This window comes from Agromyces kandeliae (assembly GCF_009674665.1).
Lineage (GTDB): Bacteria > Actinomycetota > Actinomycetes > Actinomycetales > Microbacteriaceae > Agromyces > Agromyces kandeliae.
Map to the genome: position 1 here is coordinate 1 of NZ_WKJD01000007.1, position 110359 is coordinate 110359.

Consider the following 110359-nt stretch of genomic DNA (forward strand, 5'->3'; position numbering starts at 1 on the left):
GTCGCGGTCGTACCGACGGGCCCCACGGTCATCCCGGTCGAACGAGCGCGCGGGACGCTCGTCACGGTCGAAACGACGCGGCGCACGGTCGTCGCGGCGGGGCGCACGGTCGTCGCGGTCGTAGCGGCGGGGCGCACGGTCGTCGCGGTCGTAGCGACCCGGCGCACGGTCGTCGCGTCCGGCGCGCTCGTCACGACCGGCACGCTCCGCACGGTGCGGCGCCCGGCCGCTTGCGACACGCTCATCGCGCGTCCAGCGCGCCTTGGGCGCCTCTGCCTCCTCGGGTCGGTACCCGCGGTGGCCCGGGCTGCGGGAGCCGGGCTTCTGCGATCCGCCCGCTCGCGGCGCGCTGCGGCGCGAGCTCTTGGCGTACGACGGGTCGAAGTTCTTGGCGGGGCGACCGCCGGCAGGCTTCTTGTTCTTGGGCATCGGGGCTTCCTGGGTTGCATTGCATGTACATGGCAACCGGCCGCGCGAGCGCGCGACACGACTGAGAACCCGGGAGCTTCGTCGACCGGGGCCGTTCACATACGGTGACTATCCGCGCGCGGACTGCGCGTGGAACCGGCCCTCAGGACTCACAAACCCATCCGTGCGACGTGCACGGTGTCCAGAACCGACCAGCCAACGATACCGGACATGCTCCTGTGAATCCGCCTCACGTCGCATTCCGCCGCGGGAACGTAACGGAGCGGTAACGCAACTGCCGTACGCTCTCGTCGTGACCACACCGCCGTCGATCTCCGTCGAGCCGCCGAACGCGGCCGGAGTCCCGCGCCTGCTCGAGGCCGGCTCATCGTATTCTCGCGCGCTCTACCCTGCGGGCGGCGGATGCGTGCAACTCGCGGCGGCGGAGCTGGCCCGGCCCGGGGTCACCGTCTACGTGGCCCGCGACGACGACGACACGGCGGTCGGCATGATCGCCCTCATCGACGACGGCGCGCACGGCGCGGGGCGCGCGGAGATCGCCCGGATGTACGTCGACGAGCCGGCGCGCGGCACCGGCATCGCGAGCCGCCTGCTCGATCGGGTCGAGACGGATGCGGGCGCACGGGGCATCCGGGAACTCGTCCTGCAGACGGGCACGCAGCACCTCCCGGCGCAGGCGCTCTACGCGAAGCACGGCTACCGCCGTGTGGCACCGTTCGGCCGCTACGTCGGGGCACCCGCGAGCATCTGCATGGCCAAGTCCCTCGTCGGATTCGGCGCCGACCTGCTCGACGAGCGCCCCCTCGCCGTCGGCGAGTAGCGCCGAGCCCGCGCGAGCCTGCGGCCTCAGGCCGCCGGGCGGCACCCGTCGAGCACGCGCTCGATCGCATCGTGCTCGGGCGGGGTCACCCAGAGGTCGTGCGCGGCCTTCACGGCGACCTGGCGTGCGACGTACTCGCATCGGAAGGAGCGGTTCGACGGCAGCCACGTCGCCGCGTCGCCCGCGCCCTTATGCTGGTTCGCCGGGCCGTCGACGGCGAGCAGGTTGAGCGGGTCGTTGGCGAACGCGACGCGCTCCTCCTCGGTGAGCTGCTGCGCGCCGGTCACCCACGCGTTCGCCAGGGGGACGACGTGGTCGATCTGCACGAGCTGCGACGTGCCCTCGCCGCGCACGAACTCGATGAGCGCGCCGGTGTACGGATCGTCGAGGATTCCGGAGAGGACCCGGCACCCCTCGGGTCGATCGGGATCGTCGAGGTCGCGCGCGAGCACGTCGTTCCGCGTGTCGCATCCGTTGCGATCGACGTCGATCCACCCGTGGCCGAACGCGTCGCGCTCGTAGCCGGTCATGGCCGCGCGCCCCTTGACGGGCAACGACGCGAGGTCCGACAGCGCCGCCTCCCACTCGGTCGCCGTGAGTCCCTCCTCGACGGAGGTCGCGTCGGATCCGTCCGGGTCCTCCGGCGCATCGGCCGAACGGCCCGCGGGCCCGCCGTCGAGTTCGACGACGATCGCGTCGAGTACGTCGACGAGCTCGTCCGCCGAGCAGGCGCCGAGCGTCAGCGCGAGCCCGATGCCGAGGAACACCCACAGGGTCCGGCGTGCGGGGCGGGCGGGGGTCGTGGGGCGTCGGCGGCGTCGGGTCACGGGTCCGTTCGGATTCGGGTCGGGTTCGGTGCCGGCCGAGGGGCGGCCGAGGGGTGCGGGGCGAGGGTGCGGGCCCGCTGCGGTGCAGGACCCGTCGAGCGTATCGGCGCGCGCCGACCTCGGCCGACGCCGCGTCCCGGAGCGCCTGACACCGTTCGGGCCGGTGTCATCGGGGAGGCGGTCCTGGGGTAGCATCGCCTCACCCAGAACCCGGAGCCCCCACCCATGACCCGACTCTCCGGCTTCCGCGGCAGCCGGCGTCGCCGGCCGGTGCGGATCGCCCTCGCCGTGAGCGCCGCGCTCGCGGTCGCCGCCGTGGCGTCCGCGTTCCACCAGCCGCTCCGCGAGCTGGACCCGAGCGCACGCCAGGCCTCGAGCGAGGTCGCGGGCAGCGAGATCATCGGGATCCGCACGTTCGAGGCCCCGCCCGACCTCCGCGTCGACGCAGACCTCGAGTACGCGGTCGCGGCGGACGGCACGATCCTGACGCTCGACGTGTGCCGCCCCGCGGCATCCGCCATCGCGGGCACGAACGCCGCCGTCGTCTCGGTGCACGGCGGCAGCTGGGCGCGCGGCGACAAGGCGAACTCCGACTGGCGGAAGGTGTGCCTCTGGCTCGCGAGCGAGGGGTTCGTCGCGGCATCCGTCAACTACCGGCTCGTGCCCGATGCCGTGTACCCCGCGCAGATCGACGACGTCGCCGCCGCGGTCGCATGGCTGCGCGAGCCCGAGCAGCTCGAACGGTTCGACCTCGACCCCGCGCGCATCGGCGTGTTCGGCGGCTCGGCCGGCGGCCACCTCGCGGCCCTGCTCGGCACGCTGGGCGAGGGCCCGCTCGACGTGGGTTCGCGGGTCGCCGCGGTGGCCGAACTCTCCGGCCCGGTGGGCCTGGGGCTGCCCGAACTCGATGCGGATGCCGCGTCGGACTGGCTCCGCGGCATCGTCGGCGAGTTCCTCGGGTGCGAGCCCGGCACGCCCGACGAGGCGTGCCCGCAGGCGATCGAGGCGTCGGCGACGGCGCACGTCGACCCGACGGACCCGCCGTTCCTCATCGGGCACGCCGAATCCGAGATCATCCCGCTCGCGCAGTCGCAGCGCCTGGCGGACACGCTGGGCGCATCGGCCGTCGAGGTCGAACTCGCGGTCGTGCCCGGCGACGCGCACTCGATCGGCATCCTCGACGAGGGCCTGCGCGAGCGCGTCGCCGCCTTCCTGCACGCGCACCTCGACTGAGCGCTCCTCCGGACGCGGAGCACGTCGCCGGAGCGAGCACGCGCAATGCGCACGACACGCGCATGCGCTGAGATGGACGCATGGCCACCGAACCGATCACCGTGTCGATCCGCCGCGAGGTCGATCCCGACCGCATCGCGGAGGCGACGGTCTGGGTCCAGACCGGCGTGAACCTCGCCAACCGCTATCCGGGGTTCCTCGGGTCGGGCTGGGTGCGCGCGGGCGAGGACTCGGACGTGTGGCACATGCTGTACCGCTTCGCGAACGAGGAGACCCTCGAGGCCTGGGAGCGCTCGCCCGAGCGGTCGTGGTGGCTCGAGATGGGTCGCGGGTTCGTGCGCGCCGAGAAGGCGAAGCGCCGGACCGGCATCGAGGGCTGGTTCGACGACCCCGCGACGGGCTCGGTGCCGGCGGTGACGGATGACGCGGGGCCGGCGGATGCGGCCCTCCCACCGGCCCCGCCGCGCTGGAAGCAGGCCGTCAGCATCTGGCTCGGCTTCTTCCCGGTGAACCTGGCGTTCTCGCTGCTCATCGCGCTCGCGCCGTGGTGGGAGGACGTGCCCCTCGTGCTCCGGGTGCTCGTCACGACCCTCGTCCTGACGCCGATCATGACGTACTGGGTGCTGCCGTGGGTGACGCGGATGCTCCGGGGCTGGCTCGTCCCGTCGCGAGCGGGCTGAGCGCCCGGGCGCGCGGGCTCAGCGCGCTCCGATCCGGCGAGAGAGCGTCGCCGCGGCGTCGATCACGGCCGCGCCCGCGGTGTCGACGAGCTCGTCGGGCGCGCCCTCGGCGAAGGTCACGGCGATCGCCGCGGCCGGCCAGCCGAGGTGGTCGAGCACCGGCGCGCCGACGGATGCCAGCCCTCGCGTGACCTCGCCGTGCTCGCCCGCGACTCCTGCCGCCCGAGCCTCGGCGAGCACGGACTTCAATCTCGAGTACGTCCAGGGCGCGGCATCCGTCGTCGACGGCAGTTCGGCGAAGGCCGCGCGGTCGGGGTAGAGCGCGCGGAGTTGCGCAGGTGGCAGTGCCTGGAGCATCGCGCGACCCGACGCGGTCAGGTGCGCGGGCAGTCGCACGCCCACGTCGGAGACGAGCGACGGCCGCCGCGGGGCGCGCTCCTCCACGAGGTAGAGCACATCGCGTCCGTGCAGCACGGCGAGGTGGCCGGACTCGCCGAGCCGGTCGACGAGCGCCGCGACGAGCGGGCGGCCGAGCCTCGTGAGCGGCTGCTGGCGGCTGAACCCGCTCGAGAGCTCGAATGCGGCGACGCCGAGGCCGTACCGACGCTCCTCGGGCAGGTGGACGACGAATCCGCGCTCCTGCAGCACCGCGAGCAGGTGGTACGTCGTCGATCGCGGAAGTCCGAGCGCGGTCGCGATCGACGCGGCGGGCACCGGTCCGCGCTGGGCGGCCAGGTGGGTGAGGATCCGCAGCACCTGGTCGGCGGCGGGCACCTTCGATGCATCCGACATGCTCCACGTCCCTCCGTCCGGTATCCCGGACGGCAGCGTACTCCCCCGCGTTCCGGCGCGCGCGTCGACGGTGTGGAATCGGACGTATGAGCACGATCGCGCCCGCACCCGCCCGCACCGCGGCATCCGTCACCGTCGGCACCGGACCGCTCTCGATCGACGACGTCGTCGCCGTCGCCCGCCACGACGCCCGCGTCGACCTGGATCCCGCCGCGCTCGACGCCGTGGGAGCGAGCCGCGCGATCATCGACGACCTGGCCGCCGACCCGCAGCCGCACTACGGCATCTCGACGGGCTTCGGCGCACTCGCGACGACCTTCATCGCCGAGGACCGCCGCGCGCAGCTGCAGGCGAGCCTCGTCCGGTCGCACGCCGCCGGCTCGGGCCCCGAGGTGGAGCGCGAGGTGGTGCGCGCCCTCATGCTGCTGCGCCTCTCCACGCTGATGACGGGCCGCACCGGCGTGCGCCGGGAGACCGCGGCGACCTACGCCGCGATCCTGAACGCGGGCATCACTCCCGTCGTCCGCGAGTACGGCTCGCTCGGCTGCTCGGGCGACCTCGCGCCGCTCGCCCACTGCGCCCTCGTCGCGATGGGCGAGGGCGAGGTGCGCGTGCGCGGCACCGGGTCCGACGGCCCGCACACCGCGCCGACGGATGCCGCCTCGGCACTCGCCGCGGCGGGCATCGCGCCGCTGCACCTCGGCGAGAAGGAGGGCCTCGCCCTCATCAACGGCACCGACGGCATGCTCGGCATGCTCGCGCTCGCGATCCACGACCTGCGGATGCTGCTCGCGACGGCCGACGTCGCCGCGGCGATGAGCGTCGAGGGACTCATGGGCACCGACGCGGTCTTCGCCGCCGACCTCCACGCACTCCGGCCGCAGCGCGGCCAGGCGGTCTCCGCCGCGAACATCCGGAACCTGCTCGCGGGATCGCCGATCGTCGCGAGCCACAAGGGCCCCGAGTGCACGCGCGTGCAGGACGCGTACTCGCTGCGCTGCGCGCCGCAGGTGCACGGAGCCGCCCGCGACACGGTCGCGCACGCGGCATCCGTCGCCGACGCCGAGCTCGCGAGCGCCGTCGACAACCCCGTGCTGACCCCCGACGGCCGGGTCGAGTCGAACGGCAACTTCCACGGTGCTCCCGTCGCGTACGTGCTCGACTTCCTCGCGATCGCGGTCGCGGACGTCGCCTCGATGAGCGAACGACGCACCGACCGATTCCTCGACAAGGCCCGCAACCACGGGCTGCCGCCGTTCCTCGCGCACGAGGTGGGCGTGGACTCGGGCCTCATGATCGCGCAGTACACCGCCGCCGGGATCGTCTCGGAGCTCAAGCGCCTCGCCGCCCCCGCGTCGGTCGACTCGATCCCCTCGTCGGCGATGCAGGAGGACCACGTGTCGATGGGCTGGGCGGCCGCACGCAAGCTCCGTCGAGCGCTCGACGGGCTCACGCGGGTCGTCGCGATCGAGGCCATGACGGCCGCTCGCGGCCTCGCCCTCCGGGCGCCGCTCGAGCCGGGCGCGGCCACCGGCGCGGTCGTGGACCTCGTCGCCTCGACCGGTGCGGTTCCCGGTGAGGATCGATTCCTGTCGCCCGAGATCGAGCGCGTCGTCGAGGCCGTCTCCTCGGGCGCGGTCCTCGATCGCGCGGGAGCCGTCACCGCAGTGGCCTGACGCTCGCGCAGCCTGCGCCCCGAACGGGGGACCGCCGTGGGGATTCCGGTCCTTGTGCGCGTTCCGGGAATCAGGGCAGACTTGGGGGGTGCCGGCATGGTTGCCGGACCCAGGAAGCCCTATGTTCCATACCCGAGACGTCGACGAGCGAGACCCGTTCCGAGCGAGGCCCGCCCGGAGGTGCACCGCTGCGGTCGCCGTGATCGCCGGTGGCCTGCTCTTCGGCATGTCCGCCGTCGCACCGGCCAGCGCTGAGGAACTCGACACGACGACGGTCTCGAGCGACGCGGAGGGCACGACCGCGACCTCGGAGTCGACGGCCGAGTCGACCGCCGATCCGACGCCGGAGCCGACCCCGACGGACGATCCCGCGCCGACGGATCCCGCGCCGACCGAGGATCCGGCACCAGCACCCGACCCGACCCCTGATCCCGAACCGACGCCCACGCCGGACCCCGAGCCGACCCCGACTCCGACTCCGACTCCGACTCCGACTCCGGAACCCACTCCGGATCCCACGCCCACGCCGGATCCGACGCCCACGCCGACCCCGACCCCCACGCCGACCCCGACGCCCACGCCGACACCCACTCCGAGCCCGACCCCAACCGCGAGCCCGAGCCCGTCGCCGTCGCCGTACAGCTCCGGCGTCACGGCGCCCTTCGTGCTCGTCGGGGACGGCCCGGTCGCGCAGATGCTCCAGGTCACGACGGTCGGCACGAACTCGTCGCAGACGGCGGCGGTCGCCGGTCTCCGCACCAAGCTCGACCGCGCCATGACGGAACTCCGGAGCGCCGAGTCCGCGCTCGCCTCGGCCCGCAGCACTCGCTCCGTCGCGCGTGCGGTGGCCGAGCGCCTCGACGAGCAGGCGGCCGAGGCACGCCACGTCGCCGAGACCGCGGCGAGCGTCTACCTCGACGCCGTCGAGGGCGACGGCGCTGCGCTGCGATCGATGGCCGCCGCGATGGGCTCGGGCAAGGACCTCCTCGCCGGCCTCGCCGGCATGGAGCGCGTGCAGAAGCTCGCCGGCGACTCCGATCGGCTCCGCGCGATCGCGGAACGCCGTGACGCCGATGCGACCGCGGCCGAGGAGCGCGCCGCAGCGGCCTGGGAGGCGGTCGACGCCATCCCCATCGATACGTTCGAGAACGACGTGGTGGTCGCCGAGGGTGTCGTGGCCGCGGCCCGCGCCGCACTGAACGGCGCGCAGACGCGACTCGCGGCCTCCGACGTGGTCGCGACCTTCGAGAGCATCCCGATCGACGCCGGTCAGCTCAGCGAGCAGGGATGGGCGTCGCCCGTGTTCGGCTCGATCACCGACGGCTTCGGGCCCCGCCCCGACAAGCCGCTGCCCGGGGTGAACGAATTCCACCGCGGCACCGACCTGGCCGCACAGTGCGGTACCGGCGTCTTCGCCGCGACCGGTGGCGTCGTGGTCCGGGCCGGGGTGAACGGGTCCTACGGCAACTGGATCCTCATCGACCACGGCGACGGCGTCACGACGGGATACGCGCACCTGCGCGACGGCGGGATCCTCGTAGAGGAGGGCCAGGTCGTCGAAGCCGGCGAACTCATCGGCGCGGTCGGCAGCACCGGCGCCTCGACGGGCTGCCACCTCCACTACGAGGTCCGGATCGACGGCACCGCGACCGACGCGATCCCGTTCATGGCGGCCCGCGGCGTCAGCCTGGGCTGAGTCCGGCCGACGCCGGACGCCCGAGACGCCGCCCCGGCACGCCGGAGCCGGTGCGTCCGGGATCCCGGACACGCGCGACGTGGCATCCGTTGTCGGCCGCCCCGGGAGGGTGTGGGATCGGAACATGACCACTGCCGCACCCACCGAGGCCGACGCCGTCGCCGGCCCCCGCACCGTCCGCGCCGCCCACGGCTCCGAGCTGTCGGCCAAGAGCTGGCAGACCGAGGCGCCGCTGCGCATGCTCATGAACAACCTCGACCCCGAAGTCGCCGAGCGCCCCGAGGACCTCATCGTCTACGGCGGCACCGGCAAGGCCGCCCGCAACTGGGAGGCGTTCGACGCGATCACGCGCACGCTCCGCGAGCTCGAGCCCGACGAGACGCTCCTCGTCCAGTCGGGCAAGCCGGTCGGCGTCTTCCGCACGCACGAGTGGGCGCCCCGCGTGCTCATCGCGAACTCGAACCTCGTCGGCGACTGGGCCACCTGGCCCGAGTTCCGCCGCCTCGAGCAGCTCGGCCTCACCATGTACGGCCAGATGACCGCCGGGTCGTGGATCTACATCGGCACGCAGGGCATCCTGCAGGGCACCTACGAGACGTTCGGCGCGGTCGCACGGTCGCTCGCCGCGAAGCGCGGCGCGAGCGCCGACGACGTCGCGACCGCCTCGCTCGCCGGCACGCTCACGCTCACCGCCGGCTGCGGCGGCATGGGCGGCGCGCAGCCGCTCGCCGTCACGATGAACGGCGGAGCCGTGCTCATCGTCGACGTCGACGAGACCCGGCTCACGCGTCGCGTCGAGCACGGCTACCTCGACGAGGTCGCGCCGTCGCTCGATGCCGCGGTCGAGCGCGCGCTCGCCGCGAAGGCCGAGGGGCGCGCGCTCAGCGTCGGCGTCGTCGGCAACGCGGCGTCGGTGTTCCCCGAGCTGCTCGAGCGCGGCGTCGCGATCGACATCGTGACCGACCAGACCAGCGCGCACGACCCGCTGTCCTACCTCCCCGTGGGGGTCTCGGTCGCGGAGTGGCACGCCCTCGCGGCATCCGACCCGCACGAGTTCACCGAGCTCTCGCGGAAGTCCATGGCCGCGCACGTCGAGGCCATGGTCGGCTTCCAGGCGCGCGGGGCCGAGGTCTTCGACTACGGGAACTCGATCCGCCGCGAGGCCGAGCTCGGCGGCTACGAGCACGCCTTCGACTTCCCCGGCTTCGTGCCCGCGTACATCCGGCCGCTGTTCGCCGAGGGCAAGGGCCCGTTCCGATGGGCGGCCCTCTCAGGCGACCCGGCGGACATCGCGGCGACCGACCGCGCGATCCTCGAGCTGTTCCCCGAGGACGCGCACCTGCGTCGCTGGATCGAGCAGGCCGGCGAGAAGGTCCACTTCGAGGGCCTGCCCGCCCGCATCTGCTGGCTCGGCTACAAGGAGCGGCACCTCGCCGGCCTGAAGTTCAATGAGATGGTCGCGTCGGGCGAGCTCTCGGCGCCGATCGTGATCGGTCGCGACCACCTCGACTCCGGCTCCGTCGCCTCGCCGTACCGTGAGACCGAGGCCATGGCCGACGGCTCCGACGCGATCGCAGACTGGCCGCTGCTCAATGCGCTGCTCAACACCGCGTCGGGCGCGACGTGGGTGTCGATCCACCACGGCGGCGGCGTCGGCATCGGCCGCTCGATCCACGCGGGCCAGGTCGTCGTCGCCGACGGCACCGACCTCGCAGCCGAGAAGATCGCACGCGTGCTCGTGAACGACCCCGGCACGGGCGTCATGCGGCACGTCGACGCGGGTTACGACCGCGCGGTCGAGGTGGCGCGCGAGCGCGGCCTGAACGTGCCCATGATGGACGCATGACCGACGGCGGGGAGGGGCGGCGGGTGCTGCTGACGAACGTCGGCGAGCTCGTCACGAACGATCCCGGCGCCGACCGCGACGGCGGACCGCTCGGCATCGTGCGCGATGCGGCGGTCGCGATCGAGGACGGTCGCGTCGCTTGGGTCGGCCCCGCACCGGACGCGCCCGTCGACGACGACGTGGAGGTCGTCGACCTCGGTGGGCGAGCCGTGATCCCGGGCTTCGTCGACAGCCACACCCACCTGGTGTTCGGCGGCGACCGAGCCGAGGAGTTCTCGGCTCGCATGTCCGGTCGCGCATATGAAGCCGGTGGCATCCGCTCGACCGTCGGGGCGACGCGCGCTGCCACCGACGACGAGCTGCGCGCCCGCTTGGCCGCCTTCGTCGCCGAGCTGCACCGCCAGGGCACCACGACGTTCGAGGTCAAGACGGGGTACGGCCTCAGCGTTCACGACGAGGCGAGGCTCGCGCGACTGGCAGCCGAAGTCACCGACGAGGTCACATTCCTCGGAGCGCATGTCGTGCCGTTCGAGTACCGCGAGCCGGATGGGCCGGGCGCCGACGCGTACGTCGACCTCGTCGTCGGCGAGATGCTCGAGGCCTGCGCCCCGCACTCCCGTTGGGTCGATGCGTTCTGCGAGCGCGGCGCGTTCACGGAAGCGCAGTCGCGACGCGTGCTCGAAGCGGGCCGCGCTGCGGGTCTCGGAGTGCGCGTGCATGGCAACCAGCTCGGCGAAGGTCCCGGGGTCCGGCTCGCGGTCGAGCTCGGCGCGGCATCCGTCGACCACTGCACGTACCTCTCCGACGAGGACGTCGCGGCCCTCGCCGGGTCGGAGACCGTGGCGACGCTCCTGCCGGGCGTCGAGTTCTCGACGCGGCAGCCCTACCCCGACACGCGGCGGCTCATCGACGCGGGAGTCACCGTCGCCCTCGCGAGCGACTGCAACCCGGGCTCGAGCTTCACGAGCTCGATGCCGTTCTGCATCGCGGTCGCGGTCCGCGACATGGGCATGACGCCGGCCGAGGCCGTGTGGGCGTCGACCGCGGGAGGTGCGCTCGCGCTCCGGCGCTCCGACGTCGGCGCGCTCCGGCCGGGCATGCGCGCCGACCTCGCCGTGCTCGATGCGCCGAGCAGCATCCATCTCGCCTACCGACCGGGCGTGCCGATCGTCGCGCAGACGTGGAAGGACGGGCGCCGGGTCGCCTGATCGCCGGCGCGGTGAGCCCGGTGAGCGCGGTGAGCGCCGAGGGCGTCAGTCGTCGTCGGATCGGCGGAGCCGGCGGCGTGCCGAGAGCAGCGTCACTTCGGGGTGGGCGGCGACGAGCCGTTCGGCACGGTCGAGCACGTCGGTGATGCGGTCCGACGCCGATCCCGCCACCGCGACGCCGAGCTCGACCCGCCGGTGCAGGTCGTGCGCCCCGACTTCCGCGACCGACGCCTCGGTCGCGCGCCGGAGCTCCGCGAGGATGGGCCGCACTATCGAGCGCTTCTGCTTGAGCGAGTGGACGTCGCCCAGCAGCACGTCGAACTCGATCCAGCCGATCCACACGGGGCAAGCCTCCCACGTCGACGACGAGGCGACGAGCGCGCCCGCCGCGGGCAGGCCGGCCGGGCAGGACCGGCGTCACGGCCTGGGCCGTCCGTCCCGTGGCATCCGGCTCCATGGGAGCACGATGGATTCGGTGACTCCTCGAGGAGGTGGGGATCATGGATCTCGCCGTGGACCGCGCTGCCGGAACCGAGCAGGTCCGCATCTGGGCCGGGCTGCAGGGGTTCGTGAGCATCGCGGCGCTCGTCGCGCTCGTCCTGTTCTTCGTGCTCGCGACGCCGTTCTCCACCCCGCAGTCGAGGTGGTCGTGGCTCGGCCCGGTCAACGACTGGCTCGCGGTCATCGGCGCCCTGCCGTGGATCGTCGCGATGGTGCTGCTGGCCCGGTACGTCGTCGCCGGACCCTGGCTGTGGGCGCTCACCGTGCTCGCCTGCGTCGGCGCCGCCGCCATCGCGACCGTGACGGTGCTCATGCTCGCCGGCGTCGCCGACCTGCTGGCGCAGTCGATCGTGGCGGCCGCGGCGACGGTCGTCGCGTTCACCTGGTCGGCCGTCGTGTCGGCGGTAGCGCGCGATGCCGGCGTGCTGCCCGCCTGGCTGATGGCCTTCGCCATCGCCATGATCGCGGCGTTCGCGGTGGGCGCGATCGTGGGCGGCATCGCGTTCGTCGCAGCGGAGGGGTCGGTGCTCCGCGCGACGCTGCTCGGGGTCGCGGTCGCGATCTGCGGCCTCGCGTGGGTCGCGTTCCCGGTCTGGTGGCTCGCGGTCGCCTCGACCGTGACGTGATCCGGGGACCCGCGAGGGGACCCCGACCCTCTGGTCGCGGGCGCTCGAGTCTGCGAGACTCGCCCCAGGGGAAGACGCAGCGACGAGGCTGCGCGGCGACAAGGGGGTCCGCCATGTTCCGGAAGGTGTTCGCATCGATCGCCGCGGTAGGTGCGGCGACCCTGGTGGTGGCGGGCGCAGCGTCCGCCGACGTGCCGGCTTTCGAGTCGACCGCGACCTCACGCGAGATGGTCGTCACCGCGAATCCGCTCGCGACGGAGGCCGGCGAACGGGTCCTTCGATCCGGCGGCAGCGCGGTCGACGCGATGATCGCGGCGCAGACCGTGCTCGGCCTCGTCGAACCCCAGTCCAGCGGCATCGGGGGCGGCGCGTTCGTGGTCTACCACGATGCGGCGACCGAGACGACGACCACCTTCGACGCCCGAGAGAAGGCGCCGTCGGCCGCGACCGAGGACCGCTTCCTCGGCCTGGGATTCTTCGCAGCCTGGCAGAGCGGGCTCTCGGTGGGCGTGCCCGGCGTGCCGCGGCTCCTCGAGGACCTGCACGAACGGTACGGCGAGCGGCCGTGGCAGACACTGTTCAACCCGGCCAAGGCCCTCGCCCAGGACGGCTTCGCGCTCACCCAGCGGACCTCATCGCAGGCGGCGAGCCTGCTCGCGCTCAACGCGTCGTGCACCGACCGGCTGTTCTTCCGTGACCCCGCCGCCCTCGCCTACTTCGCCGACGCGGCGACGTGCGAGGCGAAGCCGGCCGGGACGATCGTCACCAACCCCGAGTACGCCGACGTGATGAAGGCCCTCGCCAAGGACGGCGCCGACGCCTTCTACGAGGGGCCGATCGCCGCGGCGATCGCCGACGCGGTCCAGTCCGACCCGGCCATCCCCGGAGACATGACGACCGCGGATCTCGCGGCCTACGACGTGATCGAGCGCGACCCCGTGTGCCTGGACTACCGCGGCCGCGAGGTGTGCGGTATGGGCCCGCCCTCGTCGGGCGGCCTCGCCGTCGGCCAGATCCTCGGCATCCTCGAGAACTTCGATCTGGCGGGCGCGGGCGCCGGCGACCCGCTCGACGACGAGGTCGTCCACCTGTTCACGCAGGCCGGCCGCCTCGCCTTCGCCGACCGCAACCTGTACGTCGGCGACCCCGACTTCGTGACCGTGCCCGCTGCCGGCATGCTCGACGAGGCCTACCTCGCCTCGCGAGCCGCGCTCATCTCCCCCCTGGACATGGGTATCGCCGCCCCCGGCACCCCGCCGGGCGAGTTCGACCCGACCGCGCCCGACACCACCACCGCGACGAGCGGCACGAGCCACATCTCGATCATCGACCGCTGGGGCAACGCGCTCTCGATGACGACGAGCGTCGAGAGCTCCTTCGGCAACGGCGTCATGGTGCACGGGTTCCTGCTCAACAACCAGCTCACCGACTTCTCGTTCACCCCGGTCGCGGGCGACGGGACGCCGATCGCCAACCGCGTCCAGCCCGAGAAGCGTCCGCGCAGCTCGATGTCGCCCACGATCGTGTTCGACGCCACGGGCGCGGTCGAGCTGGTGACCGGATCGCCCGGCGGTTCGCGGATCATCGGCTACACCGCCCAGTCGATCGTCAACCACGTCGACTTCGGCCTCGACCCGCAGTACTCGATCGCCGTCCCGCACTACCAGAACCGCAACGGGTCGACCGAGATCGAGACGCCGGTGCCCGGCGTGACCCTCGACTACGACGCCGCCGCGCTCGCCGCGCAACTCGAGGCCCGTGGCCACAACGTCTCGATCGCGACCTTGGAGAGCGGTCTGTCGATCATCGAAGTGACCCCAGACGGCCTCCTCGGGGGCGCCGACCTCCGCCGTGACGGGACGGTCGGCGGCCGCTGACCCCACCCCTACGCCCGGATGACCGCCACCACCGCGGGACCTCGGCCGTGCTCGCTCCACCGAGCTCGCGCGTCGCGGACGTGTCGCAATCGGGGCCCCATGACCGGGCACTTCAGCGGGCACCCCATGTGCGAATCCGCCTCCACCGGGCCCGGGGCAGGTACGACTTGTCATCGACCTGACCCACGCGCACGCTGCGAAGATGAACGAGTTGCTCATCGGATTCGCCCGCGTATCGACGCAGGACCAGGACCTCACGGTGCAGCGTGAGGCACTTCAACGTCTCGGGGTGACGGCCGAGCGCATCTATACGGATCAGGGCTTGACGGGGACCAACCGCGAACGCCCGGGCCTGCGACAGGCCATGGCCGCCTGTCGCGACGGGGACACGTTCGTCGTCACCAAGCTCGACCGGCTGGCACGATCTCTTCGCGACGCCCGGGACATCGTCGACGAGCTGACGGCGAAGAACGTCCGACTCAACCTCGGCGGGTCCATCCATGATCCGAACGACCCGGTCGGCCGGTTGCTGTTCAACGTGCTGGCAATGGTCGCCGATTTCGAATCCGACCTCATCCGGGCCCGCACCCGGGAGGGCATGCAGGTCGCACGCGCCAAGGGCCGGCTACGCGGGCGGGCACCGAAACTGTCGGCGGCGCAGCAGGAACTGCTGATGCAGGTCTTCCGAGCCGGCACCCATACGAGCGCTGAACTCAGCGACATCTTCAAGGTGTCGCGAGCGACCGTCTACCGCACGATCCAGCGCAACACTCACTGACCCGGGCGAGCCGGAACGGAGGAGTCTCTGAGGGACCGGCTTGCGCACTCCTGGCAGATCGACAGCAACAAGGTCACGGAGCGACACCGTACCGACCAACGACGTTTGGCGCCTATCCGAGTGCACCGACCGCCCGCGCCCGACCGCATGCACTCAACTTGCCGCGGTCCGGACGAGTGCTCGACGATGGGCACGTGTGCCGGACGCCGCCGTCGTGGGGCCGAGTGACTAGCCGCCGATCCGGACCTCACCTCGCAGCGGGCGCGCTGCTGCGACTCGGGGGATCGGAACGCCCCACGCACGGCACGCTGTCGTCCTTCCACAGTTCGCCGCACGGTTGGCGATCGAGGCTGCTCAGCGTAGTTCGATGACGATGTGTCCCTCATCGAGTCCTGTGTCTTCCGCTACTTCCCGGACGGGTGGGTCTTGTCCTGCATCTTCTTCAGTGGCGAGCTGGGGCTGTCGGAGCCGCTGGGGAGCGTGAGGTCGCCGACGTAGATGGTGCGATCCTTTTTCTGGCCGCCCATGAGACCACTCTTCCCGTGGGCCACCCCGTTGTTCAGGTTGGCGGCCTGACGCGGTTCGGCGGGCGGAACCAGCGCATCGAGCCAGGCGTAGAAGTTGTCGCCGCACATGGTGTACGCACCGAACGGATTGGTCGAATTGAGCTCGTCGGCGCATTGCAGCGCCGTCACGTCCAAGACGGGCAGGCGGAATTGGGGGTGCGACTTAGCGGCGGTGGTGGTCCATCCGGGTGGGCCACTGGTCCAGTCGCCGGTGGTGTCGATGCCGCACCACGTCGACGTGCCCTGATAGAAGCCGTCGTTCGCGCTGGCCGGCGGGAGAGCCGGGTTGGGAACGGTGTTCGTGCAGGAGTCGTTGGACCCGGCGGGCACCTGCAGGCCCGCGAAGGAGTTGAAGTAGTCGCCAGCCGTCTGCGGGTCGTAGATCGGGTAGAAGACCCCGGGGCTGAAGCCCGTGTCCATGAAGGCATACACCTGCGTCGTCAGGTGCACATTGCTGAACGGCTGGATGGTGAACGCATAGTTGGTCACGAAGATCGTGTTCACCGGGATGCCGGAGAACCCGCGCGCGCTCATCAGATAGTCGGCACCGTTCGTGTACGTGCCCCAACTCGGGCCGGTGTTGTAGATGTCCTGGATCTGCCCCAACGGGGCGGCTCCCCACGTCCCGCCGTAGCTTGTGCCGTAGCCGCCGTAGGAGCCGCCGATCGCGGTGTCGCTGAAGGTCCCGGCAAGGATCCCGCAGGGAGCGTTCGAGTTCAGTCCCGGGCAGCTCGAGTCGCTGTTGATCGAGTTGAAGACGCTCGGGTCGGACGCCCACAGGGTGGTGGATCCGACGTAGAGGTGGACGGGCTGGGAGTTCACCGTCGGATCTGTGGTGTACGGCGCGCCGCCGAACGTGAGCTGATCTGCGATCCGACCGCGTTCCCCGGACTGTCCGTCCTCGCCGAGGACCGCCCAATCGGCGTTCTCGCACCAGGACAGCACGTCGCCGGTAGCGGAGGACCCGCAGATCGTCTCGGGCAGGTTCGTGATGGTGTCGACCGTCGACGTCGGCGAGTCTGCTGCCTGCCAGGCCTCGAAGTTCATCGCCTCGACCACCATGGTGATGCCCTCGATCTGGATGGTCTCGTAGTAGCCGATCAGCGGCGCGATGACCGTGTTGTAGTAGACGTCGTCCGTCTGTCCCGCGTAGTTGGTCGGCAGGTTCGCGGGCTGCGACAGGCAGCTCTGCAGGAGCCCGGTGTTGGCGGCCGGTGCGATGAGGGTGGTAGCGAGGTCCTCGAGGTAGTCCTGGACACTCTTGCCGCCGATACCCTCGTTGTTGTTGTTCAGGACCTGGTCGGCCCAGACCTGCATGTCGGCGACGGTGACCGTGTTGTTCTGCGCCTCGGCGACGATGCCCTGATAGGACTGCTGGGGCACCGACCCGCCGAGAGGTCCCGAGGACGCGGCGTTGGGGTCCCAGAGGTTGCTGATGGCGTCGACCATCGGCTCGGCGCTCTGGATCCAGGTATCGCAGTCGAGCTTGTCGACCGCGTTGGTGAGCGCGGCGATCTCCGACTCGATATCGGTGAGAGTCTGCTCGATCGCGTCGAGCTCGGTGCTGATCTGGTCCAGCACCGCGACGTCCTGGTTCGCCGAGCCCGCGCTGGGCAGCACCCAGCCCGCGAGCGTGCTGCCGACCTGGCCACCGGCACCCTTGACGATGGAGCTGAGCAGGTCGGTGACGGCGGAGGTCGGGGGATCACTCAGCGTGGGAGGCGGCGGTGCCGTCTTGGCGATCGCGGGCGCCGAGTCCACGCTGGTGCCGAGACCGACGGCGACTATCGCGAGCATGCCGATAGCGACCTGCGCCGCGCCACGAACAGGCGGGAGTTTCATCTGCCTCACCTTCCCGACGATCCGTCAGCGGCCTCGCTGGCGGGTGGGACGTACTTGTCCTTGGCGGTGTCACTGTTCCGCGCCAGCGCAGCGCCGCGAGGGCACGACCTTCCCAGATGCTGCCGACGCTAGTCCCGCCTCTTCACGCGCACAAGAGGACGCCTGCGTGCCTCAGCGACCTCACCTCCCGAAGAGCCAACCCCGCCGCGGCGCGACGCTGCGATCCTCGCGAGGTGCGCGAGCGAACCACAACGCACGAATCCACGCGCGTACGCGACCCGCCGCTCTCGCGCGGTGCCCGGTTGGGGATCCCTCAGCGCGACACGCGGGGGGTCAGCGATCGTAGACGTGCGCCCATCGGACCGTCGAGCGCCGCAGAACTCTAGGTCGGGATGACGCGTAGCGGGCACCAGAGCTCTGGCCATCGATCAGGCTGGGACGTACTCCTGTCGGACTCTGCCGTCGGTAGCGAGTTCGATGTAGCCGAAGTCTTGGTCGGAGTTCAGGATCACGGCGTCATTGACGACGGCATAGGCGGCGATGAGGCAGTCGAATGCTGCCGCGGCGCGGACGAGTCCCTTGTCCCAGAGCGCCTGCTGGATGTCGAGGGCGTCCTGCTCGTCCGGGTGCTCCCACGCCGGGAGCAGCTCTTCCATGTCCTCTCGGAGCTCGGCGTACTCGCGGGGATCCCTCGCCGAGTGGCAGTACTCGAGCACCTGGGGAGGGCAGGTGATGATGAGGTGGTTCGGCGACAGTGCTCTGAGCCTGTCGGCGATCGCCGCGCTCGTCGCGGCTAGCTGCCAGATGCTGTTGTCGACGAGGTACGTCGTCACGCCGGCGTCACCGTCGGCGCGATGGTCGGCGCGTCGATCTGGTCGGGCGCGAACCTGCGCCCAATGATGCGCTCGACGGCGGCCGGCTGACGGCGAACGGCGATCAGCGTGCGCAACGCGAGGTCAACGGTCTCGCGATTGGAGGAAGTGCCGGCCAACTCCTTGGCCTGCTTCAGCTGGTCGGGATCGATATCGATGGATGTGACGGCCATGGCGCCTCCTCACGGTTCTATACAGACCACTATATAAGGGCGGTGTCGGCTCCGCTACGGCCCTTCGCACAGCTACACTCGACCGCCCATCAGCGTGCGCCGCTCGTTTGCCGGTTCGCCCACGATCCCTCAATGCAAGACCGGGCAGACAGAAGCCGGAACCCTATCCGGACCACGGCTGGCACCGATCAGCGCCAAAGCTGAGCCCGCCGAGGCCGAGCACGTCTTGGTCGAGTACCTCGCGGCGAACGAGCGCGGCGGCCGTTTCTAGGCTCGCCACGGCTTCCTCTTCAAGTGCCGGAGGCAGAGTGGCGTGGGTGATCCGCGCGTCAACATCATCTGACGAACGCAGGCTCTCCGAGTGTCGAAGTGGCCGTCGATCGCGTTACGGTCACGTCCCACGCGCACCGCACGATCCTTTAGCCAGCTTGGGTCACAAGCCGAGCAGCCGCGGAACCGACAGGTAGAACCGCTTCGCCCCCGAGTCGGTCTGCGCTTCGGCGACTCGTACGACTGCCGCGATGAACTCACGGCGGCCGTCCTCGTCGAGCTGATCCAGCGAATCTGCAACAGACTCGATTCCGTTGACGGCGACATCGGGATCAATCTCCGAGTCAGGCGAGTTCTCGAGCAGCGCGATGGCCGCGAGGATGCTCTCCACGAGGGGGTCGATATTCATGAACGCGACTTGCCTCTCACCTCGTTGGGACCGCCCCATATGACCTGCACGTCAGTCAGACGCACTTCTTCGGCGAGGTCAACCCCAAACTTGACGAAGAGGTCGTTGGGTGATTCGTCGATCCCTCAGCGCGACAGAGGTCGGAACCCAGGAAGTCCAGTATCGTGGGCGATATGGACGTTTTGAACGTTTTGGGCGATAATCGAGACATGAGTACTCCAGTTCCCAGCCCGTCCCGTGAGCCACGCGTGGTCGCTCCGCCGGAGGACCTGCAGGAGATGCTCAACCTTGCGCGGCTGCTCGAAAGCCACTCCGCCCCCGCGATGCTGCTCGGGCCTGACGGCGAGCAGATCCCCTTGCCTCTCGAGGTCTACGAGGTACTGCGGCAGGTCGTGAATGCAATGGGTAACGGTGCGTCCGTCAGTGTCGAGCCGATCGACCGTCAACTGACGACCCAGCAGGCGGCGAACTTGCTGGGCGTGAGCCGGAACACCTTGGTCCGGCTGCTCGACGAGCATGAGCTGCCCTTCGAACGCCTCGGGGCCTCCCGGCATCGGCGTCTTCGTCTGCAGGACGTGCTTGCGTACCGTGAGCGGAAGCGGATCGATCGTCGCAGTCGTCTTGATGAGCTGACCCGCCAGGCGAGCGAGGACGGCCTGTACGACGTCGACGCCGGGGCGTACCGGAACGCCCTCGCCGAGGCGAGGAAGTCTTAGGCGGTGGCGCTGTTCACGGCGTTTCTCGATGCTTGCGTGCTGGTTCCGATCGCGCCGTGCGACACGATGCTGCGGATGGCCGACTCCGGCGCGTTCCGGCCGTTGTGGTCACGACGGGTCGTTGATGAGGCGCTGCGTGCACTTGAGCGCATCCATCCCGACATTGACCCAAGCAGGTTCCAGAGCCGCTTTCGCTCGATGGATGAGGCCTTCGACGATGCTCTCGTCGAAGGGTGGGAAGCACTCGAGGGAGGGATCGAGCTTCCGGACCCTGACGATCGCCATGTTGTTGCCGCAGCGATTCGGGGTCGTGCTGATGTGATCGTCACCGAGAACGTCAGCGACTTCCCCGAGGCTGCGCTGCGGCCCTTCGGCCTGGCCGCCATCCGGCTGGATGACTTCCTGCTGGATCAGTTCGACCTCGGACCGTCCGCCACGTGCCAGGTCATCACTGAGCAAGCAGCGGCGATGACACATCCCCCCGTCGCTGCGGAGGTGCTGTTGGCGAGACTGGCCCGCAGCGGGGCTCCGAAGTTCGCGGAAGCCGTCAGCGAGATGCTGGCTGACAACGACCTGGGGTAGACGACTTACGCCCGCACACCGACTCACGCCGGCCCGGTCTCCGTGGTCGCACGCGGCGCACTCCGCCAACTAGCCGATCGTCCGTGCGTCGCCGGCGGACCGGGCATGGTGCGCGGGTCAACGTCCGCGGTACTGTCGGGGCCGTGATCATCGCGATCTTTCGTCGCCGCCTGCGCGACGGCGCGACCTTCGACGACTTCATCAGCGCGTGGGAGGCCGACAAGGGCTTCGGCGTCCCGGCTCGGGTGTTCAACGCCGTCTCCGTCGACGACTCCCGCGAGATCCTCTCGGTCGGTTTCGTCGACATCGCCGCCAACGACCTCGAGGCAGACATCGCGCATGTCAGCCTCCAAGAGGCGGTGCGGCACTCTCGGATCGACGAGGTGATCGAGAGCACATTGCTGCACGCCTATTACGACCTCCACACCGAACACGACTTCACTGCGGATCCGCGTACCGTCGAGATCGGTTCGCTGACGAGCATGCTGTCCGCACTCGCGCCGAAATCATCGGCCAGCGACTGACCGGCGGACGCTTCACGCCGCCCACCTGACGAACGTCGCCTCGCTGAGGGATCGCCTGCTTGGCAGCCACGGCGGTATACTCCGAGTATGACCACGACGATCAAGGTGAGCGATGAGCTCCGCGACCGCCTCAAGGAGCAGGCGGCACGCGACGGAGTCACGCTCGGCGCGCACCTTGCGCACCTCGCGGACGAGGAGGACCGCAGGTGGCGGCTGAGCAGCCTGAAGGCGGCAGTCTCCGCGTCGACGGCCGCGCAGGCCGACTCGCACGCTCGGGAGTCGGCGGACTGGGAGCGCACCGAGTTGGCCGACGCCCGGTCGTGACCGAGGCGGAACTCGCTCCCGGTGTCATCGCCTGGGCATCGCTCGAGCCTGTTCGTGGTCGGGAGCAGGGTGGCCACCGTCCGGTGCTGGTGATCGCCTCCGCTGGATACTTGGACGCGGTCACGACCCTCGCGATCGTGCTGCCGATCACGACCACCGACCGCGGATGGCCCAACCACGTCCGGGTCGACGGGCACAGCGGTTTCGATCGGCCGTCATGGATCATGACCGAGCAACCGCGAACCCTCTCGCGCGACCGGCTCACGAGGATCTCGGGTCAGGTATCGACCGAATGCCTCGGAGCCGTGCGGATGTGGCTGGGTGACTTCCTCGACCTCTGACCACGACCGGCACCCGACATCATCGGCGGCCTCCACGTCGGGTTGAGGGATCGGTGGGGCACGTTCGCCGCAGGGTCAATCTGGCTGCTCGTGGGGTGTTTCTGTGAACAGAAGGTCGCCGCGGCTCGAACAATCCGAGCAGCACCAAGCCGAGCCAGTATTGCAGCGGGCCTGGCACCTTCCTCATGCTGGCGAATGGAGCGCGCCGGCACGCGCGTCGATGTTCCGACGCTACGAGCGCACCGCCGACCCGGCATCCGTTCTCGCACGGCGGTCGCCGACGATCACCGCGATGAGCACGGCGGCCGCTAGCCCGGCCTCGCCGACTCCGCTGGTCCAGAGTTGGGGCTCGGAGATGACGAGGGTGATGCCGAGCAGCACGTGCAGCGCGCTCGTGTAAAGCACGATGGTGCGGCCCGCGGCGACTCGACCGGTGTTCACGAGGACGAGGGCGACGATGAGCCCGGTGCCCATGAAGATGTTGTAGAAGCCCACGTTCACCGTCCACAGCCGCACGGCGTCGTACTCGCCGGGCTCGATCAGGAAGATGGCGTGCAGCTCGGGGCTTCGGAAGAAGAAGGCCTCCATCACGCCGACGGCGATGAGTGTGAGCGCCTCCAGGGCGGCGAGCACCTGCGCGACCTTGTTCATGCCGCACAGTATGGCGCGGCGCCACCCTCACCGCATCAGCTCAACTGTCTCGCAGCTCAACGGCATATGAGGTCGGGTTCAACGCGACGGGCCAGCACTCTTCAACGCTGTCGGACCATTGCCGACAGAAATGATGCCAGGTGACGTAGTGGCGGCAGATGGGTCACCAAATGCACCGAAGGTGCTGGTCTTCTGGCGCCACCTTTGAGACGGAACGGCGAGAGGGGCGCGTAACGCTCACCGTTTGACGATCGCGCGCCGGGCGGGCCATTCGGCTAGCGCCGCACCTCGATCGCGGTCACCCCGCCGAAGTCGATCCACGCTCGCTCGCCGGTGTCGACGAGCACCGCGAGCACGTTGTCGCACGTCGCGCACCGCACCACCGTGCCCGCGCCGCTGACGTAGACCATGGCCCGGGCGAGCTCCGCGACGGTGCCGCACGCCCTGCAGCGGCCGGTCGCCATCGTGACGTCGAAGGAGAAGAAGTCGGCGAGCGGTCCGGCGATCGCGTTGCCGTCGACATGGCCGGTCATCAGGTGCCTCCGAAGCGCTCGGTGCGGATGTCGCGGGGGTCGTGCCCGAGGTCGATGAGCCACGACGCGACGAGCTCGACGAAGCCGGTCGAGCCGCAGACGTACACGATCGGACGATCGCCGGCGGGGATCGTCGCGTCGGCCAGCCGCTCTCGGGTGATCCGACCGGGCGGCGTCGCCGTCCCCGGCGGCGTGCGCCGCGAGTAGACGAAGTCGAGCCGGAGTGGCGCAGGCGCCGCGGCGATCGCGGCGAGCTCGTCGGCGAAGTAGACGTCGTCGGGCGTGCGCACCGCGTAGAGGAGCCGGAACGGCGTCGGATCGTCGGCATCGGCGTGCGCCTGGGCCATCGCGTACAGCGGGACGACGCCGGACCCGCCGGCGATGAGCTGCACGGGACGGGCCGCGTCGCGCTCCGTCCGAGGGCGCCACACGAAGAACGCCCCGAGCGGGCCGTGCACCTCGAGGCGGTCGCCGGACTGCACCACGTCGACCAGGAACGGCGAGACCTCGCCGTCGGGAAGCCTGTCGATCGCGAGCACGACGCGCGTGCCGTCTCCGGAGGACGCGATCGAGTACGAGCGGCTCGCGGTGTAGCCGTCCTCGGCGGTGAGGCGGATGTCGAGGTGCTGACCGGCCGCGTTCCCGGGCCATCCGTCGACGTCGAGCTCGATCCGCGCGGCGCTCGGCGTCTCGCGGCGGGTCGAGGACACGGTGGCGACGTGCCATCCGGCCCTCGGCACGGTCGACGACGGACCGATCACCGCGGCCGACGACCCGGCCGCACCGGTCGAATCGGTCACCAGTACCGCTCCTCCTTCCACGGGTCGCCCCGCAGGTGGTACCCGTTCTGCTCCCAGAACCCGGGCTCGTCGTCCTCCATCATCTCGAGCCCCCGCACCCACTTGGCGCTCTTCCAGAAGTAGAGGTGCGGCACGAGCAGCCGCGCAGGACCGCCGTGCTCGGGGTCGAGCGGCTCGCCGTCGAACTCGATCGCGATCCAGGCCTTGCCGTCGAGCAGGTCCTCGAGCGGCACGTTCGTCGTGTAGCCGCCGTAGCTGTGCGCCATCGTGTACGCGTAGTCGGTGTCGACGTCCTCGAACAGCGTGTCGAGGGCGACCCCGCGCCATCCGGTGCCGAGCTTCGACCAGTGCGTGACGCAGTGGATGTCGGTCGTGACGTCCTCGATCGGCAACGCCGTCAACTGGTCCCAGCTCCACGAGTGCTGGGCTCCCGATTCGGTGCGGATCGTGAACTCCCACTCCGCGGTGTCGACCTCCGGCGTCGGACCGGCCGACAGCACCGGGAAGTCGCCCACGAGCGTCTGCCCCGGGGGAAGCCGATCGTCGCGCTCGCGTGAACGTCCTGAGAAGCCCCTGGTGATGAACGACATGGCGTCCCCTCCCCGTCGGTCTCACGATAGTGAGGGCGGGCACGGATGTCACCGGTCGATCCGCTTCGTCATCTTCACGAAACGTGAGACGGGCGCGCGCCGGCGAACCGCTGCGTAGGGTGGGGACATGGCTGCCATCGCGCTCGGCATCCCGGCCGTCCGCCGGGGTGGCTCCGACGTGCCGTCGATGGCGGGCCGACCGGATGTCCCGGGGCTCGTCGACCGCTTCGGGCGCGTCGCGCACGACCTCCGGATCTCGATCACCTCGGCGTGCTCGCTGCGCTGCACGTACTGCATGCCCGCCGAGGGCCTGCCCGTGATCCCCCGCGATGAGCTCCTGTCCGCCGGCGAGATCGGTCGCCTGGTCGGCATCGCGGTGCACGAGCTCGGCGTGCGCGAGGTGCGCTTCACCGGCGGCGAGCCGCTCACGCGCGGCGACCTCGTCGAGATCGTGCGACGCAGTGCCGAGGCGGCACCGGGCACGCCGCTCGCGCTCACCACCAACGGCATCGGCCTCGACAAGCGCGCCGAGGCGCTGCGCGACGCGGGGCTGTCGCGCGTGAACGTCTCGCTCGACACCCTCGACCGCGAGCACTTCGCCCGACTGACGCGGCGCGACCGGCTGCCGGCCGTGCTCGCGGGGATCGCCGGCGCCCACCGGGCGGGACTCGGGCCGCTGAAGGTCAACGCCGTGCTCATGCGCCAGACCCTCCACGACGCCCCCGCGCTGCTCGAGTGGGCGATCGAGCACGGGTGTCGCCTCCGCTTCATCGAGCAGATGCCGCTCGATGCCGACGAGGCCTGGCGACGCGAGCACATGGTCGACGCCGAGGAGCTGCTGGCGGTGCTGGGGGCGCGCTTCGCGCTGACGCCGGTCGGGCGCGAGGACCCGGCGGCGCCGGCCGAGGAGTGGCTGGTCGACGGCGGCCCGGCGACGGTCGGGATCATCGCGTCGGTGACCCGCCCGTTCTGCGGGGCGTGCGACCGCACGCGTCTGACCGCGGAGGGCTCGGTGCGGTCGTGCCTGTTCGGCGACGACGAGACCGACCTGCGCGGGCTGCTGCGCGCGGGTGCGGGAGACGACGAGATCGCCGAGGTCTGGCGTGCGGCGATGTGGGCGAAGAAGGCCGGGCACGGCATCGACGACGTCGACTTCGTGCGTCCGGTGCGGACGATGGGGGGCATCGGTGGCTGACACCGCGACGACCGGAACCACGACCGTGCTCGTGCGCTACTTCGCCGCGGCGGCCGAGGCGGCCGGGGCCGAGGAGGAGCGGATCGACGTGCCGGGCGACGGCGGCGCCGCCACGGTGGGCGCTCTCGCCGACCTGCTCGTCGCGCGTTACGGTCCGGCGATGGCGCGCGTCGTCGCCAACGGCTCGTTCCTCGTCGACGGCGTGGTGCGACGCGACCGCGCGGCCTCGATCGGCGCGCAGGTCGACGTGCTGCCGCCGTTCGCGGGCGGCTGACCGCCGAGCCGGGCGACGCCGGCCGTCAGAGGTTCACCCACTCGCTCGTGCCGCCGTCGAGGTGCTGCCGCTTCCAGATCGGCGTGCGCTCCTTGATCCGGTCGACGAGCAGGGCGCACGCGGCGAACGCCTCGGCGCGGTGCGGTGCGGCGACGGATGCCACGAGGGCGACGTCCCCGATCCCGAGCGCGCCGACGCGATGCGCGGCCGCGACGGCGAGGCCCGTCTCGCGCGCGACCTCGATGCACGTCTCCCGCAGGAACCGCTCCGCGTCGGGGTGCGCCGAGTAGTCGAGCGCCGACACGGTCTCGCCGTGGTCGTGGTCGCGGATCACGCCCTCGAACGTGACGAGCGCGCCGTCGCGCCGCGAGAGCACGAAAGCCTCGACGGCCGCGCGGTCGAGCGGAGCGTCGGTGACGACGGCGTAGACGTCGGGCACGGCGGCGTCGGGCGACGGGGCGTCCGCCGGCGGACGCTGCTCAGGCATGCGGCGCTCCCCCGTGCTCCATCCGCTCCGCCTCGCCGACGGGCTCGTCACCCCCGGCGCCCGTGATCGGGCGCCCGGTGTGGTCGCCGCCGGCGACCTGGTCGACGAGGTGCGGGAGGAGTTCGTCGAGCACCGCGAGACCGTCGGCGACGCCGCCGCGTGAGCCGGGGAGGTTCACGACGATGGTGCGTCCGGCCACGCCGGCGAGGGCACGGCTGAGCGCCGCCGTCGGCGTGGCGGCGCGACCCGCGGTGCGGATCGCCTCGGCGACGCCCGGCAACTCCCGGTCGATGACGGCGTGCGTCGCCTCGGGCGTGCGATCCGTCGGGCTCACGCCCGTGCCGCCGGTGGTGAGCACGACCGCCGGCTGCTCGTCGACGGCGGCGCGCAACGCCTCCGCGATGTCGGCGTCGGCGACCACGAGCGGCTCGGCCGCGTCGAATCCTCGCGAGCCGAGCCATCCGGCCATCACCGGGCCCGTCGTGTCGTCGGCGGTACCGGCCGCGGCCCGGGTCGACGCGACGAGCACGATCGCCCGCCGCGAGGCGCCGTGCGGCGCCGGCGCCTCGCGCTCGGACGACGGTTCCGCATCGGCCCGCCACACGCCCCGCTTGCCGCCGCGCTTCTCGACGAGCCGGATGCCGCCGAGCTGCGCGGCCGGGTCGACGGCCTTGACCATGTCGTGCAGCGTGAGCCCGGCGACGGCGACGGCGGTCAGGGCCTCCATCTCGACGCCCGTGCGCCCGGTGGTCGAGGCGGTCGCGCGGATCGTCACCGCCGACTCCTCGAAGCCGAAGTCGATCGACACCGCGTCGAGCGGGACGATGTGCGCGAGCGGGATCAGCTCGCTCGTGCGCTTGGCCGCGGAGATGCCGGCGATCCGCGCCGTCGGCAGCACGTCGGCCTTCTTCAGTCCGTCGGACCGCACGAGGCCGACGACCTCGGCCGTCGTGTCGAGTCGGCCCGCCGCGATCGCGATCCGGCGCGTCACGAGCTTGCCGCCGACGTCGACCATGCGCGCGCGGCCGTCGTCGTCGAGGTGCGTGAGCTCGCTCATAGGAACACGGTATCGACCTGGTCGCCGGCCGCCAGTGCCTCGACGTCATCCGGGATCACGATGAGCAGCTCGGATGCCGCGAGCGCGGCGACGAGATGCGACCCCGGTCCCCCGACGGGCAGGGCGAGCCCGCCGTCGGTGCGGGTCCCGCGGAGGAACTGCCGCTTCCCCGGAACGGAGCGGACGGCGTCGGCGAGCAGCATCCGTTCGGTGCGCGCCGGCGGCAGCCCGGCGATCGCGCGGAGCGACGGAGCGACGAACAGCGCGAAGGAGAGTTGCGCGCTGACCGGGTTGCCCGGGAATCCGATGAGCGGCACCCCGCGGTACACGCCGGTGGCCTGGGGTCCGCCGGGCTGCATCGCCACCGAGCCGACCCACGCGCCGAGCGGCTCGATGAGTTCGCGCACGACCTCGTACGCGCCCTGCGAGATCCCGCCGCTCGTGAGGACGAGCTCGGCCCCCGCGTCGATCGCGGCGTCGAGTTCGGCACGGAGTCGGGCGACCTCGTCGCGGACGCGTCCGGCATGCACGACGACGGCCCCGCACGCGGCGACGGCGGAGCGCAGTGCGACGCCGTTCGCGTCGGGCAGTTCGCCCGGTCCGAGCGGCGCGCCCGGTTCGACGAGCTCGCTGCCCGTGCTGACGACCGCGACGCGGACGCGCTCGCGGACGAGCAGCTCGGTGAGTCCCGAGGCCGCGGCCGCCGCGAGGTGACGCGGCGCCAGTCGGATGCCCGCTGGCAGCACGTCGTCGCCGGCGACGAGATCGGAGCCGGCGGCGCGGACGTACTCGCCTGTCGAACGGGCACGGAGGACTCGCACCAGCTCGGAACCGTCGATCGCCTCCGTGTCCTCGACCGGCACGACCGCGTCGGCCCCCTCCGGCACGGGCGCTCCGGTCATGATCCGCACGGCGGTCCCGGCCGCGAGCGGAGCCGGCGTGCCGGGTGCCGCCGCCGACTCGCCGACGACCGGAAGCTCGACCGGGGCATCCGCGACGTCCGCCGCCCGCACCGCGAGGCCGTCCATCTGCGCGTTCCGGAAGGGCGGCAGGTCGATCGGCGACTCGGCGGGCGAGGCGGTGATGCGACCGAGCGCATCGCCCACCGCGACCCGCTCGGTCGGCCTGGCGCCGAGCGGGGCGAGCAAGGACCGCACGAACCGGGCGTGCTCGTCGAACGGGATCCGCGTCATCAGTACCTCGTCAGTTCGGGGTCGACGGCGAGCGACCACGCGTCGATGCCGCCGGTCAGGTTCCGCACCTCGGCGAACCCGGCGCCGATGAGGTGCTCTGCGGCGAGTCGCGAGCGCACGCCGAGGTGGCAGTACACGACGACGGATGCCGCGGGGTCGAGCTCGCCCGTGCGGGCGCCGAGCTCGTGCAGCGGGATCAGGATCGAGCCGGCGATCGCGACGAGGTCGGCCTCCCACGGCTCGCGCACGTCGAGCAGCAGCGGGGGCGCATCGGAAGCGAGCTCCGCGGCGAGCGCGGCAGCGTCGACCTCGCCGGGCGTGGAGGACCCGGAGGGCGCCGAGGGCGCAGACGGCGCGCTGGGCTCGACGCCCGTCGGCGTCCGGGTCCGGTCCGGCGCGTCATCCGCTCGCGCGTACGCGATCTCGCGAGTGCGACCGGCCAGCGCGTCGTAGACCGCGACCCGCCCGAGCAGCGGCTCGCCCAGCCCGGTCAGGAGCTTCAGCACCTCGCCGGCCATGAGCCCGCCGGTGACGGTGCAGACGGTGGGGAGGATGCCGTCGATCTCGCAGCTCAGCCCCGCGTCGGCCGGCGGCTCCGGGAAGAGGTCGCGGTACGACACGCCCCGCGCCTCCCACGACACCCCGACCTGGCCGGAGAACCTCGCGGCCGAGCCCCAGACGAGCGGGATCCCGGCGCGCGCGGCGGCGTCGTCGGCGATGTACCGGGTGAGGATGTCGTCGGTGCCGTCGACCACGAGGTCGGCACCCGCGAGCAGGTCGTCGGCGTCGCCCTCGTCGAATCGTGCGCGCACGGCCCGGACGTCGGCGCCGGGGCCGAGGAGCAGCGCGGCATCCGTCGCCGAGTCGACCTTGGCACGCCCCACGTCGGCGTCGTGGTGGAGCGTCTGGCGGTGGAGGTTGGTCGACTCGACGACGTCGTCGTCGACGAGGGTGAGGCGACCGACGCCCGCCGCGGCGAGCGCTGGGACCACGGCGCTGCCGAGCCCGCCCATGCCGAGCACCACGACGTGGGCTCCGGCGAGCCGGCGCTGGCCCGCCGCGCCCATGCCCGGGAGCACGCGCTGCCGCGCGAACCGCGGCGAATCGGGATCGATGGGCATGGCTCGATTCTCGCAGCAGGGCTAGGCCATCGGGTCGCCCGGGGCAATCCCTGTCATCCTCACAGGAACGCCGCATACCGTCGAGGGCAGACCGTGCCGGTGAGGGGCCGCGGTCCAGCGCCGCGCGACACCGACTTCCCGGTCTTGCGCGGTGCGGACGAATGCGGGAGCGTGAAGAGGGGGCCTCGATGAGCCGCACGACAGGAGCACCGCCCGGCGCCGGGCGAGACGGGTCGAGAGACCCGTCGACCGACGTCGTGCGCCTCCTCCGCGACCTCGTCCCGCAGCGCCCGCGGTTCCTGCGCGGGCCGCGTATCCCCGACGGGGTCCGCTCCCCCGTGATCGTGACGGAGCGCCTCCGGCTGCGCCCGCATCGACTGGCCGATGCCACGGCCTGGTACGAGTTGCAGTCCGATCCGGCCGTCGTCGAGCACCTCTCCTGGCCATTGCGGACCCGCGCCGAGTCATTCGTGCACCTGCTCAACCGCACGCACCACACCCGGCTCGAGCAGCGCGACGACTTCCTCGCCCTCGCGGTTCTGCTCGACGACCGGCTGATCGGCGATGCGTCGCTGCACCTGCGATCGCTCGACCCGGCCGCACGCCGGGTCGAGGTCGGCTGGGTGATCGGTCCGCGCTGGCAGGGCAAGGGCTACGCGTCCGAAGCCGGCCTCGCGATGCTCGGGTTGGCGTTCGACGAGTTGGGGGCGTCGGTGGCCGAGGCGCACATGACACCCGGCAACGTCGCCTCGAAGGCGCTCGCGGAGCGGCTCGGCTTCGAGGAGATCGCGAACGATGGCACGACCCGCGTGCTGGCCATCGACGCGGAACGGTACCGAGCGCTGCGGGGCGGCTGACCCGGCGCGGATCGTGCGCCCCGACCCGATCGGGGGCGGGCTGGATCGCCTCCGCAGATGCGGGTACGCTCGCAGTATGGCCACGCATTCGCGGTGGGAAGCATGACCTCGTTCCGCATCAGCGAGGCCGCCGCGCTGCTCGGGGTGAGTGACGACACGGTCCGCAGGTGGGCCGACGCGGGTCGCCTCGAACTCGAACGCGGCCCGAACGGCATGCGCATGGTCGCCGGGTCAGAACTCGTCCGGCTGCTCGGCGACGAGCCCGACGGCGGTGCGCTCGCCCAGGCCTTCCCGCTCGCGCGCGCCTCGACCCGCAATCGCTTCGTGGGCCTCGTCACCGCCGTCGAGCGCGACGGCGTGATGGCCCAGGTGGAGCTCCGCGCGGGACCCTTCCGCATCGTCTCCCTCATGAGCCGGGAGGCCGCCGACGAGCTCGGGCTCGAACCGGGCATGCTCGCCGCCGCGAGCGCGAAGGCCACCGTGGTCTCGATCGAACTCCCGGGCGGGGTCGACGCGTGAGCCGACGCGCTCGGCACGACGGGCGACGGATGCTCCGCTCCCGCGTCGCCGCGGTCGTGCTCGCCGCCGCGGGGCTGGCCGGGCTCACGGCATGCGCCGGCGGCTCCGGCGGCTCCGGCACCTCGGCCGAACCGTCCGGATCGGCGGACCCGACGGTCGTCGCGGTCGAGTCGGGGACGATCACGGTGTTCGCGGCCGCGTCCCTCGCCGAGGCGTTCGAGGAGCTCGCCGATCGGTTCGAGGAGCGGCACCCCGAGGTCGACGTCGTCCTGAACCTCGGCGGGAGCGCCGCGCTCGCGCAGCAGATCGTCGCGGGCGCACCGGCCGACGTGTTCGCCGCGGCCGCCGAACCCCCGATGGCGAGGGTCGTCGACGCCGCGCTCGCCGACGGTGCCGCCGTCTTCGCGACGAACACCCTCGAGCTCGTCGTGCCCGCGGGCAACCCGGCCGGCATCACCGGCCTCGCCGACCTCGCCCGCGACGAGCTGCGGATCGCGCTGTGCGACGAGAGCGTGCCCTGCGGCGCGGCCGCCGCGTCGCTGCTCGACGCCGAGGGGGTCGACGCGGCTCCCGACACGCTCGAGTCAGACGTGAAGGCCGTGCTCACCAAGGTCGCCCTCGGCGAGGTCGACGCGGGGCTCGTCTACGTGACGGACGTCCGCGCGGCCGGCGACGCCGTCGAGGGCGTCGAGGTGCCGGCCGCGGCATCCGTCGTCAACCGGTACCCGATCGCCGACCTCGTCGATGCGCCGCATCCGGCGGCAGCGGCCGCGTTCCGGGACTTCGTCACGGGCCGGGAGGGCCGCGACGTGCTCGAGCGGTTCGGGTTCGGCGCGCCGTGACCGCACGGCAGGCACCGCCGCGCGCACCCGTACGACGGGGCGCCCGCCGCTCGCACGACGGCCTCGCGTGGCCCGTGGCACTGCTCGCCGGCGTGGGGCTCGCGGTGCTCGTGCTGCCGCTCGTGGCGCTCGTCGTGCGCGCCCCGTGGGGCGAGCTCGGGGCGCTGCTCGCGCGCGAGTCCGTGCTCGAGGCACTCGTGCTCTCCCTCGGCACCGCGATCGTCGCGACGGGCGCGTGCCTCGTGCTCGGGGTGCCGCTCGCGGTGCTGCTCGCGCGCGCCGCGTCGTGGCCGGCGCCCGGACGGCGCCTGCTGCGGGCGGCCGTGACGGTGCCGCTGGTCCTCCCACCCGTCGTCGGCGGGATCGCCCTCCTGCTCCTCCTGGGCCGCCGCGGGGTGCTCGGGGGCGCGCTCGCCGACCTGTTCGGCATCACCGTGCCGTTCACGACGGGGGCGGTGGTGCTCGCGCAGGTCTTCGTCGCGCTGCCCTTCCTCGTGTTCGCGGTCGAGGGCGCGCTGCGCTCGGCCGATCGGCGCACCGAGCTCGCGGCGGCGACGCTCGGGGCGTCGCGCTGGCAGGTGTTCCGGCACGTCACGCTGCCGCTCGTCGCGCCGGGGGTCGCCGCCGGCGCCGTGCTCTGCTTCACGCGGGCGCTCGGCGAGTTCGGCGCGACGATCACGTTCGCCGGGTCGCTGCCCGGCGTCACCCGGACGCTGCCGATCGCGAGCTACCTGGCGATGCAGACCGATCCCGACGAGGCGATCGCGCTCGCGCTCCTGCTGCTCGCCGTGTCGGTCGGCGTGCTCCTGCTCCTCCGCGACCGCTGGCTGCCGGGGGTGCGCGGATGACGGCGGCGACCCCCGCGCCGCGGCCCGGGCGGTCCGACGCGCGCCCCGCGCTGCACGCGGAGGTGACCGTGACGCGCGGCTCGCATCGGGTCGAGGCGGCGTTCGATGCGCTGCCGGGGCATCCGCTCGCCGTCATCGGGCCGAACGGCGCCGGCAAGTCGACCCTGCTCGCCGCGATCGCGGGCCTCGTCCCGATCGACGCCGGACGCGTGCGCATCGGGTCCCGCGACGTCGATCGCCTCCCGCCGGAACGACGGCGGATCGGCGTGCTGTTCCAGGACTACGTGCTGTTCCCGCACCTCACGGTGCGCGACAATGTCGCGTTCGCGGCGCGCATGCGCGGGTCGCGGCACGCCGCCCGCTCCGCCGCCGAGCCCTGGCTCGCGCGCTACGGCCTGGCCGAGCTCGCCGAGCGGCTGCCCGGTGAGCTGTCGGGTGGGCAGTCGCAGCGCGTCGCGCTCGCCAGGGCGCTCGCGGCCGAGCCCGAGGTGCTGCTGCTCGACGAGCCGATGTCGGCGCTCGACGTCGAGCTCCGGCACGAGATGCGGGCCGAGCTCGCCGCGCACGTGCGGGAGTTCGGGGGCGCGACCGTGGTCGTGACGCACAGTCGAGCGGATGCCGCGACGCTCGCCGACCACGTCCTCGTCCTGGAGTCGGGCCGCGTGACGCAGCGGGGCACGCTCGACGAGCTCGCCGCGGCGCCCGCGACACCCTACGTGCGACGGATGCTCGCCCGCCCCGACGACGCGGACTGAGCGCTCAGCGCGGCGTGTCGAGGTGCACCGCGACCGCTGCGGCGTCGGCCACCTCGGGCCACGACCACACCGCGAACCGGAACTCCGCGACGGCGCACGTGGGCATGTGCTCGATCTCGCCGGACAGCCGGTAGGCGAGGACGGACATGCCCGGGTCGTGTGCGACGACCATCGCGGTGCCGATCTCCTCGTCGAGCTCGGCGACGACGCCCAGGATCGTGTCGGGGCCCGCGCCGTAGAGGCGTTCGTCGAGCACGAGCACGTCGGCGGGCAGGGCGAGGGCGTCCGCCATCGCCTCCGCCGTGGTCCGGGCCCGCACGGCGGTGCTCGATCGGATCGCCTCGGGCACGACCCCGCGTTCGCGGAGCCTGACCGCCATCGCGGGGGCGTCGTGTCGACCGCGGTCGTTCAGCGGTCGGTCGTGGTCGGCGAGGGTCGGATCGCCCCACGCCGACTTCGCGTGACGCACGAGCACGAGGGTCTTCATGGGGCGAGTCTGCCACTGCGGGCGTGCCGCGTCGCGGGCAGGACGCCGTTTCGACCGGGCCGTGCCGGGTCGGCCGGGTCCGGGCCGCCCGCCGGCGTGCGCTACGCCGACCCGATCGCCGTCGGCTCCGCCGGACCGGGCACCATGCGACGTGCGACGCCCGCCGCGAACTCGAGCACGCAGAGCGCCGCGAGCCGCACCGTGCGCCCGTCGGCCGCGTCGGCGGTCGAGTCGATCTCGACGAGGTCGGCGCTCCGCACGCGGGGGTCGGATGCCGCCGCCCGCACGAGCGCGCGGAGCTCCCACGCCGCGAGGCCGCCGGGCACCGACGCGGGGCACGCGGGCACGACGGATCGATCGCACGCGTCGACGTCGACGTCGAGGTGGACCGGCCCGCCGGCCGCCCCGGCGATCTCGAGCGCCTCGGCCATGGCGAGGTGGGGGAGGCGGTGGTGCAGTTCGTCGCGGTGGATGACGGTGATCCCGAGGTCGGCCGCACGCCGCGCGTAGGCGGCGGAGTTCGCGAAGTCCTGGATGCCGATCTGCACGATGCGGCTCGGGTCCAGTCCGGCCTCGACGAGCCGGCGCACGGGCGACCCGTTGGAGACGCCGTCGCGGAGGTCGTAGTGCGCGTCGATCGTGACCAGTCCGGCCGTGCCCAGGTCGGCGCCCCAGGCCCCGAGCGCCGTCGCGAACGTGACCGAGTTGTCGCCGCCGAGCGCGACGAGCGCCTCGGACCGCGCGAGCACCTCGCCGACGCGAGACCGCGTGCGGGCCTCGCCCGCCTCTCCGTCGGGCTCGTCGATGTCGCCCGCGTCGACGAGGTCCAGCTCGCCGAGGTCGGCGCCGCCCGCGAGCGGCGAGTCGAAGGGGTCGCGGGAGCGGTCGGGGACGAGCGCCGGACTGTACCGCCGCAACGCCTCGCGGATCGCGGCGGGCGTCGCGTGCGCGGCCGTCGGGGAGAGCGACGTGCGCCAGGCGGGCACGCCGATGATCGCGAGCGCCGCCCGCACGTTCCCCGGCAGTCCGTCGAACGCCGGCCAGTCGCCCGCACGCGGCCAGAGGGGATCGTGCGAGAGTGCGGCGGACTCGGTCATGGTGCCGACGGTAGCAACGACGGATGCCGCGGGCCCATGCGTCAGCGCGGCCGCGTGTCTGGGATCCCGGACGTGCGGGCGGGGGCACCTGCCGCGCCGCCCGTCCGGCGACGCGCCACCATCCGGATGGCGAGCTTCCGCAGCTCCTCCACCCACAGCACCGACGAGGCCATCGCGACGCAGACGGCCCACTGCCCGGCATCCAGCGACATCGTGCCGAAGGCGACCTGCAGCGGCGGCCACGACACGACCGCCGCCTGGAGCACGACGGCGAGCGCGACCGCGCCCCACAGCCAGCGGTTCGCGAAGACCCCGCGGAACGCGCTCGACGTCGCCGACCTGGCGTTGAACGCGGTGAACAGCCCCGCGAACACCAGAGTCGTGAACCCGGCGGTGCGCGCCGTCTCGAACGTGTCGGTGCCGCCCGGGATCACCCCACCGGGCAGGAAGGCGTCCATCGTGAGCAGCGTCGCGATCGCGATCACGATGCCCGTGGTCGCGATGCCGACCCACATGCCGAGGTCGATCGCCCGATCGTGCAGGCCGCGCGGCGGCCGCGCCATGACGTCATCGACCTCAGGGTCCACGCCCATCGCGAGCGCGGGGCCCGAGTCGGTGACGAGGTTGATCCAGAGGATCTGCGTCGCGAGCAGCGGCAGCACGACCGCCTCGTCGGAGGCGCCCGCGAAACCGAGCGCCCCCGCGAACACGACGCCGAGGAACACCGTGAGCACCTCGCCCATGTTGGAGTACAGCAGGTAGCGCAGGAACTTCCGGATGTTGTCGAAGATCACCCGGCCCTCGCGGACCGCGTGCACGATGGTCGCGAAGTCGTCGTCGGCGAGGACCATCTTCGCCGCCTCCTTCGTGACCTCGGTGCCCGTGATGCCCATCGCGATCCCGATGTCCGCCGACTTCAGCGCGGGCGCGTCGTTCACGCCGTCCCCGGTCATCGCGACGACCAGGCCCTCGGCCTGCAGGGCGTCGACGATGCGGAGCTTGTGCTCGGGCGCGACGCGAGCGAACACGGACACCGTCCGCACGGCGTCGCGCAGCTGCCGGTCGTCCATGCCGTCGAGTCGCGCGCCCGGGAGGGCGATGCCGTCCTCGTCGATGATGCCGAGGTCCCGCGCGATGCGCGCGGCGGTCGCCGGGTGGTCGCCCGTGATCATGACCACGCGGATGCCGGCGGCGCGGGCCTCCGCGATCGCGGGTCGCACCTCGGGCCGGGGCGGGTCGATGATGCCCACGACCCCCGCGTACACGAGGTCCTCCTCCGCGGTCTCGTCGAGCCCCGCGGCATCCGCCCGCCCGTCGTCGCCGGCGAGTTCGGGCGCCGGTCGGTACGCGACCGCGAGCGTGCGGAACGCCTCCTCGGACAGCGCCTCGATCTCCGCGAGGGCGTGGGCGCGGCGCACCGCGTCGAGCGGCACGACCTCGTCGCCGACCCGGAGGCGCGTGCAGTGCCGGAGCAGCACGTCCGGCGCGCCCTTGCTGAGCACGACGACGTCACCGCCCTCGTGCCGGTGCGCGGTGGACATCATCTTGCGCTCCGAGCTGAACGGCACCTCGCCCACGCGCCCGTAGCGGGCCGCCTCCTCGGCGGTGCCGGCGATCTTCCTGGCGGCGACGAGGAACGCCGCCTCGGTCGGGTCGCCCTCGATCTCCCAGGCGCCGTCGCGCTCGGCCAGCTGGGCGTCGTTCGCCAGCGAGCCGGCGCGGAGCACGAGCTGCGCCTCGGCGCGCAGCGGCCCGTCGGCGAGCGGACGCCCCCTCGACGTGGCCGCACCCACGGGGGCGTAGCCCACGCCGCCGAGGTCGACGACGCCCGAGGCCGTGACGATCCGCTGGATCGTCATCTGGTTGGTCGTCAGGGTTCCCGTCTTGTCGGTGCAGATGACGGATGCCGACCCGAGCGTCTCCACGCTCGAGAGCTGCTTGACGACGGCGTTCCGGCGTGCCATCCGCTGCACGCCGAGGGCGAGCACGAGCGACATGATCGCCGGGAGCCCCTCGGGCACGGCCGCGACCGCCAGCGAGACGCCGAGGAGCAGGACGGTCACGAACCCGGAGGGCGTGTCGACGCCCTGGACGATGGTCACGGTCAGCATGACGACGATCGCGATCGCGATGACGATGCGCCCGAGCATGCGGCCGAGATGCCCGACCTCGACCTGCAGCGGCGTGGGATCCTCGACGGTCTCGTCGAGCATCGTCGCGATCGCGCCCATCTCGGTCGACATGCCCGTCCCCGTCACGATGGCCCGCCCGGTGCCACGGCTGACCGCGGTGCCGGCGAACACCATGTCCCGGCGGTCGCCGAGCGGCACGCGCCCCTCGAGCGTCGACGGGTCCTTCTCGACGGGCTCGCTCTCGCCGGTGAGGGATGCCTCGGCGACGCGGAGCGCCGTCGCGCGCACGAGCCGCGCATCCGCGCCGACCCGGTCGCCCTCGGCGAGCGCGAGCACGTCGCCGGGCACGAGGGCGTCGCTCGCGACGGTCCGGAGCTCGCCGTCGCGGAGGACCGTCGAGTGGGCTCGGGTCATCACGGCGAGCGCGGCGACCGCGCGCTCGGCGCGGGACTCCTGCACGAGCCCGAGCACGGCGTTCAGCGCGATGATGGCGAGGATCACGAGCGCGTCGATCGGCCAGCCGTGCGCCCCCTCGATGAGCCACGCGACGACCGAGACGACGACCGCCGCCAGCAGGAGCAGGATGAGCGGGTCCGCGAGCTGGGCGACGACCCTGCGCCAGAACGGCACGCGCCGAGCGGGTCGCAGCTCGTTCGGGCCGTGCGTGCGGAGCCGCTCCCCCGCCTCAGCTGCCGCGAGCCCGACATCGGGGTCGACGCCCAGGCGATCGGCGACCTCGGCCGGATCCTCGCAGGCGGGATCGAAGTCGCGGGGGCTCGCCATGCATCCATCGTGCGCACGCCCGCCGGCGGCACGCAACGGCCGAACGACCCCCGGCGCGCGTCGGCGACCGACGGCGTAGGCTCGCCGCATGGAAGACGAGTCCATCGCCGTGCTCGTGACCGGTGCGGAGCGCCGACTGCTCGAGCCCGAGACCCGACGGGACCCCACGGCCCTCGAGGACCTGCTGCACGAGACGTTCCGCGAGATCGGACGCAGCGGGCGACTGTGGACGCGGGACGAGCTGATCGACGTCATGACCGGGCCCGACGCGGTCGACGTGCAGTCAGCGGTCGTGACCGGGGAGCACGTGGAGCTCGTCGGACCCGACCTGGCGCTGCTGACCTACACGCTCGACGCCGACGGCATGCGCAGCCGCCGCAGCTCGCTCTGGCGGCTCGCGGGCGGGCGGCCGAGGATGCTCTTCCACCAGGGCACGCCGCTCGGCCCGCACGTCGGCTGACCGCGCATCGCCGGCGGCGGCGACGGCACGCCGGCGTCAGCGCACCGGCGCCGCCGGCACGGGGAGCGCCACGAGGTCGTTCACGTCGGTGAGGATCGCGTCGTGCATCACCGACGCGAGCTCCGGCCGACGCGCGGCACCGCTCAGGACGCCCACGACCCACCCGGCCCCGGCAGCGCGGCCCGCCTCGAGCATCGCGACGGAGTCCCCGGCGACGAGCACCTGGCGCACGTCGAGCGTGCCGACGAGTTCCATCGCGTGGTGCACGGCGAAGGGCGCGGGCGGGGCGGATGCCACGTCGTCGACGGCCACGACGGCGTCGACGGCGTGCGGGGTGCGGAGCTCGCCGGACACCGACCAGCCGAGGCCCGCGAGCGCGTCGACCGCGGTGCGGTGCGGACCCTCGCACACCAGCACGACGCGCACGCCCCTGCGGCGCAGCTCGGCGACCGTCGCCGCGACGCCCCTGACGAGCACCGGCGGCGCCGCGGCATCCGTCGACCGTCGGACCACCGCGCCCTCGAACGCCAGCACGACGAGGGTGATCACCGGGCCGCCTCGACGGGGTGCGATCGCGTGAGCGGAGTGCGGCGGTCGACCTCGTTCTCGATCGTGAAGGTCGCGAGCTCCGGCCGGTACCGGTCGTCGGCGTAGGCGAGGGGCCGACGCGCCGAGTCGAACGTGATGCGGCGCTCGCGGAGGAGCGGGCTGCCGGCCTCGACCTCGAGGAGCTCCGAGTCGAGGGGGTTCGCGGCGACCGCGTCGATCGTGTGCCGTGCACGCCGAAGGTCGACCCCCCGCGACACGAGGTGCGCGTGCAGTGACCCCCGATCGCAATCGAGGTCGTCGAGCAGCGCGCCGATCTCGGGCGGGAACGAGCTGCGCTCGACCATCGTCGGCACGCCGTCGAGCAGTCGCACGCGAACCACCTGGGTCACGGTCGCGCCCTCGTCGAGCCCGAGGAAGCCCGCGACGGTCGAGGGGGCCGGCCGGGCGCCCGCCTCGAGCGTCCGCTGCCCCGGGTCGCGGCCGATCGCGCGCGCCCATTCCGTGAACGAGGTGAACGTCGAGAACGGCTGCGTCGGCACGACGCGCCCGACGAGCGGGGGCCGCCCGCGGCCCCCGACGACGTATCCCTCCTCGCGCAGCACGGCGAGCGCCCGGCGCACGGGGCCGCGGCTCGTCCCGAACTCGCGGCACAGCGCCGCCTCGCTCGGCAGTCGCATGCCGGCGGTCCAGTCGCCGCGCCCGATGCGCTCGCGCAGGGTGTCGTGCACCCGCTCATGGAGCGGCACCTCGGTGGACATGCCTCGACCGTACGGAGTCGGCACGGGCCTCGGGGTGGGCACGATGCGACGGGACGGTGAAGCTTCGGTGAATCGCGGGCGAACCGCTCCGGAGCGCGTTCGGGCGGTGCCTCAGCGCACGTCCGGGGTGAGTTCCCTCGCCCTCCGGAGCACCCGGACGAACGCCTCGAGGTCGAGTCGATCGAGGCTCGGGACGGCGACCGCGGCGGAGCCGACCTTCACGCGTCCGAGCTCGGACGCGTGACGCTGGACGAGGTAGCCGCCGCCCTCCGCAGCGTTGACGTAGATGCTGAGGTGCTTCGCCTGATCGGCGAGGCCGACCAGGAACCAGTCCACCGACCCACCGCGGGGGCGGGGCTGGGCGATGGCGCCGTAGCCGATGATCTCCTGCTCGGTGCCGCCCCAGAACACGCCCCGCCACAGCACGCGCTCGAGCCCGGCGAACTCGGCGGCGATGACCCGGTCGAGCTCGCGCATGGCGTCGGCGCGGTCGCCCTCGAGGGCCGCGAGGTATGCGTCGATGTCGCGATCGGTGCGCTCCATGTCCCGATCCTCCCACTCGCCGCCGACCGGATCAGCCCGTCCAGGGCAGTGCCAGCGCCTCGACAGGCTCACCGGCCGCGACGCCGGCCGGCGGCACCACGAGCACGACGTCCGCAGCGGCGAGCCCGCGCAGCATGCCCGAGCCGAGGTGCGCGACGGGCGTCGCCTCCGCACCGGCGAGCGTCGCCGGCACGAGGCCCGTCGAACGGGCGCGGCCCGGGAGCGTGTTCGCCGCGACCACGGTGCGGGTCGACGCGTCGACACCCGTCCACGCCGACAGCAGCGGCGCACCGAGGGCCACGAGGCCGAGCAGCGCCGCGAGCGGGTTGCCGGGCAGTCCCAGCACGAGCCGGTCGGGCATCCGCGCGAGGAGCGTCGGGCCTCCGGGCCGGATCGCCATGCCCGGGACGAGGAGCGCCGCACCGGCGGCGGCGAGCGCCGCCCGCACGTGGTCGGCGCTCGAGCGCCCCGTGCCTCCGGTGGTCAGGACGAGGTCGATGCCGCCGGCCGAGAGGGCGACCCGGGTCGCGTCCTCGTCGTCGCCGACGCGGTGCACGGCGACGACGTCGCCTCCGAGGGCCCGCAGCACGGCCGGGATCGCGACCCGGAAGCTGTCACGCACCTGCCCGGGCCCGGGAACGCCCGCCTCGACGACCTCGTCCCCCGTCAGGACGAGGGCGACGCGTACCCGTCGCCGAACCGCGAGTGCGTCGGCGCCGGTCGCCGCGGCGAGCGCGATCCGCGGTGGCGTGAGCACCGCGCCGGCCTCGAGGAGCCGATCCCCGGGCGCCGCCTCCGCGCCGGCGGGGCGGATGTGCCGTCGCCCCTCGACATCGTGCCGCCCGGTCTCGCCAACCGACTGGAGCACGCCGTCGGCGACGCTGCCCGCCTCCGCGCGGAGCACGGCCTCCGCGCCATCCGGCACCGGGGCGCCCGTCACGATCTCCACCGCCTCGCCCGCGGCGAGCACGGGCGCATGGCCGGGACCTCCGCCCTCGACTGCCGCGTCCTCGCCGAGCCGCCACGGCCCCGCCCCGCGGACGGCCCACCCGTCCATCGCCGCCGACGCGAAGTGCGGCAGCGGGATCGCGGTGACGAGCGGATCGGCGAGCACTCGACCGAGCGCGGACGCGAGCGGCACGCGTTCGGCACGCGGCGGAGGCGCCGCCGATCTCGCGAGCGCCCGCGCCTCGGCCCAGGCCACAGGTGCGCTCACGAGCCGGCGAGCCGGCGCAGCCGTTCGAGCACGTCGGCCGCGGCGGCACCCGGATCGGCACCCGACGCCGCGGCGACGCCCGCGGCGTAGCCCGCGAGGTAGGTCGTGACGGGGGCGGCGGGCCGGACGACCGCGTGCGCCGCCACGCCTGCCACGCCGAGCACGCCGTCGAGGTCGAGCGGTGCGTCCGCGATGTCGAGTTCCGCACGCACCCGGTCGGCCCATTCCGCCAGCACCCGGTGCAGGTCGTCCCGGTCGCTCATGTCGTCGCTCCCTCCGTCGTGCGGGCCGCCCGTGCGGCCGGTGCCGGTCGCACCGGCGGCGCGGGCATCGGCCCACGTGTCCACGTCCATCGTGGCCCGTCCCGCCAGTCGGACGTCGGCCAGGCGCAACGCGGCGACCAATCGGCGCATCGATGCGCCCGCGAGCGGGCCCGCGCCGGCGATCGCCGCGTCGAGCGCGCGGCGGCGGACGACGCTCGTCAGGTACTGGGCCCGCCCGTCGTCGTCGACTCCCTGCACGCCGTCGATCCGCTCGGCGTCCGACCCCGCGAGCGCCGCGAGGAGCGGCCCGATCGCCTCATCGGCGAACGGCTGGTCGCCCGCGAGCAGCAGCACCGCGTCATCCCCGACCTCGGAGTCGGGCGGCAGCGCGGCCACGCCCGCCGCCACCGCGGCCGCTGGGCCGGAGAACGGCGGCTCCTCCCGCACGACGACCACGTCGGCCGGCAGCCGCGAGACGCCGACCTCGCCGACCACGACCCGCCGACGCGCCGCGCCGGCCGCGGCCACCACGCGCTCGAGCAGCGTCCGCCCCTCGACGCGCAGGTCGCCCTTGGCGATGCCGCCGAGCCGCTCGGCACGCCCGCCCATGAGGATCACCGCATCGACCACGACCACCCGTTCACTGTAGATCGCCCGGTCCGGGTCGGGGCGTGATAGGCAGGGGGCATGGGCAGGATCACCGCGAGGACGCGGGTCACACGGGTCACCGTCGGCGGCGCGACATCCCGGCGGGAGGACCACCTCGCGGTCGAGGAACCGCTCGAGATGCGGGTCGGCGGGCGCCGGCTCGCGGTCACCATGCGCACGCCCGGGCACGACGTCGACCTCGCCACCGGCTTCCTCGTCTCCGAGGGGGTCGTCTCACGGGGCGACCAGGTCGCCGCCGCCATCCACTGCGGTGCACCCGGCGAGAACACGTACAACGTGCTCGACATCGGGCTCGCGGCCGGCGTACCGGCACCGGATGCCTCGACGGAGCGGAACTTCACGGTGACCAGCTCCTGCGGCGTCTGCGGCAAGGCGAGCATCGACGCCGTCCGGACGCGGTCCGCCTACGACGTCGCCGGCGACGCGCTCCGGCTCGACCCGGCACGGCTCGCGGGCTTCCCCGACCGGATGCGCGCGGGGCAGGCGGTGTTCGAGCGCACCGGCGGCCTGCACGCGGCGGCGCTCTTCGACGGCCGGACGGGCGAGCTCCTCGTGCTGCGCGAGGACGTGGGCCGTCACAACGCCGTCGACAAGGTCGTCGGCTGGGCCGCACGAGAGGGCCTTCTGCCGCTCCGGGGCACGGTCCTCCAGGTCTCGGGGCGTGCGAGCTTCGAGCTCGCGCAGAAGGCGACCATGGCCGGCATCCCCGTGCTGGCGGCCGTGTCCGCGCCGTCGTCGCTCGCGGTCGAGCACGCCGCGGCATCCGGCCTGACCCTCGTCGGGTTCCTGCGCGGCGCGTCGATGGTCGTCTACGCGGGCGCCGCGCGCATCGAGGAGCCGATCGGCGCGGCGGTGCGCGACACGGCGACCGAGGCGGTGGCGGGCTGATGGACGAGCGGGCGCCCGAGGCGTACCCCGATCTCCAGGTCGGCCACCCCAAGGACTGGGCCGTGGGCGTCCCGGGGATCCTGCACTCGATGGAGCCCGCGCTCGCCGGGATGGGGCTCTCGCGCACCGCGCGGCTCGCCCTCGCCATCAACCAGAGGGACGGCTTCGACTGCATGAGCTGCGCGTGGCCCGACCCCGGCCACCGCAACGTGCTCGAGTTCTGCGAGAACGGCATGAAGGCCACGACGTGGGAGGCGACGCCGATCACCGTGCCCCGCGGGTTCTGGGCCGAGCACTCGCTCACGAGCCTCGCCGGCCGCGGCGAGCACTGGCTCGGGCAGCAGGGCCGGCTCACCGAGCCCGTGCACAAGCCCGCGGGGTCCGACCACTACGAGCCGATCGCGTGGGAGGACGCGTTCCGCATCATCGCGGAGCGACTGAACACGCTCGACTCCCCCGACCGCGCCGCCTTCTACACGAGCGGTCGCACCGCGAACGAGACCGCGTTCCTCTACCAGCTCTTCGTCCGGGCGTTCGGCACGAACAACCTTCCCGACTGCTCGAACATGTGCCACGAGTCGACCGGCACCGCCCTGCTCTCCACGATCGGCATCGGCAAGTCGACCGTGCACTACGACGACTTCGCCAAGGCCGACCTCGTCATCGTCATGGGCCAGAACCCGGGCACGAACCATCCGCGCATGCTCACGGCCCTCGAGGAGACCAAGCGGGCGGGCGGGCGCGTCGTGAGCGTGAACGTGCTGCCCGAGGCCGGACTCATCCGCTACAAGAACCCCCAGCGGGTGCGCGGCATCCTCGGGAAGGGCACGGCGATCGCCGACCGGTTCCTGCAGATCCGCTCCGGCGGCGACATGGCCCTGCTGCAGGCGGTCTCCCGGCGCGTGCTCGACGCCGAGGAGGCCGCGCCCGGCACGGTGCTCGACCACGACTTCCTCGGCCGGCACACGGTCGGGCTCGAGGCGCTCCGTGCGCACCTCGCCGACCTCGACGAGGCGGCCGTGCTCGCGGCGACCGGGCTGCGCGCCGACGAGATCGACGCGCTCGCGGCCGACTACCTCGCCGCCGATCGCGTCATCATCACCTGGGCGATGGGCCTCACGCAGCAGCGGAAGGCCGTCGCGACGATCCGCGAGATCGTGAACCTGCTGCTGCTCCGCGGCAACATCGGGAAGCCCGGCGCGGGGGCCTCCCCGATCCGCGGGCACAGCAACGTGCAGGGGGACCGCACGATGGGCATCTGGGAGAAGATGCCGGAGCGGTTCCTCGCCGCGCTCGAGGAGGAGTTCCGCTTCCCCGTGCCGCGCAGGGAGGGCGCCGACTCGCTGCAGACGGTGCGGGGCCTGCAGCGCGGCGACATCGACGTGTTCGTCGCGATGGGCGGCAACTTCGTCGGCGCGATCTCCGACACGGATGCCGCTGAGCGGGCCATGCGCGGTGCGAAGCTCACGGTGCAGGTCTCGACCAAGCTCAACCGCTCCCACGTCGTCACGGGCGAGGAGGCACTGATCCTGCCGACCCTCGGCCGCACCGAGGTCGACCTCCAGGACGGCCGGCCGCAGTTCGTCTCCGTCGAGGACAGCGTCTGCGCGGTGCACGCGAGCCACGGCGCGATCCCGCCCGTCGCCGAAGGCCTCCTCTCCGAGGTGGCGATCGTGTGCCGGCTCGCCGAGGCGACGCTCGGCGACCGCCACGGCATCCCGTGGCGCGAGTTCAAGCGCGACTACGACCTCATCCGCGATCGGATCTCGCGCGTCGTGCCCGGGTTCGAGTCCTTCAACGACGACGTGCGGCGGAAGGGCGGGTTCATCCTGCCGAACGGCCCGCGCGACGAGCGGCGCTTCGACACCCCGACGGGCCGGGCGATGATCACGGTCAACGAGCTCGAGCACCTCGAGCGTCCGGCCGGCCGGCTGATCCTGCAGACGCTGCGCTCGCACGACCAGTTCAACACGACCATCTACAGCCTGAACGACCGCTACCGCGGCATCCGGAAGGGCCGGGACGTGGTGTTCGTGCACCCCGACGACCTCGCCGAGCTCGGACTCGCCGACGGGCAGCGCGTCGACGTCGTGAGCGAGTGGCCGGGCGAGCCCGACCGACGGATGCCGAACCAGCGCGTGGTCGCGTACCCGACCGCGCGCGGCTGCGCGGCCGCGTACTACCCGGAGGCCAACGTGCTGGTCCCGCTGGCGAGCGCCGCCGAGGAGAGCAACACCCCGGTCTCGAAGGCGGTCATCGTGCGCCTCGAGCCGGTGGTGCCGGCCCCCGGGCCGGGAGCCGGCGCGGGCGTCAGCTGACGGGCTTCGGGCCCGATTCGGTCCCGCCGTCCGTGTCATCCGGTGCGACATCGGCACCGGCGTCGTCGGCGGCATCGGCGTCGGCGTCGGGCGCCGTCGCGTCGCCCGCACCGGCGTCCGCGTCTCCGGGGGCCGCGGCGACGTCGCCGCCCCCGTCCTGACGCGCGTCGGCGACCGACGGCGCCTGACCCGCCACCGCCGGCACCGGGGCCGGCTCCTCCGCGGCCGCCTGCTTCGCCGCGCGCCGCTCGCGACGTCGCTCGCGCCCGCCCTCGACGAGGTCGTACAGCGAGGGCAGCACGAGGAGCGTGAGCACGGTCGACGACAGGAGACCGCCGATCACGACGAGCGCCAGCGGCTGCGAGATGAACCCGCCGCTGCCGGTGATGCCGAGCGCGAGCGGCAGCAGGGCGAAGATCGTCGCGAGCGCCGTCATGAGGATCGGGCGGAGACGTCTCGACGCGCCGTGCAGCAGCGCGTCGCGCACCGACATCCCCCGGTCGCGGTACTGGTTCACGAGGTCGATCAGCACGATCGCGTTGGTGACCACGATGCCGACGAGCATGAGCACGCCGACGAGCGACGCGACGCCGAGCGGGATGCCCGTGACGACCTGCAGCAGGATGGCGCCCGTCGCCGCGAACGGCACCGACACGAGCAGCAGCAGCGGCTGCAGCAGCGAGCGGAAGGTGGCCACCATCACCACGTAGACGATGAGGATCGCGGCGAGCAGCGCGAGCCCGAGCTGCGAGAACGACTCCTGCTGGTCGGCCGTGACGCCGCCGAGCGAGGCCGACGTGCCCTCGGGGAGCTCCACCGCGGCCACGGCGCCCTGCACGTCGGCGCTGGCGGTGCCGAGGTCGTCGCCCGCGGGCGTCGCCGCGACGGTCGCGCTGCGCAGGCCCTGCACGGTGGTGACGGATGACGGTCCCTCGACCTGCTCGACCGTCGCGAGCTCGTCGAGGCGGACCGGCCCGGTCGACGTGGGCACCTCGAGCTCCCGGAGGCCGTCGAGCGTGGTCGGCGGCTCGTCCGACGCGAGGTAGATCGTGAGGGTCTGCTCGTCGATCACGATCGACCCGGCCGACTGCGGCTGCATGGCGGCCGACACGACGGTGCCGAGCGCGACCTCGGAGTAGCCGGCCTCGGCGGCCGCGGCGCGATCGACCTCGATCGCGATGTACGGCTGCGACGCCTCGAGGTTCGACGTGACCTGCGTCAGCGAGTCGAGGCCGGAGAGCTCGTCGACCACCGCGTCGGTCGCCGCACGCAGGTCGGCCTCGTTCGCCGCCGTGATGTCGACCTCGATGTCGCTCGAGGCGCCGAAGCCGCTCTGCGCGGCGAGGGTGATCTCGCCGACGTCCTCGAGTTCGGCCAGCTCCGCCCGGACCTCCTCCTGGAGGGCGAGCTGGTCGGCGTCCTCGTCGGTCGTGACGTTGTAGGCGACGGTGGTGCCGCCGCCCCCGAACGCGGCGAGCGCGCCGCCGCCGGTCGAGGTGCCGATCGAGGCCTGCACCGTCTCGACGCCCTCGACACCGCGGATGGCCTCCTCGACGGGCTCGGACGCCTCCGCCATGTACTCGAGGCTCGAGGCGACGGGCAGCTCCTGCGTGACGCGGAACGTGTTCTGCCCGCTGTCGCCGAGGAAGTTCGTCTTCATGAACGGCGCGAGCGCGACCGTGCCGCCGAGGATGAGCACGGCGATGACGATGGTCACCGCGGAGTGCTTCAGCGTCCACGAGAGGATCGGCAGGAAGCCCTTCTGCAGGCGCGACGGGTGTTCCAGCTCGTCCTGGGGCGGAACGCTCGCCGCGGACGCGGCGGGCGCGGCGACCACGACGGGAGCGGATGTCGCCGTGGTGCCGGCCGACCCTCGGCCGAGCCCGCCGGCGCCATCGGCGTCGCGCAGCTCGGGCGCGAGCCAGACGTCGTCACTGGGGAGCGAGGACGACGGGACGGCCGGGGTGGAGGCCGGGGCGACGGGCGAGCTCGGAACGGGCTCGACCCGCACCTCGTCGACGAACGCGGCCGCGGCCGCGGCATCCGCCTCGGTCTGGCCCTTCCGCGGCTTCGCGGGCTTCAGGAACCAGTACGCCAGCACCGGGACGATCGTGAGCGAGACGAGGAGCGAGGCGAGCAGCGCGATCGTCACGGTCAGCGAGAACGGCCGGAACAGCTCGCCCGTGACGCCCTCGACGAGCGCGATCGGGAGGAACACGGCGACCGTGGTGATCGTCGACGCGGTGATCGCGCCGGCGACCTCGCGGACGGCGTGCACGATCGTGGACGCCTTGTCGACGCCCGCGACGAGGTGCCGCTTGATGTTCTCGATGACGACGATCGAGTCGTCGACCACGCGTCCGACCGAGATCGTGAGCGCGCCCAGGGTGAGGATGTTCAGCGTGTAGTCGGCGGCCTGCAGCCCGATGAAGGTGATGAGCACCGACGTGGGGATCGAGATCGCGGTCACGAGCGTCGCCCGCACCGACATCAGGAACACGAGGATCACCAGCACGGCGAAGACGAGGCCGAGCAGGCCCTCGACCGCGAGCGACTCGATCGAGTGCTCGATGTACGGCGCCTGGTCGAAGACCACGGTGAACTCGGTGCCCGGGTTGGTCGTGTCGAGCGAGGCCTGCAGGTCGGGGAGCGCCGCGGCGACGGCGTTGGAGACCTCGACCGTGTTCGCCGACGGGAGCTTCGTGACGGAGATCGCGAGTGCCGGCTCGCCGTTCACGCGCGAGATGCTCGTCTCGGGGTTCTCGGTGAGCTCGACGGATGACACGTCGCCGATGGTGAGCGCGACGGGCACGGCGACCGTGGCGGTCGTGCCGTCCGCTCCGGGGAACGCGGTCGTGCCGTCGGTCGCACCCGTGCCGTCGGTGCCGGCGTCCGTCCCGGTGCCCGTGCCGTCGGTGCCGGTGCCGTCGGGCAGCGTGCCGTCCGGCAGCGCCTCGTCGGACACCGGCTGCTGCTCGGTCGCACCGACGAGGGGCAGGGCGCTCACGTCGTCGACGCTGCCGAGACGCGTGCCGGCCTGCACCGCGAAGGTCGAGTCGCCCTCGGTGATCTGGCCCGCGGGCAGGAGCACGCCGTTCTGCTGGAGTGCGTCGCGGATGGCCTGGGTCGTGAGCCCGTACCGGGCGAGCTCCGCGACGTCCGGGGTGATCACCACGCGCTGTCCCCGGTCGCCGACCAGGGCGGCGTCGCGGACGCCGTCGATGTCGCGCAGTTCGGGGAGCGTCGTCCGGGTGATCTCGTCGGAGAGCGTGGTGGGGTCGTCGGCCCCGGTCACGGCGACCGCCAGCACCGGCAGGTCGTCGAAGCTGAACGCGACGACCTGCGGGTCGACGTCGTCGGGGAGCGTCGGTGCGATGCGGTTCACCGAGGAGAGCAGCTTCTGCTCGGCGAACGCGAGGTCGGTGCCGAACGTGAAGCTCGCGACGACGCGCGAGACGCCCGTCGAGCTCGTCGTCGACGTGGACTCGAGCCCGGTGATGCCCTGGATGGCGGTCTCGATCGGGGTCGAGACATCCGCGTTCACGACATCGGGCGACGCACCCGGGTAGGCCGTGATGATCGACAGCTGCGGCAGCTGGATCGACGGTGCCAGCTCCTGCTTGAGCCCGTTCAGCGCGATGCCGCCGAAGATCGCGACGACGACGGTGACGAGCGCGATGAGCGCTCGGTTGCGCATGCTGAGCTTCGCGAGGAGGGACATGGGTTCGATTCTCTCAGCGGACGGCGGCGTCCGGATAACGGGAAGCTGGGAGACCGGCGCGTGTGTTCTGGACCCGCGTCCCCGTTCGGGGCAGGTTCGGAACCGCGACGACCCGTCCGAGGCGCCGGGGGGCGACCGGACGGGGCGGTGGGAACCCGTCCCACCGCCCCGTCCTGCCCCGCCATCCCCTGGGCGCCTGCCGCGCGCCGACTACGACGTCGCGGAGATCGCGTAGAGGGTCGTCGTCCCCGAGACCTCGTTCGCCACCGCGAGCATGGGCTCGCCGGTCGGGGTCATCGCCGCCGGGATGAACGACAGGCCCTCCGGGCCGAGGTCGCCGGCCGCCGAGAGCAGCTCGACGCCGTCGTCCTCGACCGAGACCGAGAAGTCCCGGTTGTTCAGGTAGGTCACGAACGCGGACGCGGCCGGGTCGGTGATGTCGTACACGATGACCCCGCCGACGCGCTCGAAGCCGATGAACGCGTACGTGCGCCCGTCGACCTCGCCGATCGCGAGGCTCTCCGGCTCGGGGCCCTTGTCGTCACTGCGCCCCTCGAGGTTCGACTCGGAGTGGTTCGAGTTGAAGAACGCCGGCGCAGCCTCGTGCGTGATGCGCTCGAAGTCCTCACCCGAGTCGAAGACCTGCTCGCCGCCGGTCGTCCAGATCGAGAACGATCGCGATCCGAAGGCGTAGAGCTCCTCGTAGCAGGAGCCGTCCTCGCTGAGCCCCATCGCGGTCGAGACGTTCAGCCGCCCGAGGTCGGCGTCGCCCGTGAGCGCGGCGGCCGGGCTCGTCTCGCAGACGGGCGCCAGGCCGTCGTCGCCGAGGTCCTTCACGCGGGCGTTCTCGACGTAGTCGCCCCACTCGCGCGCGTCGCCCTCGTTCGCCGAGACGAGGTACGTCTCGCCTGCGGCCCGGTAGGCGACGAGCCCGTCGGGCAGGTACATGCCCTTCAGACCGGCGAAGGTCCGGACGTCGAAGGTCGGCGCACCCCGGGGGTCCCGATCCGACGGGTCGATGCCGTGTCCGGCCTCGGAGTGGTCGACGAATCCGAACGGAACGACCGCCTCGACCGTCGCACCGTCGAGGTCCACCACGGCGAACGCGTTCGCCTCCTGCAGCGCGACGTACGCGGTGTCGCCGTCGATCGCGACGTACTCGGGCTCGACGTTGCGCGAGACCGGCAGGTCGGCCTCGGGGGTCGGGCCGAAGACGCGCACCTCCTCCGGGAGCGCCCTCGAGCCGCCCGCCTCGAACTCGTGGAAGTCCGCGATGCGGACGTCCGCCTGGGTCGCGGCCGACACCGTGCCGGGCAGCTCGATCACCGCGACCGAGCCCTCGGGGTCGCTCGAGAAGTCGTCGGCCGGTTCGCCCTCGTTCGCGACGACCGCACGCGCCCCGTCGGCGGAGAGCGCGACCATGTCGGGCAGCGAGCCGACGACGACCGAGCCGAGCACCCGCGGCTTCTTCTTGGTGGCGTCGAAGAACACCACGCGACCAGCTGCGGTCTTGTCGTCGCCGTCCTCGATCGCGACGACGCCGAGCCCATCGGCGCGGATCGCGACCGAGTTGGCGATGCCGTCGCTCGCGACCTCGCCGACCTTCTTCGGCTTCGACGGCTTCGTCACGTCGATCACGTCGACGAGTCCGGCCCGGGCGTTCACGACGTAGAGCCGGCCGTCGTACGACGCGACGATCTCGGCCGCCGACTCGTCGAACACGCCGGTCTCGTACGCGCCGACGGGCGACAGGCTCAGTGCGGCACCGTCGGCGGCGACCTCGACGGGCGCGTCGACGATGGCGGTGCGGACGGGCAGCGCGACGGCCGGGGCCGCCGCGAGGCAGCCGACGACGACGGCGCCCAGGAGGATGGGCGCCGCAGCACGCCGGATACGGGGTCGGGTGGAGAGCATGGATCACCTTCGGTCTGGGGAGACGGGACGGCCCTCACTCTCGTCCCGCCCGACGAACCGCGGATTGCCGCGAGGTGAACGTTCGGCCCCGCCTAGACGACCGCGGCGAGCACGCTCTGGTCGGGCACGGGGGTGCGCGCGAGCGACCCCCACGCCCGCGTGAGCGCCTGCACCGCGGTATCCGTCGTCTCGGGGTCGTAGCAGATCGGCAGCCGCATGAACCGCTCGAAGGCACCGTCGATCCCGAAGCGCGGGCCGGCCGCGACGATGAGTCCCTGCGTGCGCGCCGCGAGGGCGAGTTGCGAGCTCACGGGCGCGCCGAGGCCGACCCACGTCGCGATGCCGCCGTTCACGTGCGGAACGTGCCAGCCGGGGAACGCGTCGGCGAGCCGACGCTCGAGGTGATCGCGGCTCGCGCGGAGCTGCTCGCGGCGCGCGTCGAGGATGTCGTCCATCCGGGCGAGCAGGCGCGCGACGATGAGCTGCTCGAGGATCGGCGTGCCGAGGTCGCCCGGCGAGCGCACCGCGAGGAGCCGGCGGATGAGCGGACGATCGGCGCGGATCCAGCCGACGCGCACACCGCCCCAGACGGTCTTGCCCACCGAGCCGACCATGACCGCCGGGCCGTAGGCGGCGAGCGGCTTCAGGTCGAGCCCGCGGTCGATGTCGAGTTCCGCGGTCGTCTCGTCGGCGATCACCACGGTGCCCTGGCGCGCCGCGGCATCGAGCACGCGCTCGCGGGCCTCGGCGTCGAGCGAGCGCCCGGTGGGGTTGTGGAAGTCGGGCATGAGGTATGCGGCGACGGGGTTCGCGTGGCCCATCACGCGCACGAGGTCGCCCGCCTCGTCGACGGCGCCGAACCCGTCGGGCCCGACGTCGTCCGGCGCCGTCGCGACGGTGACGAGCCGGGCTCCCGCGGCACGGAGCGCCTCGTAGGCGTGGGGGTACGTCGGCGCCTCGATCACGGCGCGGTCGCCGCGCCCGACGACGGCCCGGGAGAGCAGGGCGATCGCGTGCTGCGCGCCGAGCGTGACCATGACCTGCCCCGGGTCGGTGGGCAGGCCGCGGGTCGTGTAGCGGTCGGCGATCGCCGCACGCAGCTGCGGGATGCCGATCGGGTCGAAGCCCGGGTCGCCGAGGTGCGCGGGGAGGTCCTCGACCGCCTCACGGGCGACCTCCGCGAGCCACGGCAGCGCGGGGAGCGCGGCCTTGGAGAAGTCGACGTAGTCGGCCGCGGGCGGCACGGGGAGGACGGCGGGCGCGCCCGGCAGTCGGGCGACGCTGCCCGAACCCCGGAGGCTGCGGAGCATCCGCTGCTCGCGGAGTTCGCGATAGGCCGCGGTGACGGTGGTGCGGCTGAGGCCGAGCCGCGCGGCGAGGTCGCGCTCGGCGGGGAGGCGGGTGTCGACGGGGATCCGCCCGTCGAGGATCAGCAGGCGGATGCGGTCGGCGAGCGTGCGGTAGGCGCTCCCGCCGTCGCCGCGCCAGGCGCCGAGCAGGGTCTCGAGGGCGCGAGCGCTCAGGGTGGCTTCCATGGTGCGGGCCACTCTAGAGCAATTGGCTTCTTGCCGAAAGGCCAATTCGGGGATTGGATTGCCATCATGCCGCTCCGACTCCCTCGCACCACCGACTCCGCACCCGTGTTCGGGCGCCGCCTCGTGCAGCTCTTCGTCGGCCTGTACCTCTACGGGCTCGGCATCGCGCTGATCGTGCGCGGCGAGCTCGGCGTCGCACCGTGGGACGTGCTCACCCAGGGCATCGCGAAGCAGACCGGGCTCGGCTTCGGGCTCATCACCGTGATCACGAGCGGCATCGTGCTGCTGCTCTGGATCCCCATCCGCCAGAAGCCCGGCTTCGGCACGCTCATGAACGCACTCCTCGTGGGGCCCTTCGCCGACCTCTCCCTGTGGATGATCCCGACGGGACTGGACCTCTGGCTGCGCATCGTCATGCTGTTCGGCGGCATCGTCGTGCTCGCCGCGGCGACCGGCCTCTACATCGGCGCCCACTTCGGCCCCGGGCCGCGCGACGGACTGATGACCGGTCTCCACCGCCGCACCGGATGGAAGATCTGGATCGTCCGCACCGGCATCGAGGTGACCGTGCTCGTGACCGGGTTCCTGCTCGGCGGCAACGTGGGCATCGGCACGCTCGCGTTCGCGCTCCTCATCGGCCCGCTCTGCGGGTGGACGATCCCGCTCTTCGCGGTGCGCCGCGGTCCGGCCGTCCATCGCGGGGCGCGGGACCGGGACATCCCGCACCCCGCGACGGGCGCCGCACCCGCGCAGGCCTGAACGGCCGCGCGGAAACGCCGGCGCAGACACGACGTGCGGATGCCGCGGGGCGCGTGCCCCGCGGCATCCGTCGTCTCGAGCGCGGCAGCGCCTACAGGTTCGCCTCCGCGTACACCCGCAGCGCGTCGCGCACGAACGTCGCACCGCGCTCGCCGCCGTAGTTGGCCGCGAACCGCGGGTCGGCGACGTACATCTCGCCGAGTCCGATGACGTACGCCGCGACGTCGCCGCCGGGCGTGCCCGCCGGCGTGCCGGGGATGCCCGTCAGCCACTCGACGTGGCGCTTCGCGAGCACCTGCGCCTCCGCGGAGTCCGGCGCGGCGCCCGACTCGGCGGCCGCGGTCCAGTCGCGACCGAGCGCCTCGCTGCGCTCCTTCCACGCGGCGCGTTCGTCGTCGCGCATGCCGCGCCACCAGCGGTCGCCCGCGGTGTACGCGTCGGCGCCCCAGCGCTCCTCGACCTCCTCGCGGTACTCCGTGTGGTCGAAGCCGTCCAGCATGTCCTTCGCCATGATCTCCTCACCTCCTCCCACTGCCTCGATGGTCCGTTCCACCGACGCGACCTGGCGCGCCAGCCGGTCCTGTTCGTGCCGGAGCCACGCGAGGTGCCCCTCGAGCGCCCGGGCCTCGCCGGTCTGCCCGGCGAGCACGTCGGCGATCGCCGGGAGGCCGAGTCCGAGGTCGCGCAGCAGCAGGATCCGCTGCAGTCGCACGAGCGCGGTCCGGTCGTAGTACCGGTAGCCGTTGCCGCCGATGCGGCTCGGCGGCAGCAGCCCGACGTCGTCGTAGTGGCGGAGCGTGCGGCTCGTCGTTCCGGCGAGCTTCGCGATCTCCTGGATCGACCAGTCCATGGGGGCCTCCTCTCGTGTCCGGCGGATCGAACGTGGTTCCACGGTAGAACTTGACGTAGCGTCAAGGTCAAGCGGATGCCCCGGCGGAGGTCTCGCACACCGAAACGCGATATATCTTGACTTGGCCCGAAACGCGATATATCGTGATCTCGAACCGACCATCAGAAGGAGCACGCACATGGCCATCGAGAAGTGGGTCGTGAACCCCGGGGAGAGCCGGGTCATCGACCTCGAACTCGTCCGCAAGCTCAAGGTCAGCCTCATCGGCGGCAAGGTCGACGTCATCGCGCACGACGAACCCGGCGCCCGGGTCGAGGTGTCGAACGTCACCGGCAAGGACCTGATGATCCGGATCGACGGGGACTCGCTCGAGATCGACCACCCGCAGCTGCGGTGGGACAACTTCCTCGAGGTCTTCAAGGGCTTCACGGGCAGCGCGAAGGCCGAGGTGTCGATCCTCGCGCCGCGGCACGTCGCCATGAAGCTCGGCGTCGTCTCGGGCGACGCGCTCGTGTCGGGCTTCGACAACGACGGGAAGTTCAGCTCGGTCTCGGGCGACCTCGTCATCGACAACCACGCGGGCGACGTCGAGTGCTCGAGCGTCTCGGGCGAGATCTCGGTCGGCGACCACACCGGCAGGGTCACCGCGCACACCGTCTCGGGCGACGTGACGGTGACCGGCGAGGTCGGCTCCTTCAACGTCGACACGGTCTCCGGCGACATGGTGCTCGACGCGAAGGGCACCCCGAGCCGGGTCGACACGAACAGCGTGTCGGGCGACCTCACGCTCCGCTTCGATCCCGGCAGCGGCGCCCGCTACCGCGTGAACACGGTGAGCGGCAAGCTGCTGCTCGACGACACGCAGATCAAGGGCACGCTGGGCAAGGGCTTCGAGCGCGTCACGGGCGAGCTCGAGGGCACCTGGCTCGACCTCGGCGCCAACAGCGTGTCGGGCAGCATCTCGGTGATCCGGCGCCAGCCGGCGACGGCTCCCGCCGACTCCGGCGAGGCCTCGGCATGAACCCCCCGGTGTTCGCCCACGGGAACCTGCGCCTGTACCTGCTCGCGCTGCTCGACGAGCAGCCCCGTCACGGCTACGAGCTGATCCAGGCGCTGTCCGACCGTTTCGGCGGCACGTACTCACCGAGCGCCGGAACGATCTACCCGCGCCTCGCCAAGCTCGAGGAGGAGGGACTCGTGACCAAGCGCACCGACGGCCGCAAGTCGGTGTACGAGATCACCGACGCCGGCCGCGCCGAGCTCGAGTCGCGCCGGCACGAGCTCGACGCCATCGAGGACGACATGACCGACTCGATCCGGCGCCTCGCCGATGGCGTCCGCGCCGAGGTCGACTCGGCCATGCGCACGCTCAGGGCCGAGCTGGCGAGCGCCGCCCGCGAGGCGCGCAAGTCCGCGACGACCGAACCCGCGACGCCGCAGCCGACGGCCGAGTCGACCCGCGCGATGCACGAGGCCGACCTCGCCATCACCGAGTTCCGCCAGCAGATCCGGCTCGAGCTGCGCACCCAGGCCAACCGGGGCCGCGTGAACGCGGACACGGTGTCGCTGCTGCGCACTCGGCTCGCCGACGTCCGCGCCGAAGTCCTCCGCGAGCTCGCGCAGCGCTGACCCGGCGCGTGCGGATGTCGGCGGCATCCGCTTGCATGTGGGCATGACAGATGTCGCGCTGCGCCCCTGGTCCGCCGTCGACCTCGACCTGCTCAGGCGCAACAACGCGCCCGAGCTGATGGAGCACCTGGGCGGTCCGGAGTCCGAGGCCAAGCTGCTCGCGCGCCATGCGCGCTACCTCCGCGGGTGGGAGGACGGCTCGTCGCGCATGTTCGCGATCGTCACGCCGGAGCACCCCGAGGGGGTCGGCGCGATCGGGTTCTGGCCGCGCGACGAGGGCGGGCGTGCGCTGTTCGAGGTCGGCTGGACCGTGCAGGCGGCATTCCAGGGGCGCGGGTACGCGCGGGCGGCGCTCGCTCAGGTCATCGCCGAAGCGCATCGGGTCGACCCCTCCCGAGCCGTCGCCGCATACCCCCGCGTCGACAACGACCCGTCGAACGCGCTCTGCCGAGGGGCCGGGTTCGTGCTCGAGGGCGTCGAGGAGTTCGAGTTCCCCAAGGGCACCTGGCTGCCGTCGAACGTGTGGGTGCTGCCCGCCCCGGCGCCGGGCACGGCGTAGCCTCGACGGGTGCCCCCCTCGCTCGCGGTCTTCGTCGGCGGCCTCGCCGGAACGGGCCTCCGCCTCGCGCTCGACACCGCGCTGCCGCACGCCGACGGCGGCTTCCCGTGGTCGACGTTCATCGCGAACCTCGTGGGCACCTTCGTGCTCGGCTGGCTCGCGGGCGGGCTCTGGACCCGTCCGTCGACGCCCGCGTGGATGAAGGCGGGCATGGGCTCGGGCCTCGTCGGCTCGTTCACGACCCTGTCGGCCGTGATGGGCGCGGTCGCGATCCTCGACCGCGAGGAGGCGACGGCGCTCGCCGCCGTCTACCTCGGCGCCTCGCTCGTCGCCGGCCTCGCGCTCGCCGCCGCAGGGCTGAAGCTCGGTTCGGCACTCGCGCATCGCCCCATGCCCACCGAGGTCACGGACGACGGGGCGACGCTGTGAGCGCGCTCGTCGTCGCGGCCGTGCTCGTCGCCGGCGCCGTCGGCGCGGTCATCCGGTACCTGCTCTCCAAGGCCTACCCGGTACGTCCGGGACACCTGCCGGGCGGCATCCTCGTCGTCAACCTCGTCGGCTCCGGCCTCGCCGGCGCCATCATCGGGCTCGCCGAACGCGCCGCGGTCTCCGACGACGTGCGCCTCGTGCTGGTGACCGGGTTCTGCGGCGGACTGACCACGTTCAGCACCTGGTGCGTCGAGACGATCGAGCTCGCCGACGGCGGCCGCTGGCGCGCGGCGATCCTCAACGTCCTGGTCACGCTCGCGCTCGGCATCGGCGCCGCGGTCGGCCTCTACCTCCTGGTCAGGGGGTGAACGGGCCCCTCAGATCATCGCCATGATCTGCCGCGCGATCATGCGGCCCGCGCGGCTGGCCCCGATCGTCGACGCCTGCGGTCCGTAGCCGGCGAGGAAGATCCGCGGATCGTGCCAGGCCGCGCCCTGCCCGACGGTCACGCCGCCGGCCTTCTCGCGGAGCTTCAGCGGTGCGAGGTGGCGCAGCTCGGGCCGGAAGCCGGTCGCCCAGATGATGGCATCCGCCTTCGCCTCGCTGCCGTCGGACCAGACCACGCGGTCGGCCTCGATGCGGTCGAACATCGGCTTCGCGGAGAGCAGCCCGCGTTCGATCCCGGCGGCGATGCGCCGGCTCTTCGGCACGCCGGTGCCGCTGACGACCGACGGCAGCGCGCGACCGGCGCGGGCCGCCTCGTCCTGCCTGGACACCGCCGCCGACGCGCCCTCGAGGTCGAGTTCCTGCCGGTCGAGCCAGTCGATCGGACGGCGCGACACCCAGGTGAGGCCGGATGCCACGCCCTCGAGCTCGAGCATGAAGCCGATCGCCGAGGTCCCGCCGCCGACGACCACGACGTTCTCGTCGCGGAAGTCCTCGGCCGAGGCGAAGTCGGACGTGTGCACGTGTCGCCCGCGGAAGTCGCCCATGCCCGGGTAGTAGGGCACGAACGGCGAACCCCACGTCCCGGTGGCGTTGACGAGGTACTGGGTGTGCAGTTCCCCGCGCGGCGCGGGCGGCGGCGCCGCCGCTTCGAAGGTCTTCCGCCGGCGACCGAAGAAGCCGCGGCTCTTCAGCTCCTCGGCGGGCTGCGGGCTCAGGTCCTCGTACTCGATGCGCAGGTCGACGCCGTCGTTGGTGATGCGCCGGACGTCGACGGGACGATGCACGTTCAAGCGGTAGTGCTCCTCGAACCGGCCGTAGTAGTCGGCGACGACCTCCTTGGCGGGAAGCGTCCGGTCGGCGGTCTCGAAGCTGATGCCGAGCTCCCCCATGCCCGGCAGGTCGTTCACCTTGTGCGCCGTGCCCAGGCGCAGGGACGACCAACGATGCTGCCACGCGCCACCCGGTCCCGGGGCGCGATCGAGCATGACGAAGTCCTCGTCGGCGACGAGTTCGAAGCGTCGCAGGTAATAGGCGACAGACAGCCCCGCCTGTCCGGCACCGATCACCGCGACCTTCACGCGGTCGGGGATCGTATCCACCCCACCATCCCACCATGCCCGGAGGGGTGCTGAGCGCCACGGCGTGGCCTGCACGGCGCCTCCACAGCGCCGCCGTGGCATCCGATCGGCGCCCGGGGCGGTGGTAAACTACCAGCCGGGATTGTTCATTATCAAAGAGCCGGGTGACGTCCATCCCATCCGGCCAGACGTCGTAAGGGGGTCACGCATGGGGCGCGGCCGTCAGAAAGCCAAGCACACCAAGGTCGCACGGGAGCTGAAGTACTTCAGCCCGGCCACCGATTACAGCGCGCTCGAGCGCGAGCTCACGGCTTCGAATCACGACCACACCGACGAGGAGATGTCGAAGTGGGCGGAGTACGCCGACGACGAGTCCTACGTCCACGACGACGGGTCGCACCGCTCCTGATCATCCCCGGCTGAGCGGTCGCACCGAGAGGGGCTCCGCGCCGGGGTTTTCGCGTGCCCGAGGGCCGCACCGCATCCCGGCGGTGCGGTGCGGACGTCGGTTCGCCGCCGGGTCATCCCCGGAGCATCCGCCTGAGCCCGAGGCCCGTCACGAACGCCATCGTGACGGCCATCAGCACGCCTGAGGCCGCGAAGAGGGCGAAGACCACCGGAGCCGGGGTGCCCACGTCGACGATCGGCGACGGTGCGAACGTGAACGGCAGGCCCACGAGCCAGGCGACCATGCCGAGCGGCACCCACCGCCACGCTCGTGGAACGCCGGACGCCGCGAGCACGGGCCATTGCGCGAGCGGGATGCTCGCGAGCAGCACGAGGCCGGCGAACCCGATCACCACCCACGTGGCGGGCCGGGCCCAGTCGATCCCGACCCCGGCGTCGTCGAGCGTCGACGGCAGCATCCCGAGTGCCCAGGCAGCGGATGCCGCGGCCGCCGTCGCGGCGACCCACCTGCCGACCGATACCTCGGCCGGTCCGCGACGCAGCGCGAGCGACTGGCCGAGTCCCAGGAGCGCGCCCTCCCCCGCTCCGAACGCGACCAGCAGCAGCCAGGCCGCCCACCCTCGGAGGCCGGCGGCATCGGCGAACGCGAAGCCGGTGACCGGGACCAGGAATCCGACGCTCTCGCCGAGGGTCGTGCCCGTCACCCAGCGGCCGAGCCGGAACGTCCCCGAGGCGGTACCGCGACCGCTGCGCACCGGAGACGCGTCGCCCATGCGGCGACGGTAGCGGGCCGGGCGACACGGCGCACGGCCGATGGTCCCGCGGGCTCGGCTCGCGCGGCGGCTCAGGCGGCCGGATCAGGCGGCGGGCTCCTCCGAACGCCACTGCGCCGTGGTCTCCGCGAACCGCTCGAGCTCCTCGAGCGTGCCGCCGGCGGTGATGGCACGCAGCACGATCTCGTCGACGATCCCGTCGTAGGCGTGCAGGGCGGAACTGCGGTTGATGGTCGCGTCGATCGGCTCGATGCCGAGTCGCGCGAAGTTCGCGGCGTAGGACGCGTACGACCCGTACCGATCGGCCTCCTTCTGCAGCGCCGCGCGCGCGGCGCCATCGGAGATGGTGCGTGCGTAGACCACTCCGCGCACCCGTTCGGCGCGCCCGCGCGAGTCGTGTCGCAGGTCGGCCATCGCCTCGGTCGCCGCGCCGGGCGTCAACCAGTTCAGCACGACCGCGTCGGCGAGCTCGGCGGCGAGCCGACGCATGCGCGGGCCGAGTGCGCCCACCGCGATCGCGGCGCCGGTGGCGGCTCGGAGCTCGGCGACGCCGTCGGCGACGACGGCGACCGGGTGTCGCGCGCCGCCGGATCCGATGCCGATCGTCGTGCGTTCCGCGGGGATGCCCGCGAGGTCCAGGCTCCCGACCGGTCGACGATCGATCGGGATGACGCCGGTCGCGAGTCCCAGCCGCTCGGTCGCCTCGGCGACCACGCGCAGCCCGGCGAGCGAGTCACCGCCCGGCACGTCGTTCAGCCAGAGCGCGTCGAAGCCGAGGCGCTCGAGCCGCGGGGCGAGCGCGCGCAGCGTCTCCGGCGCCGTCGTTCCGGGAAGGCCGATCGAGAGCGCGGCACGCATGCGCTCAGCCCGCGTAGCTGCCGACGAGGCGGACGGCTCCGCCGTCCACGCCCTTGGCCCCCTGCTCCCAGCCGGATGCCTCGACGTCGCGTGCGCCGGTCGAGACCGTGCCGACCTGCCAGGCGGGCAGGCCGAGCGTGCCCAGCTCCGCGATGACGGATGCCGCGGCATCCGCCGACACGACCGCGAAGAAGCCGACGCCGAGGTTCCAGGTGCCCTCCGTCGACTCGAGCGTCGTGCCCGCGAGGTCGTTCAGGACCCGGAACACCGGCTGCGGCGACCACGTGGAGCGGTCGACCTCGACCCAGGAGCCGCGCGGGAGCACGCGTGCGAGGTTCGCCGCGATGCCGCCTCCGGTCACGTGCGAGAGCGAGTGCACGGCCGTGCCGAGCGTGTCGTGCGCGAGGAGGCGCACGAGCGGACCGGAGTACAGGCGCGTGGGCTCGAGGAGCGCCTCGCCCCAGGTCGTGCCGAGGTCGGCCGAGGCGTCCGTGTACGACAGCTTCGCGTTCGCGAGGACGTGCCTGACCAGCGAGTAGCCGTTGGAGTGCAGCCCCGAGGACTCGATCGCGACGACGACGTCGCCGTCCTGCACGCGCTCGGCGCCCAGGGCGCGGTCGGCCTCGACGACGCCCACGGCGGCGCCCGCGACGTCGTAGTCGTCGACCCCCATGAGTCCGGGGTGCTCGGCGGTCTCGCCGCCGACGAGCGCGGTGCCGGTCTCGGCGCAGGCACGGGCGATGCCGGTGACGATCGCGGCGATGCGGTCGGGCACGACCTTGCCGCAGGCGATGTAGTCGGTCATGAAGAGCGGGGTCGCACCGACCACCACGATGTCGTCGACGACCATGCCGACGAGGTCCTGGCCGATCGTGTCGTGGATGTCGAGCGCCTGCGCGATCGCGATCTTCGTTCCGACGCCGTCGGTCGAGGTCGCGAGGAGGGGGCGCGCGTAGTCCTTCGCGAACGAGAGGTCGTAGAGCCCGGCGAAGCCTCCGACGCCGCCGAGCACGTTCGGTCCGTGCGTGTTCGCGACCGCCTCCTTCATCAGTTCGACGGCGAGGTCGCCGGCGGCGGTGTCGACTCCGGCAGCGGCATAGGACGAGTTCGCGCTCACCCGTCAAGGGTACCCGCGCGAGGTGCGCCGCTCGGGCCCGCTGTCAGGGGCCGGCGTTAGAATCCGTGCATGCACGCGGGTGCCACGCCATCGTGGGTGATTCGCGAGAACGCGAGCACCGGAGCCCTCCTCGCCCTCTACCTGCGGGAGGTGCTCGGCATCGCGTCGCCCGCCGAGCTTCCTCGCCTGCGCGACGTCGGCCGCATCGGCCCCGAGGGGTCCCGCGACGTGGATGCGCACGACACCCTCGAGAAGCAGTGGCGCGACTGGTGGTCGATGACCGTCGAGCCCGAGTCGCACCCGTCCCCGGTGCCGCTCGAGCTGGTCGAGGAGTACGGCACCGCCGTCGCCCTCCCCGCCAGTGGGGCCGAGGCGCTCACCGCCGCCATCCGCCCGCACGCCGAGGCAGCGCTCGCATGGGCGGAGTGGGCGCACGAGCGCTACCGCACCGCCTCCGCCGCACGCTCCGGCGACACCTACCGCGCCTACGCGGGCTCGATCGCCGAGCACGAGCGCGAGGTGGGGCGGCGTGCCCACTCGTTCGAGTTGAACGTCGAGGTGCTGCCGCTCGCGGCATCCGGCATCTGGTGGATCGGCGAGAAGACCGTGGCCGTGACCGACACGCTCAGGTCGGATGCCGCGGCGTTCGACGACGCGATCCACCCGATCATCGCCGAGCTCGCCTGAGGGCGGCCGCGTGGCCGGGAGCCGCGCCCGCCCGGCGGATCGCAGCACCCGCGCGTGGCAGACTCGACCGCATGAGCATCTGGTTCGGCGAGCCCTCACTGGAGTGGGCGAACTCGCGCGGCGAGCACGCCCTGATCCGCGCACTCGGCATCGAGATGACCGAGATCACCGACGGCTCGCTGAAGGGGCGGATGCCGGTCGACCACCGCACCCGCCAGCCCGCCGGCGTGCTGCACGGCGGCGCGTCCGTCGCCCTCGCCGAGACCCTCGCGAGCTGGGGAGCCTCCTTCACGGTCGACCCGGCGCAGTACTACTGCGTCGGCATGGAGATCAACGCGAACCACGTCCGCCCGGTGTCCGAGGGCTGGGTGTACGCGGAGGCGAGCCCGATCACGCGCGGTCGCACGACGCAGGTGTGGGACATCCGCATCACCGACGAGGCCGGCAGGCTGGTCTGCGTCTCGCGCTGCACGATGGCCGTGCTGGCGACGCCGTCGCAGTACTGACGCCGACGGCGCCCGCGGCTATCGTGGGGCCGTGAAGCCGTTCGTCCTCCTCGCCACGCGTGCCGAGGACGTGCCCGCCGACGAGGAGTACGAGCTCTTCCTCCGCGGCACCGGGCTCGACGAGCGCGACCTCGTCCGCATCCGCCTCGAGGCCGGGCCGATGCCGCACCTCGACCTCGACGAGCTCTCCGGGATCTTCGTCGGCGGCGGGCCCTTCAACGCCTCCGACCCTCCCGAGCGCAAGTCCGCCGTCCAGCGCCGCGTCGAGGCCGAGTTCGCGTCGCTGCTCGACGAGGTCGTCGCGCGGGACTTCCCGTTCCTCGGCGCCTGCTACGGCGTCGGCACGGTCGGCGCACACCAGGGCGCGATCATCGACGACCGGTATGCGGAGAAGATCGGCGTGGTGCCCGTGACGTTGAGCGAAGCGGGCGCCGCCGACCCGCTCCTGGCCGGGCTCCCGCAGACGTTCAACGCGTTCGTCGGGCACAAGGAGGCGATCCGCGAACTGCCGGGTTCGGCCACGCTGCTCGGCTCGTCGCCGACGTGCCCGGTGCAGGTGTTCCGCGTCGGCTCCAACGTCTACGCCACGCAGTTCCATCCGGAACTCGACCTGGAGGGCATCCAGGTCCGCATCCGGGCCTACGCCAGCTACGGGTACTTCGCCGAGGGCGAGCTCGAGCTCACGCTCGCGGCCGCCGCGCGCGCGGTCGTGTCGGAGCCGAGCCGGATGCTGAGAACGTTCGTGGAGCTGCACGCGCGGTAGCGGCAGCGCCCGGCCGGCCGGATCCGCCGATCACCAGCCGAGGCGGCGATGGACCGCGGCGAGTCCACGCGCCGGGACCCCGCCGTCGCCGGTGCCGAAGACCTCGACCGCGAGGTCGACGAGGCCACGGGCGCACGACTCGACCGGAGCCGCGAGGAGTCCGTCGATCCGCGCCGCGATCGACGGATACGCTCGCTCGAACCGGCGCGACGGGTCGAGCGAGTCGAGCCGTGCGTCGCCCTCCTCGGGCTCCAGGCGGGAGGCGACCGCCCGGGTCAGCGCCTCGACTGCCGTCCCTCTCACCAGCGTGTTCGCGCTGAGTCGCTCGCCGCGCCGGGCGCGTCCGACGCCGATCAGCGTCAGGGCGAGCACGAGCCCGAGATCACGGTCGACGTCGGGACCGATCGGCGCCGGCTTGGCCGCGACCTCCGACATCGTCGCGGCGACGCCGCCCCGGTCGAGCCGCACGTCGTAGGCATCGGCCGCCCATCCGGCCAGGTCGTCGAGGCTCGCGACGCCGAACTCGACCACGTGCCCGTCGTCGTAGACGACCTTGACGCCACCGTGGTGCTCGTGCACCTCCAGGGCGATCCGGTCCGGACGGGGCAGCCAGTCGGCCGGTCGACGATATCCCGGCTGATGCCCGTCGGTCGTGACGATCGCCAGGTCGTGGTCGGACCACTCGTCGACGCGATCGCGATCGGCCGTGGATCCCATGCCGACGAGTCCGACGACGTCGGCGCGATCGACGAGGTTCGCGTCCACCCGCTCGAGGAACGCGTCGAATCGCTCGCGCGCCGACGAACCGGTCATGCCCGGAACACCTCGCGAAGGCGCCCGTGCGCCGACGCGCGGACGTACACGGGGATCCGATCGATGGGGACCTCGACCCGCGCGACCGTGTCGCCGACGACGGCCTCGCCGGTCCAGGCGTCGACCCACTCCCCCGGCGGCAGCGCGACCTCGTGGACCGTCTCGCCCTCGTCGACGACCGGCGAGACGAACAGGTCGCGGCCGAGGAACCACTGCAGCGGGTGCGTCCATGCGCCCGCCCACCCGGGGTGGTCGAAGTACGTCGGGCGCATGAGCGGCGCCGACGTGCGGACGCTCTCTGCGGCCTCGGTCGCGAGGTACGGCACGAGCCGCTCGCGCAGGTGCGCGAAGGCGCGGAACACCGGGAGCACCCGCTCGTCGCCCGACTGCTCGGCGAGGTTCCAGGGCGTGCGGTCGCGCGAGGGCGTCCGGTGGTGGTTGAACTCGGAGTGGTACTGCATGATCGGCACGAACGTGGAGGCCGCCGTCGCGCGCAGGTAGAGTTCGGGGCTCGGCAGGGGCCCCGAGAAGCCGGCGAGGTCCCAGCCCCAGTAGAGGATGCCGCTCGCCGCCGCCGAGAGTCCGGCGAACATCGACCAGCGGAATGCGTCCCAGGTCGAGTTCTCGTCGCCGGCCCAGAAGGCACCGTGCGCCTGGGAACCGGTGAAGCCGGCACGGCTGAACGTCACCGGGGCCTTGCCTGCGGATCGGAGGAGATCGCCGTAGGCCTTCGCGTACGCGACCGGGAAGGCGTTGTTCCCCTCGTCGCCGCGCGTGCCGTCGAGGTAGGCGAGCTCACGGCCCCAGGCGTGCTCGCCGCCATCCGTCTTGAAGCCGTCGATGCCGACCTCCTCCACGAGGTACCGGCGCTTCTCGGTCCACCACCGCGCGGCCCGCTCGTCGGTGAGGTCGGGCATCGTGGACAGCGGGAACCACCACCCGCGGTTGCGGTACGGGCGCAGTTCGCCACGCGCGTTCGGCTCGCGGATGAGCACCCCCTCGCGTTCGGCGGCGAGCGCGTCGGCTCGCGCCTGGCCCGTCGGATGCGGGCGCGCCTTCAGCAGCGGGATCTGCCAGAGGTGCACGCGGATGTCGCGGGCGTGCAGCTCGTCGACCATGCCCTTCGGGTCGGGCCAGGCGCCATCCGCAGGGAAGGTGAAGTCGGCGAACCGGTGCGGTGCCCCGTCCTCGGTCACCTCGTACTCGGCGTCGCGGAAGGCGGTGAAGGTGCGCTCGTCGCTCCACGCCTCGATGACGACCGAGCCGACGGGGACGTCGTGCTCGCGGTGCAGGTCCATCTGGCGGACGACCTCGGCCTGCGTGTTCCACTCGTTGCCGCTCGCCCAGAGGCGGAACACCCACTCGGGAAGCTCCTCGGGGCGGCCGACCTCGGCGAGGAACGCGTCGAGCACCTCGGTGGGCGTGCCGTCGGAGAACGCGATCGCGACCGCGGGTTCGCCCGCCGCGGCATCCGTCTCGACCTCGACCACCAGCCGATCGGGTCGGCTCGCGCCGACGTCGAACCATGCCCGGCGCGAGGTCCGGAGGTGGAAGCCCCAGCCCTCGCCGCCCACGACGTGCGCGAACGGCATGGGCAGGTACGTCTTCCGCTCGGCGCCCTGGCTCTTGTACTGCTCGAAGACGACCGAGTCGAGCTCGGCGCCGCGGTGGTCGAGCGCGTCGAAGCGCTCGCCGAAGCCGGTCACGTGCTCGCCGTCCGCGAGCGGGAGCGCGAAGCGCACCCGGCGAACGCGTGCGCCGTCGGTCAGCACCCGGACGCTGCCCGGGACGACGCGGTCGGCACCGGCGGTCTCAACGACGTCGTCGGGTGCGTCGATCCAACCCGACGCAACGGTCTCGAACCGGCGGGTGCGCTGCGTCCCGCCGCCGATCGCGCGTCCGACGAAGCGGTACCGGATGTCGCTCCCCGCGTCCGGCGCAGGGAACTCGACGGCCCACCCGCCCGCGCCGCGGGCGAGCCGGGCCTGCGCGGAGGCGAGGTGGCCGCCGTCCATCGCCTGGCCGCGCGAGGTGCGCGCGACGCGGGCGAGCGGGAGCCGTTCGGTGCGGCGCGTGCCCGCGGCATCCGTGATCTCGACCTCCGCCTCGACCGACTCGATGTCGGGGGTCGCGCGGACGCCGAGCCGGAGCGGCTCGCCGGCCACCGGGTCGAGCGGCCAGCGCTGCTCGGTGTCGACCGAGTACGGGTGGCCGGAGCCGAGCGGGCGGTGGCGGATCATCGGGCGGGCTCCTCGGATGGGTCGGGGTCGGGTTCGAATGCGCCGTCGAGCTCGACGGCGAGGCGGATGAGCATGGCGTGGCTCCACAGCAGCGGATCCGCCGACGGCCCCCAGCGCTCGACCCACTCCTCGACCCGGGACGGATCGAGGAGGTGCCGTTCGACCTGCTCGGGCATCGAGCCGTCGGGGCCGGCCGTGCTCGCCGACCAGGCGAGCAGCTCGCGTGCCCGGTCCCGGTCGCCGGCGCGCGCGTGCGCGAGGCCGAGGAAGCACGAGAGCAACGGCCACTGCCCTCCGCCGAAGTAGGTGTCGCCGAGGAAGCGGTGCACGCCGCCGTCGACGGCCAGGTCGCGCTCGATGGCGGCGATCGTGGCGGCGCCGAGGTCGGATGCCGCGGGCACGACGTCCATGATCCCGACGATCGCGGCGAGGCTCGCGTCCACCGCCGTCGAGCCGACCCACTTCGTCAGGTGCCCGTCGGCGACGCCGTGCTGGAGCATGAACGCCTCGACGTCCGCGGCCGACGCGGCCGCGAGCCCGGCGAGGTCGTCGTCGAGGACGCCGAGCGACGACGCGGCGCGGAGCCCGGCCGCGATGCAGCCGAGGGTCGAGACGTGGACGTGCTCGGCGTGCTCCTCCCACCAGTCGAAGCACGGGCGGCGCCACGAGTTGGCGAGGTAGTCGACCGTGAGCGCGATGGCCGGCGCCCAGCGCGAGGCATCCGTACCGTGACGTCGCGCGTGCTCGGCGAGCGCCCACACCCAGGTGCCGTAGCCGTCGAGCTGGAAGTCCCACCACTCGTCGTCGCCGGCGCGGCCGTCGAAGGTGAAGCGCGTGGGCAGCATCGCGGAGTCCGCGACCGACTCGCCGGCTCGGCCCGCGGCCGTGATGGCCCCGATGTCGACGCGACGCGACTCGAGCACGTCGGCGCACCAGCCGAAGAAACGTTCGGCCGACTCGACACGACCGTGCGCCGACATCGCGTCGGCGATGAACGCGCCGTCGCGGAACCAGCTGTACCCGGCGTACGCCGAGAACGTCGGGCTCGCGGGGTAGGCGCCTCCGGCGTCCTGGAGGGAGGCGATGAGCTCGGCGCTCGAGGCGACGAGCGCGGCGAGGTCGACTGACGTGGCCTGAACGGCTCGGGCCGGGGTGGGGAGGGTCATCCTGGTGCTGCCTTCGTGCGTGGTGGATCGGTGGGGCCGGGCGCACGGGCGCCCGGCCCCCGAACAGTGCGGGCGATCAGCCCCCGATGGCGGCGTTGATGCGGTCCTCGGCCGAGTCGAGCGCCTCCTCCACGGTCTTCCGACCGGCCTGCGCCTCGACGAGCTCCTCGGTCATTATGTCCTGCATCTCCTGCTGCCCCTCGGCGACCACGGGCGGAAGGGCCACGTTCTCGAGCGAGTCGAACACGGCCTGGCGGTTCTCGGGGTTGCCGAGCGTCAGGTAGCTGTTGAGCGCCGCCTCGTCGGAGGTCGCCGGGAGCTCCCACCCCGCGTCGAGACGGGTTTGGACCATGACGTCGCTCGAGGTCAGGAACTCGGCGAACGCGGCAGCGGCCTCCTGGTGCTCCGATCCCGCGGAGACGCCGACCGCGTTCGAGAAGAGCGCGCTCGCCTGCTGCGCGTTGCCCGGCTCGACCGCGATGTCCCAGCCGAACGGCACGTCGGCGAAGGCGCCGAACAACCAGATGCCGGTGTGCAGCATCGCGAGCTTCCCGTCGAGGAACAGGTTCGTGTCGTTGTCCGGCGTGCCCTGGCCCTGTTCGATCGTCGGCATCACCGTGCCGCTCTTGCCGACGAGCCACTCGGCGGCCTCGACGCCCTCTGGAGAGTTGAACGCGACCGCGGTGCCGTCCTCGTCGAGGAACTCGCCGCCGTTCTGTGCGAGCACCTTGTAGAACTCGTAGAAGCTCACGTTCTGGTGGTCGCCCCAGACGCCCGCGCCCTCGTCGGTGAGCTGCTCGGCCGCGGCCTGCTCGTCGGCCCAGGTCCAGTCCGCGGTCGGGGTCTCGACGCCCGCGGCCTCGAACAGGTCGCTGTTGTAGAAGAGCACGACGGTCGAGAACGAGCTGGGCAGCGCATACTGGGTGCCATCCGCCTGGTAGGCCTCGAGCACGCTCTGGCGGTAGGCGCCCGGGTCCTCGGGATCGAGCTCGGCGAGGACGCCGTTCGACTGGTACTGGGCGAAGTTCGCGTACTCGATGTCGAAGACGTCGGACACGGTGCCGGCGGCCAGGTCGGTCTGCAGCGCCGTGCCGTAGTCGGCGTAGGGCAGCGTGGTGACCTCGACGGTGACGTCGGGGTTCTCCTCCTCGAAGGCGTCGACGATGGCCTGGAGGTTCTCCTCGTTGCCGCCGTTCGAGATGAAGTTCGTGTAGGTGATGGTGACGGGCCCGTCGGCGTCGCCGGACGAGTCGCCGGCCGAGCAGCCGGTCAGGGCGAGTGCGGTGGCGGCGACGATGCCGACGCCGGCCAGTGCTGTGGTCCTCATGGTGCGTATCTCCTTCGATAGGGGTGAGGCGTGGATGGGGTGGATGGGCGTTCGGGACCCGGAACGGGTGTCGCGGTCCTCACTTGAGGCCCGTGTTCGCGACCCCCTGGATCACGTACTTCTGGGCGAACAGGTAGATGGCGAGCATCGGCAGGATGCTCACGACCGAGCCGGCCATGACGATGTCCCACTGCGTCGTGTACTGGCCCTGCAGGCCGGCCAGGGCGACCGGCAGCGTCTGCAGCTCGGGCGAGCGCAGCACGACGAGCGGCCACAGGAAGCTGTTCCAACTGCCCATGAACGCGAACACCGCGAGCGTCGCGAGCGCCGGCCGGATGTTGGGCAGGATCACGGTCCAGAAGGTCCGGAAGTGACCGGCTCCGTCGATCGCGGCGGCCTCGTCGAGCTCGAACGGCACCTGGTTCATCGCCTGCCGGAGCAGGAACACGCCGAACGCCGCGGCGAGCGTCGGCAGCAGCGCGCCGAGGTAGGTGTCGACGAGCCCCCAGGCCCGCAGTTCCGCGAACAGCGGCACGACGAGCACCTGCAGCGGGATCATCATCGTCGCGAGGTAGATGCCGAAGACGACGGTGCGTCCGCGGAACGGCAGGCGGCTGAACGCGTAGGCCGCGGTCGCGCTCGTGAACAGCTGCGCGAGCGTCGTCACCGTGGCGAGCAGCAGGCTGTTGCCGACGACCCGGGCGAACGGCAGGTCGGCGAAGAGGCGCTGGTACGCCTCGATGCTCGGGTCCGCCGGGATGAGCGACGGGGTCGAGCTCAGGCCGCTGCCGGGGCTCAGCGAGGTCACGACCGTCCAGTAGAACGGGAAGAACATCGCCAGGGCGCCGAGCACCATCACGATGTGCAGCAGCACGCTCCGGGCGAGCGCCGTGCGCGCGGCATCGGTGCGACGACGGATGCCTCCGGCCCGAGCCGTGGTCGGTGCGATCGTCGTCTCAGCCATAGTTCACCCACTTCCGCTGGCCGCGGATCTGGAGGACCGTCACGGCGAGGATCACGACGAACAGGAGCCACGAGAGCGCGGACGCCTCGCCCGCCCTGCCGTATCGGAAGGTGAGGTCGTAGATCTGCTGCACGACGACCTGCGTCGCTCCCCCGGGCCCGCCGCCGGTCATCGCGTACACCTGGTCGAACACCTGGAACCCGTTGATGAGCGAGATGACGATCACGAAGAAGGTCGCCGGCGACAGCAGCGGCAGCGTGACCGAGAAGAGGCGGCGCCACCATCCGGCGCCGTCGACGCGCGCGGCGTCGAGCAGTTCGGGGTCGATGGCCTGGAGCCCGGCGAGGAGGATCACCATGACGAAGCCGAGGTCCTTCCACGCCGAGGCGAGGATGATCGAGGGCATCGCCCACGCAGGATCGGTCCACCACCCGGGCCCGTCGATCCCGAACCAGGCGAGCACGCTGTTCACGACGCCGTTCGACGGGTTGAGCAGCCACCGCCAGACCAGCGCGACGACGATCCAGCTGGTGATGACGGGGAGGAAGTACACCCCGCGGAGCACGGTGCGTCCGCGCAGCGCCGTGTTCAGCGCGAGGGCGATCGCGAGCCCGCCGACGTACACGAGCGGCAGGTAGCCGACGATGTAGTACAGCGTGTGGAGGAACACGTCGGCCGTCTCGGGATCGGTGAGCAGGTTCGCGTAGTTCTCGAGCCCGACCCATTCCGCGGGTGCGAGCAGGTTCCACTCGGTGAGGCTGATCCAGGCGGCGGCGACCATCGGGCCGAGCACGAAGAGGAGGAGCGGCACCGCGCTCGGCAGCAGGAAGGCGAGCACCGTGAGCGTGTACCTGGCCCGCCGCGCGCGGCGGCCGGGGCTGCGCGGCGGACCGGTGCGCGATGCGGGCGGGCCGGCGTCGGCGCCGACGTCCGCAGCGGCTTCGCCGATGAGCGCGGTCATCGACGCACCACCGGGCCGACGAGCCGTTCGCGGATGAGCCGGCCCTGATCGCCGGCGGACCCGGCGGCGTCGAACGGCATCGCGAGCACGAGCGCGGCGGCTCCCTGCGCCCAGCTCTCGTCCTGCCAGGTCTCGATCTCGACGGGCAGGCTCCGGCGGTGCCGCAGCAGGTGCGACCGGAACGCGGGCTCGAACCCGGGCGACCAGTGACGCCATCCGGTCGTGCCCTCGCCGAGGACCACGACGAGGGCGGGGTCGACGGTGTGCACGACACCGGCGAGCGTGCGCCCGAGCAGCCCGCCGGCCTCGCGGTAGATCCGGATGGCGTCGTCCTCGCCTGCGTCCGCGGCGGCGAGGAGGTCGTCGATGCCGCCGTCGGGCGGGATCGCGCCGCGGTCGCGCGCATCGCGGACCAACGCGCCCTCGCCGATGTGCGCTTCGAGGCATCCGTCGTTGCCGCATCCGCACCGCGGTCCGTCGTCGGCGACGGGGAAGTGGCCGATCTCGCCGGCTCCGCCGGAGGCGCCGCGCAGCACGTTGCCGTCGACCACGACGCCGGCGCCGACGCCCGTGCCGATCGTGACGACCAGGAAGTTGTCGTGCGAGCGGCCCAGCCCGAACAGGCGTTCCGCGACCGCGAGCGCGTTGACGTTGTTCTCGACGACGACCGGGAGCCCGGTCGCGCGCCGAAGGGCGTCTCCGAGTTCGACCCCGGTCCACCCGAGCTGGGCCGAGTCGACGACGCCGCTCCCGAGGCGATCGACGCTGCCCGGCACGCCGACGCCGAGGCCGAGGACGGTCGTTCCGTCGCCCGCGGCGATGAAGCCGCGGATGCGTTCGACGAGTTCGGCGATGAACGTGCTGGCGGTCGCGTCGAACGGCTCGCTGGCCGAACGGACCACGCGCCCGTCGACGCCGACCTCCACGAAGGCGACGTGGTCGGCGACCACCTTGACGCCGATGGCGTGCCCGGCCGAGGTCGCGAGGCCCAGCATCCGTGCCGGGCGCCCGCCGTTGGACGGTGCCTGCTCGAGTTCGACGAGCAGCCCGTCGGCGAGCAGTTCCTTCACGAGCTGCGTGATGAGCGCGGGCGAGAGCGCCAGCACCCGGGCGAGCTCGGCACGCGATGCGGGGCCGTCGGCGCCGAGCCGGGCGAGGATCGCCGACCGGTTGACGTCGGTTCGGTTGCTGGAGTGGATCGCCATCGATGCCTCTGTGTCCGTGGAGCGGGTCGTCGTGCGGAGTCGAGAGTTAATTTAGAACTAAACAAAGTAGAAAAGCAAGCCCCGACCGTCGCCCGGACACGACGAAGCGCCCCGCACCGGTCCCTCGGTGCGAGGCGCTTCGCGATCGGACGGCCGCGCTCAGCGGCCTCGGCGGGCGATCAGGATGCCACCGCCGTGGCGTACGTCGCCTGGGCGACCGAACCGTAGTAGGGCCCGAACATCACGTTCGGGATGTTGTTGTACCCGAAGCTGTTCACGGAGTTCTGCGCGCCGTTGCCGAGGAACCACGGTCCGCCCGAGGACCCGCCGGTCATGTCGCACGGGATGCCCTGCGACTGGGTCTGGCCGTAGGGATCCGCGGTCGCGGTGCCCGCGCACGACTTCAGCGTCTGGCCGTTGAACGGCGCCGCCGCGGGGTAGCCGAACGCCTCGTACGAGAGCCCGCGAGCCTGGTTGAACGAGATCGCCGTGCCGCCCACCGTCGCCTGCAGGCTCTTGCCCGCGAGCTGACCGACCGTGGCGAAGGCCGTGTCGTACGTGATGTCGCCGCCCTTGGTCCACTGGCGGGGCGCCGCGAGCGACGTCGCGACCCACTGCCCGTACGGCGCCGCGCCGTTCTCGTAGGCCGGCACGAACGTCCAGTTCGTCGCGTACCTGCCCTTGCCCGAGTGCACGCAGTGCGCGGCCGTCGCGACCACGCTGCCGTTCGACGAGCTCACCGAGTTGCCCGAGCACACGTAGTTGCGGCCGTTCAGGGTGAAGAACACCTTGCCGATGTTCGACACGGGCGACTCGTTCGCCGCCATCGGCGTGACCTCCGGCGCCGGCGCGGGCTTGCCGTACGTCACCGGTGCGCCGGCGGCGACCCCCGCCGCCGGGGTCGAGGCCGACTTGCCCGCGAGCAGCACGTCGGCCGGGGTGGCCGAGCGCATGCGCTCGGCGGTCCAGTACCCGGCCGCCGCGGCCCGTTCGGCGGCGGGAACGGCGCGCTGGTCGACGCCCGGCGGCACCGAGGGCGGCGCGGCCGACGCGGCGGTCGGCGCGGCGAGGAGCCCGCAGGCGACGAGGGCGGCGCCGGCGAGTGCCGCGCGCAACGAGGTGAGCTTCATGGACGAGCCCTTTCTGAGCAGGCGGCGGCGGTCCCCCCGAACGGTCGCCGCGCCGCGATGTGCGAATGTCGGGAAGCGTGGCACACGTCCCCCGTTCGGGGGGAGTGCCTGACGCATCCTTCGCGGAAATCGAGAAGCCGCGCGAGGGTTCCGGGAAAAGCTCCCCACGTGCGACGTGCACGGGGTACGTTCGTCGTTTGGCCGCCGGGCCGTTCCCCGCGGAGCTGCGGGCCTCCCGAGCACGCCGTCGCTCAGGTGAGCAGCGGCATCCGCACAGCCGGCTCACACGCGCGCGTATGCGAGGATGTATCGTCCAGCTCGGACGCATCACCACACCTCCCGAGGAGCCATCGCTCGCATGTGCGGCATCGTCGGCATCGTCTCCACCGAGCCCGTCAACCAGCAGATCTACGACAGCCTCCTCCTCCTGCAGCACCGCGGGCAGGACTCGACGGGCATCGCGACGGCCGACGGCCCGATCTTCCACATGCACAAGGCGCGCGGGCAGGTCCGCGAGGCGTTCCGCACGCGCGACATGCGCTCGCTGCTGGGCCGCATGGGGCTCGGGCACGTCCGCTACACGACGAAGGGCGCCGCCGAGCGCGAGGAGGAGGCCCAGCCGTTCTACGTGAACGCGCCGTACGGCATCATCCTCGTCCACAACGGCAACCTCACGAACACGCGCGAACTGTCCGAGGATCTCTTCCGCATCGATCGCCGCCACGTGAACTCGACGAGCGACACCGAGATGCTGCTCAACGTGCTCGCGACCGAACTGCAGGGCCAGATCACGGGCCTCGAGCTCGACCCCGACCAGGTGTTCAACGCGGTCGCCCAGGTGCACGAGCGCGTCGAGGGCTCGTACGCGGTCATCGCGATGATCGCCGGCCACGGACTGCTCGCGTTCCGCGACCCGTTCGGCATCCGGCCGCTCATTCTCGGCAGGCGCACGACGGACGCCGGCAAGGACGAGTGGATCGTCGCATCCGAGTCGCTCGTGCTCGAGAACGGCGACTACGAGGTCGTGCGCGACATCGAGCCCGGCGAGGCCGTCTTCATCACCACCGACGGCGAGATGATCTCGCGCCAGTGCGCCAGGAACCCGCGCCTGATCCCGTGCTCGTTCGAGTACGTCTACCTCGCGCGTCCCGACTCGATCATGAACGGCATCTCGGTCTACGAGGCGCGCCTGCGCATGGGCGACCGGCTGGCGAACACGATCGCGACGCACATGGACCAGGGCGACATCGACGTGGTCATGCCGATCCCCGACTCCTCGCGGCCCGCCGCGATGCAGGTGGCCCAGAAGCTCGGGATCGAGTACCGCGAGGGCTTCTACAAGAACCGCTACGTCGGCCGCACGTTCATCATGCCGGGGCAGGCCGCGCGCAAGCGCTCGGTCCGGCAGAAGCTGAACGCGATGGGCACGGAGTTCAAGGGCAAGAACGTGCTGATCGTCGACGACTCGATCGTGCGCGGCACGACCTCGAAGCAGATCGTCGAGATGGCGCGCGCCGCCGGCGCGAACAAGGTGACGTTCACGTCGGCCGCGCCGCCCGTGCGCTTCCCCCACGTGTACGGCATCAACATGCCGAGCCGCGACGAACTCGTGGCGCACGACCGGAAGATCCCCGAGATCGCCCGCGAGCTCGGCGCCGACCACATGATCTACCAGGAGGTCGAGGACCTCCAGGCGGCGATCACCGAGGGCACGTCGATCGACCGCCTCGACCTCTCGTGCTTCACCGGCGAGTACGTGACCGGCACGGTCACGCCCGAGTACCTGGAGTGGGTCGAGCGCACCCAGCTCAGCTGACACCGGGCCCGCCGCTCACAGGCCGTCCTCGGTCGGACCTGCGACGCTGTCCGCATGGGCGAGTTCGCCGAGTACCTCGGGATCTACGACGCCGACGGCGGCGTCCGAGGCGACCTCGCCTACATCGTCGGACACCTCCTGGGCACCAGGGAGTGCGCGCTGTGCGACATCACCCACACGTGGCGCCGCAAGCCCGAGTGGGACGACATGGTGCGCCGGATCGGGGTGCCGTTCGCCCTCCGGCACCGCAACGAGGTGGCGGATGCCGCGGCATCCGCCATCGTCCGCGACGCGGGCCCGCCGGTCGTCCTCGGCCGTGATGCGGCGGGGGCGTGGCATCCGGTGCTCCGACGGGCCGACCTCGAGCGCGCGCACGGCAGCGTCGAGGAGTTCGAGCGGCTGCTGCTCGCCGCCCGCGCGGATCAGGGCTCGGGGTCGTCGTCGACGTAGTGCGTGGACTCGTGCTCGGCGACGGCCGTGCCGCGGCGCTTCGAGAGGACGCGGTCGATGACGAGCGCGGCCACGCCGCCGAGCGCGAGCCCGCCCGCGCCGCACCACAGCAGCAGGAAGCCGAACACCTGCCCGCGGTCGAACTGGTCGTTCTCGGGGAACGCGAACGTGAGGATCAGTGCGACCAGCACCCCGAGCGCGGCGCCGAGCAGGAGGAAGCTGCCGTACCGCGGCGACCGGCGCACGGTCACCGCGTCGCTGGTCAGGTCGGTCTCGAGGCGCTCGCCGGCCTCGGGGTCGACGTCCATGCGCTCGACCTTGGGGTGGGCGTCGCCGCCGGATGCGCCCTCGTCGGCCGGGGCCGCGTGCTCGACGGATGCGCCGGGGCCGGCCGAGCCGTCGGCGGCGACGGTTGCCTCCGGCTCGACGGGCGACGCCCCGCCATCGGCGGGATCTGCGGGCTCGGGACGGTTCGCATCGCTCACCCGTCCATTCTCCCGCACGGCGCGCGTCAGCCGAGCCGCGCGGCGTCGATGACGGGCACCACGCCCTCGAGGTCGGCGCGCTGACCCGAGGCGTGGACCGACCCCGACGAGCGGGCGTCGCCCCACGCGAGCGAGCCCGTGGCGAGGCCCAGCCAGGTCGCGGCATCCGTCTCGACGACGTTCGGCGGGGTGCCGCGCGTGTGCCGCGGCCCCTCGATGCACTGCACCGCCCCGAACGGCGGCACGCGCACCTCGACAGTCCCGCCCGGTGCGCGCTCGGCGAGCAGCTGCAGGGTGTACCGCACGGCGAGCGCCAGCGTGTTCCGGTCGACGGATGCCGCGGCATCCGCTCGCACGACCGACGCGACGGCGTCGCGCCCCTCGACGTCTCCGATCCTCCGCGGCATCCCCCCATCCTCCCGCACGCCCGCGGGCGTCGCGAGGGGGTCCGGTAGCCTGAGCGGGTGAGAATCCTCGTCCTCGGTTCGGGCGCGCGCGAGCACGCCATCATCCTCGCCCTGCTCGACGAGGAGGCCGGCCACGAGATCGTGGCGGCGCCCGGCAACGCGGGGATCGCGGCATCCCCCACCTCCTCGGCGCGGGGCAGCGTCGAGACCATCGCGCTCGACCCGGCCGACCCCGTGATCGTCGCCGACTACGCGATGGACAACGACATCGAACTCGTCGTCGTCGGCCCCGAGGCGCCGCTCGTCGCGGGCGTCGCCGACGCCCTGCGGACGCGGGGGATCGCGGTGTTCGGCCCCGCCAAGGCCGCCGCGGCGCTCGAGGGGTCGAAGACGTTCGCCAAGCGCATCATGGAGTCGGCCGGCGTGCCCACGGGCCGCGCGAGCCTCGTCGACTCGCTGCCCAAGGTGACCGAGGTCCTCGACGAGTTCGGCGCCCCCTACGTCGTGAAGGCCGACGGACTCGCCGCCGGCAAGGGCGTGCTCGTCACCGAGGACCGCGAGGCCGCGCTCGCGCACGCCGCGCACTACCTGCAGCAGGGTCCCGTGCTGGTCGAGGAGTTCCTCGACGGCCAGGAGGTCTCGCTCTTCCTGCTCTCCGACGGCACCAGCGTGCTGCCGCTCTCGCCCGCCCAGGACTACAAGCGCCTGCGCGACGGCGACGAGGGGCCGAACACCGGCGGCATGGGCGCCTACTCGCCGCTGCCGTGGCTCGACGAGCGGTTCGGCAGCGAGGAGGCCTTCGTCGACGAGGTGATCGAGACGATCGCGCTGCCGACCGTGAAGCAGCTCGCCGAGGAGCAGACGCCGTTCATCGGGCTGCTCTACGCGGGGCTCATCCTGACCAGCCGCGGCATCCGCGTCATCGAGTTCAACGCGCGCTTCGGCGACCCCGAGACGCAGGTCGTGCTGCCTCGCCTGGCGACCCCGCTCTCCGGCCTGCTGTTCGCGGCCGCGACCGGCGGGCTCGGCGAGCTGCCGCGGCCCGAGTTCCGGGCGGAGGCGGCCGTCACGGTCGTGCTCGCGAGCGAGGGCTACCCCGAGTCGCCCGAGACCGGGCGACGGCTCGACGGGCTCGACGCCGCGGCATCCGTGCCCGGGGTGCACCTCGCGCACGCCGCGACGGCGGTCGGCTCGACCCACGACGACACCGAGCCGCACCTCATCGCGACGGGCGGTCGGGTGCTCAACGTCGTCGCGGTCGGCGACGACTTCGCCGAGGCGCGGCGCCGCGCCTACGAGGCGATCGGGCAGCTCCGCCTCGACGGCGGGCAGTACCGCACCGACATCGCCGCACGCGTCGCGGACTGAGCCGGGCGCCGTGCCCGGATCGGGCGGCGGCGTTCGTGACGAGAAGGAGACAGCATGACCCACGTGACCGACCTCGCCGGCTGGACCCTCGTCTACTCGGGCAAGGTGCGCGACCTGTACGTGCCGACGGACCTGATGACCGACGACGACACCTGGACCGGCGACCCCCTGAAGCTGTCGCCCGTCGCCCTCGTCGTCGCGAGCGATCGCGTGAGTGCGTTCGACGAGATCCTCGAGCCCGAGATCCCGGGCAAGGGGGCGCTGCTCACCTCGCTCACGCGCTGGTGGTTCGACCGGCTGCCCGAGGTCCCGAACCACCTCGCATACGCCGAGGACGACCGCTACCGGGACCTGCCTGCGATCCCGGACTCGGTCGCCGACCGCGCGATGCTCTGCCGCACGCTCGACATGTTCCCGATCGAGTGCGTCGTGCGCGGCTACCTCACGGGCAGCGGATACCGGGAGTACGTGGCGACCGGCGGCATCGGCGGGCTCCGACTCCCGGAGGGCCTCCAGGACGGCGACCGGCTCCCCGAGCCGGTGTACACGCCCGCCTGGAAGGCCCCGCTCGGACAGCACGACGAGAACATCTCGTACGAGCGGACCGTCGAGCTCGTCGGCGAGACGGTCGCGGAGCAGCTGCGCGCGATCTCGCTCGCGGTCTTCCAGCACGCCTCCGAGGTCGCCGAGGAGCGCGGGCTGATCCTCGCCGACACCAAGTTCGAGTTCGGCGCCGACCGCGAGCTCGGAATCGTGACGCTCGCCGACGAGGTGCTGACGAGCGACTCGAGCCGGTACTGGGACCTGGAAGCGTACCTGGCGGGCGCGACGCCCGAGATCCGCATGGCGAGCTTCGACAAGCAGATCGTGCGCGACTGGCTCGCGGCGAACTGGGACCGGTCCGCGCAGGCGGCGCCCCCGACCCTCCCGGCTGAGATCGTCGAGCAGACGGCCGAGCGCTACCGGGCGCTCGTCGAGCGGCTCACGCTCGGACTCTAGGCGGGTCGGTTCCGGCCGGCTCGCCCCGACCTCCCCGCGGGACGGGAATAGTCGTCGAAGGGACATGGTTGAAATGGTTGTGTCTACAACTGATTCGAGCGGCGCGTCCGGCGCCGCCCACGACCGCCTCGCCGCCGACACCGCGATGGGGCCGGTGACGCTGCGCGTCGCCGACCTCGACGCCATGATCCGGTACTACCGCGACGGCGTGACGCTCGAGCTCCTGAGCCACGACGGACCGGTCGCCGTGCTCGGCCGCGGCGGAGTGCCCGCGATGATCCTCCAGCACGCCCCCGAGCTGAAGCACGCATCGCCGCGCAGCGCCGGCCTGTTCCACACCGCGATCCTGTTCGACACGCGCGAGGCGCTCGCCACCGCCCTCCTGTCCGTCGCGTCGAAGCACCCGGGCACCTTCACGGGCAGCGCCGACCACCTCGTGAGCGAGGCGTTCTACTTCGACGACCCCGAGGGCAACGGCGTGGAGCTCTACTTCGACCGCGACCGTTCGACGTGGAGCTGGACGCACGGCACGGTCGAGATGGCCACGATCTTCCTCGACCCCAACGGCTACCTCCGCGAGCACCTCACCGAGCGAGCGGCGGATGCTGCGGCCGCGGGCACCGGGCTCGGTACGGCCGGGGTCGGGCACGTGCACCTCTCGGTGGGCGACGTCGCGAGCGCGCGCGAGTTCTACGTGAACCGCCTGGGCTTCGACCAGACCGCGACCTACGGCGACCAGGCGCTCTTCGTCAGCGCCGGCGGCTACCACCATCACATGGCCATGAACACGTGGAAGAGCCTCGGCGCGGGACGCCGGCAGCTCGCCCTCGGCCTCGGCAAGGTCGAGATCCTGGTGCCGACGGCCGACGACCTCGGCGAGCTGGGCGAGCGGATGGCGCACTTCCGGGTTCCGGCCCGAGACGACGGACGCACGATCGCCTTCGACGACCCGTGGGCCAACGTCGTCGAGGTGCGCTCGGCGGAGTAGACGGCGGCCTGGCGCCCGGCCGCCGTCGGGCGGCACCTCTGCCCCTGGCTGCGGCCCGCCGAGGCTCAGTCCTCGGGGCGCTTCCGGTGCGACATGTCGTGGAACTCGCCGAAGTCGAGCGCGGCGCCCGGCAGCTCGCTCGCGTCGGGCCGAGCACGGAGCCCGTCGAGGACCACCGCCAGCTGTCGTCGCCAGAACGGCAGGTAGGTCCCGCCGTACTGGCCGAGCGAACCCAGCATGTCGACGAGCACGCTGATGTCGACCGCGGTGACGTCGGGACGCAGCGCGCCCTCGGCCTGGGCCCGTGCGACGATGCCGTCGGCCACCGCCTGCAGTTCGGTGCCCGGGCGGTGGTCGGGATCGAGCTCGGCCACGCGACGCATGACGGCCGGCAGGTACGGACGCTCGATGAGCCAGGCGGACAGGGCCTCGAGCCAGATCTCGATGGCGTGCCATCCGCTCTCGGCCTCGCTGATCTTCGTCGTGAAGGTGCGCAGGTCGTCGACGCCGGTGTCGTAGAGCTCCCGGATCAGCGCGTCGCGGGTCGGGAAGTGCCGGTAGACGGTGCCGGCACCCACCTCCGCACGGGTGGCGAGCTCGTCGAGCGGTGCGTCGATGCCGCGCTCGGCGAAGAGGCGCCTGGCCTCGACGAGGAGGCGCTCATGGTTGCGACGGGCGTCCCGACGCGACGACACGGTCGTGGTCACGACTCCAGCGTACGCCCGAGATCACGGCGGGTGTCCGGATCGGATAGTATTCGGAGCGTCTACTCCGCTTTCCCTAGTGCGGGAGACATGCGCCCACTCGGGGGAGGGGCGTCGGTGCGGCGGGCACGGGGTGGGAGTCTGCTCTGGGGGATGCCCGCCGCACCCACTTTCGCGGGCGCGTCGCACCCGGAGACGACGACCCGTCCGGTTGCTACTCGAGCGTCTCGAGGTGCACCTCGACCGGTTCTCCCGCCTCGATGCCCTCGGCCTCGCGCACGGCGCGCTTCAGCGGGAGCGCGTACCGCTGCTTCCCCGGGAAGATCGAGGTCCGCCAGGTCGTGCCGCCGATCGTCGCCGACACCCGCACCGACCCGAACCCGCGCGGCATGCGCGGGCGGTCGCGGATCTCCTCGGAGAGGTCGCCGGGCACGTCGACGAAGAACCACGAATCGGCGGCGCGCTCCTCCCAGCGGTAGACGACCGCCGTGAACCGGTACTCCTCGCGCATGCGACCGACCCTACGCCCGGCCTCCGACGGCGGTGCCGGCGTCGCACCGATCGTCCGGGTCCCCGGACGAGTGCGCGCTCGGGGCCCTGACGGGCGAACCGGCCCGGTGGCTAGGCTGGCCGCGTGGCAGCATCGAACGACGACCGAGCGGTCGAAGCGGACGAACGGGGCGTCGAGGCCAACACGCGACGCATCGAGGCATCCGTCGTCACCGACTTCAGCGACCGGATGAGCTACGGCGGCTACCTCGACCTCGACACGCTGCTCGCCGCGCAGCGGCCGATCTCGCGGCCCGAGCACCACGACGAGCTGCTGTTCATCATCCAGCACCAGACCACCGAGCTCTGGCTGAAGCTCGTGCTGCACGAGCTCGAGACCGCGTGCGAGCTCATGCGCGCCGACGACCTCGCCCCCGCGCTGAAGTGCATCGCGCGGGTGAAGCACATCCAGAAGACGCTCACCGAGCAGTGGTCGGTGCTCGCGACGCTCACCCCGAGCGAGTACGCGCAGTTCCGCGGCGTGCTCGGCAACGCGTCCGGATTCCAGTCGTACCAGTACCGCGCGGTCGAGTTCACGCTCGGCAACAAGAACGCGAAGATGCTGCAGGTCTTCGAGGCGGATGCCGCGGCGAGCGCGATCGTGCGCCGCGCCCTCGAAGCGCCGAGCCTCTACGACGAGTTCCTGCGGCTGCTCGCCAGGGCCGGATACGACATCCCGGCCGACGTGCTCGACCGGGACGTGACGAAGGCCTGGACCTTCCACGACGACCTCGTGCCCGTGTTCGCGGCGATCTACGCCGACCCCGAGCACAACTGGGCCGCCTACGAGACCTGCGAGGAACTCGTCGACCTGGAGGACAACTTCCAGCTCTGGCGGTTCCGGCACCTGAAGACCGTCGAGCGCATCATCGGCTCCAAGACGGGCACGGGCGGGTCCAGCGGCGCGCCGTTCCTCAGGCGCGCGCTCGAGCTCACCTTCTTCCCCGAGCTGTACGCGGTCCGCACCGAGATCCCGGGGTGAGCGAGATGACGGATGCCGCGCACTCCCCCGATCCCGACGAGCCCGCCCGGTCGACGGATCCGCTCGGGCCGCTCGCGCGACGCGTGCGGCGGTCGCTGAACGGCGATCATCCCGGCGAGACCGGCGTCATGCTGCCGCCGTTCATCGACCACCACGTGCACCTGCAGCTCGCCGACCCCGCACCCGCGGTCGCGCGCGGGATCGCGGCCGTCGTCGACCTCGGCGCCGACCCCGGCGCGATCGCGACGATCGCCCGCGCCGACGGGCTGCCGCACGTGCGGTACGCGGGGGCGTTCCTCACCGCCCGCGGCGGGTACCCGACGGGCCGCCCGTGGGCGCCGGCCGGGAGCGTGCGCGAACTCGACGCCGTCTCGGGCGACGCCGACGACCTGCGCGAGCGCCGGCACCACGCGCTCAGCGGGCCCGTCGAAGCGGCGGTCGACGAGCAGCGGCGGTTCGGGGCGTCCGTCGTCAAGGTCGCGCTGAACTCGGTCGCGGGCCCGGCGTTCGATCGTCCGACGCTCGACGCGGTCGTCGCCGCCGCGCGCGCGGCCGGGCTGCCGGTCGCCGTGCACGCCGAGGGCGCCGGGATGGCGGAGCTCGCGATCGACGCCGGAGCCGACGTGCTCGTGCACGCGCCCTTCACCGAGCGACTCGAGGACGACGTGATCGCTCGCGCCGTCGCGTCGCGGCAGGCGTGGATCTCGACGCTCGCGATCCACGTGCGGGACGACGCATCCGTCGCCGAGACCGCCATCGACAACGTCCGCCGCTTCCACGCCGCCGGCGGGCGCGTGCTCTACGGCACCGACTCCGGCAACGGCGAGCTCGAACCGGGCGTGAACCCCGTCGAGGTCGCCGCACTCGTTCGCGCCGGGCTCGCGGCATCCGCGATCATCGCGGCACTCGCCGACCCGTGGCCGGAGCCGACCCCCGGCTGGGCCGACGCCGGCGTCGCCACCTTCGTGCCGGACCCCGCACCGGCCGACGGCGATCTCGTCGACCCCGACGCCGTGGCCCGATGGCTCGCCACGGCACGACTCGTGCCCACCGAGGAACTGGAGCTCCGCTGACCATGGACTCGCTGCTCGCCTACGCCCGCCGCCAGGACCGCGCCGACGGCCTCGCGCACCTCCGCAAGCGCTTCGTCGGCGCCGACACCGACCTCGTCTACTTCGACGGGAACTCGCTCGGCCGGCCGCCGGTCGCGGCGATCGAGCGCGTCGAGCGGTTCATGCGCGAGGAGTGGGGCGGCCGGCTCATCCGCGGATGGGACGAGTCGTGGCTGCAGCTGCCGTACGAGATCGGCGACCGCATCGGCCGCGCCGTGATCGAGGCGAAGGCCGGGCAGACCGTCATCGGCGACTCGACGACGGTGCTCCTCTACAAGCTCGCGCGCGCGGCCGTCGACGCGCAGGTCGCACGCGACCCGCAGCGCCGCGAGATCGTCGTCGACCGCGACAACTTCCCCACCGACCGGTACGTGCTCGAGGGCATCGCGAGCGAGACCGGATGCCGCCTCCGCTGGATCGACGTCGACCTCGAGCGCGGCGTGACCCCCGAGCAGCTCGCCGAGGTCGCCGGTCCCCACACGGCGCTCGTCGTCGTCAACCACGTCTCGTACCGGTCCGCCTACCTCGCCGACGCGCCCGAGCTCACGCGCATCGCGCACGATGCCGGCGCGCTCATCCTCTGGGACCTCTGCCACTCGGCCGGGTCCGTGCCGGTGCACGCCGACCGCTGGGAGTTCGACCTCGCCGTGGGCTGCACCTACAAGTACCTCAACGGCGGGCCCGGCTCCCCCGCGTTCGCGTACGTGCGGGACGACCTGCAGCAGGTGCTGCGGCAGCCGATCCAGGGTTGGTTCGGCACGGCCGACCTGTTCGCGATGGGGCCCGAGTACGTGCCGGCGCCCGGCATCCGGCGCTTCGTCAGCGGCACGTCGCCGATCACCGCGATGATCGCGATGCAGGAGACGCTGGCGATGATCGAGGACGTCGGGATGGCGGCGATCCGCGCGAAGTCGATCGCGCTCACCGAGTACGCGATCGACGTCGCCGACGAGTGGCTCGCTCCGCTCGGCGTCGCGGTCGGTTCGCCGCGTGACGCCGAGGAGCGCGGCGGCCACGTGATCCTGCAGCACGACGCCATGCGCGAGGTCACCGCCCGGCTCTGGCAGCGCGACGTGATCCCCGACTACCGCGACGTGGGCGGGTTGCGGGTCGGGCTCGCACCGCTGTCGACGAGCTTCGAGGAGGTCCACCGCGGCCTCGAGGCCACGCGCGAGGTGCTCCGCGAGGTCCTCGCCGAGCGGGCGGGACTCGGATAGGGGCTTCCCGGGTACCACGCGCCGCATACGTCGGCAATCCCTCCGCCCCGTTCACGCGCCCGGAACACGGGACGCGTAGCATTGCCCACCACACGCGACACCGATGGAAGGGATGTTCCATGACGGATGCGACCGACAAGAAGACCGACGAGCTCGACGACCAGGTCGAGGAGGCCGTCGAGAACGCGATGGCCGCCGCTGAGGCCGCGAGCGACGAGGCGAGCGACCTGGTCGGCGACCTGACCGACGCGGCGAGCGAGGCGATCGGCAAGGCGACCGCCGCCGCCTCGGAGGCCGCGGGCAAGGCGACCGCCGTCGCTTCAGAGGCCGCGAGCAAGGCGACCGCCGCGGCCTCCGACGCGGCGAGCCAGGCCAAGGCGCTCGCCGCCGATGCGATGGACGACGCCGGCGAGTTCATCGACGACGCGTCGGACTGGATCCAGGAGAAGTACCGCGAGAACCCGGCGCTGGTCCTCGGCCTCGCCGCCGCGGCCGGCGTCGCGCTGCTCGTCGGCGTCGGCGCGATCGTGCGCGCGATCACGCGCGACTGAGTCCGGCGTGGCCCGGGCGCCGAGGCTGCAGAGGCCGCCGAGCCGCGCATGACGGACACGAGCCGGGACCGCCCTCCGGGACTGCGCCCGTGGTCGATGGTGCTCGGACTCGGCTTCGTGAGCCTGTTCATCGACATGGTCTCCGACGGGGCCATCTCGGTCGGCGGCGCGCTGCTGCAGCAGCTCGGGGCGTCCGCGGCGCTCGTGGGCGCCATCACCGGGACGGCGACGGCCGTGGCGCTCGTGCTGCGGCTCGTGACCGGACCGTGGGCCGACCGCAGCCGCGCGTACTGGGGTTTCTCGATCGCCGGCTATGCGATGAGCGCCGTGAGCGTTCCACTGCTCGCGCTGACGCCCTCGCTGGGCGCCGCCGCCCTCGCCACGGCGAGCGGGCTGATCCTCGCCGAGCGCACCGGCAAGGGCGTCCGAGGGCCGGCGAAGACCGTGCTGCTCGCGGATGCCGCGGAGGCGGTCGGTCGCGGCCGGGCGTTCGGTGTGCACAAGCTCCTCGACCAGGTCGGGGCGTTCGCCGGGCCGCTCGTCGTCGCCGCCATCGCAGCGGCGACCGGCGAGCTGTGGCCCGCGTTCCTGGCGCTCGCCGTGCCGGCCGCCACCGCCATGGTGCTCCTGCTCTGGCTGCGGGCACGCGTGCCCGACACGCGCGTCTACGCGGCGCCGACGCCGGCGGAACCGCAACCGCCGGTGCCCTCGCCTGCGTCGGCGACCGCGACGCGTCGGTCGCCCGGTGCGCTCCTCGCGGGGCTCGGCGCGGTCCCCGCCCACGTTCGGACGACCTTCCTCCTCTTCGCCGCGTTCGCGGCGCTCACGACGTTCGGCCTGCTGAGCTTCGGCGTCCTGTCGTACCACCTCGTCGCCGCCGAGCTCGTGCCGGTCGCGGGCGTGCCGCTCGTCTACGCCGTCGGCATGGCGACCGCCGCGATCGGTGCGGTGGCGACGGGATGGGCGTACGACCGCCTCGGCGCCGGCATCCTGTTCTCGGTGCCGGTGCTCACGGCGTTCGTACCGGGCATGGCGCTCGGCGGCAGCGTCGGCGTCGTCGTGGCGGGCGTGGCGGTCTGGGGGCTCGCCACCGGCATCCAGGACTCGACGGTCAAGGCCCTCGTCGCCGACCTCGTCCCGGCGGGCCAGCGCGGATCCGCGTACGGATGGTTCGCGGTCTTCCAGGGCGTCGGCGCACTCGCCGGGGCGACCGTCGCCGGCCTGCTCTACGCCCAGCTCTCCGCGCTGGTGTGGCTCGTCGTCCTCCTGCAGGCGGCGGCCGCCGCCCTGCTCGTCGTCGTCCTGCGCCGCCGTCGCTCCGAGCGGATGCCGGAGCCCGCCTAGCGCGACCGCGCTCACGCGAGCGCTGCGACCCGCTCGAGCTCCTGTCCGAGCACGACGGCGAACGAGGTCGCCGGGATGGCATCCGCGTCGCAGTGGACCGCGCACCGCAACATGCCGTCGTACGACAGCGCGGCGACGCTGAGCCGCACGTTGCCCTGGATCGCGGAGACCGGCCACACCCGCTCCAGCGGGGCGCCGGCGAGTGCGAGCCGATGGCGCGGCCCCGGCACGTTCGTGACGAACATGACGATGAGCCGCTGGAATCGCACGAGCCGTCGGAAGAGCACCGTGCCGGTGCGGGTCCGCGTGAGCTCGAACTGGCCGCGCGAACGGGCGTCGGCCTTGCGTGCGCGTGTCAGCGCGGCGATCCGCGCGAGACGCGTCGCGACATCCGACTCGCCCGTCGGCAACGGCACGAGCATGACCCCGACCGCGTTCCCCGAGCGGCCACGCGCGCCGAGCGCGACGGGCACGCTCGCCGGGAGCACCGGCGGGATCGGCCGGCCGCGGGAGCGGAGCGCGGCTTCGGCGGCCGCGCCGACGGCCGCGAGGAGCGCGTCGTTCACGGTGGCGCCGATCGTGCTCGCGCCGGCGGCGAGGGCATCGAGCGGCGCATCGACGAACGCCACGCCGCGCCGAGGGCCGATGGGGCCGAGCAGGACGGTGCGCGGCACGGCGGGGCGGAGCACCGCGGCCGTGCGCTCCCAGCCCGAGGCGAGCATGCGGAGGCGGGCCCGCAGGCCGCGTCGCGCCGACACGGCGGAGTCCGCGGGCGGCTCGACGCCGTCGCCGGGAGGGTCGACATCCGCCGCCGGCGCGGTTCCCGTCGGACCGAGCAGGAGCTCGACGAGGCCGACCGCGGCGAGCCCGTCGGCCATCGCGTGGTGGATCCGCAGGACCACGGCCACACGGCCCGGCGCGGCCCCGGGCACGAGCAGGAGCTCCCACAGCGGGCGGTCCGTCGGCATGGCGGTCACCATCAGGCGGGCGCAGAGCGCCTCCAATCCGGGGAGTCCGTCGACGGGGTCGGCGAGGCGCACGTGCGCCTCGAGGTCGACCGGCACGCGCTCCCACGCGAAGCGCCTCCCGTCGCGCACGACCCGCTGCGACAGCCGCGGCTCCGACGGGATCACTGCGGCGAGCGCAGCACGGAGCGCCCGGAGGTCCACCTCGCCGCCGGGGCCGATCGGGCCGCCGGGCCCGAGCACGCCGGCCATCAGGAACGCGTTGACCTGATCAGGCGCGTCGATCACGATGTTCGACGCATCGGCGGCCGAGAGCCGTTCGCGTCGTGCCGCGGGGCTGCCCACGGCCGCAGTCTACGGCGGGCGACGAGCGGCGTCCGGGCGACGGATAGAATCGACGCATCCACACCCTCGACACCGAACGGAGAACCGCGGTGCCCACCATCGTCGTCGAAGTGATGCCCAAGGCCGAACTGCTCGACCCGCAGGGGAAGGCCGTCGCCGGCGCGCTCTCCCGCACCGGGCACGCCGCGATCAGCGGGGTCCGGGTCGGCAAGCGCTTCGAGCTGACCGTCGACGGTCCGATCGACGACGCCGTGCGGGCCGAGGTCGCCGCGCTCGCCGAGCACGTGCTGTCGAACTCCGTGATCGAGGACGTCGTGGGCATCCACTACGAGCAGTCGAACGCGGAGCTGGCCGGCGAGGCCGCCGAGCACCACGACGGCTACGACGCCCCCGCGGGCGAGACCCACTGAGACCGGGGAGCCAGCCCATGCGCATCGGCGTCATCACGTTCCCCGGCTCGCTCGACGACCGCGACGCGCAGCGCGCCGTGCGGCTCGCCGGCGGCGAGCCCGTCGCGCTCTGGCACGGCTCGCACGACCTCGAGGGCGTCGACGCCCTGATCCTGCCGGGCGGCTTCAGCTACGGCGACTACCTGCGGTGCGGAGCGATCGCCTCGCTCAGCCCGATCATGACCGAGGTCGTCGACGCGGCGAACGCGGGGATGCCGGTGCTCGGCATCTGCAACGGCTTCCAGATGCTCGCCGAGGCGCACCTGCTCGAGGGCGGCCTGATCCGCAACGACCACGGGTCGTTCATCTGCCGCGACCAGGTCCTGCGCGTCGAGAACGCGTCGACCGCGTGGACCGGCGAGTTCGAGGCCGGCCAGGAGATCACCATCCCGCTGAAGAACGGCGAGGGCGGGTTCATCGCGTCGGAGGAGACGCTCGATCGCCTCGAGGGCGAGGGTCGCGTGGCGTTCCGGTACGTGGGCGTGAACCCGAACGGATCGCTCCGCGACATCGCGGGCATCACGAACGCCGCCGGCAACGTCGTCGGGCTGATGCCGCACCCCGAGCACGCCGTCGAGCCCGGCTTCGGCCCCGACACCGCCGCGGCGATGCGTTCGGGCGTCGACGGGCTGGGCTTCTTCACGAGCGTCATCCGCCGCACCCTCGTCGAGGCGTAGCCTCCGCGGGCACCTCCCGTAGGCTGGCGCGCGGGAGGTGCCGATGCCGACATCCGACGGAACCCGCCGCTGGTGGGCCACGCTCTCCGAGTCGATCTCGTCCCGGATCTGGCCGTTGCCCGTCGCGGCGATCATCGCCGCGGTCATCGCCGGCATCCTGCTGCCGATCCTCGACGCCGCCGTCGACGACGTGCTGCCCGCATGGCTCGCGGCGATCCTGTTCAGCGGCGGCACCGACGCCGCGCGCGCCGTGCTCACGACGATCGCCGGCTCGCTGATCACCGCGACCTCGCTCACGTTCTCACTCACCGTGGTCGCCCTGCAGCTGGCCAGCAACCAGGCCTCGCCGCGGCTGCTGCGCACGTTCGCCTCCGACCGGATGGTGCACGTCACGCTCGCGACGTTCCTCGGGACGTTCGCCTACGCGCTCACGGTGCTCCGCTCGGTCTCGGACACCGGCGAGCTCGTGCCCCGGATCGCGGTGACGGTCGCGTTCGTGCTCACCCTGGTGAGCGTCCTCATGCTCGTCCTGTTCCTCGCCCACCTGGCGAGCCGGCTCCGCGTCGAGACGATGCTCCGCGACGTCCACCGCGAGACGACGCGGACGATCGCCCTGGTCGGGGCGGACGACCGGCCGACGGCGCCCGCGCCGGTACGCCCCGCGCAGCCGCACGTGGTCCTCGCGCGCCGATCGGGCTTCGTGACCGGGATCGATCGCGACGCGGTGGTCGCCGCCGCGCGCGACCACGGCGCGGTCGTGCGCGAACTCCGACAGGTGGGCGCGAGCGTGATCGAGGGCACGCCCATCGCCGAGTGGTGGCCGACGATGTCGACGACGGATGCCGCGGCCGACCGGGGCACGCGCGCCGACCGGTCGGCGCTGGAGGCCGCCGTCGCCGGCGCGTACCACGTGGGGTACGAGCGCACGTCGCCCCAGGACATCGGGTTCGGCCTCCGCCAGCTCGCGGACATCGCGGCGAAGGCGCTCTCCCCCGGTGTCAACGATCCGACCACCGCCGTGCACGCGCTGAGCCACATCGCCGCCGTCCTCGGCGACCTCGCCGACCTCCCGGAGGGGCCGCCGGCGTACGCGGACGACGACGGAGCGGCGCGGGTCGTCCCGGTGCGCCACGACTTCGCCGAACTCGTCGAGGTCGGCATGCAGCAGGTCCGGCGCTACGGCGCGGCGGACCCCGACGTCGCGACCCGCCTGTTCGAACTCGTCGGCGACGTCGGGTGCCACGCCTCGCGGCCGGAGCATCGACGGGTCCTCGAGGGCCAGCTCGACCGCCTCGTGGCGAGCGTGGCCGCCGCGGACTACGACGCGCACGAGCGCGCCGGGTTCGCGCGCCTCGAGGATCGCGCCCGCGACGTCCTGGCTCAGGCCGATCCGACGTCGGTGTAGCGACCGGGTCGACCGGCCGATGCACCGGTGTAGGTGCCTGCTCCGACCGATGCGACGCCGCCGACGTAGCGGCCGGGGAGTGCGGGCGCGGCGAGCGGTACGTACGCTCCGCCGAGCGGGTGAGGTGCGACGGTGATCGGGGTCTCGTCGCGGTCGGCGTAGGCTTGCAGGGATCCGTGGTTCATCGTTCGTCCTTCAACGGGGTTCGTGGACATGGGTCCTGCGATGCCGGGGCTGCCACCCCGGCATCGCGCTTCTCCGGGCGTGCGGGGGCACGACCGGTCGGGTGGCATCCGAGCCGCGCTGCCACGCGACCCGGACACGCGCCGGTGCTCCGGCGCCGCGGACTACGCTGCGGCGTCGTCGGCCTCCGGCTGCTGGGGCGCGCCGGCGTCCACGCCCGACGCGTACGCCTCGCGCAGCGAGGTGCCGAGTCCGGCGTCGACGTTCGTCCAGTACTGGAAGAAGCGCTCGCGGATGTCGTCGACCGTGATCGCATGCGCCTGGCCCGAGAGCGTCTCGAGGAAGCGCGCCTTGGCGTCGGACGAGTACACGTCGCGGTAGAGCGCACCGGCCTGGCCGAAGTCGGAGTCGTCAGCGCGGAGGGTGTACGCCGAGCGGACGAGCGCGCCGTCGGCCTCCCAGCCGCCCTCGCCCGCGACCGCGGGGTCGGCGACCGGGCCGCCGACGGAGTTCGGGGCGTAGACCGGTGCGCTCGGCGCGCTGAAGTGGTACCGCGCCGCGCCGTCCTGCGAGTAGTCGTGCACGGGTGCCGCATGCGGGGCGTTGACCGGCAGCTGGGTGTAGTTCGTGCCGACGCGGTACCGCTGCGCATCGGGGTAGCTGAACACGCGCGCCATCAGCATCTTGTCGGGGCTGATGGCGATGCCCGGCACCGTGTTCGCGGGGGAGAACGCGGCCTGCTCGATCTCCGCGAAGAAGTTCTGCGGGTTGCGGTCGAGGGTCAGCGTGCCGACCGGGATCAGCGGGTAGTCGGCGTGCGGCCACACCTTGGTGAGGTCGAACGGGTTGAAGCGGTAGGTCTTGGCGTCCTCGTACGGCATGACCTGCACGAAGAGGTCCCACTTCGGGTGGTCGCCGCGCTCGATCGCCTCGTGCAGGTCGCGGCGGTAGAAGTCGGCGTCGGCGCCCGCGATCGCCTCGGCGGTCTCGGCGTCGAGGTGCAGGTCGCCCTGCTGCGAGCGGAAGTGGTACTTCACCCAGAACCGCTCGCCCTCGGCGTTGGTCCACTGGTACGTGTGCGAGCCGTAGCCCTGCATCTCGCGCCACGACTTCGGCAGGCCGCGGTCGCCCATGAGGTACGTGACCTGGTGGGCCGACTCGGGCGAGAGCGTCCAGAAGTCCCACTGCATGTCGGCGTCGCGCAGGCCCGAGCCCGGCAGGCGCTTCTGCGAGTGGATGAAGTCGGGGAACTTGATGGCGTCGCGGATGAAGAAGACCGGGGTGTTGTTGCCGACGATGTCGTAGTTGCCCTCGGTCGTGTAGAACTTCAGCGAGAAGCCGCGGACGTCGCGCCAGGTGTCGGGCGAGCCCTGCTCACCGGCGACCGACGAGAAGCGCAGCAGCGTCTCGGACTCGGTGCCGGGCTGGAACACCGCCGCACGGGTGTAGGCCGAGACATCCGCCGTCACCTCGAAGCGGCCGAACGCGCCGCCGCCCTTGGCGTGCACGATGCGCTCCGGGATGCGCTCGCGATTGAACTGGGCCAGCTTCTCGACGAGGTAGCGGTCGTGCAGCACCGTGGCGCCGTCGGCGCCGACCGTGAGCGAGTGCGCGTCGCTGGCGACCGGCGTGCCGGTCTGGGTGGTCGTCACGGGCGGGGTCGTAGGGTTCGACATGTCGTCCTTCTCTTCTCGGTGGGTGGATGCCTCGGCGCGGCGATGCACGGCGTGCGGGCACGACGAGCACCGCCGCGGTCGGGCGGTCGGCGCGCGAGCGCGCCGGGGCGAGCGGATGTCGCCGGGCTAGCCGGCGAGCTCCCGCTGGCAGTCGGCGCAGAGGCCCCAGAAGGTGACCTCGGCGGTGTGGATGGCGAAGCCGGCGGCGTCGGAGGGCGCCAGGCAGGGCGGTTCGCCGACGACGCAGTCGACGTCGGCGACGGCGTGGCACCGGGTGCACACGACGTGGTGGTGGTTGTCGCCGGTGCGGCTCTCGTAGAGCGCCGGAGACTCGGCCGGCTCGATGCGTCGCAGCAGGCCGGCGTCGGTGAGCGCGCCGAGCACGTTGTAGACCGACTGCAGCGACGTGCCGGGGAGCGCGACCGTGACTCGCGAGAGCACCGCCTCGGCGTCGAGGTGCCCATGGCCGCTGACGGCGTCGAGCACTGCGAGGCGCGGTGCGGTCACCTTGAGGCCCGCAGCGCGGAGGCGCGCTGCGGCGTCATCGCGGTCGGTCTCGGTGTGCATGCCCCCAACCTAGCAGTTGTTTTGAGTAATTCAAAACAACTCCCCGACCGGTCGAGGTTCGCGGCGCACGCCGGGCTGCGCCAAAGCCCGCGCATAGCCTCGCGGCGAAGCATCGGATACGGACCGGTGCGCCGCACCGCACAGGACACCCCGGAGGACCGATCATGACCGCTCAGAACACGAACACGACCACGGACGCGAAGGCGGACGACCCGGCGACGACGCCGGGCACGCCTGCCACCGCGCCGACCGAACCGCTGCCGCCGACGGCGCAGACACCGCCCCCGTTCCACCCGACCGATCGGGGCGCGCCGGCCGCGGCAGCCCCGCCCGCCGGCGGCCGGCCGTCACCCGTCGACGATCGCACGCCCTGGTACCGCCGTGTCTGGGTGCTCGTCGTCGCGGCCGTCGTCGCAGCCCTCGTCTTCTTCGGTGCCGGCTTCGTCGCGGGCAACGCCGCGGCCCTGTTCGGCGGTGTCGTCGGCGACCGGACCGGTGTCCCCGCCGGGCCGGGCTTCGGCGGCGACCGGGACGGCGACGGCTTCGCCCCCGGCGGCGACCGCCCGGGCTTCGGCGAGCCCGGCGAGCGCCCCGGATTCGGCGACGAGGACGGCGACGACGACACGGGCGCCGGCGCGGACTCCTGAACCGTTCGTCCGGCGGGCCTCAGCGCGCCCGATCGTCCGGGTCGGCGGACCGGTCGTCGCCCGAATCGGCGTCGGCGCCCGCGCGCGCACCCTCCTCGTCCTGGGGCTGCACCGGGATCGCCTGCGTGAACTCCGACGCGCGCTGCGCGCCGTCCGCCGTCCCGGAGAAGAGCCCGGCGCGCGGTATCGAACCCGTCGCCGGCTTCGCCGCCGACGGCTCCCCGGCCTGCCGCCGCGACTCGGACGCGGCATCCGTCGCCCCGCTCCGATCCGCGTCCGCCTCGGTCCGCTCCGCCGGCTCCGAGCCGACCAGGACGCGCTGCTGCGGGAGCGCCGCGGCATCCTGGTCCCGGATCCACTCGACGAGGTCCTCGCGGACGAGGCACCGCAGGTCCCACAACGCCGCAGAGTCGGCTGCACTGACCAGCACGCGGACCCGCACGAGTCCGCCGGTCGCCTCGGTGACCTGCAGCACCTTCGTACGGCCGTCGAACAGCTCCTCGTCCTCGAGGATCCGGTCGAGCTCCTCGCGCATCGCATCCGTCGAGATCCGCCAGTCGACGTCCAGCTCGACCGAGCCGATGAGGGCGCTGCCGTACTTCGTCCAGTTCTGGAACGGCTTCGTCGTGAAGTACGTGCAGGGCAGCACGACGGTCCGCTCGTCCCACGTGACGACCACGACGTAGGTGAGGGTGATCTCGCGGATCCGGCCCCACTCGCCCTCGACGACGACGACGTCGTCGACGCGGATCGCCTCGCTGAACGCGATCTGGATCCCGGCGAACATGTTCGCGAGCACCGACTGCGCGGCGAGACCGGCGACGATCGACGCGATACCGGCGGAGGCGAGCACGCTCGCACCGACCGCGCGCACGCCAGGGAAGGTGAGCAGGATGGCGCCCACCGCAAGGATCACGATGACGACGACCACGAGGCGGCGCACGATCTGGAACTGCGTGTGCACGCGCCGCGCGACCCGGTTGTCGGCGACGTCCAACCGGTACCGGCTCACGCCCATGTCGGCGAGGAACAGGAACAGCTGCGCGACGAGCCAGGCGCCCGCCGCGATGATCGCGATGAGGAAGGCGTGGTCCACGGGAGGCCGCCAGCTCGCATCGGGGAACGCGAGCGCGATCGAGATCCACGCGCCGGCGACGAGGAGCACCGTCCGGAACGGCCACCGCGCGCGGCGGATCAGGATGCCCGCCCAGTCGCGGCGGCGCGCGACGGCCCGCACGATGATCGAGGCGATGGCCGAGATGATGAACGTGGCGATGACCGCGATGACGAGCGCGATCGCGAAGACCAGCATGGTCTCCCAGGTCGTGGCGTCGGGCACGGCGACTCCCTCCGGTCGGGCTCTCCAGCGTATGCGGGCCCCCCATGGCCGGTGCAAGCCGAGCGGCGACCTCTCGGGGCCTGCCCAGCGCACGCCGAGGCGACGGCCAGCAGCCGGAAGCCGACCCGGTGACCGGGTCGGGCGGAGCGATCAGGCCTCGTCGCGGGCCGAGATCCAGGCGCGCACCAGCGCCTGCAACGCCTCGCGCTTGTGCTCGAGGTCGGCGGCGTCGGCGAACTTCGCGACGCGCGACACGTCGCCCTCGCCCTCGAGCAGGCCGGTCGGGTCGGGGAGCTCGGCCCCCCGGTGGAACATCAGGCTCGCGTGCGCCTTCGCCTTCGGGAAGAACGAGGCGATGTTGCCCCGGTACACGAACGTCGGCGCCTGCCACTTGATGGCCTCGGTCACCCGGTCGTCGGCGTCGAGCACGGCGTCGCGCACCGCCATCACGAGCTCGCGCTGCGGGTTGTCGTAGCGTTCGAACCAGGCATCCACCGTCGGATCGTGCCGGACCATGCCCGAAGTATCGCACCGCCGCCGAGCGGCGGCCAGTGGCCCGCGGGTGCCGGCGCGGCGCGGGTAGCCTGAACGGATGGCCCTCACCGAGCTCGTCCCACTGCCGGGTGGCACGTTCCGCATGGGCAGCGACGCCCACTACGCCGAGGAGGCGCCGCAGCACGAACGGCGGGTCGCGCCGTTCGCGATCGAACGCCACCCCGTCACGAACGCCCAGTTCGCGGAGTTCGTCGCCGCGACCGGGTACGTGACGACCGCAGAGCGCCCCCTCGATCCCGTGGAGTTCGCCGACGTCGCCGAACCGGATCGGGCGCCGGGGTCGCTCGTCTTCACGCCGACCGATGGGCCGGTCGACCTCCGCGACTGGCGACAGTGGTGGCGATGGGTGCCCGGCGCCGACTGGCGCCACCCGTTCGGTCCGGATTCGGGGATCGAGGGCCGCGCCGACCACCCGGTCGTGCACGTCGCGTTCGCTGACGCGTCGGCGTACGCCGAGTGGGCCGGGCGCCGCCTGCCCACCGAGGCGGAATGGGAGTACGGGGCGCGCGGCGGGCTGGACGGCGCCGAGTTCGCGTGGGGCGACGAGCGCATGCCCGACGGCGTCGTCATGGCGAACACCTGGCAGGGGTCGTTCCCGTACCGCAACGAGGGCTGGGGCGGCACGTCCCCCATCGGCTCGTTCCCGCCGAACGGGTTCGGTCTCGTCGACGTCATCGGCAACGTCTGGGAGTGGACCTCGGACCCGTTCACGCCTCGCCATGTGCCCCCGGGCGCGGCATCCGTCGACCGCGGCGAGCGCGCCGACCTGCTCGCCGGCATGGCCCCCTCGCGCGCGCTGCACGTCACCAAGGGCGGCTCGCACCTGTGCGCACCCGAGTACTGCCGCCGCTACCGACCGGCCGCGCGTTCATCGCAGGCGGAGGACTCCTCGACCACGCACCTCGGCTTCCGCTGCGCGGCCGACGTCACGGACTGAGGGCTCAGCGGTACTCCGGGTTCGGGTGGTCCGGCGTTGGCCGGTACCCCCAGCGCTCCCCGGAGTCCCACTCGTCGCGGACGTTGCCGATCGCGGGGATCCCGCCCGCGTCGTTCAGCAGCCGGGCGAGGTGCATGAGGTTGTACGTCATGAACGTCGTGTTGCGGTTGGTGAAGTCGTTCTCGGGCCCTCCGGACCCCTCGTCGAGGTAGCTCGGGCCGGGCCCGGCCTCGCCGATCCACCCGGCGTCGGCGGCGGGTGGGATCGTGTAGCCGATGTGCTGCAACGAGTAGAGCAGGTTCATCGCGCAGTGCTTGATGCCGTCCTCGTTGCCGGTGATGACGACGCCGCCGACCTTGCCGTAGAAGGCGTACTGTCCCTTGGCGTTCCGCTCGCCGCTCATGGCGTAGAGGCGCTCGACGAGGCGCTTGGTCACCGAGGAGTTGTCGCCGAGCCAGATCGGACCGCCGATCACGAGGATGTCGGCGTCGCGGATGCTCGGCCAGATCTCGTCGGGCCACGCGTCCGTCGCCCAGCCGTGCTCCCGCATGTCGGGGAACACGCCGGTCGCGACGTCGTGGTCGACGAGCCGGACGGCCTCGACGGCGACGCCGTGCTGCCGCATCAGGGCGATGCTCGCGTCCATGAGGCCCTGCGTGTTGCTCACCTGGGGCGACCGCTTGAGCGTGCAGTTGACGTACACCGCACTGAGGTCGCTGAACTCCGGTGCTGCTGCCATGGGGCCGACGGTACTCCGGACGACCCGGGTTCAGTACTGGAGAACGCTGTGTATCTCGACGTGATCGCCGAGCCGTGCGCGCCCGCCGAGCTCGAGGAGCTCGATCGCGACCGACACGCCCGCGACGCGCCATCCGGCCCGCTCGATCAGCGCCGCCGCGGCCTCGACCGTGCCGCCCGTCGCGAGCACGTCGTCGATGATCAGCACGCGCGAGCCCGGCGGGAGCTCGTCCTCGTGCACCTCGAACGCGGCCGTGCCGTACTCGAGGTCGTACTCCTCGCGGAGCACCGCGCGCGGCAGCTTGCCGCCCTTGCGGACGGGGAGCACGCCCGCGCCGGAGAGCGCCGACGCGGCACCCGCGAGCAGGAAGCCACGCGCCTCGAGCCCGGCCAGGTGGTCGAACCGCCCGGCGAACGGCCTGGTGAGGGCCTCCGACAGGGCGATGAACGCGGCGCCGTCGGCGAAGACCGGGGTCAGGTCGCGGAACACGACGCCGGGTTCCGGGAAGTCGGGGATGACGGCGAGCTTCGACTCGACGAGGTCGCGGACCTGCGCTTCGTTCACCGCAACACCCTACTCCGGGCCGCAGTCCGCCATTCGTTCGATGCGGACGCTCGGGCCCGGTTGAGAGGATGGTCCCGTGAGCTCCCCCGATCCGAACCCCACGACCGCCACCACCTCGAACCCGCTGCGACTCCCACCGGTCACGACGCCGGTCACGTCGGTCGCGCCCGGCCTGACGCCCAAGCGGCTCTTCCGCATGCTCGCGATCGCCGAGGCGATCACGTGGACCGTCCTCATCACCGCGCTGATCATGCGCGCCACCCTCGGCCTCGACTGGGCCGTGCTCGTCGGCGGCTCCATCCACGGCTTCGTGTTCCTCGCGTACGCGTTCACGGCGGCACTCGTCGGCGTCAACCAGCGCTGGCCGTTCGGCCTCATCGTCCTGGGCGTCGCGTTCGCGATCGTCCCCTACGCGACGATCCCCTTCGAGGTGTGGCTGCTGCGTCGCGACAAGCTCGACGGACCCTGGCGTCGGGAGGCGACCGACCACCCCGCCGACGGCAACGTGATCAACCGGATGCTGCACTGGTTCCTCGCCCGTCCGCTGCTGCTGACCGTGGCCGCCGTGCTCGGCATCGCCGCCCTGTTCGTCGTCCTGCTGCTCATCGGCCCGCCCGGCGGGCGCGACTGACCGCTCGCCCCCACAGGGCACGACGAAGGGCGGGGCGGATGCCGCGGCATCCGCCCCGCCCTCGTTTCGTGGGGCTACCGGGACCCGGTCACTCGATCGTGACCCGGTCGATCGAGTGCGTGCCCTTGCCGGCGAACGTGAGGGAGTAGCCCTGCACGTCGGTCAGCGTGAGCCCGTCGTCGGGGGCGCCCGCCGGCTGCTCGTCCGCCCGCTTGAAGGCGTCGAACGGGATGGTCACCTCGTGCCAACCGGCCGTGCGGTCGACGACGCTCGCGACGAAGCGCTCGGCCGTGTCGGGCGCCTGGTACACCCGGACGTAGTCGACCGTGAGCGACTGCGGGAACTCGAGGTCGTCGCCCAGGGCGCCGCCGAAGTTGCCGCCCACCGCGATGTTGGTGATGAGCGAGAACGGGTGGTCGAAGACCCACTCGTTCGGGGCGACGTCCGCGGGGTCGGCCTGGTGGAAGACGATGCCGTCGACCTCCCAGGTGATCTCCTCGGGCGTCCACTCGACGGCGAACTCGTGCCAGCCGTCGGGCACGGGCGCACCGAAGTCGTAGATGCCGCCGTACGACTGGCCGCCCGAGTAGCCGGGGCCGTGGATGGTGCCGAAGATCTCGTTCGGCAGGCGTCCGACGTACTCCATGATGTCGATCTCGCCGGTCTGCGGCCAGCCGACCTCGCGGAAGTCGGTGCCGAGCGACCACACGGCCGGCCAGATGCCACTGCCCTCGGGCAGCTGCACGCGCGACTCGATGCGGCCGTACTCGAACTCCTGCTTCTGCTCGGTGATCAGGCGCGCTGAGGTGTACTCGCACGGTCCGTACCAGCACTCGAGTCCGGCCTGCTCGCCGTCGACCTCGCGGGCCGTGATGACGAGGTTGCCGTCGCCGTCGAGCGCCGCGTTGTCGGTGCTGTCGGTGTAGTACTGCAGCTCGTCGTTGCCCCAGCCCCAGCCACCGGTCTCGTACGACCAGTTCTCGGGGTTCGCGGGCGCGCCCGCGGGGCCGTCGAACTCGTCGCTCCACGCGAGCTCCCAGGTGTCGGGACCGGCGTCGGGCGCCGGGTCGTCCTGGATGCCGACGGTGATGCGGGTGGGCTTGCCGGTGCCGTTCACCATGAAGCTGATGCCGTCGGCGTCCGACCAGTCCTGGCCACCGGCGAACTCGCGCGACATGGTCGCCGTGCCGGTGTGGGTGAAGTCGGCGACGCCCTCGTAGGCGGCCTGGCCGTCATAGGCGTCGGCGTCGGTCGCCGCGATCTCGCGGGTCGTGAGCTCGGCATCGCCGGTGACGTCGTACAGCCACGGCTCCGTCTCGAAGTCCTCGATGAGCGACGCGACGATGGGGTCGTCGTCCTGGATGCTCACCGTGGCGGTGCGCACGAATCCGAACTCGGCGCCCTGCGGGTCGGAGAGGCGGACGATGAAGGTCTCGTCGACCTCGTGCTTGCCGTCCTCGATGGTCGGCAGCTCGATCGTGGCCTCGCGCTCCCCGGCCGGGATCGTGACCTGCCCGCTCGCGGGCGTGAAGTCGCGACCGGGGGTCGCCGAGAGGTCCTCGGTCGCGGTGCGCGCCTCGGTCGACTCGGAGGCCCAGTCGACCGTGACGTCCGTCTCGGCCACGCGGTTGAGGCGGATGACGCCGGTCACCGTGTCGCCCTCGTCGACCTCGTAGCCCGACCGGTCGAACCCGACCGCGAGCGCGGGCGGCTCGGCCTCGCCGTACACGAGCACGTCGTCGTAGAGGAAGGTCTGCGGCGTGGTCGTCCGGAGCGACCCGAACGCGTACCCGTGCATGTCGGTGAGGGTCAGCCCGTCGTTCGGGGCGCCGTTGCCGATGTTCTTGCGCGAGAACTCGTCGAAGTCGAACGTGAGGAACTTCCAGCCGCGCCAGTCGTCGGAGAACGAGACGACGAAGCGCTCGGCGTCGTCGGTCGTCGAACCCGGGTTGCGGTTGTCGAGCAGGTCGAGGAACAGGTCGGTGCCGGAGCCGTTGCCGTGCATCCAGAACCCGATGCCCTCGTAGGTCGACCAGTCCTCGGTCGTCCAGGCGTCCGCGGCCTCGTTCGTGAAGTTGCGCACGACGACGCCGAAGCTCGTCACGTCGAAGTCGGCGCGCAGCACGTCGTTGCCCTCGGGGGCGCCCGGAACCGGGGCCGGCGGGGCGTCGGTGCGCTCGAACGCGACGGTGCTGCTCGGGTCCTGCGCCTCGAACCAGCCGACGGGGATGCCGCCGGCGTCGCCGCGGACGAGCGGTGACTCGTGGTCGTCGACGATCGTCGTGCGACCGCTCGGCGGCCCGACGACCTCCCCGTCGTCGTCGATGATCGTCACCTCGAGCGAGGTGAGCGAGCCGAGCTGCGCACCCGACGGGGCGGCGAGCTCGAGCGAGAAGGTCTCGTCGCCCTCGTCGGCGTCGTCGCCGGTCGTGGCGACCTGGACGATGCGGCTCGTCTCGCCGGGCGCGAACTCGACGGTCGTGGTCGGGTCGGCGTAGTCGCCGTCGGCGAGGGTCGCCGTGCCGTCGACGGCACCGAGTTCCACGGTCACGGGCGATGCCGATGCGAGGTCGAGCCGCACCTCGACGTCGAGCGCGTCGCCCTCGATCGCGGAGGCGGCCGCGGTCGAGAAGGAGACCGACGGCGTGAGGTCGGAGTCGGAGAAGACGGCGATGTCGTCGACGCGGATCGTGTCGGCACCGTTCACGGCGGGGATCGCGTAGCCCCACAGGCTCGTGAGCCCGAGGCCGTCGTCCGGTGCGCCGCCGGGCTGGAAGTCGGTCGCGCGCGTGAACGCCGACCAGGGCAGGCGCACCTCCTTCCACCCGTCGACGTCGTCGACGAGGTCCACGTCGAAGCGCTCCGAGGCGTCGGCGTTCGCCCCGCCGTCGAAGAGCTCGACCTGGTAGACGGCGCCGTTGCCCGACCCGTCGACCATCAGGGTCACGCCGTCGAAGGCGCTGACGTCGCGCGCCCCGGCGAACGTCTGGCCGACGCCGCCGAATGAGCCCGGCGCGGTGACGTCCCAGCCGTACGAGACGACCTTCGTGGGCCCGGACTGGCCGGGCTTCGCGTCAGGCGAGTCGGCGGCGACGTCGACGATGCCGAAGCCCGCCGCGCCGTACGAGAAGAACCCGTCGGGTGCGCCGCCCTCGAAGTCGGCGATGACGGAGATGCTGCCGGCTGCTGAGGCCGGTGCTGCGGCTGCGAGTGGCGCGACGACCACGGCCGCAGCTGCCACCGTTGCGGCAGTGCGCCGTGAGAGCGCTCTCTTCTTCGAGTCCATTCGTGCTCCATTGCAGTAGGTGAAGGGAACGACCGAGGTGGTCCCCGACAGGGTAGGCAGGCCCCGGCGATTCCCGCAAGCCCCTTGTGAATACTGGGATCGGTGCCCCGCTGTCCGGTTCGTGCGCTCCGGCGCGCGGGAAACCGCTCACCCGACCTCTGGTGAAGAGAGCGCTCCCACAACATATCCGGCCTCCCCCGCATCGCGGCCAGGCCGACGGTCGCACGCGGCACCCCCTCGGAGGTCGGCACGGGATCGCCGGATTCCCCCAACGCCGGATCGCGCCCGATCGACGCACACGAGGAGAATGGGGGCATGCCGATCCTCAACAAGGACATGCAGGTCTGCATCTCGCTGTCCGGCCGTCCGTCGAACCTCGGAACGCGGTTCCACAACTTCCTCTACGACGAGCTCGGCCTGAACTTCGTCTACAAGGCGTTCACGACCGACGACCTCGAAGGCGCGATCCGCGGGATGCGCGCGCTCGGCTTCCGCGGCTGCTCGGTGTCGATGCCGTTCAAGGAGGCCGTGATCCCGCTCGTCGACGTCATGGAGGACTCCGCCGCCGCGATCGAGTCGGTCAACACGATCGTGAACGACGGCCGGCGACTCACGGCATCCAACACCGACTACGAGGCGGTCGCGCAGCTCATCGCCGAGCACGGCCTCGACCCGGCCGCGCGCGTCGTCGTCCGCGGGTCCGGCGGCATGGCGAAGGCGGTCGTCGCCGCGTTCCGCGGCGCGGGCTTCGACGACCTCACGGTGCTCGCGCGCAACGCGGAGGCCGGACCGGCGCTCGCCGAGAAGTACGGCTACGCATGGGTGCGCGACGAGCCCGAGGCATCCTTCGACGTCATCGTGAACGTCACGCCGCTCGGCATGCAGGGGCCGGATGCCGCGTCGCTCGCCTTCGACGAGCCGGTCATCGAGCGCGCCTCGACGGTCTTCGACGTGGTCGCGTTCCCCGCCGAGACGCCGCTCATCGCGGCCGCCCGCGCCACCGGCACGCCCGTGATCACCGGCGCCGAGGTCGTCGCACTCCAGGCCGCCCGCCAGTTCGAGCGCTACACGGGCGTCGCGCTCGCACGCGAGCAGGTCGAGCGCGCCGCGGCGTTCTCGCGCGCCGAGTAGTACGCCCCTCTCCCCCGCGAGCCCATCGCCGTTCCGCTCGAGTGCGATTTCTGCGTTGGAGTGCGCTCTCGATCCGCACTCGAACGCAGAAATCGCACTTGAACCGATCGGTGTGCGCGCGAACCGATCGGTGTGCGCACCCGAACGGATCGGTGTCCGCGGGCGGCCGGGGCGGGACTGCTCAGGTGAGCACGCCGGGTAGACTCTGGGGGACCGGCATCCGCCCGCGGCATCCGTCTCGCCGCCGTTTCCAGGAGCTCGCCACCCGTGACTGACGCACCCGCCACGACCGCTGCGCCGACCCCGGCCCCCACGACGCCGGTGCTCGACACCGTCGAGGTCGCCACGGCGACCCCCGAGAAGGAGCAGCCGTACGCGGCGCTCGGCGTGAAGCCCGACGAGTACGAGCGCATCCGCAACATCCTCGGCCGCCGCCCGACGAGCGCCGAGCTCGCCATGTACTCGGTCATGTGGAGCGAGCACGCGTCGTACAAGTCGAGCAAGGTGCACCTGCGCCAGTTCGGCAAGAAGGTGACGCCCGAGATGAAGCAGCACCTGATGGTCGGCATCGGCGAGAACGCCGGCGTGCTCGACATCGGCGAGGGCTGGGCGGTCACGTTCAAGATCGAGTCGCACAACCACCCGAGCTTCATCGAGCCGTTCCAGGGCGCCGCGACCGGCGTCGGCGGCATCGTCCGCGACATCATCTCGATGGGCGCGCGTCCCGTCGCCGTGATGGACGCGCTGCGCTTCGGCGCCATCGACGACCCCGACACCGCACGCGTCGTGCACGGCGTGGTCGCCGGCATCAGCTTCTACGGCAACTGCCTCGGCCTGCCGAACATCGGCGGCGAGACCTGGTTCGACCCGACGTACCAGAAGAACCCGCTCGTGAACGCGCTCGCCGTGGGCGTCCTGCGGCACGAGGACCTGCACCTCGCGAACGCCAAGGGCATCGGCAACAAGGTCGTGCTCTTCGGCGCCCGCACGGGCGGCGACGGCATCGGCGGCACGTCGATCCTCGCGTCCGACACGTTCGCCGAGGGCGGCCCGACCAAGCGCCCCGCGGTGCAGGTCGGCGACCCGTTCGCCGAGAAGGTGCTCATCGAGTGCTGCCTCGAGCTGTTCCAGGGCGACCTCGTCGAGGGCATCCAAGACCTGGGAGCGGCCGGCATCTCGTGCGCGACGAGCGAGCTCGCGGCCAACGGCGACGGCGGCATGTCGATCGTGCTCGACGACGTGCTGCTGCGCGACCCGACGCTCACACCCGAGGAGATCCTCATGTCGGAGAGCCAGGAGCGCATGATGGCGATCGTGCGCCCCGAGAAGCTCGCCGGCTTCATGGAGGTCGTGCAGAAGTGGGACGTCGAGACGAGCGTGCTCGGCGAGGTCACCGACACCGGCCGCCTGAGCATCACCTGGCGCGGCCAGGAGATCGTGAACGTCGACCCGCGCACCGTCGCGGTCGACGGCCCGGTCTACGAGCGGCCGATGGCCGTCCCGTCGTACCTCGAGGCGCTGCAGGCCGACACGGCCGCATCGCTCGCCCGCCCGGCCGACGACGCCGGCGACGAGCTCCGCGCCCAGTTCCTGCAGCTCGTCGGTTCGCCGAACCAGGCGGATGCCGCGTGGATCACGAACCAGTACGACCACTACGTGCTCGGCAACACCGCGCTCGCCGCGCCCGACGACGCCGGTATGATCCGCGTCGACGAGGAGTCGGGCCTCGGCGTCTCGGTCGCCACCGACGCGAACGGTCGGTACTGCCAGCTCGACCCGCGCCGCGGCGCGCAGCTGGCACTCGCCGAGGCGTACCGCAACGTCGCCGTGACCGGCGCGACCCCGATGGGCATCTCGGACTGCCTGAACTTCGGCTCCCCCGAGAACCCCGAGGTCATGTGGCAGTTCGCCGAGGCCGTCACGGGCCTCGCCGACGGATGCCTCGAGCTGGGCATCCCCGTCACGGGCGGCAACGTCAGCTTCTACAACCAGACCGGCGACGTCCCGATCCACCCGACGCCGGTCGTCGCGGTGCTGGGCGTGATCGACGACGTCGCCCGCCGCATCCCGTCGGGCTGGCAGGACGAGGGCCACAACATCTACCTGCTCGGCGAGACGTACGCCGAGCTCGACGGCTCCGCCTGGGCGGGCGTCGTGCACGACCACCTCGGCGGCGTTCCCCCGGTCGTCGACCTCGGCCGCGAGAAGCAGCTCGCCGAGCTGCTGCGCGCCGCTGCGCTGGAGGGCCTCATCGACTCCGCGCACGACCTGTCCGACGGAGGCCTCGCGATCGCGCTGGCCGAAGGCGTCGGTCGCTTCGGCGTGGGCGCCCGAGTGTTCCTCGGCGAGGTCACGGAGGACGCCGGAATCGACCTCGCGACCGCGCTCTTCTCGGAATCGACCGGTCGCGTCATCGTGACCGTGCCCCGCGAGGACGACGTGAAGTTCCGCGGCCTCTGCGAGGGCCGCGGCTACCCGGTGCGTCGCATCGGCGTGACGGATGCCGCGTCGGGCTCGCTCGAGGTGCAGGGCGCGTTCACGGTGTCGATCGACGAGCTGCGGTCGCTCAACCGTGCGCCGCTCGCCGACGCGTTCGGCCCGGTCGTCGGGTACTGACCGGAGCGGGAGCCGGCGGATGACGGCAGGCGATCGGCAGACGTACTCCGCGTCCTACGCCGCCGCGCACGGTACGTTCGCGCTGATCCCGGCCGCGTACGTCTTCCTGGTCGAGGGAGATCGGGTGCTGCTGCAACGTCGAGCGGGCACCGGCTACTACGACGGCTGGTGGGCCGCCTCGGCGGCGGGGCACGTCGATCCCGGGGAGTCGGTGCTCGCGGGAGCGGTGCGGGAGACCCGCGAGGAGATCGGGGTGGCGGTCGACGAGGCCGGCCTCGAGCCGATCACCGCGATGCACCGCACCGCGCCGACCGGGCTGCCGATCGACCAGCGCCTCGACGTGTTCTTCGTGGCGCGCGCCTGGCGCGGCATCCCGGAACTGCAGGAGGACACGGCCAGCGCCCTGGAGTGGTTCGCGCTCGACGACCTGCCGGAGCGGGTCGTGCACCACGAGCGCTTCGCGCTCGAGGGCTGGCGCGACGGGGGCCTCCCCGCCGTCACGGCGTTCGGCTTCTGATGGAGGCCGTGACCGGAATCCTCGCGGCGCTGTTCGCGGCGGCGCTCGTCGTCGGGATGACGGTGCGCGCCGTCCGGGCGCCGCGCGGGCAGCGGGCTCGTGCGGCGTTCGGGCCGCTCATGGGCGCGGGCGAGACCTACCAGGAACTGCACACCGGGCAGCGCGGGCTCCACGACTCCATGATCGAGGCGATCGCCGAGCAGGAGCAGCGTCCGAGCCGGACGGACGCCGACGGCGACGGCGGCGGCACGCCGACCGGCTGACGACCCGCGCGCGTCAGGCGCCCTGCGGCGGATGCACGAGCAGGTCGACGCGCTCGGCGAGGTAGGCGTCCAACGGCAGCGCCGCATCGGCGAACGCCGGGTTCCAGCGCACGCCCACGACCGGGCCCTCGTCACGCGGGATGAGTCGGAGCGGCCCGTCGCCGACGACGAGCGCGTCCGGTTCGATCGACAGGGGCTCGGCGTCGAACACCACGGTCTCGCCCTCGGGGATCCCGCCCTTGACCGCGGCAGCGCGGTACGCGCGCTGCTCGGCGACCGATTCGGCGGGGATGCTCCGTCGCACCGCGCGCTCGGCGCGCACGACCCGACCGGTCGCGTACAACCGCCCGTCGGCGTCGAGCAGCAGCACGCCGAGCCGCCAGACCGGGCCGACGACGTGCATGCGCGGCGCGCGCGGCATGCCGAGCACGCGGCGGCCCGGGACGAACTCCGCGAGCGTCTCGGTGCGAGCGGATGCCTCGACGAGCTCCCGCACCGCGCGCTCGACGGCCTCCCGCGCCCGCTCCGCCGCGCCGGCGGCATCCGTCTCGCCCATGTCTCGAGCCTAGACACGGCCGGCGGGTGTCCACGGAATGCGGCTCGGCTCCATCCGGACCCGCATCGGACGGACACTCGCCGCCCGCGCCCTCAGCGCGTGCGCTCGATCAGCGCCAGCAGCGCCATGCCGTAGGCCTCGGCGGCGTCGGGGTGCTCGAACGCGAGCGACTTCCCGCCGAGCTCGATCGACACCTCGAATGCGTCGGGCAGCCGGCGCAGGCGCCGGAACGTGGCGCGCAGCAGCTCGCGGAGCTGGTCCTCGCGCGGCAGCCAGACCGCGTCGGCGAGCGCGACGGAGTCGAGCGCCCACTCGGTCGTGCCGTTGAAGGCGAGGATCGTACCCGTCGGGTACCGCCGCGTCTCGATGGTCATCTCGCTCACCGTGAAGGTGTCGGCCTCGACCTCGGCTTCGACGTCGCTCGGCAGGTCGAGCTGGAACCGGTCGCCGGACTGCGGATGCCAGGCCAAGCCGGCGTCCCGCAACTGCAGGGCGAGGTCTCGGCTGATCATGCGGACACGCTACGCGCTCGGGCCGACCTGCACCTAGTCGCGCCGCTTCCGGATGCGCGCGGGGCCGAGACCGGCGCCGAGCCCCACGACGATGATCCCCGCGAACAGGAACCCGTAGCGCCCGCTCAGCACGCCGAACAGTCCGAGCACGACGCCGATGACCACCACGACCCGGGCGATCCGCAGGCGGACCCCGGGCTGCGACCACCAGCGCGAGGCCATGCCGCGGATCACGCGCGCGCCCCGACGTCGAAGGTCTGCCCGACCGCGCCCTCGGCCACCGCCCACACGAGGGCGCCGGTGCGCGCGTCGCGGCTCGATCGCGTGGGAGCCGCGAGCCTGGGTGCGCCCTTGACCATCCACTGCGGCCCCCAGAACTGGCCGCCCTCGACGTCGTCGGCGGTGACGGCGTGCACGATCGCCTCGGCGCCGCGGTGCTTGCCCTGCGACCAGGCCGCCTGCAGTGCATCGGCGAACCGGTCGGCCGTCGGCGGCTGGTTCACGCCGGGCACGCGCGGCGTGCGTCCCGAGATCGAGTAGCCCGGGTGGGCGACGACGCTGTGCACGCGAGGGGTGACGGATGCCGCGCCGACCGCCTCCGCGGCGTCCGTCGCCGCACGGCGCAGGCGCCGGTCGAGCTCGAACGCGAGGGATGCGGCGGCGATCTTCGACTGCGCGTAGGCGCGCCACGCGGAGTACGAGCGGGTGAGCTGGAGGTCGTCGACCCGGAACGTGGAGAGCCGCGTCGCGAGCGAACCGACGGTGACGACGCGGGCGCCGCGCGCGAGGTGGGGCACGACGCCCGCGAGGAGCGCGAAGTGACCCAGCACGTTGGTCGCGAGCACGAGTTCGTGGCCGTCGACCGACTCGCGGCGATCGCTCGGGGTGTGCACCATGCCGGCGTTCAGGACGACCGCGTCCAGCGGCGCGCGATCGAGCAGGTGGTCGGCGGCCGTGGCGACGGAGTCGAGCGACGACGTGTCGATCACGAGCGTGTCGACGGAGGCGCGCGGCATCCGCCCCCGGATCGCGGCGACCGCCGCATCGAGCCGCTCGGGGCTCCGGCCGGAGAGGATCACGTGGGCGCCCGCACGGGCGAGGCGGGCGGAGGTGAAGAACCCGAGTCCGGCGTTCGCCCCCGTGACGAGCACCTGCCGCCCGACCTGCGGCGGCACCCGCGTCGGGTACCAGTTCACGCGCGGTCCGACCCGGAGCCGTCGGCGATCTCCTCGTGGTGGCGGATCACCTCGGCCACCACGAAGTTGAACCACTTCTCGGCGAAGGCCGGGTCGAGGTGCGCGTCCTCCGCGAGCGAGCGGAGCCGTTCGATCTGCCGCTTCTCGCGGTCGGGATCGCTCGGCGGCAGGCCGTGCTCGGCCTTCAGGCGACCGACCTGCTGGGTGAACTTGAACCGCTCCGCGAGCAGGTGGATGAGCGCCGCGTCGATGTTGTCGATGCTCGAGCGGATGCCGAGGAGCATGGTGATCGCGGCGTCGCGTTCGTCGACCGCGCCGTCGCCCCGGGTCTGGCTGGCGTCGGCGGCGCGGTCGGGAGTCTCGGCGGTCATGCTTCGACCCTAGGCGACGGCCGAAGCGCATGAGAATCCGCCACCGACGCCCTTCTGCGGCCCACCGGGCCGAATCTCATGCACGGGGTGCGGGCACCGCCGATCGGAACGCGCGCAGGCGCAGGCTGTTGCCGACGACGAACACGCTCGAGAACGCCATCGCCGCACCGGCGAGCATGGGATTGAGGAGCCCGAGCGCCGCGAGCGGGATCGCGGCGACGTTGTAGGCGAACGCCCAGAACAGGTTGCCGCGGATGATGCCGAGCGTGCGGCGCGACAGCCGGATCGCGTCGACGGCGGCGAGCAGGTCGCCCCGGACCAGCGTGAGGTCGGCGGCCTCGATCGCGACGTCGCTGCCCGTGCCCATCGCGATGCCGAGGTCGGCCTGCGCGAGCGCCGCCGCGTCGTTGACGCCGTCGCCGACCATCGCGACCGTGCGGCCCTCCTCCTGCAGGCGGGCGACGACCGCGGCCTTGTCGGCCGGCAGCACGTCGGCGATCACCTGCTCGATGCCGACCTCGGCGGCGACCTGCCGCGCCACGGTCGCGTTGTCGCCGGTGAGCAGGATCGGCTCGAGCCCGAGCCGGCGCAGCCGCCCGACGGCATCGGCGCTCGTGGCCTTCACGGCGTCGGCGACGGTCAGCGCGCCGCGCACGCGGCCGTCCCAGGCGACGACGACGACCGTGCGGCCCTCGGCCTCGGCGGCGGCGGCGGATGCCTCGACCTCGGGATCGGGGTCGATCGCCCACTCGGCGAGCAGCGCCCGCCGTCCGACGAGCACCAGGTGGCCGTCGACGATGCCGTGCACGCCGAGGCCGGGGCGGTTCTCGAACGACTCGGGCGTCGGCAGGCCGCCGACCCTGGCGGCCGCGCCGTCGGCGATCGCCTTCGCGACCGGGTGCTCGGATGCGTGCTCGAGCGACCCCGCGAGCCGGAGCAGGTCGGCCTCGTCGACGCCGTCCGCGGCGTGCACGCCCGCGAGCGACATCCGCCCGCTCGTCACGGTGCCCGTCTTGTCGAGCACGATGGTGTCGACGCGACGCGTCGACTCGAGCACCTCGGGCCCCTTGATGAGCACGCCGAGCTGGGCGCCGCGACCGGTGCCGACGAGGAGCGCGGTCGGGGTCGCGAGGCCGAGTGCGCACGGGCACGCGATGATCAGCACGGCGACCGCGGCGGTGAACGCCGCGGCGGGCGGGAACCCGGCGCCGAACCACACGCCGAGCGTCGCGATCGCGATGAGGATCACGATCGGCACGAAGACGCCCGCGACGCGGTCGGCGAGCCGCTGCACCTCGGCCTTGCCCGCCTGGGCGTCCTCGACGAGGCGCGCCATCTGCGCGAGCTGCGTGTCGGCGCCGACGCGCGTCGCGCGCACCACGAGGCGTCCGCCTGCGTTCACCGTGGCGCCGATCACAGCGTCGCCCGTCTCGACCTCGACCGGCACGGACTCGCCGGTCACGAGCGAGGCGTCGACCGCGCTGCGCCCCTCGACGACGACGCCGTCGGTCGCGATCTTCTCGCCGGGGCGGACGACGAACGCGTCGCCGACCGCGAGCTGCTCGACCGGGATCCGCGACTCGACGCCGTCGCGGAGCACCGCGACGTCCTTCGCGCCGAGCTCGATCAGGGCACGCAGCGCGGCGCCGGCGGCGCGCTTCGAGCGCTTCTCGAGGTAGCGACCGAGGAGCACGAACATCGTCACGCCCGCGGCGACCTCCAGGTAGAGGTTCGACGCGCCGTCGCTGGGGGCGACCGTGAACTCGAAGCCGTGCACCATGCCGGGCGTGCCCGCGGTGCCGAGGAACAGGGCGTACAGCGACCACAGGAACGCGGCGCTCACGCCCAGCGAGACGAGCGTGTCCATCGTCGCGGCGCCGTGCCGCAGGTTGACGAGCGCGGACCGGTGGAACGGCCACGCCGCCCA

Annotated in this window: 113 protein-coding genes and 1 pseudogene (1 of these 114 cut by a window edge); 55 read left to right on the forward strand and 59 right to left on the reverse strand. The window is 72.6% G+C overall.

From position 1 onward, the window contains the following. Window positions 1-429 (reverse strand): annotated as a pseudogene (locus tag GJR97_RS17835) (DEAD/DEAH box helicase); the annotation flags it as partial. 292 nt (window positions 430-721) lie between these two features. Here GJR97_RS17835 and GJR97_RS17840 point away from each other — a divergent pair. Then, window positions 722-1249: a GNAT family N-acetyltransferase gene (locus tag GJR97_RS17840; RefSeq protein ID WP_195760607.1), complete on the forward strand. Its 528-nt coding sequence runs from the start codon at window positions 722-724 to the stop codon at window positions 1247-1249. Between the two features lie 26 nt (window positions 1250-1275). On the opposite strand, the gene GJR97_RS04345 is transcribed toward GJR97_RS17840, so the two are convergent. Next, window positions 1276-2076, reverse strand: coding sequence for an HNH endonuclease family protein (locus tag GJR97_RS04345; protein ID WP_324613146.1), 801 nt, complete (start codon window positions 2074-2076; stop codon window positions 1276-1278). A 225-nt stretch (window positions 2077-2301) separates the two neighbouring features. Here GJR97_RS04345 and GJR97_RS04350 point away from each other — a divergent pair, with 225 nt between their 5' ends. Both GJR97_RS04350 and GJR97_RS04355 read left to right on the forward strand, forming a co-directional pair. Then, complete coding sequence (locus GJR97_RS04350; protein ID WP_154345318.1) at window positions 2302-3309, forward strand: alpha/beta hydrolase; 1008 nt, start codon at window positions 2302-2304, stop codon at window positions 3307-3309. 80 nt (window positions 3310-3389) lie between these two features. Next, the gene (locus GJR97_RS04355; RefSeq protein WP_154345319.1) at window positions 3390-3989 is read left to right on the forward strand and encodes an antibiotic biosynthesis monooxygenase; all 600 of its coding nucleotides are present in this window, start codon (window positions 3390-3392) and stop codon (window positions 3987-3989) included. Window positions 3990-4007: 18 nt separating this feature from the next. Here GJR97_RS04355 and GJR97_RS04360 read toward each other — a convergent pair whose 3' ends face one another. After that, on the reverse strand, window positions 4008-4781 hold the full coding sequence (locus GJR97_RS04360) for an IclR family transcriptional regulator (protein ID WP_154345320.1): 774 nt from the start codon (window positions 4779-4781) through the stop codon (window positions 4008-4010). Between the two features lie 86 nt (window positions 4782-4867). Here GJR97_RS04360 and hutH point away from each other — a divergent pair, with 86 nt between their 5' ends. The 4 genes from hutH (at window position 4868) to hutI (ending at window position 11207) form a co-directional block, all read left to right on the forward strand. Next, window positions 4868-6457, forward strand: coding sequence for a histidine ammonia-lyase (hutH, locus tag GJR97_RS04365; RefSeq protein WP_154345321.1), 1590 nt, complete (start codon window positions 4868-4870; stop codon window positions 6455-6457). Between the two features lie 121 nt (window positions 6458-6578). After that, window positions 6579-8153: a M23 family metallopeptidase gene (locus GJR97_RS04370; protein WP_154345322.1), complete on the forward strand. Its 1575-nt coding sequence runs from the start codon at window positions 6579-6581 to the stop codon at window positions 8151-8153. Between the two features lie 124 nt (window positions 8154-8277). Then, window positions 8278-9999 (forward strand): urocanate hydratase, encoded by a 1722-nt coding sequence (gene hutU / locus GJR97_RS04375; protein ID WP_154345323.1) that lies wholly within the window; start codon window positions 8278-8280, stop codon window positions 9997-9999. Beyond that, entirely contained in the window at window positions 9996-11207 is a 1212-nt protein-coding gene (gene hutI / locus GJR97_RS04380; RefSeq protein WP_154345324.1) for an imidazolonepropionase, read from the forward strand. Before hutU ends, hutI begins: the two co-directional genes overlap by 4 nt. A 45-nt stretch (window positions 11208-11252) precedes the next feature. Here hutI and GJR97_RS04385 read toward each other — a convergent pair whose 3' ends face one another. After that, window positions 11253-11549, reverse strand: coding sequence for a DUF503 domain-containing protein (locus GJR97_RS04385; RefSeq protein ID WP_324613147.1), 297 nt, complete (start codon window positions 11547-11549; stop codon window positions 11253-11255). 158 nt (window positions 11550-11707) lie between these two features. Between GJR97_RS04385 and GJR97_RS04390 the strand changes: the two genes are divergently transcribed. The 3 genes from GJR97_RS04390 to GJR97_RS04400 all read left to right on the forward strand — a co-directional run bounded on the left by GJR97_RS04390 (window position 11708) and on the right by GJR97_RS04400 (window position 14989). Further along, window positions 11708-12334, forward strand: coding sequence for a hypothetical protein (locus tag GJR97_RS04390; protein WP_154345326.1), 627 nt, complete (start codon window positions 11708-11710; stop codon window positions 12332-12334). Between the two features lie 113 nt (window positions 12335-12447). Beyond that, entirely contained in the window at window positions 12448-14211 is a 1764-nt protein-coding gene (gene ggt / locus GJR97_RS04395; protein ID WP_154345327.1) for a gamma-glutamyltransferase, read from the forward strand. Window positions 14212-14413: 202 nt separating this feature from the next. After that, complete coding sequence (locus GJR97_RS04400) at window positions 14414-14989, forward strand: recombinase family protein (RefSeq protein ID WP_154345328.1); 576 nt, start codon at window positions 14414-14416, stop codon at window positions 14987-14989. A gap of 404 nt (window positions 14990-15393) precedes the next feature. Here GJR97_RS04400 and GJR97_RS04405 read toward each other — a convergent pair whose 3' ends face one another. From GJR97_RS04405 to GJR97_RS04420, 4 genes are all read right to left on the reverse strand, one after another. Beyond that, complete coding sequence (locus GJR97_RS04405; protein WP_154345329.1) at window positions 15394-17397, reverse strand: hypothetical protein; 2004 nt, start codon at window positions 17395-17397, stop codon at window positions 15394-15396. A 428-nt stretch (window positions 17398-17825) separates the two neighbouring features. Continuing rightward, window positions 17826-18230 (reverse strand): PIN domain-containing protein, encoded by a 405-nt coding sequence (locus tag GJR97_RS04410; protein WP_229275984.1) that lies wholly within the window; start codon window positions 18228-18230, stop codon window positions 17826-17828. Then, window positions 18227-18442 (reverse strand): type II toxin-antitoxin system VapB family antitoxin, encoded by a 216-nt coding sequence (locus GJR97_RS04415; RefSeq protein ID WP_154345330.1) that lies wholly within the window; start codon window positions 18440-18442, stop codon window positions 18227-18229. Before GJR97_RS04415 ends, GJR97_RS04410 begins: the two co-directional genes overlap by 4 nt. A gap of 433 nt (window positions 18443-18875) precedes the next feature. Continuing rightward, window positions 18876-19103 (reverse strand): hypothetical protein, encoded by a 228-nt coding sequence (locus GJR97_RS04420; protein ID WP_154345331.1) that lies wholly within the window; start codon window positions 19101-19103, stop codon window positions 18876-18878. A 191-nt stretch (window positions 19104-19294) separates the two neighbouring features. Here GJR97_RS04420 and GJR97_RS04425 point away from each other — a divergent pair, with 191 nt between their 5' ends. The 5 genes from GJR97_RS04425 (at window position 19295) to GJR97_RS04445 (ending at window position 21608) form a co-directional block, all read left to right on the forward strand. Further along, entirely contained in the window at window positions 19295-19837 is a 543-nt protein-coding gene (locus tag GJR97_RS04425) for a helix-turn-helix domain-containing protein (protein WP_229275985.1), read from the forward strand. A gap of 3 nt (window positions 19838-19840) precedes the next feature. Beyond that, on the forward strand, window positions 19841-20419 hold the full coding sequence (locus GJR97_RS04430; protein WP_324613148.1) for a PIN domain-containing protein: 579 nt from the start codon (window positions 19841-19843) through the stop codon (window positions 20417-20419). A 143-nt stretch (window positions 20420-20562) separates the two neighbouring features. After that, a complete protein-coding gene (locus tag GJR97_RS04435) occupies window positions 20563-20943 on the forward strand; it encodes a hypothetical protein (RefSeq protein ID WP_154345332.1) in 381 nt (126 codons plus the stop codon). An 87-nt stretch (window positions 20944-21030) separates the two neighbouring features. After that, on the forward strand, window positions 21031-21267 hold the full coding sequence (locus tag GJR97_RS04440) for a hypothetical protein (protein ID WP_154345333.1): 237 nt from the start codon (window positions 21031-21033) through the stop codon (window positions 21265-21267). After that, window positions 21264-21608 carry a type II toxin-antitoxin system PemK/MazF family toxin gene (locus GJR97_RS04445; RefSeq protein WP_324613150.1) on the forward strand — a complete coding sequence of 115 codons (345 nt, stop codon included), beginning with the start codon at window positions 21264-21266 and terminating at the stop codon, window positions 21606-21608. The genes GJR97_RS04440 and GJR97_RS04445 overlap by 4 nt, the downstream gene beginning before the upstream one ends. Before the next feature lie 231 nt (window positions 21609-21839). On the opposite strand, the gene GJR97_RS04450 is transcribed toward GJR97_RS04445, so the two are convergent. The 4 genes from GJR97_RS04450 to GJR97_RS04465 form a co-directional block, all read right to left on the reverse strand. After that, on the reverse strand, window positions 21840-22259 hold the full coding sequence (locus tag GJR97_RS04450; RefSeq protein WP_154345334.1) for a DUF1304 family protein: 420 nt from the start codon (window positions 22257-22259) through the stop codon (window positions 21840-21842). 275 nt (window positions 22260-22534) lie between these two features. Continuing rightward, window positions 22535-22792 (reverse strand): DUF6510 family protein, encoded by a 258-nt coding sequence (locus tag GJR97_RS04455; RefSeq protein WP_154345335.1) that lies wholly within the window; start codon window positions 22790-22792, stop codon window positions 22535-22537. Further along, window positions 22792-23592, reverse strand: coding sequence for an FAD-binding oxidoreductase (locus tag GJR97_RS04460; protein WP_324613151.1), 801 nt, complete (start codon window positions 23590-23592; stop codon window positions 22792-22794). Before GJR97_RS04460 ends, GJR97_RS04455 begins: the two co-directional genes overlap by 1 nt. Continuing rightward, window positions 23589-24182 (reverse strand): sulfite oxidase-like oxidoreductase, encoded by a 594-nt coding sequence (locus GJR97_RS04465; RefSeq protein WP_154345336.1) that lies wholly within the window; start codon window positions 24180-24182, stop codon window positions 23589-23591. The genes GJR97_RS04460 and GJR97_RS04465 overlap by 4 nt, the downstream gene beginning before the upstream one ends. 127 nt (window positions 24183-24309) lie before the next feature. Here GJR97_RS04465 and moaA point away from each other — a divergent pair, with 127 nt between their 5' ends. Both moaA and GJR97_RS04475 read left to right on the forward strand, forming a co-directional pair. Beyond that, entirely contained in the window at window positions 24310-25377 is a 1068-nt protein-coding gene (moaA, locus tag GJR97_RS04470; protein WP_154345337.1) for a GTP 3',8-cyclase MoaA, read from the forward strand. Beyond that, window positions 25370-25651 (forward strand): MoaD/ThiS family protein, encoded by a 282-nt coding sequence (locus GJR97_RS04475; protein ID WP_165307226.1) that lies wholly within the window; start codon window positions 25370-25372, stop codon window positions 25649-25651. The genes moaA and GJR97_RS04475 overlap by 8 nt, the downstream gene beginning before the upstream one ends. A gap of 25 nt (window positions 25652-25676) precedes the next feature. On the opposite strand, the gene GJR97_RS04480 is transcribed toward GJR97_RS04475, so the two are convergent. From GJR97_RS04480 to GJR97_RS04495, 4 genes are read right to left on the reverse strand one after another with little or no spacing between them, the layout of a single operon-like run. Next, window positions 25677-26138: a molybdenum cofactor biosynthesis protein MoaE gene (locus GJR97_RS04480; protein WP_154345338.1), complete on the reverse strand. Its 462-nt coding sequence runs from the start codon at window positions 26136-26138 to the stop codon at window positions 25677-25679. Then, window positions 26131-27195, reverse strand: coding sequence for a bifunctional molybdenum cofactor biosynthesis protein MoaC/MoaB (gene moaCB, locus GJR97_RS04485; protein ID WP_154345339.1), 1065 nt, complete (start codon window positions 27193-27195; stop codon window positions 26131-26133). Before moaCB ends, GJR97_RS04480 begins: the two co-directional genes overlap by 8 nt. Further along, window positions 27192-28388 (reverse strand): molybdopterin molybdotransferase MoeA, encoded by a 1197-nt coding sequence (locus tag GJR97_RS04490; RefSeq protein WP_154345340.1) that lies wholly within the window; start codon window positions 28386-28388, stop codon window positions 27192-27194. The genes moaCB and GJR97_RS04490 overlap by 4 nt, the downstream gene beginning before the upstream one ends. Continuing rightward, complete coding sequence (locus GJR97_RS04495; RefSeq protein ID WP_154345341.1) at window positions 28388-29509, reverse strand: HesA/MoeB/ThiF family protein; 1122 nt, start codon at window positions 29507-29509, stop codon at window positions 28388-28390. Before GJR97_RS04495 ends, GJR97_RS04490 begins: the two co-directional genes overlap by 1 nt. Before the next feature lie 188 nt (window positions 29510-29697). Here GJR97_RS04495 and GJR97_RS04500 point away from each other — a divergent pair, with 188 nt between their 5' ends. From GJR97_RS04500 to GJR97_RS04515, 5 genes are all read left to right on the forward strand, one after another. Continuing rightward, window positions 29698-30366 carry a GNAT family N-acetyltransferase gene (locus GJR97_RS04500; protein ID WP_154345342.1) on the forward strand — a complete coding sequence of 223 codons (669 nt, stop codon included), beginning with the start codon at window positions 29698-29700 and terminating at the stop codon, window positions 30364-30366. 102 nt (window positions 30367-30468) lie between these two features. Then, window positions 30469-30885, forward strand: coding sequence for a TOBE domain-containing protein (locus GJR97_RS04505; protein ID WP_154345343.1), 417 nt, complete (start codon window positions 30469-30471; stop codon window positions 30883-30885). Between the two features lie 29 nt (window positions 30886-30914). Then, window positions 30915-31727 (forward strand): molybdate ABC transporter substrate-binding protein, encoded by an 813-nt coding sequence (gene modA, locus GJR97_RS18080; RefSeq protein WP_229275986.1) that lies wholly within the window; start codon window positions 30915-30917, stop codon window positions 31725-31727. Next, window positions 31724-32575: an ABC transporter permease gene (locus tag GJR97_RS18085; protein WP_407643571.1), complete on the forward strand. Its 852-nt coding sequence runs from the start codon at window positions 31724-31726 to the stop codon at window positions 32573-32575. Before modA ends, GJR97_RS18085 begins: the two co-directional genes overlap by 4 nt. Beyond that, complete coding sequence (locus GJR97_RS04515; RefSeq protein ID WP_154345344.1) at window positions 32572-33330, forward strand: ABC transporter ATP-binding protein; 759 nt, start codon at window positions 32572-32574, stop codon at window positions 33328-33330. Before GJR97_RS18085 ends, GJR97_RS04515 begins: the two co-directional genes overlap by 4 nt. 4 nt (window positions 33331-33334) lie before the next feature. Here GJR97_RS04515 and GJR97_RS04520 read toward each other — a convergent pair whose 3' ends face one another. The 3 genes from GJR97_RS04520 to GJR97_RS04530 form a co-directional block, all read right to left on the reverse strand. Next, window positions 33335-33817, reverse strand: coding sequence for a SixA phosphatase family protein (locus tag GJR97_RS04520; protein WP_154345345.1), 483 nt, complete (start codon window positions 33815-33817; stop codon window positions 33335-33337). A gap of 101 nt (window positions 33818-33918) precedes the next feature. Further along, the gene (locus GJR97_RS04525; protein ID WP_154345346.1) at window positions 33919-34914 is read right to left on the reverse strand and encodes an arginase family protein; all 996 of its coding nucleotides are present in this window, start codon (window positions 34912-34914) and stop codon (window positions 33919-33921) included. A gap of 41 nt (window positions 34915-34955) precedes the next feature. Next, entirely contained in the window at window positions 34956-37829 is a 2874-nt protein-coding gene (locus GJR97_RS04530) for a cation-translocating P-type ATPase (RefSeq protein WP_154345347.1), read from the reverse strand. Between the two features lie 88 nt (window positions 37830-37917). Between GJR97_RS04530 and GJR97_RS04535 the strand changes: the two genes are divergently transcribed. Then, window positions 37918-38289 carry a nuclear transport factor 2 family protein gene (locus tag GJR97_RS04535; RefSeq protein ID WP_154345348.1) on the forward strand — a complete coding sequence of 124 codons (372 nt, stop codon included), beginning with the start codon at window positions 37918-37920 and terminating at the stop codon, window positions 38287-38289. 36 nt (window positions 38290-38325) lie between these two features. Here the strand turns inward: GJR97_RS04535 and GJR97_RS04540 are convergent, their stop codons facing one another. The 5 genes from GJR97_RS04540 to mobA form a co-directional block, all read right to left on the reverse strand. Beyond that, on the reverse strand, window positions 38326-38838 hold the full coding sequence (locus GJR97_RS04540; protein ID WP_324613152.1) for an HAD family hydrolase: 513 nt from the start codon (window positions 38836-38838) through the stop codon (window positions 38326-38328). Then, window positions 38835-39596: a GntR family transcriptional regulator gene (locus GJR97_RS04545; protein ID WP_154345349.1), complete on the reverse strand. Its 762-nt coding sequence runs from the start codon at window positions 39594-39596 to the stop codon at window positions 38835-38837. Before GJR97_RS04545 ends, GJR97_RS04540 begins: the two co-directional genes overlap by 4 nt. Before the next feature lie 111 nt (window positions 39597-39707). Continuing rightward, window positions 39708-40139, reverse strand: coding sequence for a hypothetical protein (locus GJR97_RS04550; protein ID WP_154345350.1), 432 nt, complete (start codon window positions 40137-40139; stop codon window positions 39708-39710). 31 nt (window positions 40140-40170) lie between these two features. Further along, window positions 40171-41355: a molybdopterin molybdotransferase MoeA gene (locus GJR97_RS18680; protein ID WP_324613153.1), complete on the reverse strand. Its 1185-nt coding sequence runs from the start codon at window positions 41353-41355 to the stop codon at window positions 40171-40173. Next, window positions 41352-42254: a molybdenum cofactor guanylyltransferase gene (gene mobA / locus GJR97_RS18100; RefSeq protein WP_154345352.1), complete on the reverse strand. Its 903-nt coding sequence runs from the start codon at window positions 42252-42254 to the stop codon at window positions 41352-41354. Before mobA ends, GJR97_RS18680 begins: the two co-directional genes overlap by 4 nt. 51 nt (window positions 42255-42305) lie before the next feature. Here mobA and fdhD point away from each other — a divergent pair, with 51 nt between their 5' ends. Together fdhD and GJR97_RS04570 are read left to right on the forward strand one after the other, a co-directional pair. Next, entirely contained in the window at window positions 42306-43175 is an 870-nt protein-coding gene (gene fdhD, locus GJR97_RS04565; protein ID WP_154345353.1) for a formate dehydrogenase accessory sulfurtransferase FdhD, read from the forward strand. Further along, complete coding sequence (locus GJR97_RS04570) at window positions 43175-45493, forward strand: FdhF/YdeP family oxidoreductase (protein WP_154345354.1); 2319 nt, start codon at window positions 43175-43177, stop codon at window positions 45491-45493. Before fdhD ends, GJR97_RS04570 begins: the two co-directional genes overlap by 1 nt. On the opposite strand, the gene GJR97_RS04575 is transcribed toward GJR97_RS04570, so the two are convergent. The 3 genes from GJR97_RS04575 to yczR form a co-directional block, all read right to left on the reverse strand. Continuing rightward, complete coding sequence (locus tag GJR97_RS04575) at window positions 45486-49214, reverse strand: efflux RND transporter permease subunit (protein WP_154345355.1); 3729 nt, start codon at window positions 49212-49214, stop codon at window positions 45486-45488. The genes GJR97_RS04570 and GJR97_RS04575 overlap by 8 nt on opposite strands. A 210-nt stretch (window positions 49215-49424) precedes the next feature. Then, a complete protein-coding gene (locus tag GJR97_RS04580; RefSeq protein WP_154345356.1) occupies window positions 49425-51128 on the reverse strand; it encodes a choice-of-anchor I family protein in 1704 nt (567 codons plus the stop codon). Window positions 51129-51220: 92 nt separating this feature from the next. Further along, window positions 51221-52663: a MocR-like transcription factor YczR gene (yczR, locus tag GJR97_RS04585; RefSeq protein ID WP_154345357.1), complete on the reverse strand. Its 1443-nt coding sequence runs from the start codon at window positions 52661-52663 to the stop codon at window positions 51221-51223. 66 nt (window positions 52664-52729) lie between these two features. Here yczR and yczE point away from each other — a divergent pair, with 66 nt between their 5' ends. After that, window positions 52730-53422 (forward strand): membrane protein YczE, encoded by a 693-nt coding sequence (yczE, locus tag GJR97_RS04590; RefSeq protein ID WP_229275987.1) that lies wholly within the window; start codon window positions 52730-52732, stop codon window positions 53420-53422. 91 nt (window positions 53423-53513) lie between these two features. Here the strand turns inward: yczE and GJR97_RS04595 are convergent, their stop codons facing one another. Then, entirely contained in the window at window positions 53514-54272 is a 759-nt protein-coding gene (locus GJR97_RS04595) for a MerR family transcriptional regulator (RefSeq protein WP_154345358.1), read from the reverse strand. A gap of 178 nt (window positions 54273-54450) precedes the next feature. On the opposite strand from GJR97_RS04595, the gene GJR97_RS04600 reads away from it, so the two are divergent. The 5 genes from GJR97_RS04600 to crcB are packed head-to-tail and all read left to right on the forward strand — an operon-like array spanning window position 54451 to window position 57257. Further along, window positions 54451-55293 carry a DUF4097 family beta strand repeat-containing protein gene (locus GJR97_RS04600; RefSeq protein WP_129234854.1) on the forward strand — a complete coding sequence of 281 codons (843 nt, stop codon included), beginning with the start codon at window positions 54451-54453 and terminating at the stop codon, window positions 55291-55293. Further along, window positions 55290-55901 carry a PadR family transcriptional regulator gene (locus GJR97_RS04605; protein WP_154345359.1) on the forward strand — a complete coding sequence of 204 codons (612 nt, stop codon included), beginning with the start codon at window positions 55290-55292 and terminating at the stop codon, window positions 55899-55901. The genes GJR97_RS04600 and GJR97_RS04605 overlap by 4 nt, the downstream gene beginning before the upstream one ends. A 43-nt stretch (window positions 55902-55944) precedes the next feature. Next, window positions 55945-56460 carry a GNAT family N-acetyltransferase gene (locus GJR97_RS04610; protein ID WP_154345360.1) on the forward strand — a complete coding sequence of 172 codons (516 nt, stop codon included), beginning with the start codon at window positions 55945-55947 and terminating at the stop codon, window positions 56458-56460. Window positions 56461-56469: 9 nt separating this feature from the next. Continuing rightward, entirely contained in the window at window positions 56470-56889 is a 420-nt protein-coding gene (locus tag GJR97_RS04615; protein WP_324613154.1) for a FluC/FEX family fluoride channel, read from the forward strand. Further along, the gene (crcB, locus tag GJR97_RS04620; protein WP_324613155.1) at window positions 56886-57257 is read left to right on the forward strand and encodes a fluoride efflux transporter CrcB; all 372 of its coding nucleotides are present in this window, start codon (window positions 56886-56888) and stop codon (window positions 57255-57257) included. The genes GJR97_RS04615 and crcB overlap by 4 nt, the downstream gene beginning before the upstream one ends. Window positions 57258-57266: 9 nt before the next feature. On the opposite strand, the gene GJR97_RS04625 is transcribed toward crcB, so the two are convergent. After that, window positions 57267-58436, reverse strand: a complete 1170-nt coding sequence (locus tag GJR97_RS04625; RefSeq protein WP_324613156.1) for an NAD(P)-binding domain-containing protein — start codon at window positions 58434-58436, stop codon at window positions 57267-57269. Window positions 58437-58623: 187 nt separating this feature from the next. Between GJR97_RS04625 and GJR97_RS04630 the strand changes: the two genes are divergently transcribed. Continuing rightward, window positions 58624-58824 (forward strand): DUF3073 domain-containing protein, encoded by a 201-nt coding sequence (locus GJR97_RS04630; protein ID WP_129234860.1) that lies wholly within the window; start codon window positions 58624-58626, stop codon window positions 58822-58824. A 112-nt stretch (window positions 58825-58936) separates the two neighbouring features. Here the strand turns inward: GJR97_RS04630 and GJR97_RS04635 are convergent, their stop codons facing one another. The 3 genes from GJR97_RS04635 to purM form a co-directional block, all read right to left on the reverse strand. Then, window positions 58937-59596 (reverse strand): hypothetical protein, encoded by a 660-nt coding sequence (locus tag GJR97_RS04635; RefSeq protein ID WP_229275988.1) that lies wholly within the window; start codon window positions 59594-59596, stop codon window positions 58937-58939. Window positions 59597-59680: 84 nt separating this feature from the next. Continuing rightward, entirely contained in the window at window positions 59681-60454 is a 774-nt protein-coding gene (locus tag GJR97_RS04640; protein WP_154345362.1) for an LLM class flavin-dependent oxidoreductase, read from the reverse strand. Window positions 60455-60458: 4 nt separating this feature from the next. Continuing rightward, complete coding sequence (gene purM / locus GJR97_RS04645) at window positions 60459-61502, reverse strand: phosphoribosylformylglycinamidine cyclo-ligase (RefSeq protein ID WP_229276000.1); 1044 nt, start codon at window positions 61500-61502, stop codon at window positions 60459-60461. Between the two features lie 138 nt (window positions 61503-61640). On the opposite strand from purM, the gene GJR97_RS04650 reads away from it, so the two are divergent. The 3 genes from GJR97_RS04650 (at window position 61641) to GJR97_RS04660 (ending at window position 63527) form a co-directional block, all read left to right on the forward strand. Beyond that, window positions 61641-62258 (forward strand): zinc-binding alcohol dehydrogenase, encoded by a 618-nt coding sequence (locus GJR97_RS04650; RefSeq protein ID WP_154345363.1) that lies wholly within the window; start codon window positions 61641-61643, stop codon window positions 62256-62258. A gap of 71 nt (window positions 62259-62329) precedes the next feature. Next, entirely contained in the window at window positions 62330-62764 is a 435-nt protein-coding gene (locus GJR97_RS04655; protein WP_154345364.1) for a hotdog fold thioesterase, read from the forward strand. Window positions 62765-62795: 31 nt separating this feature from the next. Beyond that, entirely contained in the window at window positions 62796-63527 is a 732-nt protein-coding gene (locus GJR97_RS04660) for a glutamine amidotransferase (RefSeq protein WP_324613158.1), read from the forward strand. 30 nt (window positions 63528-63557) lie between these two features. Here the strand turns inward: GJR97_RS04660 and GJR97_RS04665 are convergent, their stop codons facing one another. The 8 genes from GJR97_RS04665 to GJR97_RS04700 all read right to left on the reverse strand — a co-directional run bounded on the left by GJR97_RS04665 (window position 63558) and on the right by GJR97_RS04700 (window position 73333). Continuing rightward, a complete protein-coding gene (locus tag GJR97_RS04665; protein WP_154345365.1) occupies window positions 63558-64340 on the reverse strand; it encodes a hypothetical protein in 783 nt (260 codons plus the stop codon). Beyond that, window positions 64337-66580 carry a glycoside hydrolase family 31 protein gene (locus GJR97_RS04670; protein ID WP_154345366.1) on the reverse strand — a complete coding sequence of 748 codons (2244 nt, stop codon included), beginning with the start codon at window positions 66578-66580 and terminating at the stop codon, window positions 64337-64339. The genes GJR97_RS04665 and GJR97_RS04670 overlap by 4 nt, the downstream gene beginning before the upstream one ends. Continuing rightward, window positions 66577-67746: a glycoside hydrolase family 15 protein gene (locus GJR97_RS04675; protein ID WP_154345367.1), complete on the reverse strand. Its 1170-nt coding sequence runs from the start codon at window positions 67744-67746 to the stop codon at window positions 66577-66579. Before GJR97_RS04675 ends, GJR97_RS04670 begins: the two co-directional genes overlap by 4 nt. Before the next feature lie 76 nt (window positions 67747-67822). Beyond that, complete coding sequence (locus GJR97_RS04680) at window positions 67823-69073, reverse strand: ABC transporter substrate-binding protein (RefSeq protein WP_154345368.1); 1251 nt, start codon at window positions 69071-69073, stop codon at window positions 67823-67825. A gap of 79 nt (window positions 69074-69152) precedes the next feature. After that, window positions 69153-70037, reverse strand: a complete 885-nt coding sequence (locus tag GJR97_RS04685; RefSeq protein WP_154345369.1) for a carbohydrate ABC transporter permease — start codon at window positions 70035-70037, stop codon at window positions 69153-69155. Then, entirely contained in the window at window positions 70030-70998 is a 969-nt protein-coding gene (locus tag GJR97_RS04690) for a carbohydrate ABC transporter permease (protein ID WP_154345370.1), read from the reverse strand. Before GJR97_RS04690 ends, GJR97_RS04685 begins: the two co-directional genes overlap by 8 nt. Continuing rightward, window positions 70995-72203, reverse strand: a complete 1209-nt coding sequence (locus GJR97_RS04695) for an ROK family transcriptional regulator (RefSeq protein ID WP_154345371.1) — start codon at window positions 72201-72203, stop codon at window positions 70995-70997. The genes GJR97_RS04690 and GJR97_RS04695 overlap by 4 nt, the downstream gene beginning before the upstream one ends. 179 nt (window positions 72204-72382) lie before the next feature. Next, window positions 72383-73333, reverse strand: coding sequence for a trypsin-like serine peptidase (locus tag GJR97_RS04700; protein ID WP_154345372.1), 951 nt, complete (start codon window positions 73331-73333; stop codon window positions 72383-72385). A gap of 358 nt (window positions 73334-73691) precedes the next feature. Between GJR97_RS04700 and purF the strand changes: the two genes are divergently transcribed. Next, on the forward strand, window positions 73692-75149 hold the full coding sequence (gene purF, locus GJR97_RS04705) for an amidophosphoribosyltransferase (protein WP_154345373.1): 1458 nt from the start codon (window positions 73692-73694) through the stop codon (window positions 75147-75149). Between the two features lie 54 nt (window positions 75150-75203). Beyond that, window positions 75204-75599, forward strand: coding sequence for a hypothetical protein (locus tag GJR97_RS04710; RefSeq protein ID WP_154345374.1), 396 nt, complete (start codon window positions 75204-75206; stop codon window positions 75597-75599). On the opposite strand, the gene GJR97_RS04715 is transcribed toward GJR97_RS04710, so the two are convergent. Beyond that, entirely contained in the window at window positions 75572-76084 is a 513-nt protein-coding gene (locus GJR97_RS04715) for a hypothetical protein (protein WP_229275989.1), read from the reverse strand. The genes GJR97_RS04710 and GJR97_RS04715 overlap by 28 nt on opposite strands. A gap of 26 nt (window positions 76085-76110) precedes the next feature. Continuing rightward, on the reverse strand, window positions 76111-76491 hold the full coding sequence (locus GJR97_RS04720; protein ID WP_154345375.1) for a sterol carrier family protein: 381 nt from the start codon (window positions 76489-76491) through the stop codon (window positions 76111-76113). 57 nt (window positions 76492-76548) lie between these two features. Here GJR97_RS04720 and purD point away from each other — a divergent pair, with 57 nt between their 5' ends. From purD to GJR97_RS04735, 3 genes are all read left to right on the forward strand, one after another. Then, on the forward strand, window positions 76549-77859 hold the full coding sequence (gene purD, locus GJR97_RS04725; RefSeq protein ID WP_324613160.1) for a phosphoribosylamine--glycine ligase: 1311 nt from the start codon (window positions 76549-76551) through the stop codon (window positions 77857-77859). Between the two features lie 54 nt (window positions 77860-77913). Further along, window positions 77914-78858, forward strand: a complete 945-nt coding sequence (locus GJR97_RS04730) for a phosphoribosylaminoimidazolesuccinocarboxamide synthase (protein WP_154345376.1) — start codon at window positions 77914-77916, stop codon at window positions 78856-78858. Between the two features lie 73 nt (window positions 78859-78931). Beyond that, entirely contained in the window at window positions 78932-79846 is a 915-nt protein-coding gene (locus tag GJR97_RS04735) for a VOC family protein (protein ID WP_407643573.1), read from the forward strand. A gap of 65 nt (window positions 79847-79911) precedes the next feature. Here GJR97_RS04735 and GJR97_RS04740 read toward each other — a convergent pair whose 3' ends face one another. Beyond that, window positions 79912-80553, reverse strand: a complete 642-nt coding sequence (locus GJR97_RS04740) for a TetR/AcrR family transcriptional regulator (protein WP_154345377.1) — start codon at window positions 80551-80553, stop codon at window positions 79912-79914. A gap of 211 nt (window positions 80554-80764) precedes the next feature. After that, complete coding sequence (locus GJR97_RS04745; RefSeq protein WP_154345378.1) at window positions 80765-81061, reverse strand: DUF1905 domain-containing protein; 297 nt, start codon at window positions 81059-81061, stop codon at window positions 80765-80767. A gap of 123 nt (window positions 81062-81184) precedes the next feature. Here GJR97_RS04745 and kynA point away from each other — a divergent pair, with 123 nt between their 5' ends. The 5 genes from kynA (at window position 81185) to GJR97_RS04770 (ending at window position 86305) form a co-directional block, all read left to right on the forward strand. After that, on the forward strand, window positions 81185-82081 hold the full coding sequence (gene kynA / locus GJR97_RS04750) for a tryptophan 2,3-dioxygenase (RefSeq protein WP_324613161.1): 897 nt from the start codon (window positions 81185-81187) through the stop codon (window positions 82079-82081). A gap of 5 nt (window positions 82082-82086) precedes the next feature. Beyond that, complete coding sequence (locus GJR97_RS04755) at window positions 82087-83154, forward strand: amidohydrolase family protein (protein ID WP_154345412.1); 1068 nt, start codon at window positions 82087-82089, stop codon at window positions 83152-83154. A 2-nt stretch (window positions 83155-83156) separates the two neighbouring features. Further along, window positions 83157-84410: a kynureninase gene (locus tag GJR97_RS04760; protein ID WP_195760608.1), complete on the forward strand. Its 1254-nt coding sequence runs from the start codon at window positions 83157-83159 to the stop codon at window positions 84408-84410. A 119-nt stretch (window positions 84411-84529) separates the two neighbouring features. Further along, window positions 84530-84961, forward strand: coding sequence for a hypothetical protein (locus tag GJR97_RS04765; RefSeq protein WP_154345380.1), 432 nt, complete (start codon window positions 84530-84532; stop codon window positions 84959-84961). Between the two features lie 48 nt (window positions 84962-85009). Then, entirely contained in the window at window positions 85010-86305 is a 1296-nt protein-coding gene (locus GJR97_RS04770; RefSeq protein ID WP_229275991.1) for an MFS transporter, read from the forward strand. A gap of 11 nt (window positions 86306-86316) precedes the next feature. On the opposite strand, the gene GJR97_RS04775 is transcribed toward GJR97_RS04770, so the two are convergent. Next, on the reverse strand, window positions 86317-87615 hold the full coding sequence (locus GJR97_RS04775; protein WP_154345381.1) for a wax ester/triacylglycerol synthase domain-containing protein: 1299 nt from the start codon (window positions 87613-87615) through the stop codon (window positions 86317-86319). Window positions 87616-87704: 89 nt separating this feature from the next. Here GJR97_RS04775 and purS point away from each other — a divergent pair, with 89 nt between their 5' ends. Genes purS through GJR97_RS04790 form a run of 3 tightly spaced genes read left to right on the forward strand, consistent with a single transcriptional unit; the run spans window position 87705 to window position 90146 of the window. Next, a complete protein-coding gene (gene purS / locus GJR97_RS04780) occupies window positions 87705-88025 on the forward strand; it encodes a phosphoribosylformylglycinamidine synthase subunit PurS (protein WP_324613162.1) in 321 nt (106 codons plus the stop codon). A gap of 17 nt (window positions 88026-88042) precedes the next feature. Beyond that, window positions 88043-88741 carry a phosphoribosylformylglycinamidine synthase subunit PurQ gene (gene purQ, locus GJR97_RS04785; RefSeq protein WP_129235762.1) on the forward strand — a complete coding sequence of 233 codons (699 nt, stop codon included), beginning with the start codon at window positions 88043-88045 and terminating at the stop codon, window positions 88739-88741. Window positions 88742-88784: 43 nt separating this feature from the next. Further along, entirely contained in the window at window positions 88785-90146 is a 1362-nt protein-coding gene (locus tag GJR97_RS04790) for a DUF2254 domain-containing protein (protein WP_154345382.1), read from the forward strand. On the opposite strand, the gene GJR97_RS04795 is transcribed toward GJR97_RS04790, so the two are convergent. The 3 genes from GJR97_RS04795 to GJR97_RS04805 form a co-directional block, all read right to left on the reverse strand. Further along, window positions 90122-90331 (reverse strand): hypothetical protein, encoded by a 210-nt coding sequence (locus GJR97_RS04795; RefSeq protein WP_154345383.1) that lies wholly within the window; start codon window positions 90329-90331, stop codon window positions 90122-90124. The two genes, GJR97_RS04790 and GJR97_RS04795, sit on opposite strands and share 25 nt — an antisense overlap. Window positions 90332-90493: 162 nt before the next feature. Continuing rightward, window positions 90494-92005, reverse strand: a complete 1512-nt coding sequence (locus GJR97_RS04800) for a catalase (RefSeq protein ID WP_154345384.1) — start codon at window positions 92003-92005, stop codon at window positions 90494-90496. 126 nt (window positions 92006-92131) lie between these two features. Next, window positions 92132-92572 carry a Fur family transcriptional regulator gene (locus GJR97_RS04805; protein WP_154345385.1) on the reverse strand — a complete coding sequence of 147 codons (441 nt, stop codon included), beginning with the start codon at window positions 92570-92572 and terminating at the stop codon, window positions 92132-92134. A gap of 164 nt (window positions 92573-92736) precedes the next feature. On the opposite strand from GJR97_RS04805, the gene GJR97_RS04810 reads away from it, so the two are divergent. Beyond that, a complete protein-coding gene (locus GJR97_RS04810; protein ID WP_154345386.1) occupies window positions 92737-93219 on the forward strand; it encodes a hypothetical protein in 483 nt (160 codons plus the stop codon). 19 nt (window positions 93220-93238) lie between these two features. Here GJR97_RS04810 and GJR97_RS04815 read toward each other — a convergent pair whose 3' ends face one another. After that, window positions 93239-94558 carry a mechanosensitive ion channel family protein gene (locus tag GJR97_RS04815; RefSeq protein WP_324613164.1) on the reverse strand — a complete coding sequence of 440 codons (1320 nt, stop codon included), beginning with the start codon at window positions 94556-94558 and terminating at the stop codon, window positions 93239-93241. A gap of 150 nt (window positions 94559-94708) precedes the next feature. After that, complete coding sequence (locus GJR97_RS04820) at window positions 94709-95074, reverse strand: DUF1801 domain-containing protein (RefSeq protein ID WP_195760609.1); 366 nt, start codon at window positions 95072-95074, stop codon at window positions 94709-94711. Window positions 95075-95150: 76 nt separating this feature from the next. On the opposite strand from GJR97_RS04820, the gene GJR97_RS04825 reads away from it, so the two are divergent. Then, window positions 95151-96050 carry a formylglycine-generating enzyme family protein gene (locus GJR97_RS04825; RefSeq protein WP_154345388.1) on the forward strand — a complete coding sequence of 300 codons (900 nt, stop codon included), beginning with the start codon at window positions 95151-95153 and terminating at the stop codon, window positions 96048-96050. A 4-nt stretch (window positions 96051-96054) separates the two neighbouring features. Here the strand turns inward: GJR97_RS04825 and GJR97_RS04830 are convergent, their stop codons facing one another. Together GJR97_RS04830 and GJR97_RS04835 are read right to left on the reverse strand one after the other, a co-directional pair. After that, on the reverse strand, window positions 96055-96789 hold the full coding sequence (locus GJR97_RS04830) for a flavodoxin family protein (RefSeq protein ID WP_154345389.1): 735 nt from the start codon (window positions 96787-96789) through the stop codon (window positions 96055-96057). Between the two features lie 30 nt (window positions 96790-96819). Further along, the gene (locus GJR97_RS04835) at window positions 96820-97353 is read right to left on the reverse strand and encodes an adenine phosphoribosyltransferase (protein WP_324613165.1); all 534 of its coding nucleotides are present in this window, start codon (window positions 97351-97353) and stop codon (window positions 96820-96822) included. Between the two features lie 76 nt (window positions 97354-97429). Here GJR97_RS04835 and GJR97_RS04840 point away from each other — a divergent pair, with 76 nt between their 5' ends. Continuing rightward, entirely contained in the window at window positions 97430-97984 is a 555-nt protein-coding gene (locus GJR97_RS04840; protein ID WP_407643572.1) for a DUF3817 domain-containing protein, read from the forward strand. Between the two features lie 88 nt (window positions 97985-98072). Here the strand turns inward: GJR97_RS04840 and GJR97_RS04845 are convergent, their stop codons facing one another. Next, window positions 98073-101270: a carbohydrate binding domain-containing protein gene (locus GJR97_RS04845; RefSeq protein ID WP_154345390.1), complete on the reverse strand. Its 3198-nt coding sequence runs from the start codon at window positions 101268-101270 to the stop codon at window positions 98073-98075. A gap of 315 nt (window positions 101271-101585) precedes the next feature. Here GJR97_RS04845 and GJR97_RS04850 point away from each other — a divergent pair, with 315 nt between their 5' ends. The 4 genes from GJR97_RS04850 to GJR97_RS04865 all read left to right on the forward strand — a co-directional run bounded on the left by GJR97_RS04850 (window position 101586) and on the right by GJR97_RS04865 (window position 105797). After that, window positions 101586-102401: a shikimate 5-dehydrogenase gene (locus GJR97_RS04850; RefSeq protein WP_154345391.1), complete on the forward strand. Its 816-nt coding sequence runs from the start codon at window positions 101586-101588 to the stop codon at window positions 102399-102401. 267 nt (window positions 102402-102668) lie between these two features. Next, complete coding sequence (purL, locus tag GJR97_RS04855) at window positions 102669-105017, forward strand: phosphoribosylformylglycinamidine synthase subunit PurL (protein ID WP_324613166.1); 2349 nt, start codon at window positions 102669-102671, stop codon at window positions 105015-105017. Between the two features lie 19 nt (window positions 105018-105036). Beyond that, window positions 105037-105534, forward strand: coding sequence for an NUDIX domain-containing protein (locus GJR97_RS04860; RefSeq protein ID WP_154345392.1), 498 nt, complete (start codon window positions 105037-105039; stop codon window positions 105532-105534). An 8-nt stretch (window positions 105535-105542) separates the two neighbouring features. Continuing rightward, window positions 105543-105797 (forward strand): hypothetical protein, encoded by a 255-nt coding sequence (locus GJR97_RS04865; RefSeq protein ID WP_154345393.1) that lies wholly within the window; start codon window positions 105543-105545, stop codon window positions 105795-105797. A gap of 13 nt (window positions 105798-105810) precedes the next feature. On the opposite strand, the gene GJR97_RS04870 is transcribed toward GJR97_RS04865, so the two are convergent. From GJR97_RS04870 to GJR97_RS04895, 6 genes are all read right to left on the reverse strand, one after another. Continuing rightward, on the reverse strand, window positions 105811-106353 hold the full coding sequence (locus tag GJR97_RS04870; RefSeq protein WP_154345394.1) for a hypothetical protein: 543 nt from the start codon (window positions 106351-106353) through the stop codon (window positions 105811-105813). A gap of 92 nt (window positions 106354-106445) precedes the next feature. Further along, window positions 106446-106865 (reverse strand): pilus assembly protein CpaE, encoded by a 420-nt coding sequence (locus GJR97_RS04875; protein ID WP_154345395.1) that lies wholly within the window; start codon window positions 106863-106865, stop codon window positions 106446-106448. A gap of 33 nt (window positions 106866-106898) precedes the next feature. Further along, window positions 106899-107099: a hypothetical protein gene (locus GJR97_RS04880; RefSeq protein WP_154345396.1), complete on the reverse strand. Its 201-nt coding sequence runs from the start codon at window positions 107097-107099 to the stop codon at window positions 106899-106901. Next, window positions 107096-108061 carry an SDR family NAD(P)-dependent oxidoreductase gene (locus tag GJR97_RS04885; RefSeq protein WP_324613167.1) on the reverse strand — a complete coding sequence of 322 codons (966 nt, stop codon included), beginning with the start codon at window positions 108059-108061 and terminating at the stop codon, window positions 107096-107098. Before GJR97_RS04885 ends, GJR97_RS04880 begins: the two co-directional genes overlap by 4 nt. Beyond that, a complete protein-coding gene (locus GJR97_RS04890) occupies window positions 108058-108432 on the reverse strand; it encodes a chorismate mutase (protein ID WP_195760610.1) in 375 nt (124 codons plus the stop codon). Before GJR97_RS04890 ends, GJR97_RS04885 begins: the two co-directional genes overlap by 4 nt. Window positions 108433-108508: 76 nt before the next feature. Further along, window positions 108509-110359: the 3' portion of a heavy metal translocating P-type ATPase gene (locus GJR97_RS04895; RefSeq protein WP_154345397.1), read on the reverse strand. Its footprint extends 441 nt past the window's final position; 1851 of the gene's 2292 nt are visible here — the last part of the coding sequence; its start codon lies off the right edge, out of view; the stop codon is at window positions 108509-108511.

Bases quoted from the DNA above. Each gene is read 5' to 3' on its own strand.
- GJR97_RS04500 (WP_154345342.1), top strand. From the start codon at position 29,698: ATGAGCCGCACGACAGGAGCACCGCCCGGCGCCGGGCGAGACGGGTCG.
- GJR97_RS04390 (WP_154345326.1), top strand. From the start codon at position 11,708: ATGGATCTCGCCGTGGACCGCGCTGCCGGAACCGAGCAGGTCCGCATC.
- GJR97_RS04685 (WP_154345369.1), bottom strand. From the start codon at position 70,037: ATGGCTGAGACGACGATCGCACCGACCACGGCTCGGGCCGGAGGCATC.
- moaA (WP_154345337.1), top strand. From the start codon at position 24,310: ATGGCTGCCATCGCGCTCGGCATCCCGGCCGTCCGCCGGGGTGGCTCC.
- hutU (WP_154345323.1), top strand. From the start codon at position 8,278: ATGACCACTGCCGCACCCACCGAGGCCGACGCCGTCGCCGGCCCCCGC.
- GJR97_RS04675 (WP_154345367.1), bottom strand. From the start codon at position 67,746: ATGACCCTCCCCACCCCGGCCCGAGCCGTTCAGGCCACGTCAGTCGAC.
- GJR97_RS04465 (WP_154345336.1), bottom strand. From the start codon at position 24,182: ATGTCGTTCATCACCAGGGGCTTCTCAGGACGTTCACGCGAGCGCGAC.
- GJR97_RS04520 (WP_154345345.1), bottom strand. From the start codon at position 33,817: ATGAAGACCCTCGTGCTCGTGCGTCACGCGAAGTCGGCGTGGGGCGAT.
- GJR97_RS04425 (WP_229275985.1), top strand. From the start codon at position 19,295: ATGGACGTTTTGAACGTTTTGGGCGATAATCGAGACATGAGTACTCCA.
- purM (WP_229276000.1), bottom strand. From the start codon at position 61,502: ATGAAGGAGGCGGTCGCGAACACGCACGGACCGAACGTGCTCGGCGGC.
- GJR97_RS04760 (WP_195760608.1), top strand. From the start codon at position 83,157: ATGGACTCGCTGCTCGCCTACGCCCGCCGCCAGGACCGCGCCGACGGC.
- GJR97_RS04850 (WP_154345391.1), top strand. From the start codon at position 101,586: ATGCCGATCCTCAACAAGGACATGCAGGTCTGCATCTCGCTGTCCGGC.
- moaCB (WP_154345339.1), bottom strand. From the start codon at position 27,195: ATGAGCGAGCTCACGCACCTCGACGACGACGGCCGCGCGCGCATGGTC.
- GJR97_RS04635 (WP_229275988.1), bottom strand. From the start codon at position 59,596: ATGGGCGACGCGTCTCCGGTGCGCAGCGGTCGCGGTACCGCCTCGGGG.
- GJR97_RS04545 (WP_154345349.1), bottom strand. From the start codon at position 39,596: ATGTCCACCGAGGTGCCGCTCCATGAGCGGGTGCACGACACCCTGCGC.
- GJR97_RS04690 (WP_154345370.1), bottom strand. From the start codon at position 70,998: ATGACCGCGCTCATCGGCGAAGCCGCTGCGGACGTCGGCGCCGACGCC.
- GJR97_RS04650 (WP_154345363.1), top strand. From the start codon at position 61,641: ATGCACGCGGGTGCCACGCCATCGTGGGTGATTCGCGAGAACGCGAGC.
- GJR97_RS04405 (WP_154345329.1), bottom strand. From the start codon at position 17,397: ATGAAACTCCCGCCTGTTCGTGGCGCGGCGCAGGTCGCTATCGGCATG.
- GJR97_RS04745 (WP_154345378.1), bottom strand. From the start codon at position 81,061: ATGCGCGAGGAGTACCGGTTCACGGCGGTCGTCTACCGCTGGGAGGAG.
- hutI (WP_154345324.1), top strand. From the start codon at position 9,996: ATGACCGACGGCGGGGAGGGGCGGCGGGTGCTGCTGACGAACGTCGGC.
- purQ (WP_129235762.1), top strand. From the start codon at position 88,043: ATGCGCATCGGCGTCATCACGTTCCCCGGCTCGCTCGACGACCGCGAC.
- GJR97_RS04700 (WP_154345372.1), bottom strand. From the start codon at position 73,333: ATGAAGCTCACCTCGTTGCGCGCGGCACTCGCCGGCGCCGCCCTCGTC.
- GJR97_RS04505 (WP_154345343.1), top strand. From the start codon at position 30,469: ATGACCTCGTTCCGCATCAGCGAGGCCGCCGCGCTGCTCGGGGTGAGT.
- GJR97_RS04360 (WP_154345320.1), bottom strand. From the start codon at position 4,781: ATGTCGGATGCATCGAAGGTGCCCGCCGCCGACCAGGTGCTGCGGATC.
- GJR97_RS04765 (WP_154345380.1), top strand. From the start codon at position 84,530: ATGACGGATGCGACCGACAAGAAGACCGACGAGCTCGACGACCAGGTC.
- GJR97_RS04595 (WP_154345358.1), bottom strand. From the start codon at position 54,272: ATGGACTGGTCGATCCAGGAGATCGCGAAGCTCGCCGGAACGACGAGC.
- GJR97_RS04570 (WP_154345354.1), top strand. From the start codon at position 43,175: ATGGACGAGCGGGCGCCCGAGGCGTACCCCGATCTCCAGGTCGGCCAC.
- GJR97_RS04640 (WP_154345362.1), bottom strand. From the start codon at position 60,454: ATGCGTGCCGCGCTCTCGATCGGCCTTCCCGGAACGACGGCGCCGGAG.
- GJR97_RS04415 (WP_154345330.1), bottom strand. From the start codon at position 18,442: ATGGCCGTCACATCCATCGATATCGATCCCGACCAGCTGAAGCAGGCC.
- GJR97_RS04805 (WP_154345385.1), bottom strand. From the start codon at position 92,572: ATGCACACCGAGACCGACCGCGATGACGCCGCAGCGCGCCTCCGCGCT.
- GJR97_RS04610 (WP_154345360.1), top strand. From the start codon at position 55,945: ATGACAGATGTCGCGCTGCGCCCCTGGTCCGCCGTCGACCTCGACCTG.
- hutH (WP_154345321.1), top strand. From the start codon at position 4,868: ATGAGCACGATCGCGCCCGCACCCGCCCGCACCGCGGCATCCGTCACC.
- GJR97_RS04450 (WP_154345334.1), bottom strand. From the start codon at position 22,259: ATGAACAAGGTCGCGCAGGTGCTCGCCGCCCTGGAGGCGCTCACACTC.
- GJR97_RS04820 (WP_195760609.1), bottom strand. From the start codon at position 95,074: ATGGTCCGGCACGATCCGACGGTGGATGCCTGGTTCGAACGCTACGAC.
- GJR97_RS04530 (WP_154345347.1), bottom strand. From the start codon at position 37,829: ATGGCGAGCCCCCGCGACTTCGATCCCGCCTGCGAGGATCCGGCCGAG.
- GJR97_RS04875 (WP_154345395.1), bottom strand. From the start codon at position 106,865: ATGATCAGCCGAGACCTCGCCCTGCAGTTGCGGGACGCCGGCTTGGCC.
- GJR97_RS04825 (WP_154345388.1), top strand. From the start codon at position 95,151: ATGGCCCTCACCGAGCTCGTCCCACTGCCGGGTGGCACGTTCCGCATG.
- GJR97_RS04795 (WP_154345383.1), bottom strand. From the start codon at position 90,331: ATGAACCACGGATCCCTGCAAGCCTACGCCGACCGCGACGAGACCCCG.
- GJR97_RS04480 (WP_154345338.1), bottom strand. From the start codon at position 26,138: ATGCCTGAGCAGCGTCCGCCGGCGGACGCCCCGTCGCCCGACGCCGCC.
- GJR97_RS04350 (WP_154345318.1), top strand. From the start codon at position 2,302: ATGACCCGACTCTCCGGCTTCCGCGGCAGCCGGCGTCGCCGGCCGGTG.
- GJR97_RS04655 (WP_154345364.1), top strand. From the start codon at position 62,330: ATGAGCATCTGGTTCGGCGAGCCCTCACTGGAGTGGGCGAACTCGCGC.
- GJR97_RS04370 (WP_154345322.1), top strand. From the start codon at position 6,579: ATGTTCCATACCCGAGACGTCGACGAGCGAGACCCGTTCCGAGCGAGG.
- GJR97_RS04810 (WP_154345386.1), top strand. From the start codon at position 92,737: ATGACCGCTCAGAACACGAACACGACCACGGACGCGAAGGCGGACGAC.
- GJR97_RS04605 (WP_154345359.1), top strand. From the start codon at position 55,290: ATGAACCCCCCGGTGTTCGCCCACGGGAACCTGCGCCTGTACCTGCTC.
- GJR97_RS04735 (WP_407643573.1), top strand. From the start codon at position 78,932: ATGGTTGTGTCTACAACTGATTCGAGCGGCGCGTCCGGCGCCGCCCAC.
- GJR97_RS04455 (WP_154345335.1), bottom strand. From the start codon at position 22,792: ATGACCGGCCATGTCGACGGCAACGCGATCGCCGGACCGCTCGCCGAC.
- GJR97_RS04695 (WP_154345371.1), bottom strand. From the start codon at position 72,203: ATGGCGATCCACTCCAGCAACCGAACCGACGTCAACCGGTCGGCGATC.
- GJR97_RS04495 (WP_154345341.1), bottom strand. From the start codon at position 29,509: ATGCCCATCGATCCCGATTCGCCGCGGTTCGCGCGGCAGCGCGTGCTC.
- GJR97_RS04845 (WP_154345390.1), bottom strand. From the start codon at position 101,270: ATGGACTCGAAGAAGAGAGCGCTCTCACGGCGCACTGCCGCAACGGTG.
- GJR97_RS04525 (WP_154345346.1), bottom strand. From the start codon at position 34,914: ATGACCGAGTCCGCCGCACTCTCGCACGATCCCCTCTGGCCGCGTGCG.
- GJR97_RS04630 (WP_129234860.1), top strand. From the start codon at position 58,624: ATGGGGCGCGGCCGTCAGAAAGCCAAGCACACCAAGGTCGCACGGGAG.
- GJR97_RS04670 (WP_154345366.1), bottom strand. From the start codon at position 66,580: ATGATCCGCCACCGCCCGCTCGGCTCCGGCCACCCGTACTCGGTCGAC.
- purF (WP_154345373.1), top strand. From the start codon at position 73,692: ATGTGCGGCATCGTCGGCATCGTCTCCACCGAGCCCGTCAACCAGCAG.
- GJR97_RS04890 (WP_195760610.1), bottom strand. From the start codon at position 108,432: ATGACCGCCGAGACTCCCGACCGCGCCGCCGACGCCAGCCAGACCCGG.
- GJR97_RS04755 (WP_154345412.1), top strand. From the start codon at position 82,087: ATGACGGATGCCGCGCACTCCCCCGATCCCGACGAGCCCGCCCGGTCG.
- GJR97_RS04710 (WP_154345374.1), top strand. From the start codon at position 75,204: ATGGGCGAGTTCGCCGAGTACCTCGGGATCTACGACGCCGACGGCGGC.
- GJR97_RS04580 (WP_154345356.1), bottom strand. From the start codon at position 51,128: ATGCTCTCCACCCGACCCCGTATCCGGCGTGCTGCGGCGCCCATCCTC.
- GJR97_RS04400 (WP_154345328.1), top strand. From the start codon at position 14,414: ATGAACGAGTTGCTCATCGGATTCGCCCGCGTATCGACGCAGGACCAG.
- GJR97_RS04600 (WP_129234854.1), top strand. From the start codon at position 54,451: ATGGCCATCGAGAAGTGGGTCGTGAACCCCGGGGAGAGCCGGGTCATC.
- fdhD (WP_154345353.1), top strand. From the start codon at position 42,306: ATGGGCAGGATCACCGCGAGGACGCGGGTCACACGGGTCACCGTCGGC.
- GJR97_RS04680 (WP_154345368.1), bottom strand. From the start codon at position 69,073: ATGAGGACCACAGCACTGGCCGGCGTCGGCATCGTCGCCGCCACCGCA.
- GJR97_RS04830 (WP_154345389.1), bottom strand. From the start codon at position 96,789: ATGGCAGCAGCACCGGAGTTCAGCGACCTCAGTGCGGTGTACGTCAAC.
- GJR97_RS04720 (WP_154345375.1), bottom strand. From the start codon at position 76,491: ATGCCGCGGAGGATCGGAGACGTCGAGGGGCGCGACGCCGTCGCGTCG.
- GJR97_RS04550 (WP_154345350.1), bottom strand. From the start codon at position 40,139: ATGGAGCGCACCGATCGCGACATCGACGCATACCTCGCGGCCCTCGAG.
- GJR97_RS04490 (WP_154345340.1), bottom strand. From the start codon at position 28,388: ATGACGCGGATCCCGTTCGACGAGCACGCCCGGTTCGTGCGGTCCTTG.
- GJR97_RS04800 (WP_154345384.1), bottom strand. From the start codon at position 92,005: ATGTCGAACCCTACGACCCCGCCCGTGACGACCACCCAGACCGGCACG.
- yczR (WP_154345357.1), bottom strand. From the start codon at position 52,663: ATGGAAGCCACCCTGAGCGCTCGCGCCCTCGAGACCCTGCTCGGCGCC.
- GJR97_RS04730 (WP_154345376.1), top strand. From the start codon at position 77,914: ATGACCCACGTGACCGACCTCGCCGGCTGGACCCTCGTCTACTCGGGC.
- GJR97_RS04770 (WP_229275991.1), top strand. From the start codon at position 85,010: ATGACGGACACGAGCCGGGACCGCCCTCCGGGACTGCGCCCGTGGTCG.
- GJR97_RS04355 (WP_154345319.1), top strand. From the start codon at position 3,390: ATGGCCACCGAACCGATCACCGTGTCGATCCGCCGCGAGGTCGATCCC.
- modA (WP_229275986.1), top strand. From the start codon at position 30,915: ATGCTCCGCTCCCGCGTCGCCGCGGTCGTGCTCGCCGCCGCGGGGCTG.
- GJR97_RS04535 (WP_154345348.1), top strand. From the start codon at position 37,918: ATGGAAGACGAGTCCATCGCCGTGCTCGTGACCGGTGCGGAGCGCCGA.
- GJR97_RS04870 (WP_154345394.1), bottom strand. From the start codon at position 106,353: ATGGGCGAGACGGATGCCGCCGGCGCGGCGGAGCGGGCGCGGGAGGCC.
- GJR97_RS04575 (WP_154345355.1), bottom strand. From the start codon at position 49,214: ATGTCCCTCCTCGCGAAGCTCAGCATGCGCAACCGAGCGCTCATCGCG.
- GJR97_RS04665 (WP_154345365.1), bottom strand. From the start codon at position 64,340: ATGACCGGTTCGTCGGCGCGCGAGCGATTCGACGCGTTCCTCGAGCGG.
- GJR97_RS04515 (WP_154345344.1), top strand. From the start codon at position 32,572: ATGACGGCGGCGACCCCCGCGCCGCGGCCCGGGCGGTCCGACGCGCGC.
- GJR97_RS04790 (WP_154345382.1), top strand. From the start codon at position 88,785: ATGCCGACATCCGACGGAACCCGCCGCTGGTGGGCCACGCTCTCCGAG.
- GJR97_RS04860 (WP_154345392.1), top strand. From the start codon at position 105,037: ATGACGGCAGGCGATCGGCAGACGTACTCCGCGTCCTACGCCGCCGCG.
- ggt (WP_154345327.1), top strand. From the start codon at position 12,448: ATGTTCCGGAAGGTGTTCGCATCGATCGCCGCGGTAGGTGCGGCGACC.
- GJR97_RS04440 (WP_154345333.1), top strand. From the start codon at position 21,031: ATGACCACGACGATCAAGGTGAGCGATGAGCTCCGCGACCGCCTCAAG.
- yczE (WP_229275987.1), top strand. From the start codon at position 52,730: ATGCCGCTCCGACTCCCTCGCACCACCGACTCCGCACCCGTGTTCGGG.